Annotated in this window: 80 protein-coding genes; 41 read left to right on the top strand and 39 right to left on the bottom strand. The window is 65.6% G+C overall.

All coding sequences use genetic code 11. The features are described from left to right. The first annotated feature begins 115 nt into the window (after positions 1 to 115). On the top strand, positions 116 to 2,518 hold the full coding sequence (locus MJ122_RS12590) for a TonB-dependent siderophore receptor (RefSeq protein ID WP_239744404.1): 2,403 nt from the start codon (positions 116 to 118) through the stop codon (positions 2,516 to 2,518). 237 nt (positions 2,519 to 2,755) lie between these two features. On the opposite strand, the gene MJ122_RS12595 is transcribed toward MJ122_RS12590, so the two are convergent. The 3 genes from MJ122_RS12595 to MJ122_RS12605 form a co-directional block, all read right to left on the bottom strand. Next, the gene (locus MJ122_RS12595) at positions 2,756 to 3,268 is read right to left on the bottom strand and encodes a thioredoxin family protein (RefSeq protein ID WP_239744405.1); all 513 of its coding nucleotides are present in this window, start codon (positions 3,266 to 3,268) and stop codon (positions 2,756 to 2,758) included. Positions 3,269 to 3,326: 58 nt separating this feature from the next. Continuing rightward, on the bottom strand, positions 3,327 to 3,770 hold the full coding sequence (locus tag MJ122_RS12600) for a nuclear transport factor 2 family protein (RefSeq protein ID WP_239744406.1): 444 nt from the start codon (positions 3,768 to 3,770) through the stop codon (positions 3,327 to 3,329). Between the two features lie 109 nt (positions 3,771 to 3,879). Further along, positions 3,880 to 4,383: a GNAT family N-acetyltransferase gene (locus tag MJ122_RS12605; protein ID WP_088417055.1), complete on the bottom strand. Its 504-nt coding sequence runs from the start codon at positions 4,381 to 4,383 to the stop codon at positions 3,880 to 3,882. A 144-nt stretch (positions 4,384 to 4,527) separates the two neighbouring features. Here MJ122_RS12605 and MJ122_RS12610 point away from each other — a divergent pair, with 144 nt between their 5' ends. The 4 genes from MJ122_RS12610 to MJ122_RS12625 all read left to right on the top strand — a co-directional run bounded on the left by MJ122_RS12610 (position 4,528) and on the right by MJ122_RS12625 (position 6,709). After that, positions 4,528 to 4,959, top strand: a complete 432-nt coding sequence (locus MJ122_RS12610) for an Rrf2 family transcriptional regulator (RefSeq protein ID WP_088417054.1) — start codon at positions 4,528 to 4,530, stop codon at positions 4,957 to 4,959. Positions 4,960 to 5,074: 115 nt separating this feature from the next. Then, complete coding sequence (locus tag MJ122_RS12615) at positions 5,075 to 5,461, top strand: DUF1360 domain-containing protein (RefSeq protein ID WP_239744407.1); 387 nt, start codon at positions 5,075 to 5,077, stop codon at positions 5,459 to 5,461. 17 nt (positions 5,462 to 5,478) lie between these two features. Next, on the top strand, positions 5,479 to 6,168 hold the full coding sequence (locus MJ122_RS12620; RefSeq protein WP_239744408.1) for a class I SAM-dependent methyltransferase: 690 nt from the start codon (positions 5,479 to 5,481) through the stop codon (positions 6,166 to 6,168). A 49-nt stretch (positions 6,169 to 6,217) separates the two neighbouring features. Beyond that, complete coding sequence (locus MJ122_RS12625; RefSeq protein ID WP_239744409.1) at positions 6,218 to 6,709, top strand: HIT family protein; 492 nt, start codon at positions 6,218 to 6,220, stop codon at positions 6,707 to 6,709. On the opposite strand, the gene MJ122_RS12630 is transcribed toward MJ122_RS12625, so the two are convergent. Beyond that, complete coding sequence (locus MJ122_RS12630; protein WP_239744410.1) at positions 6,680 to 7,624, bottom strand: LysR substrate-binding domain-containing protein; 945 nt, start codon at positions 7,622 to 7,624, stop codon at positions 6,680 to 6,682. The two genes, MJ122_RS12625 and MJ122_RS12630, sit on opposite strands and share 30 nt — an antisense overlap. A 107-nt stretch (positions 7,625 to 7,731) precedes the next feature. Here MJ122_RS12630 and MJ122_RS12635 point away from each other — a divergent pair, with 107 nt between their 5' ends. After that, positions 7,732 to 8,682: a DMT family transporter gene (locus MJ122_RS12635; protein ID WP_088417050.1), complete on the top strand. Its 951-nt coding sequence runs from the start codon at positions 7,732 to 7,734 to the stop codon at positions 8,680 to 8,682. 1 nt (position 8,683) lies between these two features. Here MJ122_RS12635 and MJ122_RS12640 read toward each other — a convergent pair whose 3' ends face one another. Beyond that, a complete protein-coding gene (locus MJ122_RS12640) occupies positions 8,684 to 9,382 on the bottom strand; it encodes an MOSC domain-containing protein (protein WP_088417049.1) in 699 nt (232 codons plus the stop codon). Between the two features lie 132 nt (positions 9,383 to 9,514). Between MJ122_RS12640 and MJ122_RS12645 the strand changes: the two genes are divergently transcribed. Then, positions 9,515 to 9,754 (top strand): cytoplasmic protein, encoded by a 240-nt coding sequence (locus MJ122_RS12645; protein ID WP_239744411.1) that lies wholly within the window; start codon positions 9,515 to 9,517, stop codon positions 9,752 to 9,754. Positions 9,755 to 9,998: 244 nt separating this feature from the next. Here the strand turns inward: MJ122_RS12645 and MJ122_RS12650 are convergent, their stop codons facing one another. Continuing rightward, positions 9,999 to 10,982, bottom strand: coding sequence for an aldo/keto reductase (locus MJ122_RS12650; RefSeq protein WP_239744412.1), 984 nt, complete (start codon positions 10,980 to 10,982; stop codon positions 9,999 to 10,001). 241 nt (positions 10,983 to 11,223) lie between these two features. On the opposite strand from MJ122_RS12650, the gene MJ122_RS12655 reads away from it, so the two are divergent. From MJ122_RS12655 to MJ122_RS12665, 3 genes are read left to right on the top strand one after another with little or no spacing between them, the layout of a single operon-like run. Then, on the top strand, positions 11,224 to 11,553 hold the full coding sequence (locus MJ122_RS12655; RefSeq protein WP_088421705.1) for a carboxymuconolactone decarboxylase family protein: 330 nt from the start codon (positions 11,224 to 11,226) through the stop codon (positions 11,551 to 11,553). A 10-nt stretch (positions 11,554 to 11,563) separates the two neighbouring features. Next, positions 11,564 to 12,568, top strand: coding sequence for an aldo/keto reductase (locus MJ122_RS12660; protein WP_088421706.1), 1,005 nt, complete (start codon positions 11,564 to 11,566; stop codon positions 12,566 to 12,568). Positions 12,569 to 12,614: 46 nt separating this feature from the next. After that, positions 12,615 to 13,655, top strand: a complete 1,041-nt coding sequence (locus MJ122_RS12665) for an NAD(P)-dependent alcohol dehydrogenase (RefSeq protein ID WP_239744413.1) — start codon at positions 12,615 to 12,617, stop codon at positions 13,653 to 13,655. 34 nt (positions 13,656 to 13,689) lie between these two features. Here MJ122_RS12665 and MJ122_RS12670 read toward each other — a convergent pair whose 3' ends face one another. Together MJ122_RS12670 and MJ122_RS12675 are read right to left on the bottom strand one after the other, a co-directional pair. Beyond that, positions 13,690 to 14,583 (bottom strand): LysR family transcriptional regulator, encoded by an 894-nt coding sequence (locus MJ122_RS12670; RefSeq protein ID WP_088421708.1) that lies wholly within the window; start codon positions 14,581 to 14,583, stop codon positions 13,690 to 13,692. Positions 14,584 to 14,641: 58 nt separating this feature from the next. Continuing rightward, positions 14,642 to 15,643 carry a zinc-dependent alcohol dehydrogenase family protein gene (locus MJ122_RS12675; protein ID WP_239744414.1) on the bottom strand — a complete coding sequence of 334 codons (1,002 nt, stop codon included), beginning with the start codon at positions 15,641 to 15,643 and terminating at the stop codon, positions 14,642 to 14,644. Positions 15,644 to 15,748: 105 nt separating this feature from the next. On the opposite strand from MJ122_RS12675, the gene MJ122_RS12680 reads away from it, so the two are divergent. Further along, positions 15,749 to 16,648: a LysR substrate-binding domain-containing protein gene (locus MJ122_RS12680; protein ID WP_088421710.1), complete on the top strand. Its 900-nt coding sequence runs from the start codon at positions 15,749 to 15,751 to the stop codon at positions 16,646 to 16,648. A 22-nt stretch (positions 16,649 to 16,670) separates the two neighbouring features. On the opposite strand, the gene MJ122_RS12685 is transcribed toward MJ122_RS12680, so the two are convergent. After that, on the bottom strand, positions 16,671 to 17,543 hold the full coding sequence (locus MJ122_RS12685; protein ID WP_239744415.1) for a DUF5050 domain-containing protein: 873 nt from the start codon (positions 17,541 to 17,543) through the stop codon (positions 16,671 to 16,673). Positions 17,544 to 17,901: 358 nt separating this feature from the next. After that, positions 17,902 to 19,128 carry an EAL domain-containing response regulator gene (locus tag MJ122_RS12690; RefSeq protein WP_239744416.1) on the bottom strand — a complete coding sequence of 409 codons (1,227 nt, stop codon included), beginning with the start codon at positions 19,126 to 19,128 and terminating at the stop codon, positions 17,902 to 17,904. Positions 19,129 to 19,432: 304 nt separating this feature from the next. Here MJ122_RS12690 and otsB point away from each other — a divergent pair, with 304 nt between their 5' ends. The 3 genes from otsB to otsA are packed head-to-tail and all read left to right on the top strand — an operon-like array spanning position 19,433 to position 23,432. After that, entirely contained in the window at positions 19,433 to 20,242 is an 810-nt protein-coding gene (gene otsB, locus MJ122_RS12695) for a trehalose-phosphatase (RefSeq protein WP_239744417.1), read from the top strand. Then, the gene (locus MJ122_RS12700; protein WP_017518415.1) at positions 20,242 to 22,041 is read left to right on the top strand and encodes a glycoside hydrolase family 15 protein; all 1,800 of its coding nucleotides are present in this window, start codon (positions 20,242 to 20,244) and stop codon (positions 22,039 to 22,041) included. The genes otsB and MJ122_RS12700 overlap by 1 nt, the downstream gene beginning before the upstream one ends. Beyond that, positions 22,023 to 23,432, top strand: coding sequence for an alpha,alpha-trehalose-phosphate synthase (UDP-forming) (otsA, locus tag MJ122_RS12705; RefSeq protein WP_088421715.1), 1,410 nt, complete (start codon positions 22,023 to 22,025; stop codon positions 23,430 to 23,432). Before MJ122_RS12700 ends, otsA begins: the two co-directional genes overlap by 19 nt. A gap of 144 nt (positions 23,433 to 23,576) precedes the next feature. Here the strand turns inward: otsA and MJ122_RS12710 are convergent, their stop codons facing one another. Continuing rightward, entirely contained in the window at positions 23,577 to 23,744 is a 168-nt protein-coding gene (locus MJ122_RS12710) for a hypothetical protein (protein WP_239744418.1), read from the bottom strand. A 290-nt stretch (positions 23,745 to 24,034) separates the two neighbouring features. Between MJ122_RS12710 and MJ122_RS12715 the strand changes: the two genes are divergently transcribed. Beyond that, the gene (locus MJ122_RS12715; protein WP_017518411.1) at positions 24,035 to 24,244 is read left to right on the top strand and encodes a cold-shock protein; all 210 of its coding nucleotides are present in this window, start codon (positions 24,035 to 24,037) and stop codon (positions 24,242 to 24,244) included. A gap of 142 nt (positions 24,245 to 24,386) precedes the next feature. On the opposite strand, the gene MJ122_RS12720 is transcribed toward MJ122_RS12715, so the two are convergent. From MJ122_RS12720 to MJ122_RS12730, 3 genes are all read right to left on the bottom strand, one after another. After that, positions 24,387 to 25,664, bottom strand: coding sequence for an MFS transporter (locus tag MJ122_RS12720; RefSeq protein ID WP_239744419.1), 1,278 nt, complete (start codon positions 25,662 to 25,664; stop codon positions 24,387 to 24,389). 114 nt (positions 25,665 to 25,778) lie between these two features. After that, positions 25,779 to 26,933: an acyl-CoA dehydrogenase family protein gene (locus MJ122_RS12725; RefSeq protein WP_088421717.1), complete on the bottom strand. Its 1,155-nt coding sequence runs from the start codon at positions 26,931 to 26,933 to the stop codon at positions 25,779 to 25,781. 59 nt (positions 26,934 to 26,992) lie between these two features. After that, positions 26,993 to 27,859: an IclR family transcriptional regulator gene (locus MJ122_RS12730; RefSeq protein ID WP_017518408.1), complete on the bottom strand. Its 867-nt coding sequence runs from the start codon at positions 27,857 to 27,859 to the stop codon at positions 26,993 to 26,995. Positions 27,860 to 28,102: 243 nt separating this feature from the next. Between MJ122_RS12730 and MJ122_RS12735 the strand changes: the two genes are divergently transcribed. The 6 genes from MJ122_RS12735 (at position 28,103) to MJ122_RS12760 (ending at position 35,045) form a co-directional block, all read left to right on the top strand. Then, positions 28,103 to 28,879: an enoyl-CoA hydratase gene (locus MJ122_RS12735; protein ID WP_239744420.1), complete on the top strand. Its 777-nt coding sequence runs from the start codon at positions 28,103 to 28,105 to the stop codon at positions 28,877 to 28,879. After that, positions 28,876 to 30,426, top strand: coding sequence for a 3-hydroxyacyl-CoA dehydrogenase (locus MJ122_RS12740; RefSeq protein ID WP_239744421.1), 1,551 nt, complete (start codon positions 28,876 to 28,878; stop codon positions 30,424 to 30,426). The genes MJ122_RS12735 and MJ122_RS12740 overlap by 4 nt, the downstream gene beginning before the upstream one ends. A 32-nt stretch (positions 30,427 to 30,458) precedes the next feature. Further along, a complete protein-coding gene (locus tag MJ122_RS12745) occupies positions 30,459 to 31,661 on the top strand; it encodes a 3-oxoadipyl-CoA thiolase (RefSeq protein ID WP_239744422.1) in 1,203 nt (400 codons plus the stop codon). A gap of 22 nt (positions 31,662 to 31,683) precedes the next feature. Then, complete coding sequence (locus tag MJ122_RS12750) at positions 31,684 to 32,922, top strand: CaiB/BaiF CoA-transferase family protein (RefSeq protein WP_239744423.1); 1,239 nt, start codon at positions 31,684 to 31,686, stop codon at positions 32,920 to 32,922. 182 nt (positions 32,923 to 33,104) lie between these two features. Next, positions 33,105 to 34,355 (top strand): OprD family porin, encoded by a 1,251-nt coding sequence (locus MJ122_RS12755; RefSeq protein ID WP_239744424.1) that lies wholly within the window; start codon positions 33,105 to 33,107, stop codon positions 34,353 to 34,355. Between the two features lie 285 nt (positions 34,356 to 34,640). Next, a complete protein-coding gene (locus tag MJ122_RS12760; RefSeq protein ID WP_088421723.1) occupies positions 34,641 to 35,045 on the top strand; it encodes a hypothetical protein in 405 nt (134 codons plus the stop codon). 187 nt (positions 35,046 to 35,232) lie between these two features. On the opposite strand, the gene MJ122_RS12765 is transcribed toward MJ122_RS12760, so the two are convergent. Together MJ122_RS12765 and MJ122_RS12770 are read right to left on the bottom strand one after the other, a co-directional pair. Further along, positions 35,233 to 35,457 carry a DUF2798 domain-containing protein gene (locus MJ122_RS12765; protein WP_239744425.1) on the bottom strand — a complete coding sequence of 75 codons (225 nt, stop codon included), beginning with the start codon at positions 35,455 to 35,457 and terminating at the stop codon, positions 35,233 to 35,235. After that, positions 35,454 to 36,044: a flavodoxin family protein gene (locus MJ122_RS12770; RefSeq protein ID WP_239744426.1), complete on the bottom strand. Its 591-nt coding sequence runs from the start codon at positions 36,042 to 36,044 to the stop codon at positions 35,454 to 35,456. The genes MJ122_RS12765 and MJ122_RS12770 overlap by 4 nt, the downstream gene beginning before the upstream one ends. A 110-nt stretch (positions 36,045 to 36,154) precedes the next feature. Here MJ122_RS12770 and MJ122_RS12775 point away from each other — a divergent pair, with 110 nt between their 5' ends. Then, the gene (locus MJ122_RS12775) at positions 36,155 to 36,592 is read left to right on the top strand and encodes a helix-turn-helix domain-containing protein (RefSeq protein WP_239744427.1); all 438 of its coding nucleotides are present in this window, start codon (positions 36,155 to 36,157) and stop codon (positions 36,590 to 36,592) included. 299 nt (positions 36,593 to 36,891) lie between these two features. Here MJ122_RS12775 and MJ122_RS12780 read toward each other — a convergent pair whose 3' ends face one another. Beyond that, positions 36,892 to 37,764, bottom strand: a complete 873-nt coding sequence (locus MJ122_RS12780; RefSeq protein WP_239744428.1) for a LysR substrate-binding domain-containing protein — start codon at positions 37,762 to 37,764, stop codon at positions 36,892 to 36,894. A 133-nt stretch (positions 37,765 to 37,897) separates the two neighbouring features. Between MJ122_RS12780 and MJ122_RS12785 the strand changes: the two genes are divergently transcribed. Genes MJ122_RS12785 through MJ122_RS12800 form a run of 4 tightly spaced genes read left to right on the top strand, consistent with a single transcriptional unit; the run spans position 37,898 to position 42,069 of the window. Beyond that, the gene (locus MJ122_RS12785) at positions 37,898 to 38,953 is read left to right on the top strand and encodes an agmatine deiminase family protein (protein WP_239744429.1); all 1,056 of its coding nucleotides are present in this window, start codon (positions 37,898 to 37,900) and stop codon (positions 38,951 to 38,953) included. Beyond that, positions 38,953 to 39,855, top strand: coding sequence for an N-carbamoylputrescine amidase (gene aguB / locus MJ122_RS12790; protein WP_239744430.1), 903 nt, complete (start codon positions 38,953 to 38,955; stop codon positions 39,853 to 39,855). The genes MJ122_RS12785 and aguB overlap by 1 nt, the downstream gene beginning before the upstream one ends. Positions 39,856 to 39,857: 2 nt before the next feature. Continuing rightward, positions 39,858 to 40,955, top strand: a complete 1,098-nt coding sequence (locus tag MJ122_RS12795) for an extracellular solute-binding protein (protein WP_239744431.1) — start codon at positions 39,858 to 39,860, stop codon at positions 40,953 to 40,955. 43 nt (positions 40,956 to 40,998) lie between these two features. Continuing rightward, complete coding sequence (locus MJ122_RS12800) at positions 40,999 to 42,069, top strand: agmatine deiminase family protein (protein WP_239744459.1); 1,071 nt, start codon at positions 40,999 to 41,001, stop codon at positions 42,067 to 42,069. 216 nt (positions 42,070 to 42,285) lie between these two features. On the opposite strand, the gene MJ122_RS12805 is transcribed toward MJ122_RS12800, so the two are convergent. The 3 genes from MJ122_RS12805 to MJ122_RS12815 all read right to left on the bottom strand — a co-directional run bounded on the left by MJ122_RS12805 (position 42,286) and on the right by MJ122_RS12815 (position 45,853). Further along, positions 42,286 to 43,047 carry an NAD-dependent deacylase gene (locus MJ122_RS12805; RefSeq protein ID WP_239744460.1) on the bottom strand — a complete coding sequence of 254 codons (762 nt, stop codon included), beginning with the start codon at positions 43,045 to 43,047 and terminating at the stop codon, positions 42,286 to 42,288. Continuing rightward, positions 43,047 to 44,570 (bottom strand): sensor domain-containing diguanylate cyclase, encoded by a 1,524-nt coding sequence (locus MJ122_RS12810; RefSeq protein ID WP_088421811.1) that lies wholly within the window; start codon positions 44,568 to 44,570, stop codon positions 43,047 to 43,049. Before MJ122_RS12810 ends, MJ122_RS12805 begins: the two co-directional genes overlap by 1 nt. 89 nt (positions 44,571 to 44,659) lie before the next feature. Beyond that, positions 44,660 to 45,853 carry a GGDEF domain-containing protein gene (locus MJ122_RS12815; protein WP_088421812.1) on the bottom strand — a complete coding sequence of 398 codons (1,194 nt, stop codon included), beginning with the start codon at positions 45,851 to 45,853 and terminating at the stop codon, positions 44,660 to 44,662. A gap of 214 nt (positions 45,854 to 46,067) precedes the next feature. Here MJ122_RS12815 and MJ122_RS12820 point away from each other — a divergent pair, with 214 nt between their 5' ends. The 3 genes from MJ122_RS12820 to MJ122_RS12830 all read left to right on the top strand — a co-directional run bounded on the left by MJ122_RS12820 (position 46,068) and on the right by MJ122_RS12830 (position 49,307). Continuing rightward, positions 46,068 to 46,688 carry an FMN-binding negative transcriptional regulator gene (locus MJ122_RS12820; RefSeq protein WP_239744432.1) on the top strand — a complete coding sequence of 207 codons (621 nt, stop codon included), beginning with the start codon at positions 46,068 to 46,070 and terminating at the stop codon, positions 46,686 to 46,688. A gap of 112 nt (positions 46,689 to 46,800) precedes the next feature. Further along, positions 46,801 to 47,979, top strand: a complete 1,179-nt coding sequence (locus tag MJ122_RS12825) for a heparan-alpha-glucosaminide N-acetyltransferase domain-containing protein (protein ID WP_239744433.1) — start codon at positions 46,801 to 46,803, stop codon at positions 47,977 to 47,979. Between the two features lie 17 nt (positions 47,980 to 47,996). Further along, positions 47,997 to 49,307, top strand: coding sequence for an OprD family porin (locus tag MJ122_RS12830; RefSeq protein ID WP_239744434.1), 1,311 nt, complete (start codon positions 47,997 to 47,999; stop codon positions 49,305 to 49,307). Here MJ122_RS12830 and MJ122_RS12835 read toward each other — a convergent pair whose 3' ends face one another. Both MJ122_RS12835 and MJ122_RS12840 read right to left on the bottom strand, forming a co-directional pair. After that, complete coding sequence (locus MJ122_RS12835; protein WP_017520892.1) at positions 49,308 to 49,709, bottom strand: hypothetical protein; 402 nt, start codon at positions 49,707 to 49,709, stop codon at positions 49,308 to 49,310. 240 nt (positions 49,710 to 49,949) lie between these two features. Beyond that, positions 49,950 to 51,953 carry a U32 family peptidase gene (locus MJ122_RS12840; RefSeq protein WP_239744435.1) on the bottom strand — a complete coding sequence of 668 codons (2,004 nt, stop codon included), beginning with the start codon at positions 51,951 to 51,953 and terminating at the stop codon, positions 49,950 to 49,952. A 433-nt stretch (positions 51,954 to 52,386) separates the two neighbouring features. Here MJ122_RS12840 and MJ122_RS12845 point away from each other — a divergent pair, with 433 nt between their 5' ends. Genes MJ122_RS12845 through MJ122_RS12855 form a run of 3 tightly spaced genes read left to right on the top strand, consistent with a single transcriptional unit; the run spans position 52,387 to position 55,873 of the window. Next, positions 52,387 to 53,403, top strand: coding sequence for an alpha/beta hydrolase (locus tag MJ122_RS12845; protein WP_239744436.1), 1,017 nt, complete (start codon positions 52,387 to 52,389; stop codon positions 53,401 to 53,403). Positions 53,404 to 53,460: 57 nt separating this feature from the next. Continuing rightward, positions 53,461 to 54,015 carry an antibiotic biosynthesis monooxygenase gene (locus MJ122_RS12850; RefSeq protein WP_088421774.1) on the top strand — a complete coding sequence of 185 codons (555 nt, stop codon included), beginning with the start codon at positions 53,461 to 53,463 and terminating at the stop codon, positions 54,013 to 54,015. A 19-nt stretch (positions 54,016 to 54,034) separates the two neighbouring features. Then, positions 54,035 to 55,873, top strand: a complete 1,839-nt coding sequence (locus MJ122_RS12855; RefSeq protein ID WP_088421773.1) for an amidohydrolase — start codon at positions 54,035 to 54,037, stop codon at positions 55,871 to 55,873. A gap of 237 nt (positions 55,874 to 56,110) precedes the next feature. On the opposite strand, the gene MJ122_RS12860 is transcribed toward MJ122_RS12855, so the two are convergent. Continuing rightward, entirely contained in the window at positions 56,111 to 56,869 is a 759-nt protein-coding gene (locus tag MJ122_RS12860; RefSeq protein ID WP_239744437.1) for an anti-sigma factor, read from the bottom strand. Next, a complete protein-coding gene (locus MJ122_RS12865; RefSeq protein WP_239744438.1) occupies positions 56,866 to 57,375 on the bottom strand; it encodes a sigma-70 family RNA polymerase sigma factor in 510 nt (169 codons plus the stop codon). The genes MJ122_RS12860 and MJ122_RS12865 overlap by 4 nt, the downstream gene beginning before the upstream one ends. A 162-nt stretch (positions 57,376 to 57,537) precedes the next feature. Between MJ122_RS12865 and MJ122_RS12870 the strand changes: the two genes are divergently transcribed. Genes MJ122_RS12870 through MJ122_RS12880 form a run of 3 tightly spaced genes read left to right on the top strand, consistent with a single transcriptional unit; the run spans position 57,538 to position 59,374 of the window. Next, the gene (locus MJ122_RS12870; protein WP_239744439.1) at positions 57,538 to 58,575 is read left to right on the top strand and encodes a catalase family peroxidase; all 1,038 of its coding nucleotides are present in this window, start codon (positions 57,538 to 57,540) and stop codon (positions 58,573 to 58,575) included. Continuing rightward, positions 58,575 to 59,135 (top strand): cytochrome b, encoded by a 561-nt coding sequence (locus MJ122_RS12875; protein ID WP_239744440.1) that lies wholly within the window; start codon positions 58,575 to 58,577, stop codon positions 59,133 to 59,135. The genes MJ122_RS12870 and MJ122_RS12875 overlap by 1 nt, the downstream gene beginning before the upstream one ends. Beyond that, positions 59,132 to 59,374, top strand: coding sequence for a DUF2790 domain-containing protein (locus MJ122_RS12880; protein ID WP_239744441.1), 243 nt, complete (start codon positions 59,132 to 59,134; stop codon positions 59,372 to 59,374). Before MJ122_RS12875 ends, MJ122_RS12880 begins: the two co-directional genes overlap by 4 nt. Before the next feature lie 147 nt (positions 59,375 to 59,521). Here the strand turns inward: MJ122_RS12880 and MJ122_RS12885 are convergent, their stop codons facing one another. The 5 genes from MJ122_RS12885 to MJ122_RS12905 form a co-directional block, all read right to left on the bottom strand. Beyond that, positions 59,522 to 60,793 carry an MFS transporter gene (locus MJ122_RS12885; RefSeq protein WP_239744442.1) on the bottom strand — a complete coding sequence of 424 codons (1,272 nt, stop codon included), beginning with the start codon at positions 60,791 to 60,793 and terminating at the stop codon, positions 59,522 to 59,524. A gap of 54 nt (positions 60,794 to 60,847) precedes the next feature. Beyond that, positions 60,848 to 61,912: a TIM barrel protein gene (locus MJ122_RS12890; protein ID WP_239744443.1), complete on the bottom strand. Its 1,065-nt coding sequence runs from the start codon at positions 61,910 to 61,912 to the stop codon at positions 60,848 to 60,850. Between the two features lie 126 nt (positions 61,913 to 62,038). Next, positions 62,039 to 63,532 carry a PLP-dependent aminotransferase family protein gene (locus tag MJ122_RS12895; RefSeq protein WP_239744444.1) on the bottom strand — a complete coding sequence of 498 codons (1,494 nt, stop codon included), beginning with the start codon at positions 63,530 to 63,532 and terminating at the stop codon, positions 62,039 to 62,041. Between the two features lie 140 nt (positions 63,533 to 63,672). Continuing rightward, positions 63,673 to 64,356: a hypothetical protein gene (locus MJ122_RS12900; protein ID WP_239744445.1), complete on the bottom strand. Its 684-nt coding sequence runs from the start codon at positions 64,354 to 64,356 to the stop codon at positions 63,673 to 63,675. Between the two features lie 309 nt (positions 64,357 to 64,665). Then, complete coding sequence (locus tag MJ122_RS12905; protein WP_239744446.1) at positions 64,666 to 65,706, bottom strand: sterol desaturase family protein; 1,041 nt, start codon at positions 65,704 to 65,706, stop codon at positions 64,666 to 64,668. 346 nt (positions 65,707 to 66,052) lie between these two features. On the opposite strand from MJ122_RS12905, the gene MJ122_RS12910 reads away from it, so the two are divergent. Next, on the top strand, positions 66,053 to 68,992 hold the full coding sequence (locus MJ122_RS12910) for a DEAD/DEAH box helicase family protein (RefSeq protein WP_239744447.1): 2,940 nt from the start codon (positions 66,053 to 66,055) through the stop codon (positions 68,990 to 68,992). Between the two features lie 615 nt (positions 68,993 to 69,607). After that, positions 69,608 to 70,081 (top strand): phage antirepressor, encoded by a 474-nt coding sequence (locus MJ122_RS12915; RefSeq protein ID WP_239744448.1) that lies wholly within the window; start codon positions 69,608 to 69,610, stop codon positions 70,079 to 70,081. A gap of 178 nt (positions 70,082 to 70,259) precedes the next feature. Here the strand turns inward: MJ122_RS12915 and MJ122_RS12920 are convergent, their stop codons facing one another. The 5 genes from MJ122_RS12920 to MJ122_RS12940 all read right to left on the bottom strand — a co-directional run bounded on the left by MJ122_RS12920 (position 70,260) and on the right by MJ122_RS12940 (position 75,986). Continuing rightward, positions 70,260 to 71,531, bottom strand: a complete 1,272-nt coding sequence (locus MJ122_RS12920) for a RidA family protein (RefSeq protein ID WP_239744449.1) — start codon at positions 71,529 to 71,531, stop codon at positions 70,260 to 70,262. 324 nt (positions 71,532 to 71,855) lie between these two features. Then, positions 71,856 to 73,481, bottom strand: coding sequence for an NADP-dependent glyceraldehyde-3-phosphate dehydrogenase (locus tag MJ122_RS12925; protein WP_239744450.1), 1,626 nt, complete (start codon positions 73,479 to 73,481; stop codon positions 71,856 to 71,858). A gap of 218 nt (positions 73,482 to 73,699) precedes the next feature. After that, entirely contained in the window at positions 73,700 to 73,837 is a 138-nt protein-coding gene (locus tag MJ122_RS12930; protein ID WP_239744451.1) for a hypothetical protein, read from the bottom strand. A gap of 167 nt (positions 73,838 to 74,004) precedes the next feature. Next, positions 74,005 to 75,357, bottom strand: coding sequence for a GntP family permease (locus tag MJ122_RS12935; protein WP_088421757.1), 1,353 nt, complete (start codon positions 75,355 to 75,357; stop codon positions 74,005 to 74,007). Between the two features lie 107 nt (positions 75,358 to 75,464). Then, positions 75,465 to 75,986, bottom strand: a complete 522-nt coding sequence (locus MJ122_RS12940) for a gluconokinase (protein WP_239744452.1) — start codon at positions 75,984 to 75,986, stop codon at positions 75,465 to 75,467. Positions 75,987 to 76,203: 217 nt separating this feature from the next. On the opposite strand from MJ122_RS12940, the gene MJ122_RS12945 reads away from it, so the two are divergent. Next, positions 76,204 to 77,247: a LacI family DNA-binding transcriptional regulator gene (locus MJ122_RS12945; RefSeq protein WP_088421755.1), complete on the top strand. Its 1,044-nt coding sequence runs from the start codon at positions 76,204 to 76,206 to the stop codon at positions 77,245 to 77,247. Between the two features lie 125 nt (positions 77,248 to 77,372). On the opposite strand, the gene MJ122_RS12950 is transcribed toward MJ122_RS12945, so the two are convergent. Genes MJ122_RS12950 through MJ122_RS12970 form a run of 5 tightly spaced genes read right to left on the bottom strand, consistent with a single transcriptional unit; the run spans position 77,373 to position 80,753 of the window. Next, on the bottom strand, positions 77,373 to 77,900 hold the full coding sequence (locus MJ122_RS12950; protein WP_239744453.1) for a cytochrome c: 528 nt from the start codon (positions 77,898 to 77,900) through the stop codon (positions 77,373 to 77,375). Between the two features lie 15 nt (positions 77,901 to 77,915). Next, positions 77,916 to 78,437, bottom strand: coding sequence for a methylamine dehydrogenase light chain (locus tag MJ122_RS12955; protein WP_017518360.1), 522 nt, complete (start codon positions 78,435 to 78,437; stop codon positions 77,916 to 77,918). A gap of 17 nt (positions 78,438 to 78,454) precedes the next feature. Continuing rightward, the gene (mauD, locus tag MJ122_RS12960) at positions 78,455 to 79,087 is read right to left on the bottom strand and encodes a methylamine dehydrogenase accessory protein MauD (RefSeq protein WP_239744454.1); all 633 of its coding nucleotides are present in this window, start codon (positions 79,085 to 79,087) and stop codon (positions 78,455 to 78,457) included. 4 nt (positions 79,088 to 79,091) lie between these two features. Beyond that, positions 79,092 to 79,631, bottom strand: a complete 540-nt coding sequence (locus MJ122_RS12965) for a MauE/DoxX family redox-associated membrane protein (RefSeq protein WP_088421441.1) — start codon at positions 79,629 to 79,631, stop codon at positions 79,092 to 79,094. Positions 79,632 to 79,664: 33 nt separating this feature from the next. After that, the gene (locus MJ122_RS12970; protein WP_239744455.1) at positions 79,665 to 80,753 is read right to left on the bottom strand and encodes an amine dehydrogenase large subunit; all 1,089 of its coding nucleotides are present in this window, start codon (positions 80,751 to 80,753) and stop codon (positions 79,665 to 79,667) included. 517 nt (positions 80,754 to 81,270) lie between these two features. Between MJ122_RS12970 and codB the strand changes: the two genes are divergently transcribed. Genes codB through codA form a run of 3 tightly spaced genes read left to right on the top strand, consistent with a single transcriptional unit; the run spans position 81,271 to position 85,001 of the window. Continuing rightward, positions 81,271 to 82,530 (top strand): cytosine permease, encoded by a 1,260-nt coding sequence (gene codB / locus MJ122_RS12975; RefSeq protein ID WP_088421443.1) that lies wholly within the window; start codon positions 81,271 to 81,273, stop codon positions 82,528 to 82,530. Continuing rightward, entirely contained in the window at positions 82,527 to 83,738 is a 1,212-nt protein-coding gene (locus MJ122_RS12980) for a PucR family transcriptional regulator (protein WP_239744456.1), read from the top strand. Before codB ends, MJ122_RS12980 begins: the two co-directional genes overlap by 4 nt. A 21-nt stretch (positions 83,739 to 83,759) precedes the next feature. Further along, positions 83,760 to 85,001 carry a cytosine deaminase gene (codA, locus tag MJ122_RS12985; RefSeq protein WP_239744457.1) on the top strand — a complete coding sequence of 414 codons (1,242 nt, stop codon included), beginning with the start codon at positions 83,760 to 83,762 and terminating at the stop codon, positions 84,999 to 85,001. Positions 85,002 to 85,034 lie beyond the last annotated feature (33 nt).

An 85,034-nucleotide genomic window follows, 5' to 3' on the forward strand; every position in this document is an offset into this window, starting at 1 on the left:
AATTTACATCTGCATACACTTTGGCTCCCCGCTGGCGTCCACCACGTCGGCATTCGCCAACCCGAGTCATTGCGCCGCCAGAGCGCAAACCTCGCACCGAAGGATCCTTCAGCAGATGAAAGACGTAGCGTCGGGAGCGCTCCTGCTCAGTCTCTCCACTTTTGCTCTCTCCGCAGTGGCGGCCCCCGTGGCCATCGACCTGCCCAAGCAGCCCCTGGCCGCTTCCCTGGAGCAATTGCAATCCGCAACCGGAATGCGGATTTCCTATGATCGTGCCCAGATCGCCAAGGTTGGCGCGCCGGCACTCAAGGGCAACATGGAGCCGAGCGAGGCACTCGATCGTCTGCTGGCGGACAGTGGCCTGCAAGGCACGGTCAATGGCAATAACGCGCAGGTCAGCGGTACCGCACGCGGCGCGTCGGGCAGTGACAGCGTCGACCTGGGCGCCACCGAGATTGTCGGCGCCGCCAGCGTGGCGCCGGGTACCACCGAAGGCACCGGCTCCTACACCACGGGCGTGATGCAGACTTCCACCAAGCTGAACATGACCGTCCGCGAGACGCCGCAGTCGGTCAGCGTGGTCACCCGCCAGCAGATGGACGACCAGAACATGCAGGACCTCGACGATGCGATCCGCGGCGTCACCGGCATGACCGTCCAGCAATATGGCCCCGCACGCGTGAGCTATGCCGCGCGCGGTTTCGACGTCGACAACATCATGTACGACGGCCTTGCCACCTGCATTTCCACCTACACCCAGGACGTGATTTCCGCCGCGGACCTGGCGATGTTCGACCGCGTCGAAGTGGTGCGCGGCGCCACCGGCCTGATGCAGGGCGCGGGCAACCCGGCCGCCGCCGTCAACATGGTGCGCAAGCGCCCGACCCAGGACTTCCACATGAGCCTGGAAGGCAGCGCCGGCACCTGGGACCGCTACCGCAGCCAGGTCGACGTCTCCGGCCCGCTGAACAGCGAAGGTACCCTGCGTGGTCGCGCGGTGGCCGCCTACGAGACCCGCGACAGCTTCCAGGACGTGGTCAGCGGCGAGCGCGGCGTGCTCTACGGCATCACCGAGGCCGACCTGAACCCGGACACCACCCTGACCCTGGGCGCGTCCTACCAGAACGACAACAAGAACGACAACTGGGTGGGCCTGCCGGCGCCGCTGGGTGGTCGGCACCTGGACCTCAAGCGCTCCGACTACTACGGCGCCGACTGGTCCTACTGGGATACCACCACCACCCACCTGTTCGGCGACGTGGTGCACCGCTTCGATAACGGCTGGCAGATGAAGGTCGCCGCCGACAAGCTGTGGGCGCGCATCGACATGCTCGGCCTGTACAACAGCTGCTACTACACCGAAGGTTGCCCGACCATGATCCAGGGGCCGGGCAAGTACGCCTACACCGACGACCACCAGAGCTACGACGCCTTTGCCAACGGCCCGTTCCAGGCCTTCGGCCGCGAGCATGAGCTGGTGTTCGGCGGCAGCTACCGCGAAGAGCGCTTCGACGGCCACGGCGGCTGGGGCGACCTGACCTACAACGACGGCTCGCCGGTCACCCCGTTCGACCCGACGAAGTGGGACCCGAGTTCGGTGCAGAAGCCGAACATCGACATGAGCCTCTGGAACATGAAGCTCGACCAGGAGCAGAAGGGCGCGTACGTCACCACCCGCCTGAACGTCGCCGACCCGCTGAAGGTCATCCTCGGCGGGCGCCTGGACTGGTACGAAGCCGACCCGCATAACGACACCGGCACCCAGAAGGTCACTCGCAACGTCACTCGTTACGCCGGAGTGGTCTACGACCTGAACGACGTCTACTCGGTCTATGCCAGCTACACCGACATCTTCAAGCCGCAGAGCAAATTCGACGCCAGTGGCAGCCTGCTCGACCCGATCACCGGCAAGAACTACGAGATCGGCCTGAAGGGCGAGCACTTCGGCGGTGCGCTGAACACCCAGCTGGCGATCTTCCAGATCGACCAGGAAAACCGCGCCACCGACGACACCAGCGGCCCCTCGCCGTGCCCCAGCTCGCCGACCTCGATCTACTGCTCCCGCGCCTCGGGCAAGGTGCGCAGCCAGGGCGTGGACATGGAAGTCAGCGGTGCCCTCACCGAGAACTGGCAGGCCATGGCCGGCTACACCTACGTCGATGCCAAGTACAAGCACGACAGCAACGAGGACAACGTCGGCAAACAGTTCGACCCGAGCAAGCCGCGCCACCTGTTCAAGCTCGCCACCAGCTACACCCTGCCGGGCGAACTGCACCAATGGCGCGTGGGCGGCAACCTGGTGACCCAGAGCCAGACCGAGGACACCACCACCGGCTTCCAGCAGGGCGGCTACACGGTGACCAACGCCATGCTCGGCTACAAGGTGAACGAGAACATCGATACCCGGGTGAACTTCAACAACATCTTCGACAAGTACTATTACAGCGGCATCAGCTTCGGCAACCTGAACTACGGCGAGCCGCGCAACCTGATGTTCACGGTCAAGTACTCGATGTGATCCGCCTGGCCTGAACGGAAAAGCCCCGCATTGCGGGGCTTTTGCTTCTGGTAGGAGCGGACTTTGTCCGCGATCGGCTCATCACCGCTCCGACGGGGCAGGGATCTGGACGAAGTCATCGCGGACGGAGTCCGCTCCTACGCTAGCCGGAACATCACGCCCTACACCTCTGTAGGAGCAGGCCATGCCCGCGAATGCGCCGGCAAGGCGCGTTCATGCCCGACCTTCAAGGAGGGCTCAGGCGCGGCCTTCGGCTTTTTCGAACAGATCGAGCAGGTCGCGCAGCGTGCTTTCCAGGTACTCGCCCGCGCGGTAGGCCGGCTTGAGCGCATCGCCACCCGCCACCACGTCCTGCGGCCGTTCGATGAAACGCCCCACCGGCTGGAAATCGCCATCGAGCACCAGCGCCACCGGGATCAGGATGCGATCCAGTTCCATGCGCTCGCGCAGATCGTCTTCGGCGCGGCCCTTGGTGATCACCGCCAATTCCACTCGCGGTTGCAGGCGCTGCAGATGGTCCATCACGGTGACGTTGATCTGGCAGTCCGGGCACCACATCTCGCCGGCGATCAGCAAGCGGTAGCGGCCCTCGACGGCCTGGATGCGGCGCAGGGTATCGGCGCTGATCTTGCCGGGCTCGGCCAGCACTTGCTGGACCTTGCGCACGCCGGCGATCTCGCCGGGCAGGCCGTGGGCGACGAAGGCGTCGAAGCCTTCGCCGATGGAGAAGAGTTCCTCATAGGAGGCCATGGGGATTTCCTTGAAGCGGGTGATGGCTCATCCCAGCAGAAATCCCCGTGGCGGGCAATCAGCTCCTGGCGGTCTGCGCCTTGGCGGCCGCGAGGTAGGGTGCCAGGCGCCGGCCCATTTCCTCGCCCAGCGCCTGCAGGCCGCTGAGCGGGCGGACCATCACCTCGAACTCGACGATCTTGCCGTCTTCGTCGAAGCGGATCATGTCGATGCCCTTGAGGTCCTTGCCGTTCACCGTGGCGCTGAACTCCAGCACCACGTTCAGGCCGTCGCCGGTGGCCAGTTCGCGGTGGTAGGTAAAGTTCTCGAACACCTGCAGCACGGTGTTGAGGATGGTCGAGACCACCGGGGCGCCGGGGTAGGGCGAGTGCGCCATGGGCGAGCGGAACACCGCGTTGGGTGCCAGCAGTTGCGGCAGGTTGGACAGATTCCTGGCAGCCACCATCTGGTGCCAGCTGGCCAGCGAAGCGGCGGCCTGGGGGTGCAGGTTCAGTGCGGTCACGGGAATACCTCCTGAGAGTTCTTGTTGTTCACTCAGGACGATACGGCCGGTCCGGCAGCGCGCTCAATGATCGGAAATGACAGAAGACTGATCCTGGCGTACAGGGTTCTCAGTGCGTGGCCGGGCTGATCAGGTAGCTCACCAGCTGCGGATCGTCGCCTGGCTCGACACTCTGCACCGGGCGCGGCAGGTCGGCGAACACTGCTTTCCAGAAGGCCGCCGCCACCTCGTCCTGAGCGTAGAAACGCACCAGCCAGGGGCCGGGGTTGCCCAGCAGCACCTGGTTGGCCAGGGCGCGGCCAATCCCCATGCGACGGTACTTCTTCAGCACGAACAGGTCCGACAGTTCCAGCGCGTCGATGCCCGGCAACTCACTGCCTTCCACCAGCAGGAAGCCGGCGATGAAACCGTCGGCGAGAATCAGGTTGGCGCTCCACTCCGGCTCGCTCCAGTAGCGCGCCAGGTGCTCCTCGTGAATGTAGAAGCGGCCATCGACCTCCACGTCTTCGTCTTCCCAGTCCGATGACTCATAGGCGTAGTACTGGTAGAGGTTGCGGATCAGGTCCTGGTGTTCAGGGCCGGCCTGCACCAGCTGGATGGACAGATCGTTCATGGTCGGGAGGCTCGCGGGAAGGCGGAAGAGGGCGGGTGACCGACATTGTCGCCCATTCCCGGGGTAATGCCAGCGGCAGACGGGTTTGAACCGCGCCTCGGCAGGGTGCGATGATGCAGGCGCCTCCACCTTCGAGACCCCGCCGTGCGAACCGACAGCCGCCTCTCGCGCATGCTCCACGTGCTGCTGCACATGGCCCGCGATGACCAGCCCGTGACCTCCGAGCGCATCGCACAGATGCTCGGTACCAACCCGGCGGTGGTGCGGCGGACCATGGGCGGCCTGCGCGAAGCGGGCTACGTGCGCTCTGAGAAGGGCCATGGCGGCGGCTGGACGCTGGACTGCGACCTGGCCCAGGTCACGCTGCTGGACGTCTACCGCGCGGTGGGCAGCGAGCGCCTGTTCGCCATGGGTTTCGACAACGTGCACCCGGACTGCCTGGTGGAAAAGGTGGTCAATGACGCACTGCAGGACGCCATGGAACAGGCCACCGCCATCCTCCTGGAGCGCCTGGGCGCGGTGTCCCTGGCCGATCTCGCCGAACGCTTCACCGCGCATTACCCGAAAGACCACTGAGATTGCTGGCTGACGTGCCGGTCGATGACTGGCGTTGACCCTGTGTGTTTAATCAAGTTACGTTAAAAGTAGCGAGATATTCGAAGCCTTTTCACAATCCATCAGGACCCCACCCATGATCGACCTCTTGAACTCGCCGCTGGCCGGCGCGCTGTGGACCTGCCTTGCGCTGGCGATGGCCGCCTCCGCCCTGTCCATGACCGTCACCCAGACGGAACTGTTCGCGCCGTTGCGCGCGCTGGCCTGGAAAGTCCACCCGCAGGTCGGCCACCTGTTCCAGTGCTTCTACTGCTTCAGCCACTGGGTGGTGATCGCCGGCACCCTGGTCTACCGTCCGGTAGTGATCGCCAGCGGCTGGGCGCCGGTCGACTGGCTGGTGGCGACCTTCTTCACCATCGCCCTGACCGCGATGTTCTGCGGGCTGCTGTTCAAGGTGTTCCTCACCGCCATGGCCAAGGCCGTGAGCGAGCGGGAGCTGAAGAAGCTGTTCGCTGGCGAGTGAAACGCAAGGGAATCTGCATGAACCACCCCGAACTGATGGCCCCTTTCCACGACCCCGACGCCGCCGCGCGCTACGCGGAAAACCCGCCGCGCTTCGTGCCCGGCCTGTTCGATCTGCACCGCATGGCGGCGATCCTGCTGGCCGAGCAGGCGCCGCACGACGGCCATTTGCTGGTGCTTGGCGCCGGCGGCGGCATGGAGTTGCGAGCCTTCGCCGAGGCCCAGCCGGCCTGGCGCTTCACCGGCGTCGACCCTTCCGCCGAGATGCTCGCGGTGGCGGCCCAGATGCTCGGGCCGAACGCCCAGCGTGCCGACCTGCTGCAGGGCTATATCGAAGACGCGCCAGAGGGCCCGTTCGACGGCGGTGCCTGCCTGCTGACCTTGCACTTCCTGCCCGAGCCGGAGCGCCTGCGGGTGCTGCGGGAGATCCACTCCCGGCTCAGGCCTGGAGCGGCCTTGGTCACGGCGCACCTCTGTGTGCCGCAAGGCGTGGGCGGGCGGGCGCGCTGGCTGTCGCGCTATGCCGAGTTCGCCGTCAGCGCCGGCATGGAGCCGGCCAACGCCCAGCAGGCTCGCAGTGCCGTGGATGCGCACCTGAACATCCTCACACCCGAGCAGGACGAAGCGCTGCTCTGGGAGGCCGGCTTCAGCCGCATCGAGGCCTTCTATGTCGGCTTCGCCTTCCGCGGTTGGGTCGCGCTCGCCTGAGGCGTCGGTCTGCTAGGCTGGCGTCCCGTTTTGCGCTGGACGCCAGTCAATGCAGATTCCTGCCACCCACATCATCCACCAGACCGAGCACTGGCTGCTCAACCACCATCTGGCGTCCGCCTTGCCGGGCTACCTGATGCTCGGCTCGAAGCAGCCGGTGGAGTCGCTGGCCGACCTGCCGGAAGCCGCGCTGGCGGAAATGGGCGTGTTGATGGCGAAAGTCCAGCGCATCCTCGAAGAGACACTGCAACCCAAATGGCTGTACATCGGCCGCTTCGGGCATTCGCCAGGCTTCCCCATCCACTTCCATTTCATCCCGGTATACGCCTGGGTAGAGGAATTGTTCTGGGCCGATGCGCGCTATCGCTCGCTGACTCGGTTCGCTCATGGCGAAGACGCCGCCACCCAGACCGACGGTGCCGAACTGACCCTGTTCGTCTGGCGCGAATTCGGCGAAGCGCCCGTGCCGCCCGCCGTGCAGGGACCATCGGTCGAGCAGGTGATCGACTGGTTACGCGGTCGTTTCGACCAGCCCAAGTGACTCCAGCAACCAGTCATGGAACAGCTTCGCCGCCGGCGACAGTTGGCGGTGGCGCAGGGACACCAGGTATTCGCCACGCTCGGTGACCATGGCCAGATCGGTCACCCGTTGCATCTCGCCATTGGCCACCGCTTCGTCCGCCATGAAACCCCAGGCCAGGCCGATGCCCATGCCCTGCTGCACGGCGCGGTAGGCGAGGGTGAGCTGGTTGAACACCGGGTCGCTCTCCGCCGGCTGGTAGTCCTTGCCGAAGTGGCCGAACCAGTCGTGCCAGTCCAGGCAGCTCCAGGCCGAGGTATCCAGCTGCACCAGCGAGGCGGCGGCGAGTTGCTCGAGGGTGGTGATGCGGGTGGCATCGAAGTCCGGCCGGGCGACGGGGTAGACCACTTCCGGCAGCACGAAGCGGCTGTCCAGCGTGGTCCAGTCGCCCGCGCCGTAGAGGATGCCCAGGTCGAAATCCACCAGGCTCGCCTCGTCCATCTCGTTGATCGCGTGAACGTGCACCGCAATGCCCGGATGCGCCTTGTTGAACTCGATCAGCCTGGGAAACAGCCAGAACTGCGCCATGGCATGGGTCGCCAGTACCGACACGGCGTTGCTCTGGTGCACGTTGCGGATGCGCCGCACGCTGTGTTGCAGGCGGTCGAGGAGCATGTCGACGGTGCCCAGCAGCTCGACGCCGGCGGCGGTCAGGGCGACGCCGCGCGGTTTGCGCTCGAACAGCGGCACCTTGAGGCTGTCTTCCAGCGCGCGCATCTGCTTGCTCACCGCACTCTGGGTGAGGAACAGCTCGGTAGCGGCCTGGGTGAAGCTGCCGTAGCGGCCGACGGCCTCGAAGGTGATGAGGGTTTCCAGGGGCGGCAGGGTGCGCAGGTAACGGCTGATGACGGCTCTCCGGTGAAAGGTTAGAGGCATTCCTGCAGGGAATGTCCTGGTGCGGATTTATCCTTGGTCAGAACCTATCACAACCGCTACCGTGGCGGCTCCTTATGGGCATTCACCGAAGTATCGAGGTTGTTGGAATGAAGCGCGGGGTGGTCTACGCAGGCATGGCAGGGGCAATCTGGGGCGGGGTGATCCTCGCGCCGTCGCTGGTGCCGGAATTCAACCCGCTGCTGATCAGTTCCGTGCGCTTTGCGCTGTATGGCGCCATCTCGCTGCTGATTGCCTTGCCGGTGGCACTGGGCCTGCTGCGCCGGGTCAGCCGTGAGGACCTGTCGATGCTCATCCGCCTGTCCCTGGCAGGCAACCTGCTGTATTTCGCGCTGCTCTCGGCAGCGGTGCAGTTCGCCGGAGTGGCGGCGGCCTCGCTGATCAACGGCATCATGCCGCTGGCGATCAGCTACCGCAGCCGCTCGGAGCACGACTCGCTGCCGCTGTCGCGGATGAAGATGCCGCTGGCGCTGGTCGCGCTGGGCATCCTCTGCATCAACCTCGATCCGTCGGCGCTGATGGCCGCCGGCAGCACGCCGGGCGAGCGCCTCCTCGGCATCCTGTGTGGCTTTTCGGCGGTGGTGTGCTGGTCCTGGTACGCCACCGCCAATGCGCGTTACCTCAAGGCCAGCCACTTCAACAGCCACGAGTGGTCGACCCTGATCGGCGTGGTGACGGGGGTGATGGCCCTGGTCCTGGCGGGCGTGGGTGTGCTGATCGCGCCGCAAGCGGTGCCGACCGGCATTTCCGCGGAGCGCTGGATGGTGTTTCTCTGGGTCTCGCTGTTCCTTGCCATCTTCGGCTCGTGGGTCGCCAATGGCCTGTGGAACGCGGCGACGCGCCGCCTGCCGATGAGCCTCGGCGGCCAGCTGATCGTCTTCGAAACGCTGTTCGCCTGCGCCTATGCCTACCTCAACGAGCAGCGGCTGCCGGGCCCGGTGGAGGCGCTGGCCATCGTCCTGCTGACAGTCGGCGTGCTCTGGGCCATCGGTCTGCACCGCGCGCCGGCAGAGGTTCCGGCGCGCGCCGTGGAGTCCTGAGTCAGGCCTTCTGGCTGCCTTCCAGGCGCGGGCTCCAGTCCTCCACCGCGCCGTTTTCCAGGCGACGCGACAGGGTGCGGCGCCAGTTCGGCGGCAAAGGCAGTTCCAGGCATTCACGCAGGACGTCGACGTCCACGCGCTTGTCGAACAGCACGGCGGATAGCCGCTGCAGCGACCACTCGGCATGGGGCCGCTCGACCAGTTCCAGTATCGCTCCGGCGGCCACCGTGCCTTCCTCCAGCACGCGGTAATACCAGCCGGTGCGCCCCGATTCCTGTACCCGCAGGGCCATCTGCGCTACGTCGAAACGGTCGTTGAGCTTCCAGCACGGCATGCGCCCCTGGGACACCTCCAGCAAGGCGGTGCCGGCGCGGATGCGGTCGCCCAGGCAGAGGTCCGCTTCGGTCCAGCCGGTGGTGCTGAAGTTCTCGCCGAACGCGCCGGGCTGGCACAGCAGCGGGTGTTCGCCGAGTTCGGCGACCCAGGCGGCGTAGTGCTCGCGGGGGTAGTGGTGGATGGCCTTTTCAATGCCGCCGTGCACGCGCAGGTCGCCTTGCTCGTCGCTCTCCAGTCCCAGCGTGGTCACCGCCAGAGGGGCCTTTCGCGCTTGCTTGGCGATGGCGCTGCGCGAGCCCGGGCGAGTGAAGGGCACGGCTTTGCCGGTGAGGAGGGCGTCGAGGGAAACGGCGGGCAGGCTCATGACGGGATTCTCGGGTGTGGAAAAGGTATCGACCAAAAACTACCTGGACAAAATCCGTCAGGACGGTAGGCTCTGTCAAGGTTTCGATTCGATACAAAGCAAGTTTCCCTTTCGATTTCGCGAGAGTCCGCCATGCGCAAGTACCGCCTGACTATCCAGCGCCACGGCCAGTTGCTCGGCCATTTCGATTCCGATCTGCCCTGGGCCCGTGACGCCGTGCGCGCCATCGCCGAGGGCCTGGGCGGGCAGGATTTCGACCTGGAGTTGCAGGTCGCCGACAGCGAGCGCCGTCTGCTGGAAAGCTCGCCAGCCGGCATCAGGGTGCTGGCCAGTGAGCCGCTGTATCGCCCGCTGGCACTGGGTGAGTTGTAGCGAGCTTGCTCGCGAACCATTCTGCGCCGACACCAGACCCCTCCGGTTGAAGGGAGGGGCCTGGGCCATTCGCGGGCTCGCACCTATATGGGACTTCTGACCCGCGGCGGATAAGCGTTGGCGCGCCGTGCACCCTACGAGCCTGCGACCTCATGCTTGGCCTCTGCGCGCCGGGCTTGTCGGCGGCGCGCGGGCAGAGCCCCGCTCCTTCAGGGGCAATCCGCTGTCAGACCTTAGAGAGCATTCAGCGCCCCACGCGCTGCTGCAGGTGCGCCGGATAGCGCTCACCGACAATCTCGATCTCGCGCAGCGCCGCTTCGATGGCGCCGAGGTCGGTGGCGTCCAGTACCAGGGTGGTCGCGCCGAGGTTTTCCTCCAGTCGATGCAGCTTGGTGGTACCGGGGATCGGCACGATCCACGGCTGCCGGGCCAGTAGCCAGGCAATGGCGATCTGCGCGCGGGTCGCGCCCTTGCTCTGGGCGATGTGGCCCAGCACTTCGATCAGGCCGGCGTTGGCCTTGCGGTTTGCCTCCGAAAAGCGAGGCACGAGGTTGCGGAAATCGTTGGCCGAGAACTGGGTGCGCTCGTCGATGGCGCCGGTGAGAAAACCTTTGCCCAGGGGGCTGAAGGGCACGAAGCCGATGCCCAGCTCAGCCAGCAATGGAAGGATTTCCTTTTCCGGCTCGCGCCACCACAGCGAGTACTCGCTCTGCAGCGCCGCCACCGGCTGGACCGCGTGGGCGCGGCGAATGGATTGCGGGCCGGCTTCGGAGAGCCCGAAGTGCTTCACCTTGCCTTCGCGGATCAGCTCGCCGACGGCGCCGGCGACGTCTTCCATGGGCACGTTCGGGTCGACCCGATGCTGGTAGAAGAGGTCGATGCGGTCGGTCTTCAGGCGCTTGAGCGAGGCGTGCGCCACGGCGCGGATGTTCTCCGGACGGCTGTCCAGTCCGAGGGACACGTCACCGTCCTTGAAGCCGAACTTGGAGGCGATCACCACCTGGTCGCGCACCGGCGCCAGGGCTTCGCCCAGCAGTTCCTCGTTGGCGAAGGGGCCGTAGGCCTCGGCGGTGTCGAAGAAGGTCACGCCGCTGTCGACGGCCCTGCGTAACAAACGGATGCCATCGTAGCGGTCGACCGCCGGCCCGTAGCCATAACTCAGGCCCATGCAGCCCAGGCCCAGTGTCGATACCTGCAGGCCATTACGGCCCAGTGTGCGCTTGTCCATTGATGTCTCTATTGGAGTGGGAAGGGCAGGATTGCCCGGCGAAACGTCTGGGATGGACTTTACTCAAGGACTTTCGGGGTGATTAGACGGGCAAAAGCGCATTCGCCTATGAGCCTGACTCATGGGTTATGGCGGGGCATTCATGAGGTTGCCTCATGGGTCCAAGCGCGTTTCGCCGCTTAATCACCGGCCCGGCACGGCCTAGCATGGTCCCCAGTTCATCAGCGAAGCGGAGCACACCATGAGCGAACCAGCCTCCACCGCCCACAAGGCTTTCGGCGACATCGCCCCGGCGCTGGCCGACTACACCGACCAGGTGCTGTTCGGCGATGTCTGGGAGCGCCCCGGCCTCTCGCCACGTGACCGTAGCCTGGTCACGGTTTCCAGCCTGGTGGCGCGCTACCAGGCCAACGAGCTCCATTTCCACCTGGGCAAGGCGCTGGACAACGGCCTGACCCGCGAGGAACTGATCGAGGCCATCACCCACCTGGCTTTCTATTCCGGCTGGCCCACGGCTTCCACCGCGCTGGGCGTCGCCCGCCGTGTGTTCGCCGAGCGCGACGCCGCCTGAGGAGTACTCCATGCAATACCGTTACCTGGGCCGCAGCGCCCTGAAAGTCTCGCCCCTGTGCCTGGGCGCCATGATGTTCGGCGGCGAGACCGACGAGCCGACTTCGCGGCGCATCATCGACAAGGCCTTCGGGCAGGGCGTCAATTTCCTCGACACTGCGGACGTCTATCACAAGGGCCGCTCCGAAGAGGTGGTGGGCCGCGCGGTGGCCGCCCGCCGCGATGATTGGGTGATCGCCAGCAAGTTCGGCAACGCCCTGGGCGATGGCCCGAACCACCGCGGCCAGTCGCGCAAGTGGATCTACCAGTCGGTGGAGGACAGCCTGCGCCGACTGGACACCGACTACCTGGACATCCTCTATTTCCACCGCACCGACGTCGATGCGCCGCTGGAAGAAGGGCTGCGCGCAGTGGGCGAGCTGATCCGCCAGGGCAAGGTCCGCTATTACGGCCTGTCCAATTTCCGCGGCTGGCGCATCGCCGAGGTGGTGCGCCTGGCCGACCAGCTGGGCATGGACCGACCGATCTGCAGCGAGCCGCTGTACAACCTGGTGGACCGCACCGCCGAGGTCGAGCAACTGCCGGTCGCCGGGCACTACGGCATCGGCGTGGTGCCCTACAGCCCGCTGGCCCGCGGTGTGCTCACCGGCAAGTACCGGCCCGGTGCCGAGCCGCCAGCGGATTCCCGCGTCGGCCGTGGCGACAAGCGCATCCAGCAGACCGAATGGCGGCCCGAATCCCTGCAGATCGCCCAGCGCATCGCCGAGCACGCCGTCGCCCGGGGTACCACGCCAGCGGCCTTCGCCCTGGCCTGGGTGCTGAACAATCCGCTGGTCAGCTCGCTCATCGCCGGCCCGCGCACGGAGGAGCACTGGGACGGCTACCTGCCGGCGCTGGACCTGCAACTGACCGCCGAGGATGAAGCCTTCGTGGACAGCCTGGTGCCGCCCGGCCATGCCTCCACGCCCGGCTACAGCGATCCTGCCTATCCCGTCGAAGGCCGTCCGGCCCGTTGAGCACTTTCTCTTAACCGACCCATCCGAAGCGTCAGGAGCCCTATCGATGAAGACCCTTGGATATGCCGCGCAGAACCCGCAGGACCCGCTCGCGCCCTTCACCTTCGAGCGTCGTGCATTGCGCGACAACGACGTGGCGATGGACGTCCTCTACTGCGGCGTCTGCCACTCCGACCTGCACCAGGCCCGCAACGACTGGGGCTTCAGCCGCTACCCGATGGTGCCGGGCCATGAGATCGTCGGCCGGGTCACTGCGGTCGGCTCGAAGGTCAGCCGCTACCAGGTCGGCGACGCCGTGGCGGTGGGCTGCATGGTGGATTCCTGCCAGGTGTGCGATCAGTGCCGCAAGGGCGAGGAGCAGCTGTGCCGAGAAGGCAATACCCAGACCTACAACGGCGTGGACCGCCTCACCCGCGAAGCGACCCAGGGTGGTTACTCCAGACAACTGGTGGTGCGTGAAGAGTTCGTCCTGCGTGTGCCGGACGGGCTGGACCTGAGCAAGGCCGCGCCGCTTTTGTGCGCGGGCATCACCACCTATTCGCCGCTGCGTACATGGAATGTCGGGCCGGGCAGCCGCGTGGGCGTGATCGGTCTCGGCGGCCTGGGGCACATGGCGGTGAAGCTGGCGGTCGCCCTGGGCGCCACCGTCACTGTGCTCAGCCGCACGGCGGACAAGCGCAACGACGCACTGGAGCTGGGCGCCGATGCCCTGCTGGTGTCGTCCGACGCCCAGGCGATGAAGGCGGCGGCGAACAGCTTCGACCTGATCATCGACACCGTGCCGGTGAAGCATGACCTGAAGCCCTATATGCCACTGCTGGACATCGACGGCACGCTGGTCATGGTCGGGCAGGTCGGCCCCATCGACGACATCAGCAGCATCCCGTTGCTGCTGGGACGCCGACGCATCGCCGGCTCGCCCATTGGCGGCATCGCCGAGACCCAGGAGATGCTCGATTTCTGCGGCAAGAAGAACATCCTGCCGGAGTGCGAGATGATCCGCATGGACGAGATCAACCATGCCTTCGAGCGCATGGAGCGCTCCGACGTGCGCTATCGCTTCGTCATCGACCTGGCCACGCTCTGACGGGGGCATGCCGGGCGCATGATGCGCCCGGCTTTCATTCCTGGTGGCGCAGCGCGTCCACCAGCACCGAGAAGGCGCGGGATTTCTGCCGCCGGCTCGGGTAGTAGAGGTGGTAGCCGGGGAAGGTCGGGCACCAGTCCTCCAGCACTTTTTCCAGGCGCCCGGCGGCGACGTATTCGGTGACCATGTCGGCGGGCAGGTAGGCGAGGCCGAAGCCATCCAGCGCCGCACGAAGGATGTGCGGGCTGCTGTTGAAGGTCAGCTGGCCTTCGACTCGCGCCTTCACTTCATGACCGTCCCTGGCGAATTCCCAGGCCATCAGCCCGCCGTAGGTCGGCAGGCGCAGGTTCAGGCAGTCGTGGCCCGCCAGTGCAGGGACATCCTGCGGGCGGCCCTTGCGGGCGAGATAGCTCGGGCTGGCGACTACTGCCATGCGCAGGTCCGGGGCGATACGGACGGCGATCATGTCCTTGGCCACCTGATCGCCCAGGCGCACGCCAGCGTCGAAGCGTTCGGCGGCGATATCGGTCAGTCCGTAGTCGATGCTCACCTCGACCTTGATATCCGGGTAATCCGGCAACACGGCCGCCAGCTTCGGCCAGAGCACGGTGCTGGCCGCGTGTTCGGCGGCGGTGATGCGCAGGGTGCCGACCGGCTTGTCGCGAAAGTCACTGAGGGCCGCCAGCTCGGCTTCGATCTCCTCGAAGCGCGGCGCCAGCGTCTGCAGCAAGCGTTCGCCGGCTTCCGTGGGGGAAACGCTGCGAGTGGTGCGGCTGAGCAGGCGCAGGCCGAGGCGGGTTTCCAGCGCGCGGATGGTGTGGCTCAGCGCCGACTGGGAGACGCCCAGTTGCGCCGCTGCCTTGGTGAAGCTGCCTTCGCGCGCGACGGTGACGAAGGCAATCAGGTCGTTGAAATTTTCCCTTGGCATTTCGGCTCCGCTGCATGCAGCGCGGCGGGGAGCCGCGCCGGGGCAGTGTATCCGAAGGCTACAGGGTGACCACGACTTTGCCGAACTGCTGGTTGGATTCCAGATAGCGGTAGGCCTCGACTATCTCGTCGAAGGCGAAGGTGCGGGCAATCACCGGGCGTAGCGAGCCATCCGCCAGGCCGGTGTAGATGAAGTCGGCGGCTTCGCGCAGGCGCACAGGGTCTTGCAGCACTTCGTAGACCCGATAGCCCCGCAGCACCAGCGAGCGGCTCAGTACCTCGAACAGCGGGAAGGGCGTGGGCTCGGGGCTCAGGCCGCCATACTCGATGAGGATGCCGCCCTCGGCCATGGCAGCCGTCAGCGGCTCGAAGATCGGCCCGCCCACCGGGTCGAAGACCACCCGTGCGCCGGCCTTGCCGGTGATCTCGAACAGGCGCGAGCGCAAGTTCTCTTCTTCGCTGGCGATGACCTCGGCGGCGCCCGCCTGCAGCAGCGCTTCGCGTTTGGCCGAGGTGCGCGTCACGGCGATGGGCACCGCGCCCATGCGCCGGGCAATCTGGATGGCGGCGAGGCCAACGCTGCTGGACGCGGCGGTGATGACGACGAAGTCGCCCTCGCGCAGGCCGGCGGCCTGAACCAACGCGCCATAGGCGGTGAGGTACTGCATCCAGGTGGCGGCGGCGTCGGTCCAGGCTTGCCCCGGCGGGTTCTTCACCAGGCGGGACTGCGCAACGACCAGGTATTCGGCGTGGGTCGGTTCCTGCCTCATCGAAGTCGGCGGCAGGACGCTCACCGCATCTCCCACGGCAAACCCGCGCACCTGACTGCCCACGGCCTCGACCACGCCGGTGGCCTCCAGGCCCAGGCCAGAGGGAAACTGCGGGCTTTCGATGTAGCGGTCGGTCCGCAGCAGGACCTCCGCGCGGTTCAGCCCCAACGCCTTGACCCGGATGCTGACTTCGTCCGGCCCAGGCTGGCGAATCTCGACCGGCTCTATGCCCAGAACTTCGGGGCCACCGATCCGATGAAAGCGAATGGCTCGTGCCGTGGGTCTTTCCATGTGATGCTCCAATACGAAATTGATTTGACGTAAAGCCACTATCTGCGAAGGTTGTCAGCGGATAAATGGCGTATAAAAGCGGTTAGTCGAAATCAGGAGTTTCGAATGGATCGTCTGACCAGCATGGAAGTCTTCGTTCGTGCGGTGGACCTCGGCTCCTTTGCGGCGGCCGCGGAGACCCTGGAGATGTCCGCGCCTATGGTGGGCAAGCACGTGCGCTTCCTCGAGGAGCGCCTGGGCGTACAGTTGCTGATGCGCAGCACGCGCCGGCAGAGCCTGACCGAGGCGGGGCGGATCTACTATGAGCGCTGTCGCGCGCTGCTGGCCGATGTCGAGACGGCGGACATCCTTGCCAGCGGCGAGGTAGCCGAGCCTCGCGGCAGGCTGCGGGTGGCCCTGCCGGTGCACTTTGGCCGGCGTTGCGTGGCGCCGGTCCTGCTGGAGCTGGCGCAACGCTACCCGCAGCTGGAGCTGGACCTGCGCTTCAGCGACCGCCTGACGGACCTGGCCGAGGAGCAGATCGACCTGGCCATCCGCACCGGCGAACCCCAGCCCAGGGACGGAGTCATTGCACGCCGCATCGGCCGCCAGCGCATGGTGGTGTGCGCTGCGCCGGGCTACCTGGATGTGCAGGGGCGGCCGCAGAGCATCGAGGAGCTGGCCGCGCACCGGTTGCTGGTCTACCACCGCTCCGGACGGATAAATCCCTGGTTGTTCCCCCGAGAAGGGCAGTTGCCCGAAGCCTTCGCGCCGATTTCACGGCTGCGTTTCGATGACCTGGCTGCCATCTCCGACGCGGCGATTGGCGGCATGGGCCTGACGTGGCTGCCCTACTGGCTGGTGCGCGAAGCCCTTCTTGCGGGCCAACTGGAGGAGTTGCTGCCGCAGCAGCCCGGCTACCTCTACGACGTCCACGCGACCTGGCTGCAGACCGCGCAATTGCCACGCAAGGTGCGACTGGCCATCGATGCCCTGGCCGAGGCGATGCCTCGGCTGGTGGAGTAGGGCGGCGCGCTGCCGCCCGCCGTCAACGGGTAGGGGTGAGCTGCAGCACGCGGTCGCGGCCGCCTTCGGCGAGCAGGTAGCCGCCCTTGCCATCGGGCACGATGGACTGCGGCGCCTTGAGGAACGAGAGGATGGTGCGTGGTTCGCCCTTGCCGTCCCAGAGCAGCAGGCGCGCACGATGGGTGGAGTCTTCGCTGATCCACAGGCCATGCTCGTCACACATCAGGAAGGTGGGCTTGTTCAGTCCGGACAGCAGTACCGGGTCCTTGCCGTCTTCGCTGAACCGGTGCACGAGGCCCTTTTCCTTTTCGGAGTAGAGCAGGCTGCCATCGGTGCAGCGGGTGATGGACTCGGTTTCCTGCAGGTGCTGGCGCAGCACCGTCAACTCGCCGTCGCTCCAGCGATAGCGCAGCAGGCGGCCGTTGTCGTGGCTGTCTTCGATGGCATAGAGGTAGTCGCCGTCATTCCACAGGCCCTGCACGGAATTGCCCATGAACAGGTCGCTGACCTTGCCATCCTTGAGCAACTGCACGGGGCGGTTGTCGATTTCCTGGCTGAACACCCAGCCGCCCTGTGCAGCGATCATGCCGTCGGGCTTGGACAGGCCATCGATCATGACCCGTCGTTTGCCGTCGACGGCGATGTGCAGGATGTTGCCCTTGCCATTTTTGAGCTCCTGGCTGACCAGCAGGCCACCATCGGGGAGTGGCACCAGCGAGGCGGCCTTCTGCACGTCTTCGTGCAGCACCTCGTAGAACCAGCCGTCGGCGCTCTGCACCGGATAGAAGCCCTGCCAGATGAAGAAGCCGACTACACAGGCGACGAGCAGGCTGCCTGTGGTCAGGGCGGCGCGGAGGACGGAACGGCCGGGCGAGCGGGCGGAAGACTGGGACATGGATCGATCGCCAAAACAGAAGGAGGGGACGCTGGCATCCAGCACGGGATCGGCGAGTTAACCAGACAGTTCAGCGTGGGGCCAGCGCTCGTACGGGTGATCGAGGTCACGTTCCTGCAGCGCCAGGCGGCGGAGCGACGGGCGAACGCCAAAACCTGCCTTGGGGATGCCGCGAACGGGCCAATCAACGGGCGAACGCGCAAGGCTTCGCTGCGTTTACAAACAATCCTGTATGCGGGAGAAATGGGAAGAATCGCTGATGGCAATTGGCCTACAATCCTTCAGTCCTTTGCTGAGGACAATCCAGGCGGCTGTTGCGGACAGGAAGTCCGCAACAGCCGTTTTCTTTATCTGCCTTTCACTGCGCCGGGCGTATCGCCTGCACCGCTTCCAGTTTCTGCAGGCGTGGGGGCGCGCCGCGCAGGAAGGTGCCGACCTGGCTGGCATCCATCGGCTTGCCGAACAGATACCCCTGTGCGCAATCGCACTCCAGCTGCTGCAACTGACGAAGCTGCGCGGCGTTCTCCACGCCCTCGGCAATGACCTTGAGGCCCAGTTCGCGGCCTAGCGCCAGGGCGTTGCGCAGCACGATGAGGCGGCGCGGATCACCGTTGTTCACGTCAGCCACCAGGTGGCGGTCAAGCTTCATCTCGGTGAACGGCAGTTCCATCAGGCGCTGCAGGGTGGAGTGGCCACAGCCGAAATCGTCGATGGCCAGGCCGCACCCCAGCAGTCGCAGGCGCAGCACGTTTTCCAGGCTCAGTGGTGGTGCGTGCAGCGGCGAGCTCTCGGTCAGCTCGAAGGTGATTCGCCGGGGATCGAAGTCCAGGGCCCGCAGGTTGCGGTCTACAGCGGCAGCAAAGTCGGTCTGGGCGATCTGCTCGGCTTCCAGGTTGAAGGACAGCTTCAGCTCGTTGTTCCCCAGGCATCGCAGGGCCTCGACGGCCTGGGTCATCAGTTCGAAGAGCATGCTGTCGAGCTTGCCGGCACGCCGCAGCCCCGGTAGGAACTCGCTGGGGAGCAGGATGCTTCCGTCCTCCAGTTGCCAGCGCGCCAGTACCTCGAATCCATAAACCTGCGTGGTGGCCACGGATACCTTGGGCTGCAGGTGGGCGCGCAGACGCCCATGGGAGGGCAGATTGGCGGCTTCGCCTTCGTCGTCCCCAGTGGTTTCGTTCAGGGGCAGGCCAAGCTGCTCTTCCCGGGGTTGGAAATCGGCGAGCAGGGCGCGCAGACGCTCCAGCGTCGCCGCCTCGTTGCCCAGCCAGAACACCTTCATGCCCTGCAGTTGCAGCAGGTGGGAGAGGGCGCTCCAGGTGCCTGGCGCCATTTCGCCGCTGACCACTACGCCATGGGCGAGCCGCTCGCGGGCCACCGTCTGGAGAAATTCCAGGCGGGCCACCGGGTCGATGCGCACGTCGCAGATCAGCAAATGCACGCCGCCCTGGCTGCGCAACCGGTCCAGAGCGAACGCGTTGCTCGAGACCTCGGACAGGAAGCTGTAGCCCAGGTGGTGCAGCGCCGTGACGGCGGTGGAACGATGCAGACCGGAAGCCTGTAGCACCAGCGCGGAAAGCGGGGACATGGAGTTTTCTCATGGAGGATTGGCCTGGTGCATTCTCGAAAACGGCGTCCTTCTTGTGAGGCAGAGGATTCCAGTTCATCTGTCAGGGAAATCCCATGGAGATGCGCAGCGGATACCTTGCGCTGATCCGGCAGTCTGTCGCGCCGCGCCTGTGGGCTCTGGCCTGCGCCTTCCAGTCCGACACACAGGTGAAACCCGAGGTCGACCCTCGTGGTCCCACATGTTAGGGTCCTTGGACTCCCTTTCACGTCCGCGCCGGCTACCCACGGCCGCGCGGCACGCCCTGAACACGGAGAAATGGCTCATGTCACGTCCCGAACCCAGGGGACCTGTCGACACCGCCATGGTCCCGCATAGCGAGGCCTCAGCCACTGCGCTGCTGAACCTCTGGCTCAGCCGACCTCAGCAGACCGCACTGTTCCTGGATGTCGACGGAACCCTCCTGGACATCGCCGAATCACCCGACGCGGTCGTCGTACCGCCCGGGCTGCTCGATGCGCTCACACGCCTGCATCGCGGACTCGGCGGTGCCCTGGCCCTGATCAGCGGCCGCCCGGTCGAAGAACTCGACCGGCTCTTGCAACCCGTGCGCCTGCCCGCCAGCGGAGGCCATGGCGCCCACTGGCGCGAGACCGCCGACAGCCCCTTGCGCCGCACGGCCAAGGACCTGCCCGCCTGCGTGCGGGTGCAGTTGAGCGCCCTGGCGAACCGGCATCCCGGGGTATTGGCCGAGGACAAGGGCAGCAGCTACGCGCTGCACTACCGCGCCGCACCTGCGCTCGCTGCAGAACTGCGCGTCGAGCTGCAGGCATTGCTGCGCGCGCCGGAGGGCGCCGGGCTGCGGTTGCTCAACGGCAAACAGGTCTACGAAGTCGTTTGCAAAGGCGTCGACAAGGCCCAGGCGATCCAGCGCCTGCTGCGCACGCCGGGCTTTGCCGGACGCCTGCCGTTGTACATCGGCGACGACGTCACCGACGAACCCGCCATCGCACTGATGCCGACCCTGGGCGGCCTCGGCCTCTCGGTTGGGCGCGCGTTGCCCGGTGCCAGCGCGGTGTTCAGCGACGCGGAGCAGGTCCGTGCAGCACTGATACAAGCAGGAGGAAATCACTGATGACGAACCGGCACGAAGGTGCATTGGAACTGGGCCTGATCGGCAACTGCCGGGTGGCTGCACTGGTGAATCCACAGGCACGACTGGTCTGGTGGTGCTACCCCAACTTCGACAGCGACCCGGCTTTTTCCCGGCTGCTGGCGGGGGATGACGAAAAGGGCTTTGCCGACGTGGTGCTGGAAAACCAGGTCAGCAGTACCTCCGACTACCAGCGCAACACGGCGATCATCACCACTGTGCTGCGCGACGACAACGGCGGCGCGGTGCGCATCACCGACTTCGCCCCGCGTTTCCTCGAACACGGTCACATCTACCGCCCGGCGCAGCTGTGCCGACTGATCGAGCCCATGGAGGGCGTGCCGAAGATCACGCTGCGTGTCCGTCCCACCCATGGCTATGGCAAGCCCAGCAAGGGCGCTGCCGGCTCCAGCCATATCCGCTACCTGGAAGGCGAGGAGCCGCTGCGCCTGACCACCGACGCCCCGCTGGCCTACATACAGCATGAAACGCCGTTCGCCCTGCGCCACCCGGTGAGCCTGGTGATCGGCCTCGACGAGCCGCTGGGCAATGCCCCGGGCGAAGTGGTCCGCGATTACCTCAAGCGCACGCAGAACCACTGGCACGACTGGGTACGCGGTCTGGCCATCTGCTTCGAATGGCAGCCCGTGGTGATCCGCTCGGCCATTACCCTCAAACTGTGCAATTTCGAGGACACCGGGGCGATCATCGCCGCCGCCACCACCTCGGTGCCGGAGGCGCCGGATTCGCAGCGCAACTGGGACTACCGCTACTGCTGGCTGCGCGATGCCTACTTCGTGATCCTCGCGCTGAACCGCCTGGGTGCCACACGGACGATGGAGGGCTACATCGATTTCATCACCACGGTCGCCAGCGGCGACGCGGTGCTCAAGCCGCTGTACGGGATCATTCCCAACCAGGACCTCACCGAACGCGTCGAGCCGGACCTGGCGGGCTTCCTCAATCACGCACCGGTGCGCGTCGGCAACCAGGCCGTGGAGCAGAACCAGCACGACGTGTTCGGCTCGGTGGCCCTGGCGGTGCTGCAGAGCTTCGTCGACGAGCGCCTGCCCAACCCCAGCAGCGAAGGCATGCTGCAACTGCTGGAAAACCTCGCCGCCAAGGCCGTGCATGCCGCCTTCGAGCCGGATGCAGGCATCTGGGAGTACCGCGGCCGCCAGCGCATCCACACCCATTCCGCGTTGCTCTGCTGGGTCGCCTGCGACCGCGTGGCGCGCATCGCCCGGCGCCTGGGCCGTAGCGACGAGGCGGGCAGCTGGATGGACAAGGCCGCCAACCTGCGCGAACGCATCCTCGCCCAGGCGTGGAGCGAGAAGAAGCAGTGCTTCACCGGCGCTTTCGGCCATGACGACCTCGACGCCAGCGTGCTGCTGATGAACGAGCTGGGCATCATCGAGGCCGACGACCCGCGCTTCATCGCCACCGTCGAGTGCATCGGCCGCGAGCTCAACGTCAACGGGCAGATGCTGCGCTACGCCGCGGCGGACGATTTCGGCGTGCCGGAAACGGCCTTCCTGGTGGTCAAGTTCTGGTACCTCGATGCGCTGGCCGCCATCGGCCGCACCGACGAGGCGCGCCAGCTGTTCGAACAGCTGATCGCTGCGCGCAACCGCTACGGGCTGCTTTCGGAAGATTTGCATCCGCACACCGGGGAGTTGTGGGGAAATATTCCGCAGACCTATTCCATGGCCGGGCTGATCAACTCCGCCATGCGCCTTTCCATCGGTTGGGAGGAAGGTCTATGCCGCGCCTCGTGGTGATCTCCAACCGGGTCGCGATACCCGATGAGAACGGCCCGGCGCCCGGCGGACTGGCCGTGGCGGTCGAGGCTGCCATGCGCAACCGCCAGGGCATCTGGTTCGGCTGGAGCGGCGAGAAGGCCGAGGAACCCGGGCCGCCGAGCATGGTCCAGCGCGACAATCTGCAGTACATCCTCACCGACCTGCACCCGCAGGACTTCGACGAGTACTACAACGGCTTCGCCAACCGCGTGCTCTGGCCCATCCTGCATTACCGGGTGGACCTGGCCGAGTTCAACGAGGCCGAGTTCGGCGGCTACCAGCGGGTCAACGAGTTCTTCGCCGAGCGCCTGAGCCCGCTGCTGGAAGAGGACGACGTCCTCTGGGTCCATGACTACCACCTGATTCCCCTGGCCTCGGCCCTGAGGCAGCGCGGCCACGCCAACCGCATCGGCTTCTTCCTGCACATCCCGATGCCACCGGCGGACCTGATCACCGCGCTGCCGCACCACGACGAACTGTTCCGTGCGCTGACGCAATACAACCTGATCGGTTTCCAGACCGAGAACGACGCCAGTAACTTCGCCCGCTACCTGACCCGCGTGGTCGGCGCGGCGACGCCCGATGGCCGGCGTTATCACCTGGAGGACCAGCATTTCCGCGTCGGCGTGTTCCCGGTGGGCGTGGACGCCGCCGGTTTCCGCCGGCTGGCCGAGGAAGCCTCGCAGAGCCAGGCAGCGCAGGACCTGCGTGACAGCCTCGGGGAGCGCGCGCTGATGGTGGGAGTGGACCGGCTCGACTATTCCAAGGGCATCGTCAATCGCCTGGACGGCTACGAGCGCTTCCTGGAGCGCAACCCGGACTGGCACAACCGCGTGACCTGCCTGCAGATATCACCGGGCAGCCGCCAGGACATCCCCGAATATGCCGACATCGACGCCGCCGTGAGCGCGCGGGTGGGGCACGTCAATGGCCGCTTCGGCGCCGTGTCCTGGGTGCCGCTGCGTTACGTGGCGCGCAATCACCAGCGTTCGGACATCGCCATGGTGCTGCGCCATGCGCGGATCGGCCTGGTGACGCCGCTGCGCGATGGCATGAACCTGGTGGCCAAGGAGTTCGTTGCCGCCCAGGACCCGGACGACCCCGGCGTGCTGATCCTCTCCCAGTTCGCCGGCGCCGCCGCCGAGCTGGGCGGTGCGCTGATCATCAATCCCCATGACCGCGATGCGCTGGCCGACGCCATGTTGCAGGCACTGCGCATGCCGCTTAAGGAGCGCCAGGCACGCCACCGTGACATGTACGCCGTGCTGGAGGCCAACGACATCCGCTTCTGGGGGCCAAGTTTCATCGATGCGCTGACGCGGCCGGGCAGGGCGCTGAACTGGCTGTCGAATCATTACCTCGGTCACTGAGGCGCGCAGCCTGAAGTATCCGTAGCAACGCGCCCTGCGCGCGAGCGCGGGCAAGACCGACCCTTACAAGGGAACTGGCGCCGGCCGTCCTGCCACTGAAATGCAAGACCCCGCCGTGGCGGAGTTCTTTTCAGCGCTCATTGGTCAGGACGCTGGCTTCTTGCCTTCGGATTTCGCCCATTGCGACTTTCGCTCGACCTTCACCGCCAGCTGGCCAACGGGGATCTCCTGGATTTCCCCGCCCTGGGAGAGGAAAGCGGCAATCTTTTCATCGAGCTCCGAACGTTCGCGATCCAGCTGTGAATCAGTCATGAAGTCACCTGTGCGATGGGCGCCAAACCGGCCCGGCCAGCCTACACGGGTTTCCCAAATTGCGCCCGAATTGCTCGACCATTTGTCAAAATCGCCACGGGTCGTGAAAAAAAGCTATGAATCGTCGCCAGACCCTGTATTCTGCATGGGCTGCCTGCCCAGTAACGAGTTCCGCGACTTGATGTTCTTCTACAAGATGCTCCATCTCCTCGGCACCTCTTCACTACGCATTCAGCTCATCGCCGGTCGGCATTCGGCCGGCCTTTAGCATTCTTTTAGGAGACAACATCATGTCCGATCGTCAAAACGGCATCGTCAAGTGGTTCAACGCTGAGAAGGGCTTCGGCTTCATCACCCCGGAAAGCGGCCCGGACGTATTCGTTCACTTCCGTCAGATCGAAGGCAACGGCTACAAGTCCCTCGACGAAGGCCAGAAGGTCAGCTTCGTTGTGACTGCCGGCCAGAAAGGCCCGCAAGCTGAACAAGTTCGCGCTGTCTAATCGACTCCGCTGACGAAAGAGCCCCGCTTCGGCGGGGCTTTTTTTTGCCTGCGATTCATGGCGGCGGCGTTTCCTGCGCGCAAAGCAAAACGCCCGGTGCACGGCACCGGGCGTTTTTGCAGGCGCTGGAGCGGCCTTCAGGTCACTCCTGCTGCGGGTCGAACTGCTTGTCGCGGATCAGCAGGGCGGGGATCACGCCGCAGATGAAGTACGCCGCACCCATCACCAGGAAGCCCACGCCGATGGACATCTGGGTGGCGAGGAAGCCGATCACCGCCGGGGCGATGGCCGCGCCGATGCGCCCGATGTTGTAGGCGCCGCCCACTGCCGTGCCGCGGAAGGCGGCGGCGAAGCTCTCGGTCATGTAGGTCGCGTTCACGCCGTACGGGATGCCGTAGAGGAAGCCGAACACCACCAGCATCCAGAGAATGTTCTCCGGGCTGTGGAACAGCACGATCACCGGCAGGAACACCGCGGTACCGAGGGCGCCGAAGGAGAACACTGTGCGGCGGCCGAACCAGTCGGCGGCGACACCCGCCAGGATCTTGCCGAGGATCATCGCCGCGTAGGTGCCGACCAGGTAGGCGGTCATCGCCTTGAAGTTCATGCCCATCTCGGTTTCCAGGTACGACGGCATCCAGTTGTTCACGCCGTAGTAGCCGAACTGCAGGAAGCCGGCGGTCAGCGCCCAGAACAGGAACATGCGGCTGGCCCGCGGGTCGCTGAAGATCTGCCGGAAGGCGTTCTGCCGGGGCGCGGCGGGCTGGCTCGACGGGCCGGCGGCCTTGCGCTGCTGGCGTTCGGCCTGCGCCTGGACCCAGGCGGCGGGCTCGGGGATCAGCTTGCGCATGGCCACCGCCAGCACCACCGGGATGATGGCGATATAGAACAGGTAGCGCCAACCGTGGTCCGGCAGGATCCAGCCGGCCAGCAGGGTAGCGACGATGTAGCCCACCGACCAGCCGGCTTGCAGGGTGCCCAGCACGGTGGTGCGGTACTTGGTCGGCACGTATTCGGCCATCAGCGTGTTGCAGGCCACGTAAAGGGCGCCCAGGCCGAGGGAGGCAACGAAGCGTGCGGCGGCGAACTGCCAGTAGTTGTGGGTCAGGCCGAGCACGGCGGTGCCGACGGAGAACAGTACGATGGTCCAGACCACGGTCCTGACCCGGCCGAAGCGATCGCAGGCCCAGCCGCCGTAGATGCCGCCGAAGGCCATGCCGGCCAGGGTGACGCTGCCCAGGCTGCCGGCCTGGAGGTTGCTCAGGCCGAACTCGGCCTTGAGGCTGGTGAGGCTGTAGGAGAGCAGCATGAGGTCCGCGCCGTCGATCAGCAGACCAAGGAAGCAGAAGGCGAAGACCAGTATCCAGGTCCTGCTCTGTGTGGCGGTTGTCGCCGCCGTGGCGGAAGCAGTGTTTTCCATGAACGAATTACCTGTTGTAGTTGTTGGCGGGCCGGTAGACCGGTCCTCGGTAAGCGTGCGTACGAATCCTGCTGGCGGGCGTGGGGGAGTGGCCCCGCGCCCGCCCCGTGGGGGTCAGGACTGGGCTTCGCGAATCATGTTGCGCGCGATGATCACCTGCTGGATCTGCGTGGTGCCCTCGTAGAGCCGGAACAGGCGGACGTCGCGGTAGAAGCGCTCGATGGCGTACTCGCTGACGTAGCCGGCGCCGCCGTGGATCTGCACGCAGCGGTCGGCGACGCGGCCGCACATCTCAGTGGCGAACATCTTCGCGCAGGAGGCTTCGGTGCTGACGTTGCGGCCCTCGTCGCGCTTGCGCGCGGCGTCCAGCACCATGCAGCGGGCGGCGTAGATCTCGGCCTTGCTGTCGGCGAGCATCGCCTGGATCAGCTGGAATTCGGCAATCGGCTGGCCGAACTGCTTGCGCTCCAGGGCGTACTGCAGCGCGTCGGCGAGCATGCGCTCGGCGGCGCCGACGCTCAGCGCGGCGATGTGCAGGCGGCCCTTGTCGAGCACTTTCATGGCGGTCTTGAAGCCTACGCCCTCGAGGCCGCCGATCAGTTGGCTGGCGGGGATGCGCACGTTGTCGAAGATCACGTCGCTGGTGTGCGCGCCTTTCTGGCCCATCTTGTGGTCCGGCTTGCCCAGGGAAATACCCGGCGTGCCGCGCTCGACGATGAATGCACTGATGCCGCCCGAGCCCTTGATCGCCGGGTTGGTGCGCGCCATCACGGTGTAGATGCCGGCATGCGGGGCGTTGGTGATGAAGCGCTTGGTGCCGTTGAGCACGTAGAAGTCGCCGTCACGCACGGCGGTGGTCTTCAGCGAGGCGGCGTCGGAGCCCGAGTCCGGCTCGGTCAGGCAGAAGGCACTGAGCAGTTCGCCGCTGGCGAGCTTGGGCAGGTAGTGGGCTTTCTGCTCCGGCGTGCCGTCGATGAGGATGCCGATGGAGCCGATGCCGTTGTTGGTACCGATGTAGGAGCGGAAGGCGGGGGAGGTGCGGCCCAGTTCGAAGGTGATGTTCACCTCTTCTTCCATGGTCACGCCCAGGCCGCCGAATTCCTCGGGGATGGTCAGGCCGAACAGGCCCATCTCGCGCATCTGCTCGATGATGTCCTGGGGGATGGCATCGGTCTCGGCGACCTCGTTCTCCCGCGGGATCAGCACTTCGCCGACGAACTGGTGGATGGAGTCCAGAAGTATCTGCAGCGTTTCTGGGTCTCGGATCATGTGCACTCCTCACAAGGCCCGCGAGCGGGCCAGTCTGGCGAGGCACCGTCACCCGAGATTCAGCGAGCGGCGGCACCTATGTTGTTGACCATGTTGATCAGGCGGGGCCCGATGTCGTCCTCGAGCTTCTCGCGGGTCAGCTGGAAGCTCGGGCCGCCGCAGTTGAAGGCCAGCAGCCCGTACTGCGGGTGTACCAAGGGCACGGCGACGGAGTTGACGTCGCGGTGCCATTCGCCGATCGACAGGCAATAGCCGTAATCGGTGAAGTCCCTGAAGGCACGGTCCAGACCCTTGCGGATGGCCGGCCAGTTTTCCGGTTCGCGTTCGCGAATGTGGTCGAGCAGGAATTCCCGCTCGTTCTCCGGCATCGCCGCGAGGCACGCGCGGCCCACCGAGCTCGCCGCCAGCGGCAGGTAACTGCCGATCTGCCGGCGCATCGTCATGTTTCCCTGCCCCTGCACGACGTCCAGGTAGACCATCTGCAGGCGGTCGCGGGCAGCCATGGCTACCGCCGCCTGGGCGTGGTTGGCCAGTTCTTCCATCAGCGGGTGGGCCACCGCGCGGATCGACAGATTCGACAGCATCGCGTAGCCGAAGCCCAGCACGCCGACGTCCAGCTGGTACTTGCCCGAGTGCACCTCGCGCTTGAGGCAACCCAGGCGCATCAGGGTATTGGTCAGGCGTGTCACGGTCGGCTTGGGCAGGTCGGTCTTGCGGGCCAGGTCCTGGTTGCTCAGCACGTTTTCCCGTGGCGTGAAGCAACGCAGGATCTCCAGGCCACGGGCCAGGGCCGTGACGAACTGGCCGCTGTTTTCCTCTTCGCTCAGTGCCGTGGCCGGGTCGTACAGACCCCGTTCCAGCAGGCCGATCTCACCTTCGTTTTTTGTCGGCGCAGCCGAATCCATCTCCGTCTTGTTGCGGCGCATGGTAGAACCCCTATTCACGGAAAATCAATAAAATAAAATACAGTTTCGTCAGGCGAAATTGTAATGGGTCTGAGAGGTTTCGTACAGAAGCCACCTGAAAAATATTGAAGACCCCGTAAACAAAGGCTTTTAGAGGCGGGTCAGAACAACACCGTTTACAGGCTGGATAACGTGTCACTATGATGAAATCAAAATACGGAATGTAGTTTCGTCAGACGAAACAAGTGTGAGGGTGAAGTTCCAATGAATACCAACGTGGTTCATCTCGATATCCGGGCCGATGGCGTGGCGGTTGTCCGCATCGACCGCCCGGAAGCCAAGAATGCCCTGAACGCTGCCGTGCGCCAGCAACTGGCCGAACATTTCCGCGCGCTCAGTGACAACCCGGCGGTGCGGGCGGTGGTGCTCACCGGCGGCGAGGCCTGTTTCGTCGCCGGGGCGGATATCCGCGAGTTCGCCCAGGCCAGCCCCATCGAGATGTACCGCCGGCACACCGAACTGCTGTGGGAAGCCATTTCCCGCTGTCCGAAACCGGTGATCGCCGCGGTCAACGGCTTCGCCCTGGGCGGCGGCTGCGAGCTGGCGATGCACTGCGACATCATCGTCGCTGGTGAATCGGCGCGCTTCGGCCAGCCGGAAGTGAAGCTCGGCCTGATGCCCGGCGCCGGCGGTACCCAGCGGCTGATCCGTGCGGTAGGCAAGTTCCAGGCAATGCGCATCGCCCTGACCGGCTGCCTGATCAAGGCGCCCGAAGCCCTGGCCATCGGCATGCTCAGCGAAGTGGTGGAAGACGCCCATACGCTGCCCCGTGCGCTGGAACTGGCCGCCGAGATCGCTGCGCTGCCGCCGCTGGCCGTGGCGCAGATCAAGGAAGTGATGCTCGCCGGCGCCGACCTGCCGCTGGACAGCGCCCTGACCCTGGAGCGCAAGGCCTTCCAGCTGCTGTTCGATTCGAAGGACCAGAAGGAGGGCGCCGCCGCCTTCCTGGAAAAACGCCAAGCCAGCTTCCTGGGAGAATGAACATGACCCTTTCGTTTGGCAGCGAGCGCATCCAGCGCATCGCCATCGTCGGCACCGGTGTCATGGGCAGCGGCATCGCCCAGATCGCCGCCCAGGCCGGCATCCAGGTGAAACTCTTCGACGCCCGAGAGGGCGCCGCACAAGCCGCCCGCGCCCACCTCGGGCAAACCCTCGCCAAGCTGGCGGAGAAGGGCAAGATCACTGCCGCAGAGGCCGATGCGACCCTGGGCCGCCTGTTGGTCGCCGGGGCCCTGAGCGAGCTGGCGGATTCCGACCTGGTGGTCGAGGCGATCATCGAGCGGCTGGACGCCAAGCAGGCGCTGCTGGTCGAGCTGGAGGCGGTGGTCAGCGCCGACTGCATTCTTGCCACCAATACCTCGTCGCTGTCGGTCACCAGCATCGCCCGTGGCTGCCAGCGCCCGCAGCGGGTGGCGGGTTTCCACTTCTTCAACCCGGTGCCGCTGATGAAGGTGGTCGAGGTCATCGACGGCCTGGCCGGCGATCCGCAGGTCGGCGATTGCCTGATAGCGCTGGCCACGCGCATGGGCCATCGCGGCATCCGCGCCAAGGACACCCCCGGCTTCATCATCAACCACGCCGGCCGTGCCTACAGCACCGAAGCCCTGCAGATGCTCAAGGAAGGTATCGCCGAGCCGGCCGACATCGACCGCATCCTGCGCGAGGGCCTGGGCTTCCGCATGGGCCCACTGGAGCTGTTCGACCTTACCGCGCTGGACGTTTCGCACCCGGTGATCGAATCCATCTACAACCAGTTCTACCAGGAGCCGCGCTATCGCCCGGCGGCGCTGACCCGGCAAATGCTCGAGGCCGGCTTCGTCGGGCGCAAGGCCGGCCGTGGTTTCTATCGCTACGCCGACGGCAAGATGATCGACCCGCCCGCGCCCCAGCCGGTGCCGAGCGTGACGGCGTTGCCGCCGGTGTGGATCGGCGCGGAGAACGACCCGGATCGCCAACGCCTCGGCGAATTGCTGAAGACTCTGGGCGCGAACCTGGAGCAGGGCGCCGAGCCGAGCAGCGAGGCGCTGTGCCTGCTCGCTCCCTATGGCGTGGATGCGACCACTGCCTGCCAGCACTTCGGCACCGACCCGGCGCGCACCCTGTGCATCGACCTGTTGCTGGACCTGCAACGCCACCGCTGCCTGATGCAGAACCCGGCGACTTCCTCGGCAATGCGCGATGCTGCCCATGCGCTGCTGGCGGCTGACGGCGTCGGCGTCACGGTCATCAACGACAGCGTCGGCTTCGTTGCCCAGCGCGTCCTGGCGCTGATCGTCAACCTGGCCGGCGACATCGTCCAGCAGCGCATCGCCAGCGTCGACGACCTCGACGAAGGCGTTCGCCGTGGACTGGGCTACCCGCAGGGCCCGCTGGCCTGGGGCGACAGCGTCGGCCCGGCGCGCCTGCTGCGCATTCTCGAACGCATGACCGGCCTGACCGGCGATGCCCGCTACCGCCCCGGCCCCTGGCTGCGCCGCCGCGCCGCGCTGGGGTTGTCGCTGCGCCACGCCGAGCCCGCGCTGGGCTGAGGCCCGGCGTCACCGTTTTCAAGGAGACTTCCATGCTCAACGCCTATATCTACGCCGGCCTGCGCACCCCCTTCGGCCGTCACGCCGGTGCCTTGGCGCCGGTGCGCCCGGACGACCTGGTCGCCCAGGTGATCCGCGAACTGCTGGCCCGCACCCAGGTGCCGGGCGATGCCATCGAGGACGTGATCCTCGGCAACACCAACCAGGCCGGTGAAGACAGCCGCAATATCGCCCGCCATGCCGCGCTGCTCGCCGGCCTGCCAGTCACCGTGCCCGGGCAGACGGTCAACCGCCTGTGCGCCAGCGGTCTGGCCGCCGTCATCGACGCGGCGCGTGCCGTGACCTGCGGCGAAGGCGAGCTGTTCGTCGCCGGTGGGGTGGAGAGCATGTCCCGCGCGCCCTTCGTCATGGCCAAGGCCGAGGCCGCGTACAGCCGTGACCTGACCGTGTTCGACAGCACCATCGGCGCGCGTTTCCCCAACCCGAAGATCGTCGCCGGGTTCGGCAACGACAGCATGCCGGAGACCGGCGACAACGTGGCCCGCGAATTCGGCATCAGCCGCGAGCAGGCCGACCGTTTCGCCGCCCGTTCGCAGGCCAACTACGAGGCCGCGCGCCAGGCCGGCTTCTTCGCCGAGGAAATTCTCCCGGTCAGCGTGCCCACCGGGCGCAAGACGCCGCCGAATGTCGTGGAGCAGGACGAACATCCGCGTCCGTCTTCCGACTATGCCGCGCTGGCCCGCCTGAAGCCGTTGTTCGATGGCGGCGTGGTCACTGCCGGCAATGCATCCGGCGTCAACGATGGCGCCGCCGCGCTGCTGATCGGCTCGGCCGCTGCGGGCGAGCGCCATGGCCTCAAGCCACTGGCGCGGATTCTCTCGGCAGCGGCGGTTGGCGTCGAGCCGCGCATCATGGGCGTCGGCCCGGTGGAGGCGATCAACAAGGCGCTTGCGCGTGCCGAACTGACCCTGGCCGACATGGACATCATCGAGATCAACGAGGCTTTCGCTTCCCAGGTGCTCGGCTGCCTGCACGGCCTGGGCGTGGACTTCGACGATGCGCGGGTCAACCCCAATGGCGGCGCCATCGCCGTCGGCCACCCGCTGGGCGCTTCCGGCGCGCGGTTGGCGCTGAGTGTGGCGCGACAACTGCAGCGCAGCGGTCAACGCTATGCGGTGATCAGCCTGTGCATCGGCGTGGGCCAAGGGCTCGCCATGGTTATCGAGCGCGCCTGAGCGCGTCAGTGAGGATGTGAAGATGGGTGCTTTGAGCGGATACCGCGTACTCGACCTCAGCCGCGTGCTGGCCGGGCCCTGGTGCGGCCAGGTGCTGGCCGACCTGGGCGCGGAGGTGATCAAGATCGAACGGCCCGGCGTGGGTGACGACACCCGCGGCTGGGGCCCGCCCTACATGAAAGCCGCCGATGGCTCGGACAGCTCCGAGGCGGCGTACTACCAGTCCACCAACCGCAACAAGCTGTCGGTGGCGCTGAATCTGGCCACCGAAGAAGGGCAGGCGCTGGTACGTGCGCTGGCCTGCGAGTGCGACGTGCTGATCGAGAACTACAAGGCCGGTTCGCTGGCCAAGTACGGGCTGGACTACGACAGCCTGTCGAAGGTCAATCCGCGCCTGGTCTACTGCTCCATCACCGGCTTCGGCCAGACTGGCCCGCGCGCCGAGGAACCCGGCTACGACTTCATCATCCAGGGCATGGGCGGATTGATGAGCATCACCGGCGAGAAGGACGGCGTGCCCGGCGCCGGCCCGCAGAAAGTCGGGGTCGCCGTATCCGACGTGATGACCGGCCTCTACTCGGTGGTCGCCATCCAGGCCGCGCTGCTGGCACGGGAGAAGACCGGCCGCGGCCAGCACTGCGACATGGCGCTGCTCGACGTGCAGGTCGCCATGCTCGGCAACCAGAGCCAGAACTACCTTGCCACCGGCCGCTCGCCGGGCCGCCAGGGCAATGCCCACGTCAACATCGTGCCGTACCAGGTGTTCAGCGCGCAGGACATGGACTTCATCATCGCCTGCGGTAACGACAGCCAGTTCGTCTCGCTGTGCGACGCCATCGGCCTGCCGGAGTTGCCGAAGGACCCGCGCTTCACCCGCAACGCCGACCGCGTGCGCAACCGCGATGTGATCGTCGGCAAGCTGGCCGAGCACTTCCAGGGTGACACCGCCGACAACTGGGTGAAGCGCATCCACGCCATGAAGGTGCCGGTGGGCGTGATCAACGACATCGGCCGCGCGCTGGACGAGCCGCAGGTGGTCGCGCGCGACATGCTGGTGGCGATTCCCCATGCGCAGAACCCGGCATTCCGCATGGTCGGCAGTCCGTTGAAACTGTCGGAGACCCCGGTGGAGTACCAGCGCCCGGCGCCCATGCTCGGCGAGCACACCGACGAGGTGCTCAAGCGCCGTCTGGGGATCGATGACGCACGCCTGGCGCAGTTGAAGGCCGAGGGTGTGATCGAGCAACTGGGTCAGGTCTGATGCCGTTCGCGAAAGAGCAGGGCGCCACTCACAGGAAAACCGAATGAACGTGCTGGTCGCCGACCTGTTCGAAGCCGCACCCGAGCTGGAAAAGGTCGTCTGAGCCCGCGCATTCCCGTGCCGGGCCAGCCGACATCGGCCCGGCGTTTTGCCAACACCTCATGTAGATAGAAACAAGAACAATGAATACTCGTCGACTCCCTGTGCTGGTCTCCGGACTGGCGCTGCTGCCCCCGTTCGCCCTCGCCGATTTCCTCGCCGACAGCAAGGCCAGCATCGAAACGCGCAACTTCTACTTCAATCGCGACTACCGCCAGGGCGGCGCCGCTCAGTCGAAAGCCGAGGAATGGGCGCAGGGCTTCCTGCTGCGCTACGAATCGGGCTACACGGACGGCACCGTTGGCGTCGGCGTCGATGCCCTCGGCCTGCTGGGGCTGAAGCTCGACTCCAGCCCGGACCGCTCCGGCTCCGGCCTGCTGCCGTACTCGGCCAGCGACAAGCGCGCCGCCGATGACTACAGCGACCTCGGCCTGACCGCCAAGCTGCGCGTGTCCAAGAGCACCCTGAAGGTCGGCACGCTGCTGCCCAAGCTGCCGGTGGTGCAGTACAACGACACCCGCCTGCTGCCGCAGACCTTCCAGGGCGCGCTGGTGGAGTCGAAGGAGCTCGACGACCTCGACCTGCAGCTCGGCCAGCTGCGCGAAGTGAAGCAGCGCGACTCCTCGAACAACGAGGATCTGTCGATGACCCGCGGCAACAAGCGCAACATCGTCGCCGGCAGCCACCTCACCGGCGACCGCTTCAACCTTGCCGGCGGCACCTATCGCTGGAACAGCCAGCTGAGCACCAGCTACCACTATGCCAACCTCGAAGACCTCTACCGCCAGCACTACGTGAGCCTGGTGCACACGTTGCCGATCGCCGAGGGCCAGTCGCTGAAGTCCGACATCCGCTGGGCGCGCTCCACCGACGATGGCGGCAGCAACGTCGACAACCACGCGCTCAACGCCATGTTCACCTACAAGCTGGGCAACCAGGCGTTCGGCCTCGGCCTGCAGCGCATGTCCGGCGACACCGGCTTCGCCTACCTGTCCGGCACCGACCCGTACCTGGTCAACTACGTGCAGATCGGCGATTTCGCCAACAAGGACGAGCGCTCCTGGCAGCTGCGCTACGACTTCAACTTCGCCACCTACGGGCTGCCCGGGCTGAGCCTGATGACGCGCTACCTGCGCGGCGACCACATCGACCTGCTGAACGGGCAGGGCAACGGCAAGGAGTGGGAGCGCGATACCGACATCGGCTACGTGGTGCAGAGCGGAGCGCTGAAGAACGTCGGCTTCAAGCTGCGCAACAGCACCTTCCGCAGCAGCTTCGGCAACGACATGGACGAAACCCGCTTCATCGTCAGCTATACCCTGCCGATCTGGTAGGGGTGGCGGGCCCCGGGTCCTGGCGATCGGGAGGCTTCGCTCCACGAGTATCCGGGCGCTGCGCACGCAGGCCCGGAGCACACTGCGGGGATACGCCAGGACGAACGGTGTGAACGCCCGTGCTTGAGCGAATGAGGGGATATTTCCTACGTGCGGGTTGTCTCACTGGACGAGGAAAAGTCTGGCCAGGGCCCGTCCCCTCGGCTTATAAAACCCCTTCGCCGCTGCAGACCCGCAGGGATGGCGGCCCCACGAGATCAAGGAACGATGATGCGACGAGCCACGATGATTCTGCTCGCTGCCGCCCTGTTGCAGGGCTGCGCGCACCGTAATACCGGCAACCAGTGCGAAGACAACTTCAGCACCTCGGGTGGTTTCATTGCCGGCAAGACCTACAACTCCAGCGTCGTATTCGAGCACCTGGCCCCCGAAAAGGCCTTCCACAACGCGCAGAAGACGCTGCTGAAGGAAGGCTTCTCCATCGATACCGCAGACGACGAGCGCGGCATAATCTACGCCCACCAGGGCGTCATCCTGAGCAACCGCACGGCGCCCATGAGCATCGTCGTGGAGGAGGCCGGGAAGGGCAGCAAGGTCAGCTACATCTTCACCACCGCGGGTGGCATGTACACGACCGACGGCGCGGTGCGCGAGGGCTTCTGCCGTCTGGCGGACGGAATGCGCGAGTAGCTCGGCCCGGGCCGCCATGGCGTAGGCACCTGGGTCGAAGAGATCTCTTTGCAGGATGGGTGGAGCGCAGCGGTGCCCATGTTGCCGGCGCTCGGAGTCGACGGGTATCGCTGCGCTCCACGCCATCCTACGTACGAGTTACCTGGGATTCCTTTTTGGTGGACGCCATCGCGGACGCAGTCCGCTCCTACGCTCGGGTCAGCCTCTCCACGAGGCGGCGTGTCAGCGGGGCGATGGTCAGCACCAGCGGGAAGGCGATGCTCCAGCTGGTGAGCCAGGCGCCCAGCCAGAGCCGGGCGAAGGCCGGGGCCAGGCCGACGGCGCGCCAGGTGGAGAGGCCGGAGACCAGCAGGGTCATCACGCAGGACAGGATCAGCGCGAACAGCAGCGGGGCGTAGCGGCGGGCGATCATGCGTGGGCCTCCTGCGCGGGCTCGAGCTGTGGCTGCTGAAGGCGGCTGAGGGTTTCGGCGAAATGCTGGCCGAACAGTCTCGCGGTCTTCAGGTCGCCGGGGCAGAAGTCCGGGGCGGTCTTGTCGGCCTGGGCCATCAGCCCGGACCAGGAGCCGAGGCGGTTGGCGGCTTCGTGCTCAGGCACTCCCTGATGCTGTTCGGGAAGGATCGGGTTGCCGGCCCAGAGCATCCCGTGCTGCATGCAGAAGGTGAACAGCGAGATCAGCGTCGACTGCTTGTCGCCGGCCGGCAGCGCCGAGACAGTGAAGCCGGCGGCAAGGCGCCCGCGCAGCTGCTGTTGGCGCCAGAGCGGCCCGGTGGCGTCCATCAATGCTTTCAGCGGTGCCGAGACGCCGCCCAGGTAAGTCGGCGAGCCGAGGATCAGGCCGTGGTAGGCGAGCAGCGCTTGTGGCTGCCCGATCAGCTCCTGCGCCGTGAGCAGTTGCACTTCGCAGCCGGGCACCCGGCGAGCGCCGCTGGCGATGGTCTGGGCGATGCGCTCGGTACGGCCGTTGGCGCTGTGGTAGACGATGGCGATGGTTTTCATGGCTTCTCCGTAGGTGGCACGCAAAGGGGGAAGGCCGTGTGTGGATTGACCTCGACGGCCTTTGGCGTGAACCTACAAGTTCAAGCGAACTTGAAGTCAAGAGGTGTTCCATGGATATCGCTGACGTGGCCAGGCGCTCCGGCGTGCCGGCATCGACCCTGCGTTTCTACGAGGAGAAGGGGCTGATCGTCTCGCTCGCCAGGCCCGGCGCGCGCCGCCAGTTCGCGCCGCAGATTCTCGACCAGTTGGCGTTGATCAGCCTCGGACAATCGGCGGGGTTCAGCCTGGAAGAAATCCGCTCGATGTTCGCCGGCGATGGCGGGACCAACATCGACCGGCAGATGCTCGCGGCGAAGGCGGACGAGCTGGATGCCACCATCAAGCGCCTGCGCGCGATGAGCCGGGGGCTGCGCCATGCGGCGGCGTGCCCGGCGCCCAGTCACGCTGAATGCCCGACCTTCCAGCGGCTGGTGAAGGCGGCGGGGGAGAGTGCGCTGGAGGGGAAGAAGGTACGGGGGCGGTTGAGGAAGGGGAAAGGTGCTGTCTGAGAGGTTTGAGTGGGGATTTCCCTCTCCCCAGCCCTCTCCCTGAAGGGAGAGGGGACTGTCCTGAATGAGCTGCAGCAGCTGTGTTCTGCCGGCTGACTTCGATATCGCCTTGTGCTCAGTGCTAGCTCCCTCTCCCTTCAGGGAGAGGGCCTACCGGCGGGCACCAGAACCCGAAGGTGCGGAAGGTTCCCAACGCCGGCCCTGGCGGCGCTTCGCGGGCATGGTCCGCTCCTGCAATTTCGTAGGGCGAATCACCCGGAACGGGTTATCCGCCGGCTTGGCGGATAACGCCATAGGCGTTATGCGCCCTGCAGCGAGACACCCAGCGCGGCGGATAGCCACTCGCAGAAGCCCATCGCCTGCGCATTGCGTTCGCTCTGCTGGTGCACCAGCAGGGACCAGTTCGGCCCGCGCACGGTCTGCTCGCTGAGTGGCGTGAGCACGCCCTTGCTACGGGCATCGCCGGCCAGCAACTGACTCACCAGCGCGATACCCAGCCCCTGGCTGGCAGCGTCGAGCAGCAGTCCTGGATCGGAGAAGTTCAGTCCCTCGCTGCGTTGGCCCACGTCCGCACCACCCTGCACCTGCCAGTGCGCCCAGTCCATTTCCCGTTCGCCGTGCAGCGTGGTGCGCGCAGGCTCCGGCTGTGTCAGCAGGGAAGGGTGGCAAGCCGGATAGAGACGATCCTCCAGCAGCACGCGGAAGCGGCACTCGGCCTGGGCCGTGAGATCGTCGCGCACCGCGATGTCGATGGTCTGGCTGGCCATCTCCGGAGTTTCGTCGGTGGTCAGCAGCCAGAGGTCGATCTGCGGGTGGCGTGCGTGGAAGTCGGCCAGGCGCGATACCAGCCAGTGCCGCGCGAAAGCCGGGGTGGTGTTGACCACCAGCTGGTTGGGCTTGCGGTACTGGTCCAGGCGGCGGATGCCCACGGCCAGTTGCTGCAGCATCGATTGTGTGGTGCTGAGCAGGTCGGCACCGGCGTCGGTCAGCGCGACCCTGCGCCCGGAACGATAGAACAGCGGCTGCTCGACGAAGCTTTCCAGGCTGCGGATCTGCTGGCTGATGGCCGACTGGGTGAGGTGCAACTCCTCGGCGGCCTTGTGGAAGCTGCCCAGGCGCGCGGCGGCTTCGAAGCCGCGCAGGGCATTCAGGGGTGGCCAGTGTTTGAGCATGATCGATAAGTTCGTCTAATCAGATTTGCGCAAAATCTATCGTTTGTTGTGACGTTTTCACAGGCCTAGCATTGTCACCAGGCGCCGCTTAACCCTTTCCCTCCGATAAAAATTCCTTACCGAAGGTTCGAATATGCATCGCAATGACGATAGGCAGAACGGCTGGCGCATGCCCGCCGAATGGGTCAACCACGCGGCGACCTGGATGGCTTTCCCGCACAACCGTCCGCTCTGGGAGGGTGGCTGGCGCGTCACCCTGGAGCAGGTGCAGGAAGACTTCGCCCGTGTCGCCAATGCCATTGCCCGCTTCGAGCCGGTGAAGCTGGTGGTGGACCCGTCCGCCGCCGCCCGCGCCGCCGAGCTCTGCGGGCCGAATGTCGAGCTGGTGCCGCTGCCCATCGACGACAGCTGGTGCCGCGACTCCGGGCCGACCTTCGTCTGCCATCCGCAGCAGGGCGTGGCCGGCGTGAGCTGGCGCTTCAACGCCTGGGGCGGCAAGTCCGGGCACACCCTGGACGAAGGCCTGGGCCGGCGCATCCTGAATAACCTCGGGCTCGACTGCTTCGGTACGCCGCTGTCCAACGAGGGCGGGGCGATCCATGTGGACGGCGAGGGCACGCTGATCACCACCGAATCGGTGCTGCTCAACCCCAACCGCAACCCCGGCGTGAGCAAGCGCGAGATGGAGGAAATCTTCGCCCGCCTGCTGGGCGTAACCAAGACCATCTGGCTGCCGGGCGACCCGCAGTACGTCACCGGTGACATGACCGACGGCCACGTCGATGGCGTTTGCGCCTTCGCCCGTCCTGGCGTGCTGCTGGTGGATGCGACCCACGATAGCTCCAGCGTCTACGCCCAGGTCGCCAAGGAAAACCGTCGCGCGCTGGAATTGGCCACCGATGCCCAGGGTCGCTCCTTCGAACTGATCGAACTGTTCGAAGCCAGCGCGGCGGTGGACCCGGAGGCGGAAGTGTTCTGCGCCTCCTACACCAACTTCTACCTGGCGAACGGTGCGGTGATCATGCCGGCCTACGGCATCGCGGCCGACGACGAAGCCGCTGCGGTGCTGGCCCGGGCGTTCCCTGGCCGCGAGGTGGTGCCGGTGCGCATCAATAACCTGGCGCACGGCGGAGGCGGCGTGCATTGCATCACCCAGCAGCAGCCGGCCTGGCCGCTCGGAGGCCTGTGATGAGCAAGCTGAACGTCGCTGTCCTGCAGTTTTCCTGCAGCTGGGACCTGCCGCGCAACCTCGCCGAAGCCGAGCGCCACGTGCGTGCGGCGGCGGCTGCAGGGGCGAAGCTGATCCTGCTGCCCGAACTGTTCGCCACGCCGTACTTCTGCATCGAGCAGGACCATTCCCACCTCGCCCTGGCCCAGCCGTATGACGACAGCCCGCTGCTGCAGCGCTTCGCCAGCCTGGCGGCAGAGCTGAACGTGGTGCTGCCGATCAGCTGGTTCGAACGCGCCGGCAACGCCTACTTCAACTCGCTGACCGTCGCTGATGCCGACGGCAGCCTGCTCGGGGTATACCGCAAGACGCACATCCCCAACGCCATCGGCTACCAGGAGAAGGAGTACTTCAGCCCCGGCGATACCGGCTTCCGCGTCTGGGACACCGCCGTCGGCCGCCTCGGCGTGGGCATCTGCTGGGACCAGTGGTTCCCCGAGACTGCCCGCTGCCTGGCATTGCAAGGGGCGGAGATGCTGCTGTTCCCCACCGCGATTGGCTCCGAGCCGGGCGCCGAGCAGCTGGACTCCCGCGACCACTGGCAGACCGCCCAGCGCGGCCACGCTGCCGCCAACCTGCTGCCGGTGCTGGCCGCCAACCGCATCGGCGAGGAAGTAGCGCCCAGTGATGACAGGCTGCGCATGCGCTTCTACGGCTCATCCTTCATCACCGACCACAAGGGCGCGCTGCTGGGCGAAGCCGGGCGCAACGAGACCGCCGTGTTGGTCCGCGAGCTGGACCTCGACCTGGCCCGCGAGGAGCGCCTGACCTGGGGCGTCTACCGCGACCGCCGGCCGGAAATGTACGGCCCGTTGCTCGGTCTCGATGGCCGCCACCTGCATCCGCGCTGGCAAGGAGTCTGACCATGAACAAGCACCTGATGATGGGCGCGCTGGGGTTGTCCCTGGCGTGCTGCCTGCAACCGGCTATGGCCGAAGAGAAGGTCCTGCGCCTGTTCAACTGGGCGGATTACTTCGCCCCCGACACCCTGGCCAACTTCACGAAAGAGACCGGCATCCGCGTCATCTACGACGTGATGGACAGCAGCGAGACGCTGGAGGCCAAGATGATGGCCGGGCACAGCGGCTATGACCTGATCTTCCCCGGCGACACCGTCGCCGAGCGCCTGATGCGCGCCGGCGCGTTGCAGAAGCTCGACGACAGCAAGCTGGAGCACCTGGGCGATATCGAATCGGGCCTGCGCGACCTGCAGACCAGGTATCGGTACTCGCGGCATGCCGTGGTGCCCTACACCTGGGGCAGCATCGGCCTGACCTACAACCAGGCAAAGATCGAGCAGCGCATGCCCGGCGCGCCGGTGAACAGTCTTGACCTGATGTTCAAGCCGGAGATGGCCAGGCACTTCGCCGACTGCGGCATCTCGATGATCGACTCGCCGGACGAAGTGCTCGCCGTGGTGCTCAACTACCTCGGCCGCGACCCACGCAGCGGCAAGCCGCAGGATCTGGCAGACGCGCTGGCGGTGCTCAACGGCATCCGCCCGTATATCCGCAAGTTCCAGTCGCAGCCCGTCACTCAACTGGTCAATGGCGACCTGTGCCTGTCGCTGGGCTACAGCGGTGACGTGATCCAGTCGCAACGCGCTGCCGACGAGGCGAAGAAGCCTGAGCGCTTCGAGTACCGCGTGCCGCGCGAAGGCACTTCGGTCTGGATGGACACCATGGCCATTCCCGCGGACGCGCCGCACCCGGAGTATGCCTACGCACTGATCAACTACCTGATGCGTCCGGAGGTGATGGCGGCGATCAGCAACGCCACCGGCTACCCGACGTCCAACGCCAAGGCGCGGCCGATGGTCGAGGCGAGCATGCGCGACAACCCGGACATCTATCTTGATGAGAAGGCCTACGCGCGACTGTTCCCCGGCAAGGACATCCCGCAACGCGACATGCGTTCGCGGATGCGCACCTGGACCAGCTTCAAGACCGGCACCGGCGGCTGAGGAGGCGAGGATGATGACACGCAGGAACCTGCTCGGCGCCGGCATGACGTTGGCGACGGGCCTCGGGCTCGGCCTGGGCCGCGTCGCCCTGGCGGCGAAGCCCTGGTACATGCCCGACGAGCACCGCAAGCAGGAGCGGGTGTTCGTTGCCTATGCGGCGAGCCCTGACGTCTGGGAAGACATCGCCCCGGACGTCAACGCCACGGTGGCGCGGCTGGCCCGCGCCATCGCCGAGTTCCAGCCGGTGACGGTGCTCTGCCGGCCGGAACAACAGGCCGAAGCCAGGCGCGCGTGCGCCGGCCAGAACGTCGACTTCCTGCCGGTGCCGGTGGACGACATCTGGGTGCGCGACTACGGCGGCTGCTTCCTGGTCAACGACGCGCCGGGCGGCCTGGCGCTGGCCGACTTCAACTTCAACGGCTGGGGCGGCAAGCAGCACGCCGAGCGCGACCGCAAAGTGTCGGCGGCGCTGGCCGAGGACGTGGAGGCACAAGCCATCGTCAGCGAGCTGTGCGGGGAGGGCGGCGGTATCGAGGTAGACGGCCACGGCACGGCGATCTTCACCGAGAGCTGCTGGCTCAACGACAACCGCAATCCGGGCTGGACGCGCCCGCGTATCGAGGCCGAGCTCAAGCACATGCTGGGGCTGCGCAAGGTGATCTGGCTGCCGGGCATCCGCGGCAAGGACATCACCGATGCGCACGTGGATTTCTATGCGCGCTTCGTCGAGCCGGGTGTGGTGGTGGTCAACCTGGACAACGACAAGCGCTCCTACGACTACGAGGTCACTCGCCGGCACCTGGAGATTCTGAAGAGCGCCACCGACGCCGATGGGCGCAAGCTGGAACTGCACAGTCTGCCGCCGCCGAGAAACCCCAAGGTGAACGCCTACAACCGCGACAACCCGGACTTCGCCGCCGGTTACATCAACTACCTGCCGGTGAACGGCGGGGTGATCGCGCCGAAGTTCGGCGATGCGGCGGCCGATGAGCATTGTCACGCCTTGCTCAGCGAGCTGTACCCGGACCGGGAGATCGTGCAGCTGAACATCGACCCGATCGCTGCCGGCGGTGGCGGCATTCACTGTGTGACCTTGCAGATGCCGGCGGTGTAGATCGGTTACTCCGGCGTGCCTTTGTGGGAGCGAGCCAGCTCGCGAACAGAACCTCCGGCGGCATGGATGCGGGGCGGGTTCGCGAGCAAGCTCGCTCCTACAGTGGGGTCTGCTTCGCAGGATGGCGTGGAGCGAAGCGATACTCATCATTTCCAGCTCGAACAGCATGGGTATCGCTGCGCTCCACCCATCCTATGATCGAGAGTTGTGGCGAGATCAGTGCTCGGCGAAAGCCTCGTTCAGCAATGCGGGCAGGGCGATGCCGGCTGCGCTGGCGAGGGCAAAGTCGCGTTCGCCGTGCAGCGGGCCGGGGGCGGGATTGATGTGGAGGACGGTCGCGCGAAGGCGCCAGGCGATCTCGGGAATTTCCGCTGCCGGGTAGACCACGCCGGATGTGCCGATGGAGATCAGCAGGTCGCACTGTTCGGCGGCCTGGAAGGCGTGGGTGAGGGCATCCATCGGCAGGCTTTCGCCGAACCATACCACGCCGGGGCGCAGCGGGCCGCCGCAATGGGCGCAGGCCGGCGGTTGCACGCGGCGGCCGGTCGCGGGTTCGTCCGGTACCGGTAAGGGCGCTTCCGGCTCGCGCTGGCAGTGGAAGCAGCGCGGGCGTTCCAGCTGGCCATGCAGGTGAGTGACGTCCTGGCTGCCGGCGCGCTCGTGGAGGTCGTCGACGTTCTGGGTGACCAGCGTGAGCCTGGGCACCTTGCTCGCCAGAGCGGCGATGGCCAGGTGTGCGGGGTTGGGCTGTGCGCGCCGGACGACGCTGCGTCGCCATTCATACCAGCCCCAGACCAGCGCCGGGTCGGCGCGAAAGGCTTCGGCAGTCGCCAGGGAGGCGGCGTCGAAGCGCTCCCATAATCCTGTAAGGCGGTCGCGGAAGGTGGGAATGCCGCTCTCGGCGGAAACGCCGGCGCCGGTGAACACGACGACGCGACGCGCTTCGCGCAGGGCATCGAGCAGCGCGGAGTCGAAGATCATTGCGGGGCTTCCTGCGGCGTTGGCGCGCTTTCCAGCCGATTGCGCCCGGCAGCCTTGGCGCGGTACAGCGCGCGGTCCGCGACTTCGATGAGAGCCTGCGGGCTGCTGTCGCTGCCGCCGGGCAGGGTAGCAATGCCGATGCTTGCGGTGATGCGGCCCAGCGGGCTGCCGGCGTGGGTGAGGTTGGCCTGCTCCAGGCGCTGCATGAACTGCTGGGCCACTGCCAGGGCGCCGTCCGCACCGGTGTTGGGCAGGATCACCGCGAGTTCCTCGCCGCCGTAGCGTGCGGCGAGGTCGGCAGGACGGCGCACGCTGTCGGCGAGGATGCGCCCGATACGCCGCAGGCAGTCATCGCCGGCGGGGTGGCCGTAGGTGTCGTTGAAGCGCTTGAAGTGGTCGACGTCGATCAGCAGCAACCCCAGCGGGGTATGGTCGCGGTGGGCGCGGCGCAGTTCGGCGATCAGGTGGTCGTCGAAGCTGCGGCGGTTCTCAAGGCCCGTGAGCGGGTCGCGCGAGGCGAGTACTTCCAGCTGGCGGTTGGCCTTGAGCAGGTCTTCGCGGGCATCGCGCAGCAGGCGCTCGGTGCCGATGCGGCGCTGGATGGCGAGGATCAGCAGGCTGCCGATGACCACGATGACCATCAGCAGGCAGAAGGCGATGGCGACCGTGCGCCGTGCATCGGTGCGCCATGCGGCCAGGGCCTCGTCCTTGCCCAGGGCGACCGAGGTCACCAGGGGGTAGCGCTCGTTCTTGCGGAAGGCATAGATGCGTTCGGTACCATCCAGCGAGGAGGCGAAGGTCGCGCTGCCGACCGTGGCGTTTTCCAGGTACCGGGTGAAGATCGGGGAGCGCGAGAGTACGCGGCCCATGTCGCTCTCGCGGAAGGGGTAACGCACCAGTACCTGGCCATTGCTGATGGCCACGCCAATGGCGCCGGTCTTGCCGATGTCGATCTTGCCGAACAGGCGCAGGAAGTCCTGCACGCCCAGGGCGGCGACTATCACTCCGGCGAAGTTGCCCTGGGCGTCGTTGTAGCGCCGGCTGACGGTGATCACCCAGACGCCGGTGGCGCGGCTGTGGATCGGCTCGCCGATGTACGCCTCCAGCGACGGATTATCGCGGTGGTGGATGAAGTAGGCCCGGTCGGCGCTGTTGGACCCACGGGGGAAGGGGCCGTTGGAGGTCATCAGCCAGTTGCCCTGGGCGTCGTAGATGCCGACGCCGTTGAGCTGGGCAAGCAGGTGCTGCTGGCGCTGCACCAGCTCGTTCAACCGTTGCAGTTGCGGGGCGTCACGCCCTTCGTGCTCCAGGCGCTCGGCCAGGCCGAGCAGGAGCATGGAGCTCTGGGTGACGATGCCCTCGACATAGGTGTCCAGCGCCTGGGTGAGGTTGAGGTTGTGGGTGGTGGCTTCCGCCAGCGTGCGTTCGCGCGCCGACCACAGCTCCCAGGCGGTGGCGGCGGCCACGGCAAGGCTGATGATCGACAGCAGGAGAACGGCTAGGCGGATGTCGCGTTTCACTCTGGCCTCATGGGTTGGTCCCGGTGGCGTCGTCACCGGCAGGAAAGCAGGAAGACGTCGGCCGCGCATGGCGGGTTACGTGTCGTTCGTCAGACGCCGGGCATGCCGCTGAGTTGCACGCGGTTGCGGCCTTTCTGCTTGGCGACGTACAGGTGCTGGTCGCAGCGCGCGAGCAATTCGCGCGGTTCCCGCAGGCCAGGCTCGTCGGCCATCGCCGCGCCCAGGCTGATGGTCAGGTAGCGCAGGCTGTCGGGTCGGTAAAGATGCTCGATGCCCAGGCCTGCCACCTGCTCACGCAGTCGTTCGGCCACGCAACTCAAGTCGTCGGTGCTGGTCGCCTCCAGCAGGATGGCGAATTCCTCACCGCCATAACGATAGACGTTGGCCCTGCCGCCACGAAGGGTGCCGACCAGGCTCTCGGCGACCTGGCACAGGCAGCGGTCACCCGCCTGGTGGCCATAGTGGTCGTTGTACGGCTTGAAGTAGTCGATGTCGGCCATCAGCAGGGCGAAAGGCCGGCCATGGGCGCGCATGCCGTGCCAGCTCTCGTTGAGCTGCAGGTCCAGCGAGCGGCGATTGCCCACGCCGGTGAGGCCGTCGGTGGCGGCCAGCTCCTGCAGGCGCAGGTTGAGCGCGGCAAGTTCAGCCCGCTGGCGGCGCTCTTCCAGGTCGGCGAGGAAGGCCTGGCGCACGCCCTTGATGTTGGTCCAGCTGATGAACAGGCTGAACAGCGCGATGGGCAGGTAGACCAGGATGAAGATCAGCAGTGGCTTGGCGGCGCCATCGTGGATCAGCCAGACGTTGTAGAGAATGATCGCGGTGATGATCGCCGAGACCAGCGCGATGCCCCTGAACGAGTAACGCACGCCCAGGTTGCCCAGCAGTACGAACACCACCGAGGCGTAGAGGAAGAAGGGCACGTCGGGCGAGGCGCTGCGCTTGAGCAACTCGAACCAGGCGATGGTCGAGATGATGTCGTGCACCGGCATCAACAGGTCCATCACCAGCACGCTGCGGCTGAAACGGAACACCAGGAAGATGTTGAGCAGCCCGATCAGGCTCAGCCCGGCGCGCAGCAGGAGCGATTCCCTGGCCATGTCCGGGATCAGCAGTGCGTCGGCCAATACGTAGGAATCGTAGGCCGCCATGGCGATGAAGTTGATCGCCAGCAGGAAGCGCCGGTAATGCTGGATCACGTACGCCTTGTAGGCATCCTGCAGGCGCGGTGGAATTTTCCCCTGGTACTGCTGCCGAGGGGCGGCGGGGAACTCGGGTGCGGTCATCGAGAGTGGGAGCCTGTGTCTGCCGTCCAGGGCGAATGCTGGCCAAGGGCTAGAGTAGGGTGCGGCATCATCGCCGTCCAGCGAGTCGATGCATGGGCTGTACCAAAACGTCGGTGACTGCGGATTGGCTCTGTCGCAATGGTCTCTAATGGATCTTTATAGGGTGCCAATGTGGCGGCATGATGTCCGTCATCACCTGCTGTCGAGGCTTTTCATGTACGTACCTGCGCATTTCGAGGAAACCCGCCCGGACGAGCTGCACCGGCTGATTCGTGAGCATCCACTGGGCATCCTGGTCACCGGCCACGATGGCCTGCTGGATGCCAACCACCTGCCGTTCGAGCTGGAGCTATCGGGCGAGAAGCCCCTGTTGCGCGCCCACGTCGCCCGCAACAACCCGGTCTGGCAGGAGGCCGATGGCGAAGAGGTGCTGGTGATCTTCCGTGGCGAGCACGCCTACGTCTCGCCCAACTGGTACCCGAGCAAGCATGAGGCGCACCGCCAGGTGCCCACCTGGAACTACCAGGTGGTGCACGTGCGCGGTCGCCTGAAGGTGATGGACGAGGAGCGCTTCGTGCGGGGCGTGGTCGGCCGCCTGACCCGCACCCACGAGGCCAGCGAGGGGAAACCCTGGAAGATGAGTGATTCCACCCCGGAATTCATCGGCGGCATGCTGGCAAATATCGTCGGCATCGAGGTGGAAATCGGCGGGATCATCGGCAAGTCCAAGCTCAGCCAGAACAAGGAAGAACGTGACCGCCTGGGCGCCGCCGAGCGGCTCGAGCAACTCGGCAGCGGTGAACTCGCCGGGGCGATGAAGCGCGCCCTGGAGTGAGGTCGCGGGCGGCAAGGGCCGTCGCAGACATGTCCGGATGTTTCGAAGGGTTGGCGACTGGGGTGTTTGGAATGTAATAATATTACAATTCAACCGCAGTCGATCCCCCTCCATGACCGTCGCCATCGCGCCTCCCGCAGCTGTTATCACGAAAGCCACCACCCGACTCCACTCCATCGATGCCCTGCGCGGGCTGGTGATTCTCTTCATGCTGCTGGACCACGTCCGCGAGACGTTCTATCTGCACCTGCAGGTGAGCGACCCGATGGACGTGACCCAGACCGACCCGGTGCTGTTCCTCAGCCGCACCCTGGCGCACCTGTGCGCGCCGGTGTTCGTGTTCCTCACCGGGCTTTCCGCCTTCCTCTATGGCGAGAAGCACCAGGGGCGTGCGGCGGTCTCGGCGTTCCTGTTCAAGCGCGGCCTGTTCCTGGTGCTGCTGGAGATCACCCTGGTGAACTTTGCCTGGACCTTCCAGTTCCCACCCAAGGTCATCTACCTGCAGGTGATCTGGGCTATCGGCCTGAGCATGCTGGCGCTCTCCGCGCTGGTCTGGCTGCCGCGTGCCGCGCTGGTGGCGCTTGGCCTGGCGCTGGTGGCGGGACACAACCTGCTGGACGGGCTGCACTTTGCACCGGCGCACTGGGCCCATGTGCCCTGGGCGGTGCTGCATGATCGCGGCTGGATCGAGGTGGGCGATATGCTGCGCCTGCGCACGTCCTACCCGTTGCTGCCCTGGATCGGCGTGATTGCCCTGGGTTACGCCGCCGGTCCCTGGTTCGGCAGCGCCGCCGATGCGATGCAGCGTACCCGCAGGCTCCTGCTGAGCGCCGTTGTTGCGCTGGGCAGTTTCCTGATGTTGCGCCTGAACAACGGCTACGGTGAGAAGCCCTGGGGCGACGGCGATACCGACCTGCAACTGCTGATGAGCTTCTTCAACATCACCAAGTACCCGCCGTCGCTGCTGTTCCTTGCCCTGACCCTGGGTGTCGGCCTGCTCCTGCTGGTGTTCTTCGAGCGCCGCGCGCAGGGTGCCCTGGCCCGCTGGTTGGCGGTGTTCGGCGCAGCGCCGATGTTCTTCTACCTGCTGCACCTCTACGTGCTGAAGCTGCTCTACCTGGCCGCCGTGGCGATCCGGGGCCTGAACCAGGGTCAGTACTTCGGCTTCGACTCGGTGTGGACGGTCTGGGTCTGCGCGCTGTTGTTGATCGTCGCGCTGTACCCGCCGGTGCACTGGTTTGCCCGGCTCAAGGCCCGCCGCCGTGATATCGCCTGGCTCAAGTACCTGTGAGGCTGTGCGGTTCCGCCGTGCTGCTGGCGCTGTCCGCGCCGGCGTTCGGGGAGGTGCAGGGCGAGTCCAGTGGCCTGATCGAGGACAGCCGCTGGAGTCTGCTCAACCGGACGGTGTTCGATCAGCGCGAATACCGCCACGGTGACCGCAACAGCGCCGCGCGCAACGCGTACAAGCCGCGCGGCGAGCGCAATGGCTACGCCGAGGAGTGGGCCTTTGGCCTGATGGGCAGCCTGCAGTCCGGCTTCACCCAGGGCAGCGTCGGGCTGGGGTTGGACGCCCATCTGTACCAGGGCGTGCTGCTGGACAGCGGCGGCGGCCGCGCCGGCAAGGCACGGCTGGTTGGCCTGGAAAACGACGGCCATCCCAAGGACAGCTTCGCCCGAGGCGGCGCGGCGCTGAAGGCGCGGGTCTCCGCGACGACGCTGTGGTGGGGCGAGCAACGGGTGAAAACGCCGGTATTCAGTTCCTCCGACAGCCGTCTGCTGCCGGAAACAGCGACCGGTTTCTTGCTCTCCAGCGAGGAGCTTTCCGGGCTGCGGCTGGTAGGCGGGCATTTCACCGAAAGCACCGACCGCAACGCCTCCAGCCATGATCGCGGCTTCGTGGTGAACTACTCCAATGGGCGCCAGGGCGATGCTTTCGACCTGGCGGGCCTCACCTATGCACCGCAGAAGAACGCGAGCCTGAGCCTGTTCACCTCGCGCTACGCGGAGAGTTGGCGCCAGGACTATCTCGGCGGCACCTTCAGCCAGCGGCTGGGCGATGCTCAGGACCTGTCGCTGAACCTCAATCTCTATCGCAGCCGGGATACCGGACAGGCGCTCTCCGGGCGTATCGACAACACCACCTGGAGCCTGCTTGGCGGCTACGGCCTGGGCGCACACCGGCTGAGCCTCGGCTACCAGCAGGTCGATGGCAACACGCCGTTCGATTACGTGACACGTGGGGCGATCTTCCTTACCAACGCGGTGCAGCTGTCGGACTTCAATGCGCCCAATGAGCGCTCCTGGCAGTTGCGCTACGACCTCGACCTGGCGGCGCTTGGCGTACCGGGGTTGGCGATGGCGGCGGCCTACGTGCGCGGCACGGACATCGACGGCAGCCATGTCGACCCGCGCGGCGGTTACGCGTACCTGGGCTACGGTGAGGGCGGCAGGCACTGGGAGCGAGACCTGATGCTCCAGTACCGGGTGCCGGAAGGCCCGGCGAAAGGGCTGCGCCTGGTGCTGATGCACAACACCCATCGAGCCAATGCGGCACAGGCGGAGCTCAATACCGATCAGTTGCGTGTTGCCGTGGAATACCCGCTGGATGGCGGCTTCTGATCAGAGCCCGCCGAGCAGGTCGTGGGAGTCCAGCAGGCGCCAGGCGATTTCCGGGTTCTTCTCCAGGCCCCGGCGGATCGCCGCGGGAATGGCCTGGCGGGTCTTGCGGCAGAGGCCGGGCTGTTCGTCGAAGTCGAACTCGATGCCGCGCATGCTGCGCACTTCGTTGAAGCCGGGGGCGATGTGCAGGCGGATGCCGAGCTGCTCGAAGAGCTTGTGTTGCAGGCGCTCCAGGTCCGCCAGGTCCTTGAGGTTCTCCAGGCGTTCCAGCAGGCGCTGCTCCTCGTGCCGCGTCAGCAGCAGGATGCGCAGGTCGGCGTTGGGGGTTTCCAGCAGGCGTTCCCGGTCGCAGTTGCAGGCGCCGGGCGGGCATTGCTGGCGGAGCGGGGGAGTGGTGGGCATGTCCCGATCATAGCGGGGGATCGGGGAATTGCGCAGGGGGTTGTGGTTGGATTCCGGCTGACTGCATGGCCCGATCTTCTGCCCAACGGTTCCCGCTCCCTTCAGAGGGAGGGTTAGGGAGGGGGAAGGAGGTTGGGCATGGCATCTGCGCTGATCCTGACCCCATGGCCCTTTCCCCAGCCCTCTCCCTGAAGGGAGAGGGGGTTATCCGAGCGCGCCGGCAAGCGGGTCCGCCAGGGCTTAGTGCGCCGGCTTGCGAATGGTCTTGAGCAGGTCTTCCGGGCTGATCTGCCCGACGATGTTGCTCACGCCTTCGCTGCCCGGTTGCGGCAGGCCGAGGATATGGCCCTTGATCTTGCCGATCACGTGCATCTCGCACGGCTTGCAGTCGAACTTCAGGGTCAGTACTTCGTCGCCGTGGATCAGCTGCATCGGCTGCACCTTGGTGCGCACGCCGGTGACGCCCTTGGCCTGTTTCGGACACAGGTTGAAGGAGAAACGCAGGCAGTGCTTGGTGATCATCACCGGCACTTCGCCCGTTTCCTCGTGGGCCTCGTAGGCCGCGTCGATCAGTTGCACGCCGTGGCGATGGTAAAACGCACGGGCCTTCTCGTTGTACACGTTGTACAGGAAGGACAGGTGCGACTCCGGGTAGACCGGCGGCGGGTTGGTCTCGGCCTTGCGGCCGCCGCGCGGGTGGGCCAGCACGCGGGCTTCGGTCAGCGCCTCGATGGCCTCGCGGCGCAGTGATTTCAGCTGGGAGTTGGGGATGAAGAACGCCTGCGGGGCGTCCAGCTCGATCCGGTCGGCGTGGTACTGGGTGGTACCCAGCTGGCCGAGCAGATCGTGCAGTTGCTCCAGCGCCTGTTCCGGCTTGTTGGCGGCGCCGAACGGGCCGTCGAGGGCGACGCTGACGGTGACGCCTTCCTCGCTGGTGGCGGTCAGTTCCAGGCGTTCCTCGCGCAGCCTGGCGACCCATGACAGGCCGACGCGGCGCTCGGCGGAGGTCTTCTGCAACGCCTGCTGCCAGTTGTGGTCCAGGTTGCGCGACAGCGGGTGGTTCGGGCGCAGGCGGTAGAGGCCTTCGGGCATCTCGTTGGGCTCGACGCGGTAGCGGTAGCGCTTCTCGCCGTCTTCCTCGAACTCGCCTTTGGGTTCTGCGATGTTGGCGCGGAAGCCGACCACTTCGCGCTTCACCAGCACGTTGAGGCCGTCGCCGTTGGACAGCGGGTCCCTGGTCACCACCAGCAGGTCGCGCTTGCCGACCTTTTCCACGGTGCCCACCGGCAGGCCGGTGAAGGTCGGCGAGTCGAAGGCGCCGATGTCGATCTTGCGCTCGCTGACGAAGTAGTCGGTGCTGCCGCGGTGGAAGGTCTTGTCCGGATCGGGCACGAAGAAGTGGTCGGTGCGGCCGCTGGAGGCGCGGGCGAGGTCCGGACGCTCGGCGAGGATGCCGTCCAGGCGCTGGCGGTAGTAGGCAGTGATGTTCTTCACATAGGCCATGTCCTTGTAGCGCCCTTCGATCTTGAAGGAACGCACGCCGGCATCCACCAGGGCACTCAGGTTGGCGCTCTGGTTGTTGTCCTTCATCGACAGCAGGTGCTTCTCGAAGGCCACCACGCGGCCCTGGTCGTCCTTCAGGGTGTACGGCAGGCGGCAGGCCTGGGAGCAGTCGCCGCGGTTGGCGCTGCGGCCGGTCTGGGCGTGGGAGATGTTGCACTGGCCGGAGAAGGCCACGCACAGCGCGCCGTGGATGAAGAACTCGATGGCGGCATCGGTCTCGTCGGCGATGGCGCGGATTTCCTGCAGGTTCAACTCCCGGGCCAGCACCAGCTGGGAGAAGCCGGCCTGGTCGAGGAACTTCGCCCGTTCCAGGGTGCGGATGTCGGTCTGGGTGCTGGCATGCAGCTCGATGGGCGGGATGTCCAGCTCCATGATGCCCAGGTCCTGCACGATCAGCGCGTCGACACCGGCGTCGTAGAGCTGGTGGATCAGCGCGCGGGCCGGCTCCAGCTCGTTGTCGTGGAGGATGGTGTTGATCGTGGTGAACACCCGCGCGTGGTAGCGGTGGGCGAACTCCACCAGCTGGGCGATATCGCTCACCTCGTTGCAGGCGTTGTGCCGCGCGCCGAAGCTCGGGCCACCGATGTAGACGGCGTCGGCGCCATGCAGGATGGCCTCGCGGGCGATGTGGACATCGCGGGCAGGGCTGAGCAGTTCCAGATGGTGTTTGGGCAAGGACATGGTTTCTTCTTTATCAGGCGTGCTTATCAGGTGTGCTTTTCAGGTAGGGCACGGGCAATCACGCATTGTACCGGCCAAACGCTGCGCCGGCATCCGTGGCGTGCCGGGCGGCGTAACCCCTGGTCGCCGGCGATCCGCGGACAGCGCCGCACCCGCTACCGCTCAGATCCTATCGGCTGACGCTTTGCAGGATGGCGTGGAGCGCAGCGATACCCATCAATCCGGCGTACCGGCAGCATGGATATCGCTGCGCTCCACACATCCTGCGTTTGTGCCTACGCGGGCACATCCGTTGTTCCCGGCACTTCTGCAACGCTGTTTCAAGCCCCCTTGCAAAACTGCAAAGTGACCCTGCAACCCTGTCTATTCCGCGCATTGCGGGCATGGATCAAGATTCGTTCGTCCGCTTCTCCCACTTTCAAGGAACCGAATCATGAACACCAAGCAATCCCTGCTCGCCGCCTCCCTCGCCCTGGCCATCGGCAACGTCTTCGCTGCCGGCAACCCCACCGTCGAACACAACACCCAGGCCTTCCTCGAAGCCCTGGAAGCCGGCAAGGGCCAGCCGTTGGAAACCCTCTCGCCCAAGGATGCCCGTGCGGTGCTGACCGGCGCCCAGGCTTCGGTGAAGGTCGACCTCTCCGGCACCCAGGTCAGCGAGAAGACCGTACAGACCGACGTCGGCCCGGTGAAACTGACCATCGTCCGCCCGGCCGGTGCGAAGGGTACGCTGCCGGTGTTCATGTACTTCCACGGCGGCGGCTGGGTGCTGGGTGACTACCCGACCCACGCCCGCCTGATCCGCGACCTGGTGGTGAATTCCGGTGCCGTCGCTGTCTACGTCGACTACACCCCGTCCCCCGAGGCGCATTACCCGGTGGCGATCAACCAGGCCTACGCCGCGACGAAATGGGTCGCCGAGCACGGCAAGGAGCTCAACGTCGACGGCAAGCGCCTGGCCGTGGCCGGCAACAGCGTCGGCGGCAACATGGCGGCGGTGGTCGCACTGATGGCCAAGGACAAGGGCACGCCCAAGCTGCGCTTCCAGGCCCTGCTGTGGCCGGTGACCGATGCCAGCTTCGAGACCGGCTCGTACAACCAGTTCGCCCAGGGGCACTTCCTCACCAAGCCGATGATGCAGTGGTTCTGGGACAGCTACACCACCGACCCGAAACAGCGCGCCGAGATCTACGCTTCTCCGTTGCGCGCCACCACCGACCAGCTCAAGGGCCTGCCGCCGACCCTGATCCAGACCGCCGAGTCCGACGTGCTGCGTGACGAAGGCGAAGCCTACGGTCGCAAGCTGGATGCCGCCGGTGTGGCTGTCACCTCCGTGCGCTACAACGGAATGATCCACGACTACGGCCTGCTCAACGTGGTGAGCAAGGTACCGGCGGTGCAGGCCGCCATGCGCCAGGCCGGCCAGGAACTGAAGGTCCACCTGCAGTAAGCCGCTTACCTCCCTCGCCACGGGGCGGGGGAGGCCACTTCTCTGGAGGGAACCCCATTGAACCAGCCCACGCAGCAAGAATCCGTCACCCTGATCATCCGCCACCGCGCCCGCCCCGAGAGCGTCGCCGCCTACGAAGCCATCCTGCGCGAGTTGACCCGTGCCGCCAGCGAGTTCCCTGGCCACCTGGGCGTGGACGTGATGCGCCAGGGCGAGCATTTCACCTCGGTGCTGCGCTTCGCCAGTGCCAACGAACTGCAGGCCTGGCTCGACTCGCCGCAGCGCCGCGAGCTGATCGAGCGCGCCGACCCGCACCTGATCGACGGTGAACAGAAGGAGCTGCACCGCGCCCACGAGTTCTGGTTCACCACCCCGGACAACCCGCAGAAGCAACCGCCACGCTGGAAGCAGGCCGCCATTTCCTACCTGGTGATCCTGCCGCTGGTGATGCTGGTGCCGCAGCTCTGGCGCCCTCTGTTCACGCAGGTCCCGCTGCTGGGCGGCTTCGTGCCGGCCAACATGCTCATCGTCGCGACCATCGTCCTGCTGGTGGTCTACGTTTTCATGCCACGGGCCACGCGCCTGTTCTCCGCCTGGCTCAACGCCCGCTGATCGAAAGAGGAACATCGCCATGTACGCCGACCTGATCCTGACCAACGGCCGCTTCCACACCGTCGACCGCGAGAAGCCCGAGGCCACCGCCGTGGCCATCGCCGACGGCAAGTTCATCGCCGTGGGCACCGAGGCGGAGGCCATGGCCTTGCGCGCCGGCGCCACCCGCGTCATCGACCTCAAGGGACGCACGGCCATCCCCGGCCTCAACGACTCGCACCTGCACCTGATCCGCGGCGGGCTGAACTACAACCTGGAACTGCGCTGGGAAGGCGTGCCGTCCCTGGCCGACGCCCTGCGCCTGCTCAAGGAACAGGCCCTGCGCACGCCGTCGCCGCAGTGGGTGCGCGTGGTGGGTGGCTGGAACGAATTCCAGTTCGCCGAGAAGCGCATGCCGACCCTCGAGGAGCTGAACCAGGCGGCGCCGGACACCCCGGTGTTCGTCCTGCACCTGTACGACCGCGCACTGCTCAACCGCGCCGCGCTGCGCGTCGTCGGCTACACCAGGGACACCCCGAACCCGCCCGGCGGCGAGATCGTCCGCGACAGCAAGGGCGAGCCCACCGGCATGCTGGTGGCGCGGCCCAACGCGATGATCCTCTACGCGACGCTGGCCAAGGGGCCGAAACTGCCCTTCGAGTACCAGGTCAACTCCACCCGCCAGTTCATGCGCGAGCTGAACCGCCTGGGCGTCACCAGCGCCATCGATGCCGGCGGCGGCTTCCAGAACTACCCGGATGACTACCAGGTGATCGAACAGCTGGAGAAAGACAACCAGCTCACCGTGCGCATCGCCTACAACCTGTTCACCCAGAAGCCCAAGGAAGAACTGGCCGACTTCAAGAACTGGACATCCAGCGTCAAGTACGGCCAGGGCAGCGACTTCCTGCGGCACAACGGCGCCGGTGAGATGCTGGTGTTCTCCGCCGCCGACTTCGAGGACTTCCTCGAACCGCGCCCGGACCTGCCCGGCACCATGGAGGCCGAGCTGGAGCCGGTGGTGCGCCACCTGGTCGAACAGCGCTGGCCATTCCGCCTGCACGCCACCTACGACGAATCCATCTCGCGCATGCTCGACGTGTTCGAGAAGGTCAACCTGGATATCCCGTTTAACGGCCTGCACTGGTTCTTCGACCACTGCGAGACCATCTCGCCGAAGAACATCGAGCGGGTGAGGGCGCTGGGCGGCGGCATCGCCATCCAGGACCGCATGGCCTTCCAGGGCGAATACTTCGTCGACCGCTATGGCAAGCAGGCCGCCGAAGCGACCCCGCCGATCAAGCGCATGCTCGCCGAAGGTGTGCCGGTGGGCGCAGGTACCGATGCCACCCGTGTTTCGAGCTACAACCCGTGGACCTCGCTGTACTGGATGGTCAGCGGCAAGACCGTCGGCGGCATGGAGCTGTACCCGGAGGGCCTGTCCCGCACCACCGCGCTGGAGCTGTACACCCAGGGCAGCGCCTGGTTCTCCAACGAACAGGGCAAGAAAGGGATGATCAAGGTCGGGCAGATGGCCGACCTGGCGGTGCTCTCGGCGGACTATTTCAGCGTGCCGGAGGAAGAGATCAAGGCCATCGAATCAGTGCTGACCGTGGTCGACGGCCGCGTGGTGTTCGGCAGCGGCGACTTCGAGCGCCAGGCGCCGACGGCGATTCCGGTACTGCCGGACTGGTCGCCGGTGGCCAAGGTCCCCGGCCACTGGCGCCCGCAAGCACCGCTGCAGAATGCCGTGCACCAGTGCGTCGGCTCCTGCGGAGTGCATGGCCATAGCCATGAACGCGCCCGCCAGTCGAGCGTGCCGGTGAGTGACTTCCAGGGCTTCTGGGGCGCCTTCGGCTGTTCCTGCTTCGCCTTCTGACGAGGTAAGGGTCCGGTCCCCGGGGGCCGGATACCGATCGCGGACGAAGTGCGCTCCTACGTATCGGGAGAGATCAACGTTCATCCCGCGCGCAGGAGCGGACTCCGTCCGCGATAATTCAGCGCTCGCTCCGTCACAGCATGGATTGCGTCGCCCACGTCACTCCAATTCAACCGGCGAGCGCCCCGTTGGAGGGGGTGGAGCACCGCGATACCCATCGGCTCCACAGCCCGCCCGTTAGAACCCCACCAACTGCCCCACCGCCTGAGCCTGCGGATCATCGCTGCGGCTCACCAGCGCATAGTTGTAACCGCCCTGGCTCCAGTAGCGCGCCAGCAGGTCGCCGTCGGTGCGCTGTCCCTGCGGCAACATCTCATGGCGTGGCCCTGGCGGGCGAATGAAGAAGGTCAACCGCCGGCCCTGGCCATCCTCGTAGATCACCAGTGCCGCCGCACCCTGTTCGGTGGCGAGCAGCCGCGCGCCGACGGTCTTCAATCCCACCTGTTCCAGCGCCGGCGGTGGCGGGGCGTCTTTCAGGTAGCGAGCCAGCCAACCATGCAGGTCGCCTCCATCGCGCAGGTCCAGCCCGTTCTGACTGGCGTCGGCAAACAACCGGTAAGCCTGCACCGCATCCTGCATCGGCAGCATCCCGCGCAGCATCGCATCGCCACGCATCTGCCAACCCCCCATGCCGCCGACGCCCAGCGCGATCAGCAAGGCCGCCGCCGTCGCCAGGCGCGAACGTCTGCGCTGCCGGATCTGCCGGCGAATCCGCGCCGGGTCCAGTTGCTCGGGAATGGCTGCGCGTGCCTGACCGGCAAAGGCCGCGCGCAGCTGCTGTGCATCCTGGCGCCAGCCTTCCACGCGGCGGGCGTCGTCCGGGTGCGCAGTGAGCCAGGCTTCCACCCATTGGCGACGGGCGGGCTCCAGCTGGTCGTCGATGTAGGCGTGCAGATCCTGTTCCTGGGGAATGCCGTCCGGAATGCGTTCGTTCATTTCAGTACCCGCAAAGAAGGGGCCGCCGTCTGGCCTTCGCTCAGCGTGCGCAGCGCCGTGCGGGCGCGCGACAGGCGGGACATGACGGTGCCCATGGGAATATCCAGTGCCTCGGCCACCTCGCGATAGCTCAGGCCCTCGACGCTGACCAGCGTCAGCAGCGCGCGTTGCTCGGCGGGCAGGCGCTCGAAGGCCTCCAGCGTCGAGCGCGCGCTGACGATGTCCTCGGGCGATGCGCTGACCGCGCTGTCCGCGCCGAACAGGCTGAGCAGGCGTGCGTAGCGTTTCGCCCGGCGCTGCCCGTCGATGAAGTGCCGGTACAGGATCGAGAACAGCCAGGCGCGCAGATCGCCATCGTCGCGGCGGCCGGTCCAGGCCGACAGCGCCTTCTCCAGGGTGGCCTGGACCAGGTCGTCGGCGCTGCTCGCGCTGCGGGTCAGCGACAGGGCGAAGCGCCGCAACCGGGGCAGCAGTTCGCGCAGTGAATGGTCGTCCAGTGAGTGCATCGGGGCGCCAGGAATGGGTGGGTTCGAGCGAGAAAGACGACCGCCGCGGCGATCTATTCCCTTCTCGGGGAAAAATAATTTATTCGCCATCGACGGGAATAACCCGTCGCACGGTGCGTCGTACCGGCTCAACGCATTCAGCCTAAGCCTGAGGAGCTGGAAATGACAGAAACCCCACCCAACGTGCCCCTGCGCCTGGCGGCCATCGGCGCCGTGGTACTCGGCGTGGCCGCCGTCTTCGCCTACGTCGCCGGCTGGCTCGACCCGCAGCGCCTCACCCCGGACAAGGTCATCAACACCCTGGAGCACAACGGCGGAGTCTACCCCGGCTACCGGCGCAACCATGCCAAGGGCCTGTGCGTGATCGGCCACTTCGACAGCAACGGCGGCGTGGCCGACCTCTCGCGCGCCAGCCTGTTCTCCGTCGGCCGCGTACCGGTAGTGGGGCGTCTCGCCATCCCCGGCGGCAACCCCAAGGCCAGCGACGGCGCCGCGCCGATCCGCAGCCTGGCGCTGCGCTTCCAACCCGCCGACGGCCAGGAATGGCGCACCGGCATGAATGCCATGCCGGTCTTCGTCGTGCGCGACGTCGCCAGCTTCTACGCCCTGCAGCAGGCCACCGCGCCTCAGCCGGGCACCGGCAAGCCGGACCCGGAAAAGGCCGGCGCCTTCTTCAAGTCGCACCCCGAGACCCAGGCCTTCCTCCAGTGGGCCAAGTCCTCGACGCCGTCCTCCAGCTATGCCAATAGCGCCTACTACAGCCTCAATGCCTTCTACCTGGTGAACAAGGACGGCAAGGAGCAGCCGGTGCGCTGGTCCGTGCAGCCCGAAGCGCCGGTCGAGCCATTGGCCGCCGACAAGCGCGGTGATGCCGACTTCCTCGCCGACGAACTGGCCCAGCGCATCGCCGCCGGCCCGCTGCGCTGGCGCCTGCAGTTCACCCTGGGCGAACCCGGCGACAGCACCGTCGACCCCACCCAGGCCTGGCCTGCCACCCGCCGCACCGTGGACGCCGGCGAACTGGTGATCGAGCGCCTGCAGCCGGAAATCGGCGGTGACTGCCGCGACGTCAACTACGACCCGCTGATCCTCCCCGACGGCATCCGCGCCTCGGACGACCCGCTGCTCAGCGCACGCTCGGCCGCCTATTCGGAGTCCTTCAACCGCCGCACCCGTGAGCAGGCCCAGGAGACCCACTGATGAAACCGACTTACTTCCCGCTCACCCTGCGGGTGCTGCACTGGCTCATGGCCGTGCTGGTGCTCGCCATGCTGCTGATCGGCCTGGGCATGGTCGCCAGTGTTTCGCCGCGCCACGCTGCGCTGGTTGCCATCCACAAACCCCTGGGCGCCGCGTTGCTGGTGCTCGTACTGCTGCGCATCCTGGTGCGCCTGACCCACCGCATCCCCGCGCTGCCCAGCGACATGCCCGGCTGGCAACGCAGCGCCGCACACCTCTCGCACCTCGTGCTGTACGGCCTGCTGCTGGCCCAGCCGCTGGTGGGCTGGACCATGCAATCCGCTGGCGGCTACCCCGTCGTGCTCTGGGGTGGCTTCGAACTGCCGGCGCTGGTCTCGCCGTCGGTGCAGCTTCACACCGTCCTGCACAGCGCCCACACCGTTATCGCCTACGCGTTGCTGGCGACCATCCTCCTGCACCTTGCCGCCGCGCTGTTCCACTGGCTCATCCGCCGCGACGAAGTCCTCCCGAGCATGACTGGCGCGCCCATGCCCAACGACCCAAGCGGAAGACGGCCATGAAAGTACTGATCGCATTGGGTTGCTTCGCCATCACCGGCGCGGCCCTTGCGGCGCCGGGCGTACCGGAGGCGCAGGACTACCACTACGGCCAGAAGCTCGATATCCAGCGTGTGGTGCAGCCGGCGGACTTGAGTTTCTGCGGTATCCGCGAAGTGGAGATGGTCAACGAGGACAGTGCCGGACAACTGCATCGCCTGCGCTACCCGGCGTGGGGGCAGTTCTGCGTCAATGAAGGGTGAACGCTTGTCGGCGAAGAGGAGCGAGATGCCAGGGGCTTTCCCGTGAGTCGCCGCCTTCAGCGGGCCGCATGAGGTACGGAGCAAGCCGGCCGTACTCCGGCAGACCTACCAGCCACCGCAAGTGGCTGGTAGTCGGTTCCTCTCAGGTTACGCCAGCGCTTGCGCCCCCGGCGCCGCCGCACGCTTGTTCACCAGCCGCTGCAGCAGGCCGGAAACCACCACGCCCACCACCGCCAGTATGCTCATCAGGCTGAATACGTAGGTGTAGCCCTGTTCGCCCGGATACTGGTCGAGCAGCGAACCGTAGATGATGTAGGCGAACATGCCCGGCGCGTAGCCGATCAGGCAGCCGATGCCGAAGGCCGAGCCGGTGATGCGCGAGGGGATGCCCACTTCGCTCATCGGCGCCCAGAACACGCCGCGCATGGTGAACACCACCAGGGCGAAGGACAGGGTCGCGGCCATGCCGGCATAGATGTAGCTCTCGCCACGGGGAATGCTGAGGATCACCAGCATCAGCGGCAGCAGCGCGACGAACGCCCACTTCAAGTAGCGGCTCGGGCTCTTCAGGCGCTTGTCGGCGACGTAGCCGCCCAGCGGGCCGCCGAGCACCTTGAGGAAGTACTGGTTGATGATGCCGTAGGCGCCCACCAGCGCCACCGGCAACTGGTACATGTCCTTCAGGTAGGGGATGAAGTAGGTCAGGCCGCAGTAGACGATGTAGACCATGAACACGTTCAGGCTGACCAGCCAGATGCCCGGCGTGCGTACTGCTTCCAGCAGGCCGGAGAGCCCCTGGGTTTCAGCCTTGGCCGGGGCTTCGCCATTGGCCTTGGGGGCTTCGCGCAGCAGGAACAGGGTGAGCACACCCACCAGGATATCAATGCCCGAGTAGAACAGGATCGCGGCTTTCAGGCCGGCGGCGCCGGAGCCCAGGGCGACGAACACGCCCAGGGCGGAGAACGCCACCAGGGTGTCGACCACACCGCGTCCGCCCTCGAGGAATCCGAACATGCGGCTCTGCTCGTCGTCATTGCCCAGGTTGCGGATCGCCTTGAGCAGCGAGGGCCAGAAGATGCAGTCGGCGCAGATCGCCAGCAGGCTGAAGACGATCAGCAACTGGCTGTAGCCGGGGAAGGTCGCCAGGTACACACCCAGCGCGCCCATGCCGATCAGGCCGACGGGGATCAGCCGGCGCGTTTCGAAGCGGTCGGCCAGGAAGCCGCCGACCACGAACAGCGCGGTGGCGACTATGGCGTTGACGCTGAGCAGGGTGCCGATCTGCGTGTGCGTCAGCCCCATGTGTTCCTGCATGGGGATATAGAAGGCGTCCTTGAGGTTGGCGAGCTTGTAGATGGTACCGCCGCCCAGAACCAGGACGATGAAACGGAGCCACTTGGCTTTAGCCTGTGCTGTCATTGTTGTTCTCCACCGTTTACGGATAAGGGTTGGCCGCCGGGGCGGCCGTCGGAATCAGGCGGCGTCGGCCAGGGCCAGTTCGGCCAGCAGGCGGAACGCGTTCAGCAGCCCGCGCACATGGCGCACCTGGTTGTTCGCCCAGCGGTGCTCGTCGGCCAGCATGCGTTCCAGGCTGTAGCCCGGCGGCAGCGGCGTTTCGCTCATCTCGCGATAGGGAATGAAGGGGTCGGCGGCCTCGTCGCTCTGGCGGAAGGCCGGGGCGATGTAGTGGTTCTCCTGCTCGAGGATGAAGGCCACCACCTGCGGCGCGTCGTCGCCGAGCAGCAGCAGCTCCAGCAGCATCCGCGCTCCGGGCAACTGGTCCTCGGGGCTGCCCTGCAGCACGCCGTAATGGCCGAATCCGTTGGCCTCGGGCACCACGCGCACGCCCTTGAGGTGCACCTGGCGGATGAACGGGGCGAGGTGGGCCAGCGCGGGCAGCGGGCGCTCGCAGGCGTTGATCATGTTGCCGAAGTCGAACAGCGCGTTCAGGCGCGGATGCCCGACCTTGTGCAGCAGGGCGGCGATCTCGTCGCTCTTGAGCTCCTCGTGCTGCTCGAAGTCGAAGTTCAGGTCGTGCTCATCGGCGAGTTGCGCCAGGCGTCGCAGGTCCACTTCGATCAGGTCCATCACCCGCGACAGATGCCCCTCGTAGCGCGAGTAGACGCGGATGTTGCGGCTGCCGATGGCCAGGGCCACGGCCACCGCCTGGTCGACGTCCTCGGGGCGGGTGCTGCTGATTTCCACATGCAGGGCGAGGCCCAGGCTGCGGGCCTTCTCGCCGAAGGCGGCGAGTTGCTCGGAAGTCATCTGCGACAGGCTGTTGTGCTCGCCGTCCAGCAGGTGCAGGGAGAGACCGTCCAGTTCATGGCGGTAGGCGAAGTCGAGCATGTCGCCGGGCGTGACCCGGCCCTGGGTCAGGTTGGTCAGCAGCGGGTAGCCGTGGGCGAACAGGCGCAGGCTGTCGAGACGATCGAGCAGGCGGCGGGCGAGTTCGGGAGTCAGCAGGGGCGGGGGCGTATCTGCGGGCGCGGCGTTACGCGCCAGCAAGTCGGCGAATCGGGCTTGGATAGCATTCATTATTGTCATTCCTGATAGCGACGCCGGGGTGGCCGGCGGTGCTTTTATCGCTCCGGAATGGTGCTATCCCTATAGCCATTATTGTTTTGTTCGTATGACCACTTTGCCGACCGCTCCAGGTCGGCCTCAGGACTTGTAACCCATCGCCTTCAGTGCCCGGGCAAACTCCTGCACGCGGCGCCCGGCCTGCTCCTCGGGCACCGCGGCAAAGCCCAGCAGCAGCCCCGGCGGCAGGTCATTGCGGATGCAGTAGTCGCGCAGGGCGTAGGTGTACACCTCATGCTCGGCCAGGCCCCTCGCGACGGCGGTATCGTCGCTGCCCTCGGGCAGCCAGCCGAGCAGGTGCAGCCCGGCTTCGGCGGGCGTGGGCGTGAGGAAACCGCCCAGCTCGCGCTGCAGCGCCTCCAGCACGGCGGCCTGCCGCCCCTGGTAGAGACTGCGCATGCGGCGAATATGGCCGAGGAAGTGGCCGTCCTGCATGAAGTCCGCGGTGGTCGCCTGGTGCAGCGTCGACGGGCTGCGGTCCATCACCGCGCGGATGGCGCAGAACGGCTCCACCAGCGCCTCGGGCAGGATGACGTAGCCCAGGCGCAGCGAGGGGTAGAGCACCTTGCTGAAGGTGCCGACATAGATCACCCGCTCCCAGGCATCCAGCGCGAACAGCGCCGGCAGCGTGCGGCCCACGTAGCGGAATTCGCTGTCGCAATCGTCCTCGACTATCCAGCCCTGGCTGCGTCCGGCCCAGTCGATCAGTTCCTGCCGGCGCGCATAGCTCATGGTGGTGCCCAGCGGGTGCTGCCGCGACGGCGTGGTGAACGCCAGCCGCGCATCCGGCCGCTCGCGCAGGCCCTGCTGCACGTCCAGCCCTTCTTCGTCGATGCGCAGCGGCACCATTTCGCAGCCCTGCGCCTGGAAGGCGATGCGCGCGGCGATATGGCCGGGGTCTTCCATCCAGACGCTGTCGCCGGGGTTGAGCAGCAGCATGCCGAGCAGGTTGAACGCCTGCTGCGCGCCGGAAGTGATCACCACCTGGTCGATGCTGCACTCGATGCCGCGCGCGTCGAACACATACTCGACGATGGCCTCGCGCAAGCGCTGCAGGCCCTTCAGCTCGCCGTAACCGAGCGATTCCTTGGTCCCCTTGCGCAGGTGGCGGTTCATCAGGCGCTTCCACACCCGCATGGGGAAGGCGTCGTAGGCCGGATGGCTGGGCAGGAAGGAGGTGGGGCAATCCGGCGCCCAGGTGCTGTACGAAACGCCGCTGAAGTGCTCGCTGCGCAGCGAATGCACCGCCTGGCTCAGGTTCGACAGGCGCGGCGGCTTGCGCGGCGCATCGGCGGCGCTGCGCCCCTCCCATTCGCTGCCGACGTAGGTACCGGCGCCCGTGCGCGAGGCCAGGAAGCCCTCGGCGGTTAGCTGGTCGAAGGCGTTGAGCAGCGTGATGCGCGACAGCCCCAGCTCCTTGCACAGCGTCCGCGTCGACGGCAGCCGCGTTCCGCCGGGCAGCCGGCCGGAGAGGATCTGCTTGCGCACCTGCAGGTACAACTGGCGATAGAGGGGAATCGGGCTGGAGCGATCCAGCTCGATGCCGGTGAGCAGCATGCCGCCGGGCGTTTTCATTCGGGGTGTGCCTTGCGCGATAGCGAGACCGGAGTGGCGGATTGTGCCCTGGCGTGGGGGGGAGGGGTATTGCCGGTTGGCGGTGGCGCCGAGGATTGCTCATCGACGCCGCGCAGGTGGCAGGGGATCGGGTTCGAGCGTCAGTATCCGCGTGATTCATCCAGCGCCGGCCCGCTCTCCCGCGCACTCGGAGCCTGTTGGGGCACTGAGTGTGCCTGGCGTTTGCGCGCCCATTTGACCAGCCGGCTCATGGCGATGAAGCCAGCAAAGATCAGCATCGGGTAGGCGTAAAGCAACTCGCCCAGGCTGTACTTCCAGGCCAGCGGACGACCGACACCGAGCAAGGCCGCGTAGAACCAGGAAACCGCCGAAACCGTGCCCGCAAGGATGCTCAGGGCCCGCATGCCCGGTTCGAGCTGCAGCAAGGACCCCGCCCGGATCAGAGCGGGCATGACCACCGAATGCAACAGGCTGCCGTTGACCGTGAGCAGGGCGACGATGAGGACCTTGGCCTGCAGCTTGGGGTTCAAGAGGTACTCCAGCCCCTTGGCGGACATATCCAGCAGCACGATGAGCGCGCCGGAAAACCAGAGCATCTGCAGCGCCAGGGTGATGGTGCGCTTCAGCGTCTCCAGGGGCGCCTGCTCGAGGTGAACCGAATCCGAACCCTTCAGGAGCTGCTTGACCATGGCGAAGTCACTGGTCAGGACCAGGCCAATCGCCACGCAACAGGCGATCAGGTGGGTGTAGACCACACCCAGGCGAACGAACTCCATGACTGCTTCGCGCTGCAGCAGCGAAGTCACTACGTGAACGAATTCCATGATTTTTCTCTTGTTTTTGGAATGGGCCGCCGGCTGTGCGGGGCCATGACGAAGCGTTGGGTGGGGTCTTGCGAGCTGCCGTGCAGGTTGGTCCATGTGCGGCGGAATGTTATTTGCAAATAATTCTTACTGGCAAGAACAAAAAGCAGTACCCGCGTGCCGATTCGACGGCGCGCGCAGGTGTGTTCGGGCGTACGGATTGCAGGAGTTCAGGGGGCTTTCCGGCGAAGGGCTGAGCTGGACGAAACCGTGAATGGCAGTAGTGCCTAGGTATGCGCGAGCAGAACCTTGGCGGGAGAAGGATGCCTGCTATGAAGCAGGCGCCCGAGTCGTATCGGGTGTGGTCGCTCCAGCGCGTGGAGTCCTGCGAAACTTCCGCACCGTCTCCACAAACGGCGTCACGATCAGGCTCCACAGCGACGAATACTTCTCGTCATCCTGCTCCCCGGCACCGAATCGGATGGGCTCCGGCGCGCGCTGGGTGACGTAGAGCGTGCCGAACATCCAGTCCCACAGCGACAGGTTGATGCCGAAGTTCCGGTTGAAGTGGCGGGGCGCGTCGCTGTGGTGGATCTGGTGCTGCGCGGGGCTGTTGATCACGTGTTCGACCAGCGGCCCGAACGACAGCCACACATGGCTGTGGCGCAGGTTGGTCGCCAGCACGTTGAACAACAGGATCATGTAGGTCACGCCGAACAGCGTATAAGCGCTGATCTGGCCGCCGCAGGCGTACCAGAAGATGCCGGCGTAGGCGCCCAGCAACACGATCCCGGCCAGCTTCGCCGCCACCTTCTCCACGAAGTGCACGCGGCTCGCCGTGATCGACGTCAGCACCGCCGCCGAGTGATGCACCTTGTGGAAGGCCCACAGCCAGCGCGAGTGGAAGGCCCGGTGCACCCAGTAATTCTTGAAATCGCTGACCAGGAACACCCCCAACCCATAGAGCAGGGAAAGGCCGAGGTTCTCGCCCACCTGCGGCCGCGCACCCCACAGCTGGGTAAAGAAGGCGATGTAATCGCCTGAGCGCAGGATGTAAGGATCGACAAGCCTGACAATGGGCACCAGCAATGCCACATTGAGCATCCCGCGCACCAGGTAGTAGCGGTAATCCAGCAGCGCCGAGCGATGGAAATTCACCCGTGCGCCGCCGATGAACTGCCAGAACGACGCCGCCTGCGTCAGCCCGCGCTGCCGGCGATAGTGGAACAGGGCGTAGGCGATGGCGTAAGAACACAGCAGGAACACCACGCCGACGCGACCGCTCAGGTCGAAGAGGCCGGAGAGCTGGTTGGCCACGGGCTCAATGACGAGGGTGGTCAGGTGCTGGTGGAAGTGAGGGAGATCAGGCATGAAGAGTTACGCGCTGCTGAGCACTGCACCAGCATATTCGTGCTGTGGCAGTTGCAAAAGGGGCAGGGTAGTTGATTGGACAGGAGGACTCCGGCGCGTGGAGACGAATGCTGTGATGGGTTTGATTTCATCAATTGATGTCGCGTCAGCAATCGGCCAGAAGCGGACACTCATCTATGCTCGATGCCAGGCCCACTGCTCAAGGATGAACAAAGATGCCTTATGTCTAAGAGGTTAAGGTCATGCAAGCCATAGGCAATAGGCAATAGGCAATAGGCAATAGGGGGCGTGCTACCATATCGCCACCCTCTCCCCCAGAAGTCTTTTCTGCCTCCAGGGAATCGCCATGGACGATGTAGTGATAACGCATTTGGATGTGTACCAGAGCTGGCAAGATCATCTCTTCAATTTCAGTCTCGACGATCCCAAGACGAACGCACCCGGGCTGCGCAAGCCGCAACTGGCTGCGCTTTATGCCACCCTGGGGCACTTGGTGGTTGATCCCTCTTCGACCGCCACAGTGGTCATGCCGACCGGTACAGGGAAGACCGACACCATGCTTGCGCTGATCATCGCTGCGAGGATGGCCAAAACATTGATCCTGGTTCCCTCGGACGCTCTCAGGACTCAGTTGGTGGGCAAATGCGCGGAGATGAAGACGCTCCGTACCGTGGGGGCAGTATCGGAAACCGCGCGCAATCCCATTGTCGCAGCCATCGATTCGAAGCTGTCAGAGGCGCAGGTTGCTGAGTTGGCCGCAGCCAACATCATTGTGGCCACTCCCCAGGCCCTGCTGCTATTCGAAGACGCCGCCTTGGGCGCACTGGTGAACATGTGCAGTCATCTGATGATCGATGAAGCTCACCATGTCGTGGCAGCCAGTTGGAACCGAATCAAAACCGCCTTCAGGGGCAAACCTTGTATTCAGTTCACAGCGACGCCATTCCGGGAGGATGGTCTGGCGCTGGCCGGCAAGATCATCTACAACTACCCGCTCCGGGATGCGCAGCTTGATGGCTATTTCAAAGGCATCGAGTTCCATCCGGTACGAGAATACAACCTCAAGCTGTCCGACCAGGCCATCGCAGACAAGGCTGTTGAGCTGCTCCGGGCTGACCTCAAGGCCGGGTACAACCATTTGATGATGGTGCGGGCCAAGTCGCACAAGCGGGCGACAGACCTGTTTGAGATTTATAAGCAGCACGCCGACCTAACGCCAGTCCTGATTCACAGCAATGTGCCAAACCGATCCAGGGTGATGGCTGAGATCGTGAAGAAGAAGCATCGGATCATCGTCTGCGTCGACATGCTTGGCGAAGGCTTTGATCTGCCCGAGCTCAAAATTGCAGCCATTCATGATCAGCACCAAAGCCCTGCGGTGACGCTCCAGTTCATCGGCCGGCTGACACGGGTAGATGCGACCCTTGGTGATGCCAAGTTCGTGGCGAACATCGCGAACCAGAAGACCGACCACCAGATGGCTGACCTCTATAAGGAGAGTGCTGACTGGGGTGCAGTCATTCGCAACGTGAGCGAGCAAAAGGTCAGCCGAGAAATTGAGAAGGCGGACTTCAACGAGCAGTTTGCTGACGGTGACGATGCCCAGGTGATCTTTGGGCTGAACCCGAACCCCAAAATCAGCGCCGTGGCGTATCACGTCTCCCCTAAAGACTGGACACCACAGCGGGCGCAGCATCTGGATGGGCGCAGAGAAACACTGCAGTTCATCTCGATCAATGATCAGGCCGATACCGTCATTGCCGTTACTCGGCGAGAGACGCTGGTTGGGTGGGCTCAGACCGAAGAAATCGTCGATACCAACTGGAATCTGTACATCGCTTTCTACAACAAGGCGCAGAAAACCCTGTTCATTCACACTTCGGGGGACGACACACAGGCAACTCGCTTTCTGAACCTGGTGGCCAAAGACTCTCGTCGCATCAATGGTGAGCCGGCCTTCCGTACGCTCCACGACATCAAGCTGATGAAGCTGCAGAACGTTGGCCTGTCCCGCGCCCGGAAAGACCTGCGGTTTACGATGCACGTGGGGCGCGATATCAATCAGGTGATCAGCGATATCGAGAAGGGCAATGCAACAAAGTCCAACATCTTTGCCACCGGTTTTGAGGATGGCGAACGAACCACGGTGGGCTGCTCGCACAAGGGCAAGATCTGGGAGATGAACTCCTCTCCGATCAACTACTGGGTCGAGTGGTGCAAGCGCATGTCGGTCAAACTCAACGACAACACCATCGACCCTGCTGACGTGCTCAAAAATGTCATGCGTGCTGACCAAATCAAGGACAGATGGCCAGAAGGCCTGTTCTACGCCGACTGGCCTGTGTCGATCGCGATCGAAAACGAGCAAAGGATCTCGCTGTATTTTCAAGGAGAGACTTTCAACCTTCTCGACGTCGAGCTTGGTATGCCTGAGTACAGTGGTGCGCGGACGCTGGAGATCCCCGTCTTGGTCGCGGGTAACGATGGTGAGGAGCGTCGCCTCACTTCTATCGCCATCAAGCTGTTGGAGGATGGATACAAAACCTCCTGCCCAGGCGTGAAGATCCTTTACCCCCACGAAATGCCACTGGATACCTACCTGGATGCAGAGCCGCTTGTATTGCTCAAGGTCGACGGTTCCATGGTGCAGGGCAACTACCGTCAGTACTCGCTCAACAGCATGGATGTAAAACTGCCTGCCGGTTTGCTCGAACCCTGGGACTGGGGCACGACGAAAATCCATCAGGAGTCCATGCGTGCGGAGCGACGTAAGGACTCGGTACAGGGCTTCACCTTTGACAAGATCGCTGATGACTACTCCTTCGTCTTCAACGATGACGGCAAAGGCGAAATTGCTGACCTGGTGGCAATTCGGGAAAACAAGGACGCCATCTACGTCGACCTTTACCACTGCAAATTCTGCCCTATGACGGATGGCGTGGCTGCGCCTGGGGCGCGAGTCGCCGACGTCTATGAGGTATGCGGTCAGGCGTCGAGATCGGTGAAATGGCTGTACACGGGCGATAAGTTCTTCAACCGACTGATGGATCGCTACCAGCAATCACTGCTGAAGGACTTCGACAGAATCCTGAAAGGCACGCCTCAGCAGCTGGAGATACTGCGCAACAAATGCCACGACCATGAGCTGATCTTCAAATTTGTGATCGTCCAACCCGCGATATCAGCGAAGAAGGTGTCGAAGGAGCAGTTGGCCGTCCTGGGAACGAGCTACTCATACATCAAGAGCATCTCGGGCTCGGACATCAAGGTCATTGTTAGTCCTTAATTGACTTGCACCAGCGGAATAGCAGCTGATTCCGCTGATGTCATGCTGTGATTCGCGCCTCCGATACCGACTTCGCTTTCGCCATCGCAAGCTTGTGGCAGCCTGAAGCGTCCTAAACTTCCACAAGGTGCTCGATCACCGCTTCTGGCCCAGGCTGCGTAAAAACGTTTTCACGAACGATCGCTGCTCAGAAAATAAGCAAATTTCGCGTAGCAGCGTGAGTCTCGAAATTGAGCGGGCGTTTTTACACAGCCTCGGCTGGTTTCAGCCCCCTCCCGAACGGCTGCTAAGGGTCGGTAGCGGCCTCTCGCCGGCACGTCCGATGGATGACCTGGCTTGACCTCCTCCGGCCTTACCCATAACCTCCCGACGCCCCTGTGAAAGCGACAGGGGTCGGGTTTGGCGACTCGGAAAACTACCTAGGCGCGGTGACGCTTTGTCAGACCGTGACGTGTCAGCACGTCCGCGGTTCTGTGCTATGGCGGGCCGCACAGGGAGACCTTCGGGTCTGCCGGGACCTAGGTAGCCGGTTCGCCAACCCTGTGTGGCTCTGCCTCCCTCATCGTTTGGCGACGATCAGGGCGGTGGTTTCTCGAAACTACCTAGGAAAAGCATATGGACGACATCTACGTTCCCACCGTTTTCCACCGCTACAACCGTTCCCTGCGCGGCGTGCTGATCGACAACCAGCCCTGGTTGGTCGCCCGCGAGCTGGGCTATCTGATCCGCGAGCGGGTCGAGTCTTACGTTCTTCGTCTGGATGAGGACCTTTTTCGCGAAGCGCGCCTGGTGACGGGTGGTGGCGAGGAGGTCGCGTTGCTGGTCAGTGATTTCGGCGCCTTTCATGTGCTGCATCGGTTTCGCGATCCGGAGCATCGGGAGTTGCGCAAGTGGATCACCGGGCATGTGTTGCCGGTGCTGAGGGATCAGGGGCCGGGCAGGGCGGGATTCCCGCAGCGCATGCAGGCAAGAGGGGAAGGCCGGGCGCTGGCGGTGCTGGATTGGCAGGGCGAACTGTGGGTGCCGATGGAGGAGGTGCCTCGGTTGATGCGCGAGGAGCGGCGGGGAAGATGGTGGCGGAGGGAGTGATGCCCGTGCTGCGTTAAGTGGGTTCGCGAGCAAGCTCGCTCCTGCAGGTTCAGGGGAAGGTCGGCGCTGGACGCTGCCCTCTCCCCAGCCCTCTCCCTGCAGGGAGAGGGGGCCGTTTGGCGTGTGGGGATGGGGTGGAGTCAGCCGGTCAGAAACGGTGATTCCGGCTCTGGCGCGTTCACGCAGCCGGCGGGGTGCCTTCGGCGTTGGCGACCACGGCGTCGATCTGGATTGCCGCGCCCTTGGGCAGGGCCGAGACGCCAACGACGCGGCGCGCCGGAGTGCCGCCCGGGAAGTAGGTGGCGTACACCTCATCCACTGCGGCGATGTCGTCGATGCGGGTCAGGAAGACGTTGACCTTCACCACGTCGGCCAGCGCATGGTCGATGCTTTCGACGATGGCCTTGAGGTGCTTGAAGCACTGTGCGGCCTGTTCCTTCACGCCGCCTGCCACCAATTCACCGGTCTTCACGTCCAGCGGCAGCTGGGCGGAGATGTGGTTGTAGTGGGAGAAGGCGACCGTCTGGGTGGAGTAGGGGCAGCGCGGTGCGGCGTCGGTGTTGTGGGCCTTGATGACGATGCCGTGGCGGTCTTCCACGGCTTGCGGCGGGGTGCCGTCGCCATGGGAGACCACGGCTTCGATTTGCACCAGGGCGTCCAGCGGCAGGGCATTCGCCTGCACCACGGTACGCGCCGGGAAGTAACCGACGGCGCGGGCGATGGCCGAGTCGGGGAAGAAGGTGGTGTAGACCTGGTTCACGGCATCGACGTCGGCAAGGTTCTTGACGAAGACGGTGATGCGCACGATGTCGTCGAAGGGCACGTCGATGCCTTCGAGGATGTTCTTGATGTTGCGCAGGCACTGCGCGGTCTGTTCCTTGATGCCGCCGGCCACCAGCTTGCCGGTGCGCGGGTCGACGGGCAGTTGAGCGGAGAGGTTGTTGTAGTGGGAGAAGGCGACCGACTGGGTGGAGAGTGCATTCAGCGGCGCGTTCTCGGTGCTGCCTTCGACCTTGATGAGGTCGCCGGCTTGCGGGGCGTTGGGGATGGTGCCTTCGCCGCAGGTGATGAGGGCTTCGACCTGCACCTTGGCGCCCAGCGGCAGGGCTGACACCCCAACGGTGGTCAGGGTCGGCAGGTAATCCGGGAAGAAAGCGGCGTGGACCTTGGCGACGGCTTCGGCGTCGGCGATGTCGGTCAGGAAGATCGAGATGCGCACGCTGTCGTCGAGCGTGTGGCCGATGCTTTGCACCACGGCCTGGAGGTTCCTGTAGCACTGCTCGGCCTGCTCCTTCGCGCCGCCAGCGACCAGTTTGCCGGTGGCGGGGTCGATGGGAAGTTGTGCGGACAGGTTGTTGTAGTGGGAGAAGGCGACGGTCTGGGCATACGGGCCGATGCCCTGGGGTGCCTTGTCGGTGTTTCTCGCCAGTACTGCGTTGTAGCCACTCATAGGGTTGCTCCCTGGTCTGCTGGGAATCCGTGGGTTTCGTGGCAAAGGCTAACGTCGCTTCGCTATCGGTCGTTGCCACTGTTGGTCAGACGACGGATATCGAACTCGTCGAGAGGTGCGCAGACTATCGGGTCAAGGAGGGCGACCCCTTTGACTTAAGGCAAGGGTAGTGGGGTCTGTTTACCGGGTTGTTTCAATTGGCGATGGGCGTTAGTCGGGATGGTTTGCACGCGTTTCACTGGAGGGGGGGCTGGGCGTTTCCCTCTCCCCAGCCCTCTCCCTGAAGGGAGAGGGTTAGGGAGAGGGGCTTTGCGCAACTCAAGGTCAGAAGATGTAATCCGTGGTCAGGAAGCTCGAATCCCGGTCGCGGATGATCTGACTGATCAGCGCCTTGTTGGCATCGGTGAAGCGCGTGGCGACCAGGGTGCGGATGGAGAAGGTGCGCAGGGCGTCGTGCACGGAGAGGGTGCCTTCGGCGGAGTTCTTGCGGCCGTTGAAGGGATAGCTGTCCGGGCCGCGCTGGCACTGGGCGTTGATGTTGATGCGGCCGACCTGGTTGACGAAGGCGTCCACCAGCGGGCCGATCTGCGCCGGGTCGTCGCCGAACAGGCTGAGCTGCTGGCCGTAGTCGGACTGCAGCACGTAGTCGATCACTTCATCCAGCTCGCGGTAGGGCACCACGGGCACCAGCGGGCCGAACTGTTCTTCGTGGTAAATGCGCATGTCCGCACTGACCGGGCTGAGCAGCGCCGGGTAGAAGAAGCTTTCGCGGCTTTCGCCACCGCCGGGGTTGATGACCTGGGCGCCCTTGGCCAGCGCGTCCTGCAGCAAGGTATTGAGGAAGTCGACCTTGCCCGGCTCGGGCAGCGGTGTCAGCGCTACGCCTGGTTCCCACGGCATGCCGGGTTTGAGTTCGGCGAGCTTGGCGCTGAACTTGTCGAGGAAGCCGGGCAGTACGTCTTCGTGGACGAAGAGGATTTTCAGGGCAGTGCAGCGCTGGCCGTTGAAGGAGAGGGCACCGGTGATGGCTTCGCTGACGGCGTTGTCGAGGTCGACACTGGGCAGGACGATGCCGGGGTTCTTGGCGTCCAGGCCCAGGGCGGCGCGCAGGCGGTGCGGGCGCGGGTGGAGCTTCTTCAGGTCGGCGGCGCCGGAGTGGGTGCCGATGAAGGCGAAGACGTCGACCTTGCCGCTGGCCATGAGCGCGCTGACGGTCTCGCGGCCGCGCCCGTAGATGACGTTGATGACGCCCGGCGGGAAGTTGTCGCGGAAGGCTTCGAGCAACGGGCGGATCAGCAGCACGCCGAACTTGGCGGGCTTGAAGACCACGGTATTGCCCATGATCAGCGCCGGGATGAGGGTGGTGAAGGTTTCGTTCAGCGGGTAGTTGTACGGGCCCATGCACAGCGCCACGCCCAGCGGCACGCGGCGGATCTGCCCGAGGGTGCCCTGTTCCAGCTCGAAGCGGCTGGAGCGGCGGTCCAGCGCCTTGAGCGCCTCGATGGTATCGACGATGTAGTCGCAGGTGCGGTCGAACTCTTTCTCCGAGTCCTTGAGGTTCTTGCCGATCTCCCACATCAGCAGCTTGACCACGGCTGTGCGCTGCTCGCGCATGCGGGCGAGGAAGCGTTCGACGTGGGCGATGCGCTCGGCCACACGCAGGTTGGGCCATTCGCCCTGGCCGTTGTCATAGGCCGCGACGGCGGCGTCCAGCGCGGCGAGCGCGGCGTCGGCATCGAGCAGTGGCGTGCTGCCGAGGATGACCTGCTCGTCACCCTGGTCGGTGGCGAGGAACACCGGGCTGCGCACCGGCGCCAGGGGACCGTCCCAGCGGCGCAGTTCGCCGTTGACCAGGTACTCGCGCTGCTCGACGGGCGCATCGGGGCGCCAGGCGTCGGGGATGTCGGTGAGGCGGGGGAACAGATGGTCGAGCTTGTTGTTGTCGGGCATGACTCATCCCTCGGGGAAGGTGGCGACGGGGCTGTGTAGGACGCATGACCGCTCGCGGTCCTGCGCCGTACGGAATGTCCTGGAGCCTAGCTTGGCCCAGGTAAATCGATTCAGCAAAACTTCTGCACGGGTGTAGGGCGAATAACCGCTTGCGGTTATCCGCCGGCTTCAGGGTGTGCAGGTGGCTGCGGCGGATAACCCGTTCCGGGTTATGCGTCCTACGGGTGCGAGGAGCTTGGCTGTGGCGTCGGCGCAGGTTGCAGCAGTTCCTGCTGCTCGGCGTAACGGGCGCGGATGTCGAAATCGCGGGGCCAGGTGGGTTGCGCGGGGGCTTTCGGAGTTGCGGAGGAAGTCACGGGCGATACCTCGTTGCAGGAATCCGGTGGGCGGGCGGTTCGGGGCTCGCCGGGTGTTTTGGCGTGGGTGTTGATGGGTATCGCTGCGCTCCACGCCATCGTACGGGGCCACGGTTAGCCTCATTCGTAGGATGGGTGGAGCGAAGCGATACCCATCGATCAGCGCATCAGACGAACAGCGACAGCAGCAGGATGAAGCCCAGGCCGACCACCGAGAGGATGGTTTCCATGGCGGTCCAGGTCTTGAAGGTCTCCATCACGCTCATGTTGAAGTACTGCTTCACCAGCCAGAAACCGGCGTCGTTGACGTGGGACAGGATCAGCGAGCCGGCGCCGGTGGCCAGCACCAGCAGCTCGCGGTTGACGCCGGGGATCAAATCGATGACCGGCACCACGATGCCCGCGCCGGTGATGGTGGCGACGGTGGCGGAACCGGTGGCGATGCGGATCACCGCGGCCACCAGCCAGGCCAGGAGGATCGGCGAAATCTGCGCGTGCACTGCCATGTGGCCGATCACGTCACCCACGCCGCTGGCCACCAGCATCTGTTTGAAGCCGCCGCCTGCGCCGATGATCATCACGATGGCGGCAGTGGGCGCGAGGCTCTGGTCGAGCAGCTTGAGGATCTTCTTCGAGTCGAAGCCGCGGGCGTGGCCGAAGGTATAGAGCGACAGCAGCAGGGCCAGCAGCAGGGCGGTGATCGGGTGGCCGATCATGTCCAGCCAGGCACGGACGATGTGGCCGTCGGCGAGCATGACGTCGGCAAAGGTCTTGAGCAGCATCAGGAACACCGGCAGCAGCACGGTGAACAGGGTGACGCCGAAGCTGGGCAGGTTGCTGGTGTCCGGCTCGTGGGCGATCTGTGCCACCAGCTCTTCATTGGGCTGGCCGGGGATTACCTTGGAAATCCAGGCGCCGAAGATCGGGCCGGCGATGGCGGCAGTGGGCAGAGCCACCAGCAGGCCGTAGAAGATGGTCTTGCCGATGTCCGCGCCGAACACGCCGATGGCCAGCAGCGGGCCCGGGTGCGGCGGCACCAGGCCGTGCACGGCGGAGAGGCCGGCGAGCAGCGGGATGCCGATCTTGATCAGCGACACGCCGCTGCGCCGGGCGACGATGAACACCAGCGGCACCAGCAGGATGAAGCCGATCTCGAAGAACAGCGGGATGCCGACCAGGAAGGCGGCGAGCATCATCGCCCAGTGCACGCGCTGCTTGCCGAAGGCCTGGATCAGCGTGCGGGCGATCTGATCGGCGCCGCCGGACTCGGCCATCATCTTGCCGAGCATGGTGCCCAGCGCGAGGATGATGCCGACGAAGCCGAGCACGCCGCCGAAACCGTCTTGGAAGGATTTGACGATGGTCGCCACCGGCATGCCGGAGGTCAGGCCGAGGAAGCCGGCGGCGATGATCAGGGCGACGAAGGGATGGATCTTGAAGCGGGTGATCAGAAGGATCAGGCCGATGATGGTGACCACCGCGTCCAGCAGCAGATAGGTCTCGTGGGACATGCCGAGCATGGGGCTCTCCTGTTGTTGTCGTTGTGTGCCGGAGCGGCTCTTCTCTGGGGACAGAGAGTTGGGTGAGTTGAGATAGCGCTATCTCGGGTGGGCAGGCGCTATCGGGATCAGTCGCTGGAGTGCTGGCGCCACCAGAGGTGGGCGGCCTCGGCCAGGTCTTCGACCGGGCGGGTGGCATCCAGGTGCAGGGTCAGCGGTTCGCTCAATGGCGGTTCGAGGGCGGCGAACTGGCTGTCGATCAGGCTGGCCGGCATGAAGTGGCCGGGGCGGGTGGCAACCCGTTGCGCGGCGGTTTCCGGCGTCAGTTCAAGGAACACCACGCCCAGGCCGGGCACGGCGCGGCGCAGGCGTTCGCGGTAGATCAGCTTGAGCGCGGAGCAGGTGAGCACCGGGCGCTGGCCGGCAGCGATGGCTTTCTGCAGCTCGGCGGCGAGGGTGTCGAGCCAGCCGGCGCGGTCATCGTCGGTGAGCGGGATGCCGGCGCTCATCTTCTCGATATTGGCGGCAGGGTGGAAGGAGTCGCCTTCGATGGCGTAGGCGCCATTGCGCAGGCACAGGGCCTCGCTGACGCTGGATTTGCCGCATCCGGCGACACCCATGATGAGCACGGCGTCGATGGCGGTGGTCATGGAGGGCCTCATGGCTGAGACAGCGCTGTCTTTTTTGGGCGTAACGAAAAGCATCGGCTGCCTCCGTATTCTTGTCATTCTAGTCGGTGTGTCTCGCGCTCTCGGCAGAGGTGATCTGACGGCGGGCGAGGGACCGGCTGAGCCGGCCTCAGGCAATTGCCCTGGTCGCGAGACAGCGCTACCTTAGTGCCTCGATTTTTATTTGGCAATACGCCTGATGACCGCCCAGAAGAACGATAAGAAGAACGACAGGAACTCCCGCACCACCGGAAAACCCACGCTCAACGACGTGGCGCGCCGCGCTGGAGTAAGCCCGATTACCGCCTCGCGGGCCCTGCGCGGGGTGAGCACGGTGGCCGAGGAACTCTCGGAAAAGGTCCGACAGGCGGCCAGCGAACTGGGCTATGTGGCCAACCCGGCTGCCCGAGCGCTGGCCTCCAAGCAGAGCCACAACATCGTGGTGCTGGTGCCGTCGCTGGCGAACCAGTTGTTCATCGAAACCCTCGAAGCCATCCATGCGGTGATGCATCCGCGCGGCCTGGAAGTGCTGATTGGCAACTACCACTATTCCCGCGACGAAGAAGAGAACCTGCTGCGCAACTACCTCGCCTACCAGCCGCGCGGCCTGCTGCTGACCGGCTTCGACCGCACCGAGAGCGCGCGGCGGATGATCGAGGCCAGCGGTGTGCCGAGCGTCTACATGATGGACCTGGACCCCGGCGCGGGCCTGCACTGCGTAGGCTTCTCGCAGATTCGCGCGGGGGAGGCGGCGGCCCGGCACCTGCTCAAGAGTGGTCGCAAGCGCCTGGCCTATATCGGCGCGCAGCTGGACCAACGCACCCTGCTGCGTGGCGAGGGTTACCGCCGCGCGCTGCAGCAGGCCGGCTGCTATGACCCGGCGCTGGAAATCCTCACGCCGCGCCCGTCTTCGGTGGGCCTGGGCGGCGAGCTGTTCCGCCAGTTGCTGGCCAGCCAGCCGCAGGTGGAAGGCATCTTCTTCGGCAACGACGACCTCGCCCACGGCGCCTTGCTGGAAGCCATGCGCCACGGCATCCGCATCCCCGAACAGGTGGCGGTACTGGGCTTCAACGACCTGCCCAGTTCGGAATTCATGGTGCCGCGCCTGTCCAGCATCCGCACGCCGCGCAAGGCCATCGGCACCCATGCGGCGGAACGCCTGCTCGACCTGATCAACGACAAGCCGGTGAGCGAACCGGTGATGGACCTGGGGTTCGAGTTGATGGTGCGCGAGAGCAGCTGAGCACCGGCGCTCCTACATAAAGCAGTCCGCAGGGAGCGCCGGCCAGGCATAAAAAAGCCCGCTGGAGCAGCGGGCATTAGTGCGGAGGCAAAACATCCCGGCGGGCAAGCCGCCGGAGCAATCACTCAGTACGCATCGCTCATCCCATCGGTGATGGCGATGCCCTGCTTGCGCATTTCCTGGATCAACCCGGCGCGGGTGCCCGGCAGGTTGAGCAGGGCCTGGTAGCGCGTGGCTTTGACTTCCTCGGCGGTGTAGGGCTTGAACTCGGCGGGCATGCTGTCGCCCGCCATGCCTTCCTTGCGCAGCAGCCAGTTGAGCAGGTCGGCGAGCTGCGCGTCGTTGAGCGCGGACTGGGACATGCCCGGCACTCGCACGAGGAATTGCCGTCCACCGTCGACCTTCAGGAAGTTGCCCACGAAGCCGTGCAGGCGCGGCGTGTCGTTGGCCTTGCTGCCGCTGCCTTCGGTGAGATGGCAGCCGGCGCATTGCAGCTGGTAGTTGGTGGCCGGGCTGTAGCTCTGCTGGGAGATCGGCTTCTGCACCTCCTCGTTGCCGGGCGCCGGCCGCTGGTGCGGATCGGGGATCGCACGGGCCTGGGCGATGGGGGCGACCAGGCTGCAGAGCAGGGCGCCGACAACGAGACTGCGCATGTGACTTCTCCCGACCTAGACCGCGACGCCGCGGATGATGGTGACGGTGCAGTTGTAGATGCGCGACTCCGCGCCCAGGCACCAGTTGACGTCGTTGTTGTTGAACGGACGGTACAGCGGTTCCTCGCTCTCGTTGCGGGTACAGGCGCACTGGGAGCAGCTGTGCTTACCGCAGCAGTCGTTGTAGGAAATGATGTAGTCCTTGCCGTCTGCCGGATTACGGCAGGTACCGATCCAGGTCACCTGGGATGCATCGGTGCCGGGCGGGCAGGAGGTGGTGGTGCCGCCGCAGCAGGAGCAGAGGAAGCCGTCGATGGAGCAGTAGCGCCAGTAGTCGCAGCTGTTCGGGTCGCCGGGATCGCCGGCCTTGGGCGCCTCGGCGGCCAGCGCCTTGGAGGTGCGGTCGATCGGCAGGATGATCGGCAGCGCAGCGCCGGCCACTAGCAGCGAGCCGAAGCGGCCCAGCAGCTTGCGCCGCGAAGTGACGTTGGCCACCTGGCGGGAGGAGCGCTCGAACAGGTTGTCGAGGAATTTCATGCTTGTTCTCTCCGTGATCAGTGGCTGTGGCCGTGGCTGGCGTCGTGGGTGTGTACGCCGTTGTGGCTGTGGCCATTCATGTACTGCTGCAGGGTGGCGCTGCCCAGGTGCTCGACCTCGAACAGGCTGTCCAGGTGCTCGCGGGAGTTCACCAGGCCCTTGGCGCGCAGCACGCCCTTGCTATCGATCAGTGCGGCGTAGGGCAGCTTGCCGATCTGGTAGGTCATGCCGACTTCCGGGCCGACCACGTAGGCGGCTTTCTCCAGGCCATGCTCGGCGATCAGTGCCTGCTGGGCGGCCATGTCGCCGTCGCTGACGTAGACCACGTCCAGCTCGCCGACCTTGTCCTTGGCGATGGACTTGATCGCCGGCAGCAGCGATTTGCAGATCGGGCAGGTCGGCGAGAGGAAGAACAGCAGCTGGCCGCGCTCGCCTTCGTAGCCGAAGTTGACCGGGCGACCATGGCGGTCGGCGGCGGTGACTTTCGGCGCAGGCTCGTTGACGGCCACGCCCTTGTCGACCATCAGCGCGCCGGCCGGTGCGATGCGGCCATGCAGGACGCCGATCTGGCGCACCAGCGCCATCACGGTGAAGGCGAGGGCGATGAGCAGCACCCAGAGAAGAATGTTGGAAACGATCAGGCCTTCCATTTGTTCACCTTCCGATGAGTTTGAGCAGACGGGGATGGTTCGCCAGCAGGCTGTCGGCCGCGGCGTACAGGAGCAGGGTGACGGCGCTGGCCGCAAGGATCACGAAGGCGTCGAACACGCCCAGCTCGCGAGCCTGCGGGCTGCTGGCGGCGAGCAGGCCGAGACCGGCGATGATCGCGTTGCGCAGCAGCAGCACCGGGCGCAGCGGTTGCATCTGGCCGGGGCCGGAGCAGCCGCAGTCGATGTCGCGGCGACCGCGCCAGAGGTTGATGCCGATGGCGCCGGCATAGAACAGGATCAGCGCCGTGGCGGCCAGGGCCGCGACGTGGCGGCTCGCCGGCACCAGCAGGGCGAAGGCGATGACGCCCTCGACCACTGGCAGCACGCGGGCCACCGGGCCGACCAGCGAGGCTGGCAGCAGGCCGTAGTCTTCGACCTGGCGGGCGAAGCGCATCGGCGCGCGCAGCTTGTGGCTGGCGGCGCTGGCGAGCAGCACCGCGACGGCCACCGCACTGGCGATGATCAGGATCGGATCGGAAAACATATCCGTACCTCTCGGTTGGCTTTCTTGAAAGGCTTAGTGGCTCAGGACCAGGATCGGGGTCTTGGCGATCTTGTCCATGGCGCCGTTGTACTTGCCGGTCTTCAGGTCGAAGATCTGCAGGCCGCCTTCGATGTCGGTGCCCAGCAGCAGCGGCTTGTCGTCGGTGGTGGCGTGCAGGCTCCATACCGGCTTGGGCGCTTCCAGGGTGCCGATCTTCTTCTGCGTCTTCAGGTCGTAGACCCAGATGAACGGGCTCGGGTCTTCCCATTTGCCGGCGCTGTGCTCTTCATGCATCAGCACGTACATGCGGTTCAGCTTGGGCGCTACGGCCATCAACTGCCAGCCGCCGGTACCCCAGCCTTTCCTGCGCTCTTCGTCGGTGGTCAGCGACCAGCTCGGCAGCATCTTCGGCTTGTCGCCGGAGACGTCCACCGGCTTGACCATGCCGTCGGTGGTCACGAAGAAGTGGGTTTCGCCCACGGCCAGGCCGCGCTCGTTGAGCTTTTCTTTGTTCGGGTCGAAGAACGGCGTCTGGCTGCGGCCGGTTTCCTTGCCGTCGTCGCCGATCCGGGTGATCTGCAGCTGGCCGTCACCGCACAGCGAGGCGAAGGCGCGCTTGCCCACCGGGTAGTTGAGCACGCAGCCGCTGATGGCGATTTCGCTGGCGACCTTTTTCGCTTGCGTGTCGACCACGGTGACCGAGGTGGACGGGGTGAAGTTGTAGATGTAGACGAAGCGATCGTCGGAGCTGGTGCCCAGGGCGTACTTCTGGGTCAGGATCGAGGCGCGCTTGGCCGGGATTTCCACTTCCCACTTCGGACGCAGGTTCGAGGTGTCCCAGGCGGTCAGCACGTCGGTGCGCACGCCACGGGTGCCGCGGGAGTAGAAGGTATCGGCGGAGTACAGGGTCTTGGCGTCGTGGCTCAGGGTGGACGGAGCGACGAAGCCGGTGCTGACCATGCCGAGCATCTTCTTCTGCTCGGGGTCGACCACGGTGACGCGGCCGGCGATGAAGTTCTCGAACTCCACGTCGACGATGTACGCACGGTGCGGCGAGGGCGGGAACGGCAAGACGGTCTCACCGATGCTCTCGGTCGGCAGCTCGGCTTGGGCTGCGCCCATCGCGAGGCACGTGGCCAGCGCGAGGACCGATGGAGCGAGGAACCTGGCGACGCTCATTGGCGGGTACTCCCTTTTTCTTGTTGGCGGGCTATCTGTTGTTATCAGGCTGCCTGCCGGGGGCGGGCAGCGGACGGAACATTGAGGAGAGTCTGCCTGCGTCGGTGCGCGCCGGACTTGTTGTCCGTGCCATTTCCTTGTCTGGGGGTGACAGGGTGTCGCAGGGGGAAAGTGCAGACTGCCGTTGCGTTTCGAGAATGGAAATCCGCCGAACGGCAGAGGCATGGATCAAGGCGTCGTCAGTTTTTGGTGCGAAAAAGCTGCATCGTGCCCCGAAAATCCGCACAATGCACATTTGAGCTATCTTGAAACGCCGTTACACCCACCGGAAGTGTGCATTGTGAACAGTTCACAATGTTCGACATGCTCAAAATTTCCGCGTCGTTCCTGATTGGCTTTTCCGGCCCGCTATTTGCGTTGGCCGGGAGTCCTCAACCAATCCTCGCGGAGACCCCCTTCAATGAGTTCCCCCAGTGAGTTCCCCCTGAGCGCGACGCCCCGGGAAGGGCGCAAGGGCCTGCTGCCCATCGCCATGGTCCTGTTCAGCTTCACCTTCTTCACCGGCACCATGTTCGCCGGCGGCAAGATCGGCATGGCCTTCGACTTCGTCGACATGCTCTGGGTCGCCTTCATCGGCAACGTGCTGCTCGCCATCTACGCCGCCGCCCTGGGACTGATCGCCTCGCGCAGCGGCCTGAACACCGTGCTGATGGGCCGCTTCTGCTTCGGTGAGCGCGGCAGCAAGCTGTCCGACTTCCTCCTCGGGTTCGCCGAACTGGGCTGGTATGCCTGGGGCACCGCCACCGTCGCCATCGTGCTGGTCAAGATGCTGAGCCTGCCCGAGTGGCTGAACATTCCTCTGATGGTGGTGTTCGGCCTGCTGTTCTCGATCACCGCGATCATCGGCTTCAAGGGCCTGGACATCATGTCCCGCGTGTCGGTGCCGCTGATGTTCATCCTGCTGGTGGCGTCGATGGTCATCGCGACCAACCACGCCGGCGGCTGGAGCGGCCTGCTGGCGAAGGAGCCGAGCCAGACCCTGACCTTCTCCGCCGCCGTGACCATGGTCTTCGGCACCTTCGCCAGCGGCGCGACCCAGGCCACCAACTGGACCCGCATGGCGCGCAGCGGGCGCATCGCGGTAATCGCCAGCGTGGTCGCCTTCCTCATCGGCAACGGCCTGATGATCGTCGCCGGCGCCTGGTGCGCCATCGTCTACCAGAATGCCGACATCGTCGAAGTGATGGTGCTGCAGGGGCTGTCCTTCGCCGCGGTGATCATGCTCTGCCTGAACCTGTGGACCATCCAGGGCCCGACCATCTACAACGTCTCCGCCGCCGCCTGCCACCTGGTACGCAGCGAGCGCCGCCGCAGCATGACCCTGCTGGCCGCCGGCATCGGCATCATCCTGGCCATCGGCGGCATGTACGAATGGCTGATCCCGTTCCTGGTGCTGCTGGGCTCGATCATCCCGCCGCTGGGCGGCGTGATCATGGCGGACTACTGGTACCGCAATCGCGGCGAATACCCGGCGCTGGTGGGCACCCACATCCCGGCGTTCAACGTCTCGGGCCTCGCGTCCTACGCGGTCGGTGCGGGCCTGGCCTATGCCTCGCCGTGGATCGCGCCGCTGGTGGGCATCGCCGCTTCCGCCATCTGCTACATCGTCCTCACCGAAGTCACCCGCGCCCGCGCGCCGGTGGCCGAGCCGCGCGCTTGAGCCTGAGCGTCGAGGAAATCCTCCGTCTGCCGGGGCTGGAAAGCCTCGTGCTGCGGGCCGGCGCGCGCAATCTGCATCGCAGCGTGCGCTGGTCCTACGTGGCGGAGAACGTCGGCATCGCCGACTGGGTGATGGGTGGCGAGCTGGTGTTCGTCACCGGCATCAACCACAGCCGTGACGAAGCCAATCTGCTGCAGCTGGTGCGCGAAGGCGTTGCCAGCGGCATCGCCGGTATCGTCATCCTGACTGGCGACGAGTTCATCCAGCGCATTCCCCAGTCCGTGATTCAGTTGGCCGAAGCCGAGGGCCTGCCGCTGATCGAGCAGCCCTACGCGCTGAAGATGGTCATCGTGACCCACCTGATCGGCACGGCGCTGGTGCAGATGACCCAGGTGAAGACCTCGCGCCGGGACATCCTTGGCCAGCTGCTGAGCGGCGACTTCCCCAGCCTGGAGATCGTCCGGCGCCGTGCGCAACACCTGGAGTTGCCGCTGGAGGTCCCGCGCCATCTGGTGGCGTTGCGGCTGTCCGGCGTCGACACATTATTCCAGCGGCACGAACCGGAAGAGGCCGAGCGTGCGCTGCAGCAGACCCGCCAGCGCTTGCTCGACCATCTGGAAAGCTGGCAGCAGGCACGCCGCGAGCGCCTGCCGGTGGTGATCCAGGGCGACCTGTTCGTCCTGCTGCTGGCCGACGTCGAGCGCGCTGAACTGCAGGCCCTGGCGGCCGGACTGCAGCAGGAGATGGCGCCGCTGCGCGCCTACCTCGGTCTTTCCGCCTGCGCCGATAGCTGCGCGGAATATCCCCGCGCGCTGCTCGAAGCTCGCCAGGCGCTCGACGTCGCCGAAGGCATGCAGGCGCCCGGTGGCTTCTGCGACTACCGTGAGCTGGGCGTGCTGCGCCTGCTGCGGGCGATCCCCGATCGCGCGGTGGTCGACCAGTTCATGAAGGACACCCTCGGCCCGCTCAACGATGCGGGTCGAAAACAGCCGCACCTGCTGATCGAGACGCTCGATGCGCTCGTCCAGGAGAACGGCAACGCCCTCAAGGCCGCACAGCGCCTGGGCATCCACCGCAACACCCTGAACCAGCGGATCGCGCGTATCGAGGCCCTGAGTGGCCAGTCCCTGGACGACGCGCAGTTCCGCCTGAATACCTCCGTGGCGCTGCTCATCTGGCGCATGTCCAGCGCGCCGCGCCACGAATAGCCTGAAGAGGAACAAGAGCCCATGAAAATCATCAACGCCTCGCTGCGCAAGCAGACCGGCCTGTTCACCATCCGCTGCGAAGGCGACGTCATTGCCGAAGTCGTCCAGCAAGCCGGCACCGTCGCCGCCAGCGGCGACGACATCGACGCCCGTGGCAACCTGGCCATCGCCCCGCTGGTGGAGCCGCACATCCATCTGGACGCCACCCTGACCGCCGGCGAGCCGGAATGGAACATGAGCGGCACGCTGTTCGAGGGCATCGAGCGCTGGGCCCAGCGCAAGGAAACCATCACCCATGAGGACACCAAGTCCCGTGCCCACACCACCATTCGCATGCTGGCCGCCCACGGCATCCAGCACGTGCGCACCCACGTCGACGTGACCGATCCGACCCTGGCCGCGCTCAAGGCCATGGTGGAAGTCCGTGAAGAGGCGCGCCACCTGGTGGACCTGCAGATCGTCGCGTTCCCGCAGGAGGGCATCGAGTCCTACGAGGGCGGCCGCGAGCTGATGGAAGCGGCGATCCGCCTGGGCGCGGACGTGGTCGGCGGTATCCCGCACTTCGAGAACACCCGCGAGCAGGGCGTCAGCTCGATCAAGTTCCTCATGGACCTGGCCGAGCGCACCGGTTGCCTGGTGGACGTGCACTGTGACGAGACCGACGACCCGAACTCGCGCTTCCTCGAAGTGCTCGCCGAGGAAGCCCGCGTGCGCGGCATGGGCGGCCGCGTCACCGCCAGCCACACCACGGCCATGGGTTCCTACGACAACGCCTACTGCTCCAAGCTGTTCCGCCTGCTCAAGCGCTCGGGCATCAACTTCGTCTCCTGCCCGACCGAGAGCATCCACCTGCAGGGCCGCTTCGACACCTTCCCGAAACGCCGTGGCGTGACCCGCGTGGCCGAGATCGACCGCGCCGGCATGAACGTCTGCTTCGGCCAGGATTCGATCAAGGACCCGTGGTACCCGCTGGGCAACGGCAACATCCTGCGCGTGCTGGATGCCGGCCTGCACATCTGCCACATGATGGGCTTCGACGACCTGCAGCGTGCCCTGGACCTGGTCACCGACAACAGCGCCCGCGCACTGAACCTGGGCGCGCGCTATGGCATCGCCGCCGGCCGTCCGGCCAACCTGCTGGTACTGGGAGTTGAGAGCGACTATGAGGCGGTGCGCCAGCAGACCAAGGCGCTGTACTCGATCCGCCATGGCCGCGTGCTGATGAAGCGCGAGCCGGAGCGGGTGGAGCTGGTCGAAGGCTGAAACCCGCGTAGGGCGCATAACGCCGAAGGCGTT

The sequence above is a fragment of the Pseudomonas sp. DP-17 genome (assembly GCF_022380625.1).
In the GTDB taxonomy this organism is placed as follows: Bacteria; Pseudomonadota; Gammaproteobacteria; order Pseudomonadales; family Pseudomonadaceae; genus Pseudomonas; species Pseudomonas nitroreducens_A.

Coding starts and splice junctions, on each gene's coding strand:
- MJ122_RS12590 (WP_239744404.1), top strand. CDS start 116: ATGAAAGACGTAGCGTCGGGAGCGCTCCTGCTCAGTCTCTCCACTTTT.
- MJ122_RS12595 (WP_239744405.1), bottom strand. CDS start 3,268: ATGGCCTCCTATGAGGAACTCTTCTCCATCGGCGAAGGCTTCGACGCC.
- MJ122_RS12605 (WP_088417055.1), bottom strand. CDS start 4,383: ATGAACGATCTGTCCATCCAGCTGGTGCAGGCCGGCCCTGAACACCAG.
- MJ122_RS12615 (WP_239744407.1), top strand. CDS start 5,075: ATGATCGACCTCTTGAACTCGCCGCTGGCCGGCGCGCTGTGGACCTGC.
- MJ122_RS12620 (WP_239744408.1), top strand. CDS start 5,479: ATGAACCACCCCGAACTGATGGCCCCTTTCCACGACCCCGACGCCGCC.
- MJ122_RS12625 (WP_239744409.1), top strand. CDS start 6,218: ATGCAGATTCCTGCCACCCACATCATCCACCAGACCGAGCACTGGCTG.
- MJ122_RS12630 (WP_239744410.1), bottom strand. CDS start 7,624: ATGCCTCTAACCTTTCACCGGAGAGCCGTCATCAGCCGTTACCTGCGC.
- MJ122_RS12635 (WP_088417050.1), top strand. CDS start 7,732: ATGAAGCGCGGGGTGGTCTACGCAGGCATGGCAGGGGCAATCTGGGGC.
- MJ122_RS12640 (WP_088417049.1), bottom strand. CDS start 9,382: ATGAGCCTGCCCGCCGTTTCCCTCGACGCCCTCCTCACCGGCAAAGCC.
- MJ122_RS12645 (WP_239744411.1), top strand. CDS start 9,515: ATGCGCAAGTACCGCCTGACTATCCAGCGCCACGGCCAGTTGCTCGGC.
- MJ122_RS12650 (WP_239744412.1), bottom strand. CDS start 10,982: ATGGACAAGCGCACACTGGGCCGTAATGGCCTGCAGGTATCGACACTG.
- MJ122_RS12655 (WP_088421705.1), top strand. CDS start 11,224: ATGAGCGAACCAGCCTCCACCGCCCACAAGGCTTTCGGCGACATCGCC.
- MJ122_RS12660 (WP_088421706.1), top strand. CDS start 11,564: ATGCAATACCGTTACCTGGGCCGCAGCGCCCTGAAAGTCTCGCCCCTG.
- MJ122_RS12665 (WP_239744413.1), top strand. CDS start 12,615: ATGAAGACCCTTGGATATGCCGCGCAGAACCCGCAGGACCCGCTCGCG.
- MJ122_RS12670 (WP_088421708.1), bottom strand. CDS start 14,583: ATGCCAAGGGAAAATTTCAACGACCTGATTGCCTTCGTCACCGTCGCG.
- MJ122_RS12675 (WP_239744414.1), bottom strand. CDS start 15,643: ATGGAAAGACCCACGGCACGAGCCATTCGCTTTCATCGGATCGGTGGC.
- MJ122_RS12680 (WP_088421710.1), top strand. CDS start 15,749: ATGGATCGTCTGACCAGCATGGAAGTCTTCGTTCGTGCGGTGGACCTC.
- MJ122_RS12685 (WP_239744415.1), bottom strand. CDS start 17,543: ATGTCCCAGTCTTCCGCCCGCTCGCCCGGCCGTTCCGTCCTCCGCGCC.
- MJ122_RS12690 (WP_239744416.1), bottom strand. CDS start 19,128: ATGTCCCCGCTTTCCGCGCTGGTGCTACAGGCTTCCGGTCTGCATCGT.
- otsB (WP_239744417.1), top strand. CDS start 19,433: ATGTCACGTCCCGAACCCAGGGGACCTGTCGACACCGCCATGGTCCCG.
- MJ122_RS12700 (WP_017518415.1), top strand. CDS start 20,242: ATGACGAACCGGCACGAAGGTGCATTGGAACTGGGCCTGATCGGCAAC.
- otsA (WP_088421715.1), top strand. CDS start 22,023: ATGCCGCGCCTCGTGGTGATCTCCAACCGGGTCGCGATACCCGATGAG.
- MJ122_RS12710 (WP_239744418.1), bottom strand. CDS start 23,744: ATGACTGATTCACAGCTGGATCGCGAACGTTCGGAGCTCGATGAAAAG.
- MJ122_RS12715 (WP_017518411.1), top strand. CDS start 24,035: ATGTCCGATCGTCAAAACGGCATCGTCAAGTGGTTCAACGCTGAGAAG.
- MJ122_RS12720 (WP_239744419.1), bottom strand. CDS start 25,664: ATGGAAAACACTGCTTCCGCCACGGCGGCGACAACCGCCACACAGAGC.
- MJ122_RS12725 (WP_088421717.1), bottom strand. CDS start 26,933: ATGATCCGAGACCCAGAAACGCTGCAGATACTTCTGGACTCCATCCAC.
- MJ122_RS12730 (WP_017518408.1), bottom strand. CDS start 27,859: ATGCGCCGCAACAAGACGGAGATGGATTCGGCTGCGCCGACAAAAAAC.
- MJ122_RS12735 (WP_239744420.1), top strand. CDS start 28,103: ATGAATACCAACGTGGTTCATCTCGATATCCGGGCCGATGGCGTGGCG.
- MJ122_RS12740 (WP_239744421.1), top strand. CDS start 28,876: ATGAACATGACCCTTTCGTTTGGCAGCGAGCGCATCCAGCGCATCGCC.
- MJ122_RS12745 (WP_239744422.1), top strand. CDS start 30,459: ATGCTCAACGCCTATATCTACGCCGGCCTGCGCACCCCCTTCGGCCGT.
- MJ122_RS12750 (WP_239744423.1), top strand. CDS start 31,684: ATGGGTGCTTTGAGCGGATACCGCGTACTCGACCTCAGCCGCGTGCTG.
- MJ122_RS12755 (WP_239744424.1), top strand. CDS start 33,105: ATGAATACTCGTCGACTCCCTGTGCTGGTCTCCGGACTGGCGCTGCTG.
- MJ122_RS12760 (WP_088421723.1), top strand. CDS start 34,641: ATGATTCTGCTCGCTGCCGCCCTGTTGCAGGGCTGCGCGCACCGTAAT.
- MJ122_RS12765 (WP_239744425.1), bottom strand. CDS start 35,457: ATGATCGCCCGCCGCTACGCCCCGCTGCTGTTCGCGCTGATCCTGTCC.
- MJ122_RS12770 (WP_239744426.1), bottom strand. CDS start 36,044: ATGAAAACCATCGCCATCGTCTACCACAGCGCCAACGGCCGTACCGAG.
- MJ122_RS12775 (WP_239744427.1), top strand. CDS start 36,155: ATGGATATCGCTGACGTGGCCAGGCGCTCCGGCGTGCCGGCATCGACC.
- MJ122_RS12780 (WP_239744428.1), bottom strand. CDS start 37,764: ATGCTCAAACACTGGCCACCCCTGAATGCCCTGCGCGGCTTCGAAGCC.
- MJ122_RS12785 (WP_239744429.1), top strand. CDS start 37,898: ATGCATCGCAATGACGATAGGCAGAACGGCTGGCGCATGCCCGCCGAA.
- aguB (WP_239744430.1), top strand. CDS start 38,953: ATGAGCAAGCTGAACGTCGCTGTCCTGCAGTTTTCCTGCAGCTGGGAC.
- MJ122_RS12795 (WP_239744431.1), top strand. CDS start 39,858: ATGAACAAGCACCTGATGATGGGCGCGCTGGGGTTGTCCCTGGCGTGC.
- MJ122_RS12800 (WP_239744459.1), top strand. CDS start 40,999: ATGACGTTGGCGACGGGCCTCGGGCTCGGCCTGGGCCGCGTCGCCCTG.
- MJ122_RS12815 (WP_088421812.1), bottom strand. CDS start 45,853: ATGACCGCACCCGAGTTCCCCGCCGCCCCTCGGCAGCAGTACCAGGGG.
- MJ122_RS12820 (WP_239744432.1), top strand. CDS start 46,068: ATGTACGTACCTGCGCATTTCGAGGAAACCCGCCCGGACGAGCTGCAC.
- MJ122_RS12825 (WP_239744433.1), top strand. CDS start 46,801: ATGACCGTCGCCATCGCGCCTCCCGCAGCTGTTATCACGAAAGCCACC.
- MJ122_RS12835 (WP_017520892.1), bottom strand. CDS start 49,709: ATGCCCACCACTCCCCCGCTCCGCCAGCAATGCCCGCCCGGCGCCTGC.
- MJ122_RS12840 (WP_239744435.1), bottom strand. CDS start 51,953: ATGTCCTTGCCCAAACACCATCTGGAACTGCTCAGCCCTGCCCGCGAT.
- MJ122_RS12845 (WP_239744436.1), top strand. CDS start 52,387: ATGAACACCAAGCAATCCCTGCTCGCCGCCTCCCTCGCCCTGGCCATC.
- MJ122_RS12855 (WP_088421773.1), top strand. CDS start 54,035: ATGTACGCCGACCTGATCCTGACCAACGGCCGCTTCCACACCGTCGAC.
- MJ122_RS12860 (WP_239744437.1), bottom strand. CDS start 56,869: ATGAACGAACGCATTCCGGACGGCATTCCCCAGGAACAGGATCTGCAC.
- MJ122_RS12865 (WP_239744438.1), bottom strand. CDS start 57,375: ATGCACTCACTGGACGACCATTCACTGCGCGAACTGCTGCCCCGGTTG.
- MJ122_RS12870 (WP_239744439.1), top strand. CDS start 57,538: ATGACAGAAACCCCACCCAACGTGCCCCTGCGCCTGGCGGCCATCGGC.
- MJ122_RS12875 (WP_239744440.1), top strand. CDS start 58,575: ATGAAACCGACTTACTTCCCGCTCACCCTGCGGGTGCTGCACTGGCTC.
- MJ122_RS12880 (WP_239744441.1), top strand. CDS start 59,132: ATGAAAGTACTGATCGCATTGGGTTGCTTCGCCATCACCGGCGCGGCC.
- MJ122_RS12885 (WP_239744442.1), bottom strand. CDS start 60,793: ATGACAGCACAGGCTAAAGCCAAGTGGCTCCGTTTCATCGTCCTGGTT.
- MJ122_RS12890 (WP_239744443.1), bottom strand. CDS start 61,912: ATGAATGCTATCCAAGCCCGATTCGCCGACTTGCTGGCGCGTAACGCC.
- MJ122_RS12895 (WP_239744444.1), bottom strand. CDS start 63,532: ATGAAAACGCCCGGCGGCATGCTGCTCACCGGCATCGAGCTGGATCGC.
- MJ122_RS12900 (WP_239744445.1), bottom strand. CDS start 64,356: ATGGAATTCGTTCACGTAGTGACTTCGCTGCTGCAGCGCGAAGCAGTC.
- MJ122_RS12905 (WP_239744446.1), bottom strand. CDS start 65,706: ATGCCTGATCTCCCTCACTTCCACCAGCACCTGACCACCCTCGTCATT.
- MJ122_RS12910 (WP_239744447.1), top strand. CDS start 66,053: ATGGACGATGTAGTGATAACGCATTTGGATGTGTACCAGAGCTGGCAA.
- MJ122_RS12915 (WP_239744448.1), top strand. CDS start 69,608: ATGGACGACATCTACGTTCCCACCGTTTTCCACCGCTACAACCGTTCC.
- MJ122_RS12920 (WP_239744449.1), bottom strand. CDS start 71,531: ATGAGTGGCTACAACGCAGTACTGGCGAGAAACACCGACAAGGCACCC.
- MJ122_RS12925 (WP_239744450.1), bottom strand. CDS start 73,481: ATGCCCGACAACAACAAGCTCGACCATCTGTTCCCCCGCCTCACCGAC.
- MJ122_RS12935 (WP_088421757.1), bottom strand. CDS start 75,357: ATGCTCGGCATGTCCCACGAGACCTATCTGCTGCTGGACGCGGTGGTC.
- MJ122_RS12940 (WP_239744452.1), bottom strand. CDS start 75,986: ATGACCACCGCCATCGACGCCGTGCTCATCATGGGTGTCGCCGGATGC.
- MJ122_RS12945 (WP_088421755.1), top strand. CDS start 76,204: ATGACCGCCCAGAAGAACGATAAGAAGAACGACAGGAACTCCCGCACC.
- MJ122_RS12950 (WP_239744453.1), bottom strand. CDS start 77,900: ATGCGCAGTCTCGTTGTCGGCGCCCTGCTCTGCAGCCTGGTCGCCCCC.
- MJ122_RS12955 (WP_017518360.1), bottom strand. CDS start 78,437: ATGAAATTCCTCGACAACCTGTTCGAGCGCTCCTCCCGCCAGGTGGCC.
- mauD (WP_239744454.1), bottom strand. CDS start 79,087: ATGGAAGGCCTGATCGTTTCCAACATTCTTCTCTGGGTGCTGCTCATC.
- MJ122_RS12965 (WP_088421441.1), bottom strand. CDS start 79,631: ATGTTTTCCGATCCGATCCTGATCATCGCCAGTGCGGTGGCCGTCGCG.
- MJ122_RS12970 (WP_239744455.1), bottom strand. CDS start 80,753: ATGGGCGCAGCCCAAGCCGAGCTGCCGACCGAGAGCATCGGTGAGACC.
- codB (WP_088421443.1), top strand. CDS start 81,271: ATGAGTTCCCCCAGTGAGTTCCCCCTGAGCGCGACGCCCCGGGAAGGG.
- codA (WP_239744457.1), top strand. CDS start 83,760: ATGAAAATCATCAACGCCTCGCTGCGCAAGCAGACCGGCCTGTTCACC.